Source organism: Rhodopseudomonas sp. RCAM05734 (assembly GCF_052658035.1).
Map to the genome: position 1 here is coordinate 5,485,629 of NZ_CP199742.1, position 111,976 is coordinate 5,597,604.

Below are 111,976 nucleotides of genomic sequence, written 5' to 3' on the forward strand. Positions count from 1 at the left end.
GCGGAGCGTGCCCAGTCGGCCAGATCCTTCTTCATGTAGCGGGCCTTCGCCGGCACCGGCGTCTCGCGCGAGGCATAGACACTGGGATTGATCGAATTGAAAATGCCGCCGACCAGGATCGGCCGCCACGCGATCTCGGCGTCAAACTCCTTCGCCAACGGTTGGATGTTGTGGAAAGCGAGATAGGTCCAGGGGCTGGAGCAGTCGAAGAAGAATTCGATCATGGGGTTTCCTCACTCTCGGTTATCGTCACGGCGTGTCCACTGCATTCTGGTGTCATCACCCGCGAAAGCGGGTGATCCAGTAGACACCGGCCTTGACGCTCTATCACTGGCGCCGGTGTGTACTGGGGCGCCCGGTGCCGGCGCGCAATTGCGCGCCAGGCCGGGCGATGACAGCCGTGTGTGCTGAAAGGTTGCGCATCACTATTGTTGCTGCGCATGCGCCGGCGCATCGACGCCGAACATGATTTTTCGCGCCTGCTCGTCCATCGGCTTCTTCTCCTGCTTGCCCACCGCGAGTCCGGCCTGTACCTGGGGCCGCGCCCGCAGCAGCGCGTACCAGCGCTTCACATTCGGAAAATCGTCCAGCGTCAGGCCCTGCGCCTTGTGGGTCATGATCCACGGAAAACATGCCATGTCGGCGATGGAATAGTCGCCGGCGATATAATCCCGGCCGTCGCCGAGATGGACGTCGAGCACGCCGTACAGCCGCTTCGCCTCGCGCGTGTAGCGATCCATGGCATAGGGAATCTTCTCGGGCGCGTAGAGCAGGAAATGCCCGTTCTGGCCGAGCATCGGGCCGAGGCCGCCCATCTGCCACATCAGCCATTGCAGCACCTCGAACCGCGGCCGCATGGCGGTGGGCAGGAAGCGGCCGGCTTTCTCGGCGAGATAGATCAGGATGGCGCCGCTCTCGAAGATCGCGACTTCCTCGCCGCCGTCGGCCGGCGCGTGGTCCACAATTGCCGGCATCCGGCCGTTGGGGCTGAGCTTGAGAAACTCCGGCTTCAACTGGTCGCCGCGTCCGAGCTGCATGGGGATTACCGTGTAAGGCAATCCGCACTCCTCCAGCATGATCGAGATTTTCCAGCCATTCGGCGTTGGCGCGTAATGCAGGTCGATCATGGCTTCCTCGTCTGTTTTTCCATGATCCTAGTCCCGCATCGGCGCCTCGCCAATAGCTATACGCGTCGCCGCGAACGTGGCAGATAGACGCCCACAATCAGAAGCCATGAGGATGCCCATGCTGTTCCCGACCACCATTGCCGGCTCGCTGCCGAAGCCCGAATGGCTCGCCGAGCCCAACAAGTTGTGGCCGACCTGGCGGTCATCGGGCGAGGAGTTGCGGCGCGCCAAGCGCGACGCCACGCTGCTGGCGGTCAAGGTCCAGGAAGACGCCGGCATCGATATCGTCACCGAAGGCGAACAGGCGCGGCAGCATTTCGTGCACGGCTTCCTGGAGAAGGTCGACGGCATCGATTTTGCCAACAAGGTCGAGATAGGCATTCGCAAGGACCGCTACAAAGCCATGGTGCCGCAGGTGATAGCGCCGCTGCAGCTGAAAGGCCGGGTCCACGCCTTCGAGGCGCAGGCCGCGCGTGGCCACACGAAGAACAAACTGAAGTTCACCCTGCCCGGCCCGATGACCATCATCGACACCCTGTCGGACAGTTTCTACGGCGACCGGGTCAAGATGGCCTTTGCCTTTGCCGAATTGCTGAACGAGGAAGCCCTCGCGCTGCAGGCCGATGGCGTCGACATGATCCAGTTCGACGAGCCCGCCTTCAACGTGTTCATGGACGAGGCCGCCGACTGGGGCGTCAAGGCGCTGGAGCGCGCAGCGCAGGGCCTGACCTGCCAGACGGCAGTGCACATCTGCTACGGCTACGGCATCAAGGCCAACACCGACTGGAAGGACACGCTGGGCAGCGAGTGGCGGCAGTACGAACAGATCTTCCCGGCGATCGATGCCAGCCCGATCCAGCAGGTCGCCATCGAATGCCGCAATTCGCGCGTGCCGCTGGAGCTGCTGTCGCTGTTGAAGGGCAAGATTGTGCAGGCCGGCGTGATCGACGTCGCCAGCGACACGGTCGAGACGCCGGAAGACGTGGTGGCCACCATCGAGGCCGTCATGAAGCACGTGCCGAAGGCCAATATCGTCGCCACGACCAATTGCGGCATGGCCCCGATGCATCGGGATATCGCGGAGGCCAAGCTGCAGGCGCTGGGTGCCGGCGCACGGCTGGCAAGAGAGCGGCTGGCGTAAAGCCCACTCCGTCATCGTCATCCTGAGGTGCTCGCCCTCAGGCGGAGCGCTTGCTCCGCCGCCAAGGGCGAGCCTCGAAGGATGCGGCGGCGAGCGACTGCACCTGCGGCCATCCTTCGAGGCGCGCAAGAGCGCGAACCTCAGGATGACGGCAGTGGGTGTTGCAGCGCTGTTGAATGGAGAACGGGGCGGTAGCCCGCGCGCAGTGCCCGTATTGTCGATGGCGGCGTAAGGAGCAGTGCGTCACGCAGCCCGCGATCGGCTTCGCGATATCCGCCAAAACTCCAAAACAGCGGCCTGCCCCGCGCAATCAGATAGCTTTCGCCATCCGCAGCGACCATCGCGCCATCGGGCAATTCATCGATCGCGCAAGTCAGCGCATGCAGCCGCTTCGCGCGTTTGTTCAACCGCTCGGCATGGAGCACGGCATCCATCTCCGTCGCCCGCGCCCGCGCGAGGCCGTTGCCCTCTTCCCACGCGGCGCGAAACGCATTGGCGTCACCGCGACGGCAGTAGAAGCACGGCCGATGTCCGGCCGCGAGCGCGGTGGCCTCGTCGAGGAAGAACAGCTCGGTCCAGCTTCGCCTCGCCATCACCTCACGGCGTCGGCCGCGGAAATTGCAGACGCAGGTGATCCACGCCGGATTGCTCCAGCGTCTGTTCAGCAGCGTCTTTGTCAAGGGATCGTGGATGATGCCGCGGTTGCCGGTGAAGGTGCCACGCTCCGGCGTGGCGATGATGTCGCCGAACGGGGTGACGCGGTTCTGCAGCGGCATGATTAGCATTCCCCGGCATCGACACTCTGCCTGTCATCGCCCGGACTGGCGCGCAATTGCACGCCTGGACCGGGTGATCCGTATACGCCGGCCTGCGTTTACGGGATCACCCGCTTACGCGGGTGACGACAGTCGGAGTGTAAGGGCACGCGACGACGGTCGAAAGATCAGTGCGTCAAGCCGCCCCATCCCGCATCGGCGGCTGGAACGACAGGCCGAGATCCCAGGGAAAGAAAATCCAGGTGTCCTGCGACACTTCGGTGATGAACGTATCCACCAGCGGCCGGCCCATCGGCTTGGCGTAGACGGTGGCGAAATGCGCGTCGGGCAGCATGTCGCGCACCATGCGCGCGGTCTTGCCGGTGTCGACGAGGTCGTCGATGATCAGGATGCCCTTGCCGGTGCCGCCGCCGAGCTTGGCGGCATCTTCCGAAACGCCCTTCAGCAACTGCAAGTCGCCGCGCTTGTTATGGTCGTAGCTGGCGATGCAAACCGTATCGATCACGCGCACGCCGAGTTCGCGCGCCACGATGGCCGCCGGCACCAGGCCGCCGCGGGTGATGGCGATGATGGCGTGAAACGGGCCGACGCTGTTGAGGCGCCAGGTCAAAGCGCGGCAATCACGATGAAACTGGTCCCACGACACCGGAAACGCCTTGCCGGCGCGTTCCTGCGCGCTCATCTCCGGATGTTCTGCCATCATGATCTCCTGAAGTTCAGACGTGGTCGCCGCACGGCGCCCTCGTGGCATATCGTCTACGTGAGCGTCTATTTGGCTGTTCCGAGCCCGGCCAGCATCTCTTTCACCGCCGCCATCGCCGCCGCCAGCTTCTCGGGGTCGCGCGAACGGACCACCAGATTGGTGTTGGGCTTCTGGTTATCGTCGAGGAACGGATAGCTGCCGATCATCACGTCCGGGTGGGCCTCGGCGACCGCGCGCAGGGGGCCGCCGACGTCGCCTTCGCGGGCATTGGCGCGGACAGTGTCGGACAGCATCCGCTCGCCCGACTTCAGCTTCGGCGCCACGATGTCCATCATCGCCTGCATGATCGACGGCACTCCGGCCATCACGATGACATTGCCGATCTTGAAGCCGGGCGCCAGGATCGTGGCGCTCTGTATCAGGTCGGCGCCGTCCGGGATCCGCGCCATCCGCAGCCGGGCCTCGTTGAGGTCCGCGCCGAACCGTTCCTTGAACCGGGCGACCACTTCCGGGTGATGGTCGATGGCCACCCCGAACGCCTTCGCAACTGCGTCGGCGGTGATGTCGTCGTGGGTCGGCCCGATTCCGCCGGTGGTAAAGACGTAGTTATAACGATGACGCAGGGCGTCGAGCGCCGCGATGATGTCTGGCTCGTCGTCGGCGACGACGCGGACCTCCTTGAGGTCGATGCCGATATTGGTGAGGTAATCGGCGATGAAGCCGATATTCTTGTCCTTGGTGCGTCCGGACAGGATCTCGTCGCCGATGACCAGGATCCCCGCAGTGACGATATCGCTCATCAATCTCTTCCTCGCCGTTCCACCGGTCACTCCGGGGGACCAATACCCTTGCGCATACAATGGCTTGAAGTCACGGTGTTTTGCTGCCGAAACAAGCAGTGTCCCGCCGTTTTTTCAGGCAGCACAGACCCCACCTCATACCAATTGCCGTTGTTGAATGCATATCGTGCTGGCCCGGGCCTTGCTACCATCCCGTTCAGTCGTGCACTGTCCCGCACGACCTCGAAAAGCAGTCAGGATTCATGGCAATTGCGTTCGACGAAATGAATGGGCCCCACGGCGATCTTCGCCCGGCCTATGAAGAGCTCTCCCGCTGGCTCAAGGAGACGCCACCCGACGCATTGGAGTATCGCCGCCAGGAGGCGGAGTTGCTGTTCCGCCGCATCGGCATCACCTTCGCGGTCTACGGCGATTCGGAGTCCACCGAGCGCCTGATCCCGTTCGATGTGATCCCGCGGATCATCTCCGGCAAGGAGTGGACGCTGCTGGAAAAAGGCCTGAAGCAGCGGGTCCGCGCGATCAACATGTTCTTGCGCGACATTTATCATGGCCGCGACATCCTGCGCGCCGGATTGATCCCGGATGACCTGATCTTCCAGAACCCGGTGTTCCGGCCAGAGATGAACGGCCAGGACGTGCCCCACGACGTCTACGTCCATATCGCCGGCATCGACATCGTCCGCACCAATCCCGACGAGTTCATCGTGCTGGAGGACAATGCGCGGACGCCGTCCGGCGTGTCCTACATGCTGGAAAACCGCGAAATCATGATGCGGCTGTTTCCCGACCTGTTCGCGCGGCATCGCGTCGCGCCGGTGGAGAAATATCCCGACGAGCTGCTGTCCTGCCTGCGTTCGGTGGCACCGCTCAGTGCGGTGGCCGAGCCCACCGTCGCGCTGATGACGCCAGGTGTCTACAACTCCGCCTACTACGAGCACTCGTTCCTGGCCGACAAGCTCGGCGTCGAACTGGTGGAAGGCCGCGACCTCATCGTCAAGAACGACGAGGTGTTCATGCGCACCACCGAGGGCCTGAAACGAGTCGACGTCATCTACCGCCGCGTCGACGACGACTACCTCGATCCCCTCACCTTCCGCCCGGACTCCGCGCTCGGCGTGCCCGGCCTGATGTCGGCCTACATGGCCGGCAATGTCACGCTGGCCAACGCGGTGGGAACGGGGATCGCCGACGACAAGGCGGTCTACACCTACATGCCGGAGATCGTGAAATTCTATCTCGGCGAAGAACCGATCCTGAAGAACGTCCCGACCTGGCGCTGCCGCGAGCCGGCGGCGCTGGCCTATGTGCTCGACCATCTCAGCGAGCTAGTGGTCAAGGAAGTGCACGGCTCCGGCGGCTACGGCATGCTGATCGGCCCGGCCTCGAGCAAGGCGACCATCGAAGCGTTCCGCGACAAGCTCAAGCGCGAGCCGGAAGGTTTTATTGCTCAGCCGACACTGGCGCTGTCGACCTGCCCGACCTGCGTCGCCTCCGGCCTCGCCCCGCGCCACGTCGACCTGCGGCCGTTCGTCCTGACCGGCCGCAAGAACGTCACCATCGTGCCGGGCGGTCTGACCCGTGTGGCGCTGAAGGAAGGCTCCTTGGTGGTCAATTCGAGCCAGGGCGGCGGCACCAAGGACACGTGGATTTTGGAATGAGCGACGCGGCGTTGACTACTCTCGTGTCCCGGGCGCAATGCAGCGCAAGCGAAGCGCAGCGATGCGTTGCAGAACCGGGACCGTCACAAGCACCATTCTATCGGGCGGTCCCGGTTCTGCGCAGCGGCATAGAGAATGCCGCAGCGCGCCCGGGACACGATATCATCGGGTAACATTCATGCTTTCGCGCACCGCTGAAAATCTCTACTGGCTGGCCCGCTACGTCGAACGCGCCGAATACCTGGCGCGCACGATCGAGGCGACATTGCGCGTCACCGCGCTGCCCAATGCCTACGTCGGTCAGACCAACGAATGGGACTCGGCGCTGCTGACCGCCGGCGTGTCCGCCGCGTTCTACGAGATCTACGAGGAAGCCGACGAGAAGAACGTCGTCGAGTACCTGTCGTTCTCGACCGCCAATCCATCCTCGATCCGCAACTGCATCGAGAATGCACGCCTCAACTCGCGCTCGGTACGCACCGCGCTGACCGGCGAGATGTGGGACACCATCAACTCGGCCTGGATCGAACTGCAGGAAGTCTGGAGCGGCGGCGCCAAGACCCGCGAGCGAGCTGGCGCGCTTCCTGCGCTTCGTGCAGGAGACCTCGCTGCGCTTCGATGGCTCGGCCTACCGCACCATGCTGCGCAACGACGCCTACTGGTTCTCACGGCTCGGATTGCATCTGGAGCGCGCCGACAACACCGCGCGCATCCTCGACGTCAAATATCACCTGCTCCTGCCCGAGGAGGAGCATGTCGGCGGCCCGCTGGATTACTATCAGTGGACCTCGATCCTGCGCTCGGTCTCGGCGCTCACCGCCTATCACTGGGTCTATCGCGAAACGCTGAAGCCGTGGCTGATTGCCGACCTCCTGATCCTCAACGACACGCTGCCGCGGTCGCTGGCCAGTTGCTACGGCAACCTCGTCCGCAATCTCGACCAGATCGGCGTGTCCTATGGCCGCCAGGGCGCCGCCCAGCGCCATGCGCGCGGCGTCCGCAACCGGCTCGAACACAGCAACATGGATGATATCTTCCAGCACGGGTTGCATGAATTCATCCAGGAGTTCATTGCGGACAACAGCCGGCTCGGCGAAATCATCGCCAAGCAATACCTGATCTAGGCTAGTTTTCGTCGCTCAAGCCCGATTCGGAATTCTGTCATGCGCCTGCGAATTGCCCATACGACGACCTATCGCTATGAGCCGCCGGCCTCCGGCGTGATCCAGATCCTGCGCATGACGCCGGGCAGCCACGACGGCCAGTATGTCGCCGAATGGCAGATCGACGTCTCCACCGATTCGCGGCTCGACCTGCATGAGGACGCCTACGGCAACGTCACCCACGTGCTGACCCACGGGCCGATCTCCGACCTCACCATCAATGTCGAGGGCCTCGTTGAAACCCAGGACACCGGCGGCGTGCTGAAAGGCACCGACGAACGATTCCCGCCGAGCTTCTTCCTGCGCTCGACCGATCTGACCGAGACCAACACGGCGATGGCGGCGTTCGCCCGCGAGCTGCGCACCGAAACCGACAACGACGTGCTGAGTTTCCTGCATGCGCTGATGATGCAGATCAACGAGCACATGACCTTCGACGGCGACCCGACCAATACCGGGACCTCGGCCATCGAGGCCTTCGCCGGCAAGCGCGGCGTGTGCCAGGACTACGCCCACATCTTCATTGCCTGCGCCCGTTCGGGCGGGGTGCCGGCCCGTTTCATCGCCGGCCATTTCTTGCGCGGCGACGGCATGGTGGACCAGCAGGCCGGCCATGCATGGGCCGAGGCCTATGTACCGAATCTCGGCTGGGTCGGCTTCGATCCCGCCAACGCCATCTGCACCACCGACGCCCATGCTCGCGTCGCCATCGGGCTGGATTATCTCGGCGCCGCGCCGGTGCGCGGCACCCGCTATGGCGGCGGCATGGAAACCCTGTCGGTTTCGGTGAAGGTCGACCAGGCCGGACGACAGGGACAGTGGCAGAGCCAGTCCTGATACGATCGTTCCCCTGACGGTTGATCGATGCCTGGGCGCCGCCGCCGGGAGACGCGACCGTCGAATGAAAGGCGCGGCCAAGCGCCGTCAAAAGCGAGGAAACATGCAGAAGACGGCAAGCTGCCTTGCAGCGCTATTGATGTCGTTCACAGCCGTCGGGGCCGATGCGCAATCCGGACCCAGGCGTGACGAGTTCTTCTGGCTGGGCGAGATCAACAAGGCCAGCGCCGTCATCAATACCGACGAGGGCCTGCTGGATCGCGCGGTGGCGCCGCGTATCGCGGCCGGATTGCGCACGGTGCTGCAGGCCGGCGAGCAGCCAGGCGGCAAGCGGCCCACCCTGGTCATCACCTTCGAGCCACTGCTGATCGAGGCTGCCGGCGTCGAGGCCACGCTGCTGCATGCCGGCCGCTCCAGCCAGGACATGCTGGCCACTGTGCGCGCCGCCATCATCCGCGACGAGGTACTGACCCTGGCCGAGCAGCTGCGCAAGACGACCGCCACCATGGTGGCACTCGCCGAAAAACATGCCGGCACCATCGTCCCCAATTACACCAACGGCGTCGCGGCCCAGCCCAACAGCTACGGGCACTATCTGCTCGGCCATGTGCGGGCCTGCAGCGCGATGCCGAGCGGCTGCGCCAGTTCTACGCCCGGCTCGACCGTTCGCCGATGGGCACCACCGTGCTGAACGGCACGAGCTGGCCGCTCAACCGCCCCCGCATGGCCAATTACCTCGGTTTTGCCGCGACCGTGGACAATGCCTATGACGCCGCGCAGATCTCCGCCACCGAAATCCCGGTCGAGCTCGGCGCGGTGACCACCGCGATCGCCCTCCATGCCGGCGCCTACATTCAGGACGTCATGGTGCAATACGCCCAGCCGCGCCCCTGGATCCTGCTTCAGGAAGGCGGCGGCAACACCTATGTCTCCAGCGCCATGCCGCAGAAGCGCAATCCCGGGCTGCTCAACGACGTGCGCGGGCAGGCCTCCAACGTCGTATCGCTGGGGATCGGTCGCGCCATCCAGGCGCATAACATTCCGCCGGGCATGAACGATGCCAAGAACGTCGGCGACAATGCCGCGGTGGTCGGCGGCGCCACGCGCGTGCTGGCCGGTTGGGACCGCATCCTCGGCGCGCTGGTGGTCAATCCGGAACGTGCGCTGGAAGAATTAAACAGCGACTGGACCGCATCCCAGGAAGTGGCCGATGTGCTGATGCGGCAATACAAGCTGCCGTTCCGCGTCGGGCATCATTTCGCCTCGGAGGTCGTCGATTACGGCAAGGCGCACGATATCCGGCCGAGCGATTTCCCCTATCAGGAGGCCCGGCAGATCTTTGCCACGACGCTGACAGAGATGAAGGTGGCCGGCGGCGAACTGCCTATGAGCGAGGCTGAGTTCCGCGCGGCGCTGGACCCGGTGGCGATCATCCGCCATCGCGCGACCGCCGGTGGGCCGCAGCCCGCCGAGATGGCGCGGATGGTGGCCGAAGCGAAGCAGTCGCTGGCCGAGCAGGATCAGTGGATCAAGGCAAGGCGGCAGCGCATCGACGGCGCGCTGGCCGGGCTGGATCGGGATTTCGCGCGGCTCGGGGCGCCGTAAAGCGGACGGAAGCCAGCATTCCGGGGGTTTTACGCGCCGTCTGAATGACCTATCAGTGTTCTGTCGACCCTCTGGTCGGGCAAGGACCTTCGATGACCTATTGTTGCGGAATTCTGGTGCGGGACGGCCTGGTGATGATCGCGGACACGCGCACCAATGCGGGGCTCGACAACGTCTCGACCTTCCGCAAGCTGCACATCTTCAACCAGCCCGGCGATCGCGTCATGGCGGTGGCCTCCGCCGGCAATCTGGCGATCAGCCAGTCGGTGCTGTCGACCCTGAGCGAGGGCATCGACAACCCGACCACCGGCGAGCGCGAGACCCTGGTCAACGCACCGACCATGTTCCAGGCCGCACAGCGCATCGGCCGCGCCATCCGCCACGTTAACGCCACCGAAGGTGAGGCGCTGGAATCCGAGGACATCAACTTCAACGTCTCGTTCCTGCTCGGCGGCCAGATCAAGGGCGGCAAGATGCGGCTGTTCATGATCTATCCGGCCGGCAACTTCATCGAGTGCACCACCGACACGCCGTATCTGCAGATCGGCGAGCACAAATACGGCAAGCCGGTGCTCGATCGCGCCATGCATTACGAGGTCGAGCTCTATGAGGCGCTGAAGACCGGCCTGATCTCGATGGATTCGACCATGCGCTCGAATCTCGGCGTCGGCCTGCCGATCGACGTTCTGGTGGTGCGCACCGATGTCTGCGATGCCGACCTCAACCACCGCATCGAGGCCGGCGAGCCCTATTTCCACGACCTGCGCTCGCGCTGGTCGGCGGCGCTGCGCCAGGCCCACCACAATATCCCACGGCCGCCTTACAAGAACGAGACGTGAGCCGGAGCGAACCGATGCCGCCGGGTCTGCTGCAATGGCGCCCGATGACCGCAACGGACCTGCCCGCGGTGAAGGCGCTCGCCGACCTCGTTCACGTCGCCTACCCCGAAGACGAAACCGTGTTCGCCGATCGGCTGACGCACCATCCCGCCGGTTGCTTCGTGCTGCAAGGCGCAGACGCCCCGGTCGGCTATGTCATCAGCCATCCCTGGCAATTCGCACGGCCGCCCCGGCTCAACACCCGCCTCGACAGGCCGGCGCTGCCGCCGTCGACCTATTACATCCACGATCTGGCGCTGCTGCCGGCGGCGCGCGGGTCGGGCGCCGCCGCGGCCATCGTCGATGTTCTGGCGGCCCACGCGGCCGACCTGCGGCTGCCGAACATCACCCTTGTTGCGGTCGGCAATTCAGTACATTTTTGGCGCCGGCAGGGGTTCGACACCGTGATCGTCGACCCCGACCTCGACCGGCAATTGCGAAGCTACGACGAACACGCCTGCTTCATGAGCCGTAAACGACCATAAGAACAACAGGGAAGAAACTGATGACCACCAGGATTGCACTCGTCACCGGCGCCGGCACAGGCGTGGGCCGCGCCGCCTCAATGGCACTGATGAAGGCCGGCTTCACCGTGGTGCTCGCCGGCCGCCGGCTGGAGATGCTGCAGGAAACCCAGAAGCTCGGCGAAGCCGAAGGCGGCAAGAGCCTGCCCGTCTCCGCCGACATGGCCGACCCCGCCTCGATCGCCGCACTGTTCGCCAAAACCATGGACACCTATGGCCGGCTCGACGTGCTGTTCAACAATGCCGGCATGGGCGCGCCGCCGCTGCCGTTCGAGGATCTCGGCCTTGAGCAGTGGCAGGCGGTGGTGAACACCAACCTGACCGCGCCGTTCCTGTGCACCCAGCACGCCTTCCGCATCATGAAAGACCAGACCCCGCGCGGCGGCCGCATTATCAACAACGGCTCGATCTCGGCGCATGCGCCGCGGCCGTTCTCCGCCGCCTACACCTCGACCAAGCACGCCATCACCGGCCTGACCAAAGCCAGCAACCTCGACGGCCGCGCCTATGACATCGCGGTCGGCCAGGTCGACATCGGCAATGCCGCCACGCCGATGACCGACCGCATGGTCAACGGGCCCGGCGTGCTGCAGCCGGACGGCACCTCCAAGCAGGAGCCGCGCATGGACGCCAAGGCCGTCGGCGACGCCGTCGCCTATATGGCCGGCCTGCCGCTCGACGCCAACGTGCTGTTCATGACGGTGATGGCAACGAAGATGCCGTTCGTCGGGCGGGGGTAAACTTCAGGGAGACCGAAAGTCTTTGTCGACACGGCGCGGTGCGCTGCCATCGTGCAGCGACAGTGGTGCACCGCAGAGCCTGAGCCTATTTTCTTCTGGGAGCAGTCGTCCCCTCCTCTGCTGCGTATGAAAGTGATCACGCCGCAGGGGCGTGCGGGATGCGAGGCATTTTCGCCGGCCATCCTCCGAACGGACGACGCGACCGAGAGAAATTCCGACTTCATTCTCGCCAGTGTTCAACACGAGCGGGAATTTCATGACATGAATAAAACCATCAACTTGGTGCGAAGCTTTGCAGGAGGCGCAGCTATTGTCGCAGTCGTCTCCTTCCACGTCGCCGGCGCGTCTACGGCCAGCGCGGCGACCAACAGACACAGCGTTTTGGGTTCGATAGGCGGCGCCGTAGGGGCTGCGGGACGTGCCGCCGGACAGGCCGCCGGAGGGTTGGGCGGCGTGGTGATCGGCCGCACATTGGGCGGAAGCAAAAAGCCGATTGACGTGAGCAACCGTCGCACCGATCGCCTGCCTCCTGCGGCGGCACCGCCGAGCACGCGAGATCATCGACGGCCGCCGGCCACGAACGTCGTGCGCGACCATCGCACGCAGCCGATTGTGAGAGACCATCGGAGCCGGTGATGGACCGGCCTCGCCCAGAAAGCGACGAGCCCTGGGCGAGGCGGCAAACTCAGCCCCACGCAGTCGCTCTGTTTTTCTCTCCGATATCTGTGGATGACGCCGCTTTGCCGCCCACGGCAGCTCAGCATGTTTGAGCTATCCGCACTGCGACGCCAGGTTTTTTCAACGATCTGGCGAGCCCGCTTCATTTGTCTTCGCCCTCATCGTCGGCACCATCTTTGCAAGACGTGTCCTGCCCCGGTATCATCGCCGCGGCATCGGGGGCTTCATGCTGCAATTGCAATCGGCGTTCGGCGTGCTGGCGCTGCTCGGCATCGCCTGGGCGCTTGGCGAAAACCGCAACAAGGTGTCGCTTAAACAAGCCGCCATCGGCCTCGTCGCCACCTTCGTCACCGCGATCGTACTGCTGAAAATCCCGATTGTCGCCCACGCCTTCGGCGTCATCAATGACGCCGTCAGCATGATCTCGGCGGCGTCGCGGGCCGGCACCTCGTTCGTGTTCGGCTATCTCGGCGGCGGCGCGCTGCCGTTCGACCTCAAGACACCCGGGGCGGATTTCGTGCTCGCGTTCCAGGCGCTGCCGATCGTGCTGGTGATGAGCGTGCTGACCACCCTGCTGTTCTACTGGCGCGTGCTGCCACCGGTGGTGCGCGGCATGGCGTGGCTGCTGGAGCGCACGCTGGGCGTCGGCGGTGCGGTCGGGTTGTCCACCGCCGCCAATGTGTTCCTCGGCATGGTCGAGGCGCCGCTGTTCATCCGGCCCTATCTCAATCACCTCACCCGCAGCGAGCTGTTCCTAGTGATGACCGGCGGCATGGCCGGCATCGCCGGCACCGTGCTGGTGCTCTACGCGACCTTCCTGGCGCCGCTGATTCCCGATGCTGCCGCGCATTTCGTGATAGCCTCGGTGCTCGGTGCACCGGCCGCGATCCTGGTCAGCCTGATCATGGTGCCGGAGACCGACCGGCGTCGCACCGGCGGCGCGCTGACCGATCCCGAGATGGGCGCCTCGGGCACCATGGATGCGATCGTCAGGGGCACCGCGGGCGGCGTCGAGCTGCTGATCAACATCATCGCGCTGCTGCTGGTGCTGGTGGCGCTGGTCTATCTCGCCAACGCCCTGCTCGGCCTGCTGCCACATGTTGGCGGCGCCGCAATCTCGCTGCAGCGGATGCTCGGCATCGCCATGGCGCCGGTGTGCTGGCTGCTCGGCCTGCCATGGAATGAGGCGGTCACGGCCGGAGCTCTGATGGGCACCAAGACCGTGCTCAACGAGTTGATCGCCTATCTCGACTTCAGCAAACTCGCGCCCGATGCGCTGAGCCCGCGCTCGCGCCTGATCATGCTTTATGCGCTGTGCGGCTTCGCCAATTTCGCCAGCCTCGGCATCATGATCGGAGGCCTCGGCACCATGGCGCCGGCACGCCGCGACGAGATCAACGCGCTCGGGCTCAAGTCGATCGTGTCGGGCACGCTGACCACCTGTCTGATGGGCGCCATCGTCGGCGTGCTCAGCTAGTAGCTCCGGTTTCAGCCTCGGGCAGAACCCTGGTCGCGGACAAGATGCGCCGCCACTGTATCAACCGCCGGAGCTTCGACGCGCCGGGCGAGCGTCGATCGCCGGCACAGAAAGGGATTGTTCGATTCCGCGCAGCAGCACGCCTGCCCGCGATGCGCTGTGGTCGAGCAGCCAGCGACCGAAGGCGGCGGGCGACAGCGCCGGGGCATAAAGAAATCCCTGGACCACGTCGCACCCTAACTCTGCGAGCAGCTGGAACTGTCCTTCGGTTTCTACCCCTTCAGCGACCACGGTCATTTGCAGGCTTTGCCCAAAGCGGACGACGGCGGTCACCAGCGCCCGCGCACAGGCGGCAGTCTCCAGATCATGCATGAAGCTGCGGTCGATCTTGAGTTCGCGTATCGGCAGATGCGCCAGCCGGCTGAGGCTCGAATAGCCGGTGCCGAAGTCGTCAAGCGACAGCCCGACGCCAAGCGTGCGGAGCGCCATCATCGTCTCGATGGCCTGCGAACGCTCGTTCTGCACCACCCCTTCGGTCACCTCCAGCATCAGCGCCTCCGGCGGCAGACCGAACTCCGCCAGGATTCCGGCAACGATCGGGGCCAGCTCCGCATTCTGGAAGTTGATGGGCGACAGATTGACCGAGACGCAGGGAATATCCAGCCCGGCAGCGCGCCACGCGACCAGTTGGCGACAGGCCTGGCGGATCGACCAAAGCGCGACCTGCTCAATCAGTCCGCACTCCTCGGCCAGCGGGATGAATTTGGCCGGCGAGACCGTGCCGAGCACCGGATCATGCCAGCGGGCCAGGGCCTCGACGCCATGGATCGCACCATCCGAAGTTCGGATCTGCGGTTGATAGTGGAGTTCAAGCGCATCGTTCGCAATCGCGGCGCGCAACGCCGCGCTGTAGACGATTCTTTCCTGACCGCCCCCGTTCATGTCGGCACTGTAGAAGCGATAGGTGGAACGCCCGGCGCGCTTGGCCTGGTACATCGCCGCATCCGCCTGCTTGATCAGCGTGTCGATGTCCGACGCATTGTCCGGATAGAGGCTGATGCCGATGCTCGCCGACATCGCCACCTGCCGCACTCCGATCTCGAGCGGAACCAGCATGGCCTCGGCGACCGTTGAAGCGACCTCTCCCGCCTCGCGCCCTTCGCAATTCGGCATCACGATCACGAACTCGTCGCCACCGAGGCGACCGAGCATGTCGCCCGGACGAACGTGCGCGCGCAGGCGCCGTGCGAATTCCACCAGGACGTCGTCGCCGGCGGAGTGACCGAGCGTATCGTTGACGTCCTTGAAATTGTCGACGTCGAGGAACGCGAGCGCCACATGCCGTCCGGCGGGACACCCTTCAATCGCTTCGGCAATCAGATCGCGTAGGCGCGTACGATTGGGCAATCCGGTCAACGTATCGTAGTAGGCGAGCCGCGCGATCTGGGAGCGCGCTTCCTTGCGCTCAATCACGAGCGAGCCGAGATACACGCAGGCATCGATGATGCGCTGATGCCAGCGACTGGGCGGCCGGCATTCTCTGAAATAGAAAGCGAAGGTTCCGATCACGCGACCGTTCTTCGCCTTGATCGGGGAAGACCAGCAAGCGCGCAGGCCGACTTGAAGCGGACGGGCCTTGTAGGGCTGCCAGCGCGGATCGGTGTCGATATCGATTGCGAGGACGGGCCGACCGTAGAACGCGGCCGTTCCACAGGAGCCCATGTCCGGACCGATTGCGACACCCTCCAATGACTGGGAATAGTCCTCCGGAAGGCTGGGACCGCCCAGCGGATGAATCAATCCGCCGGCGTCGACGTGGAGCAGCGAGGACACCACATCGGGCGCAATCTTCTCGACAAGCCTGCACAGGCGATCGGCGATTTCGGTGATGGGCATTTCATCGGCGAGCGCGCTCAGGGTGAGCTGCTGCAGCGCGCGCAATTGTTTGGTCTCGGAGATATCTGTCACCAGCGCAAACACATGGGTGATTTGTCCGCTCGCATTGCGGAACGCTTCCACCCTGACCGAGATCCAGATTTCGTCGCCGTTCCTGTTGTAGACGAGGATCTCCTCCTCGCCGCCCTCTTCCTTGATGCAGCGTCCGATGCGGGCCAGTGTCGTGCGGTCGCTATAGCGGCCCAGCAACAGCTTGGGCGCCGGCTGGCCCTGCGCCTCCTCCGGCGGATAACCGAACAGATCCGCGAAGGCGGCATTCGTGTACATGATGTGATAGGTGGGATCGGTGACGACCACCACACGGTTGGTCCTGTCAGCGATCAACGAGAGAAGCGCCCGCCGTTCGCGATTTTCAACCTTCGTGGTGATGTCCCGAACGAAGGCAATTGTGCAGTGCTCGCCGCCTTGCTCGCCCTGCGACATAGCCAGCTCTGCGGGGATCCGACGACCGTCCTTGCGTACGATGCCGATCTCGGCACGGAATTGCGGTATCCCGACGGGTCCGTCGACACTGCAATAGAAAGGAATCGGCATCGGCTGGCGCAGTGCATCGATCCCCAGGCAGCCGACATCGCGACCGAGAACCTCGTTCCGCTTCAGCCCCCACATCGATTCCGCGGCGGCATTGAAGTAACGCACATGATAATCGCCATCGATGATCACCACGGCATCATCCGCTCGCTCAAGCGCCATCAGGCCGAGGTCTGACGCTTCGATCGTAGACGTCGCGTAGGAGTACATCGCAAGACCCAGATACCTGTTGCAACCAACGCCTTCTGTGCAAGGCTGCGTACGGAATCGAACTTAGAGGTCCAACAGTGATTAAAGTGTTGCGCGGACCCGTCGGGGCGACGGGCATCCTAAAATTTCCGTTGCACGGAAGGATAGGATCGCGCCTTCGATCGATGCGCTATGCCCTGCACCAGGTCGAATAGTACCTATCGCCGAAGGATGGTAGCGGTCGCCGATCCACTTGCGATCAGACGACCCAATGCGACGTATGCGATGGCCCTGCGGAAGACGACGGCGTCGAGGATGATCGCTACGACGGCGCGGAGATCCGACGGTCGTCCCAGGGAGAATCGGGGGCGCGACTCGCGCAAGTCGCGGCGAACGAACGGCCGGGCTCACCGACACGGGAGCGCAATGCAAATCCGTGATTAGACAGCGCAGCCGCTTTGGCATGTTGCGCGGCTACGTTGCTCGGGCCGAATCAATTCAAGCCGTGTCAATGCAGCCGGAACACGCCGTCGATGGCACGGAGTTCAGCGGGCTTGATCAGCTTGGAATGCGCCACGGTGACCGAAAACAGCGGCCCCTCCAACTTCTCTTCCCAAAACGCCAGAAAATCCTTCAGCGCCGGAAACTTGGGAAACAGGTCGTAGTTCTGCCAGAGATAGGTTTGCAGCAGTGAGGGGTGGTCCGGCATCCGATACAGGATCTGCGCCGTGGTCAGTCCGTAGCCCAGCACCTGCTTCCTGAAGTCCTCGGAAACTGCACTTCTCGCAACCATGTCAAACCTCCATGGACAGAGCGCATTCGGCACAAGTGGCTTACGGTCGATGTCGGATTCGCTCTTCGCTCCTATGACCGCGCTGCCTGCCGCGAACCGGATTCCACTTCGCCATGACAGTGCGATGCATGAAATGTGACGCAATTAACCACGTCATCTCAAGCCTAAAAGTTTAACAATCCATTGAAATTGCGAGCGTTAGCAGCGACTTACCGCGACTGCTAACAGCACCCGCTACCGCCGATAAGGATGCCGCGGCAAATTGGCAGCCGTCATATTTGAGTGCCAAAATTTTTGCTAGAAGGGCTTGTCCAGCCGGAACCACGGGCCTATGTCCAGACCGGCAACGCTGGCACTCGCTGGCGCTGACTGCTAAATTCAAGATTTGGCAAACATCTTCAGAAACTTAGGAGGACTGCATGAAATTCCGTCCGCTTCACGATCGCGTTGTGGTCAAGCGTATCGACGCCGAAGAGAAGTCTGCTGGCGGCATTATCATCCCGGACAGTGCCAAGGAAAAGCCCTCCCAGGGCGAAATCGTCTCTGTCGGTCCCGGCGGCCGTGACGAAGCTGGCAAGCTGATCCCGATCGACCTCAAGGTCGGTGAGCGCGTGCTGTTCGGCAAGTGGTCGGGCACCGAAGTCAAGATCGACGGCCAGGAGCTGCTGATCATGAAGGAGAGCGACATCATGGGTGTCCTCACCGATATCGCTGCCGCTCCCGCCAAGAAGAAGGTCGCTTAGTAAGCGCCTCTCCCGCAACCCTTCAATCATTCAGGAAGCAAACATGTCAGCCAAAGAAGTGAAATTCGGCGTTGATGCCCGCGACAAGATGCTGCGCGGCGTCGACATTCTCGCCAACGCCGTCAAGGTGACGCTCGGCCCCAAGGGTCGCAACGTCGTGCTCGACAAGTCGTTCGGCGCGCCCCGCATCACCAAGGACGGCGTCACCGTCGCCAAGGAAATCGAGCTCGACGACAAGTTCGAGAACATGGGCGCCCAGATGGTCCGTGAAGTGGCCTCGAAGTCGGCAGATCTCGCCGGCGACGGCACCACCACCGCGACCGTGCTGGCCCAGGCCATCGTCCGTGAAGGCGCCAAATCGGTTGCCGCCGGCATGAACCCGATGGATCTGAAGCGCGGCATCGACCTGGCTGTGGAAGCCGTGGTCGCCGACCTCGTCAAGAACTCCAAGAAGGTCACCTCGAACGAAGAGATCGCCCAGGTCGGCACCATCTCCGCCAACGGCGACAGCGAAATCGGCAAGTTCCTCGCCGATGCCATGAAGAAGGTCGGCAACGAGGGCGTCATCACGGTTGAAGAAGCCAAGTCGCTCGAGACCGAACTCGACGTCGTCGAAGGCATGCAGTTCGACCGCGGCTACATCTCCCCCTACTTCGTCACCAACGCTGACAAGATGCGCGTCGAGTTCGACGATGCGTACATCCTGATCAACGAGAAGAAGCTCTCCAACCTCAACGAGATGCTGCCGCTGCTCGAAGCCGTCGTGCAGACCGGCAAGCCGCTCGTCATCGTCGCGGAAGACGTCGAAGGCGAAGCGCTCGCCACCCTCGTCGTCAACCGTCTGCGTGGCGGCCTCAAGGTTGCCGCTGTGAAGGCTCCGGGCTTCGGCGATCGTCGCAAGGCCATGCTGCAGGACATCGCGATCCTGACCGGCGGCCAGGCGATCTCGGAAGATCTCGGCATCAAGATGGAGAACGTCACGCTCGCCATGCTCGGTCGCGCCAAGAAGGTGATGATCGACAAGGAGAACACCACCATCGTCAACGGCGCTGGCAAGAAGGCGGACATCGAAGCCCGCGTCGGCCAGATCAAGGCGCAGATCGAAGAGACCACTTCGGACTACGACCGTGAGAAGCTGCAGGAGCGTCTCGCCAAGCTGGCTGGCGGCGTTGCCGTCATCCGCGTCGGCGGCGCGACCGAAGTCGAAGTCAAGGAGCGCAAGGACCGCGTTGACGACGCCATGCATGCAACCCGCGCCGCTGTCGAAGAAGGCATCGTCCCGGGCGGCGGCGTCGCCCTGCTGCGCGCTTCCGAGCAGCCGAAGAAGATCAAGACCGCGAACGACGACCAGAAGACCGGCGTTGAAATCGTGCGTCGCGCTCTCTCGGCTCCGGCCCGCCAGATCGCGCTGAACGCAGGCGAGGACGGCTCCGTCATCGTCGGCAAGGTCCTGGAAAACCCGTCGTATGCCTTCGGCTTCGACTCGCAGACCGGCACCTACGGCGATCTCGTCAAGAAGGGCATCATCGACCCGACCAAGGTGGTCCGTGCCGCGATCCAGAACGCAGCTTCGGTTGCTGGCCTGCTGATCACCACGGAAGCCATGGTGGCCGAGCTGCCGAAGAAGGGTGGCGCTGCCGGTGGCATGCCCCCGGGCGGCGGCATGGGCGGCATGGACTTCTAAGGTCCAAGCCAACCAAGCTTATTACAAACTCGGAGGGCGCAGTGAGAACTGCGCCCTTTGTTATTCCAGGGCACCAAGGTCACAAAATTGATGGAGGCAATTTTGCGCCAAACCCCTCGGATCCGGACTTCAGTAGGCACAATATTCATAAATGGCTCGAAAAATTCGGGTCGTTACGAATAAGAGCAATAGTTCGTCAGCGGTAGCTCAGGGGAGAAACAGCTTTCTTGCATTCACACCATCTGCAATTGTGAGCTCTGGTGTGCACGCCTCATCCAAAGATACAGCAGCAACACCGGCAGAACCTTGATCAAATGCGGCTTGTAGAGACTGGCCGCTCGCGATCGCTCCGTAGAATTTTATCGCAAATGCGATTGCCGCGGTGTCGGAGACGGAATCTTCCATGACTATGATGGCTTTTGCGACGCCGAGCAAAGCCCTGCGCGCGCCGGCGCTTTTGCAAGCGTTGAGAACGATAACGTCCGGCGGATGATCCACAGCCTTACGCACCCATCCCGGCGAAGTGTTGCGCGAGGAATACCTCGTCCCGCTGGGGCTGTCGGCACGGGCGCTGGCGAAGGCGCTCGACGTTCCCGCCAATCGCCTGAGCGAGATCGCGCGCGGCGCGCGCGACGTCAGTGCCGACACCGCGATCCGGCTGGGGTGCTATTTCGGGACCGATCCGCGGTTCTGGCTGAGCCTGCAGATCGCACATGACCTCTCCAAGGCGGAGATGACCAACAACTACAAGAAGATCGTTCCGCGCCCCGCGACGTGATCGCGGCCGACAATTGCGCGACGAACGCAGCGTCCGCCGGGAGCCTCGCGCGGATAACGGCTCTGCGTCACGTGGGCTTCGGATCCGATCGCCATCGGTTGACGATCCACAGCGCGGCCCACGCGCCGAACAAGGTGGCGAGCATGCCGCCGGCGAGTGCGGCGGACATGGCAAGACCGCCCGTGCGTGCCAGCGACCCGTTCACGTCCATGATCGCGCCGATCAGCATCACCACGACCAGCCCGCCGAACTGGGCGCCCACAAGCGCACCGATGAAGGTGACAACGACGTTGACGATCCAGCCGAGCACGCCGCGTTGCTTCGTCCATGCCTCGTGAAGGCCAACCGCCAGCGCAGCGACCAGAAAACAGAGGCCGATCGTCAGCGACCCACCGACGCTCGCCAGCGGAATAGCACCCGTCGATTGAAGCAGCAGAATGGCGGTCACGGCAGCCAGCGCGATGTACAACATGACGATCTCCTCGACGTTTTGTCATCGGCTTGTGGAGCGGGGTTCAACGGTTGAAAACGGCGGAATGGACCGCCAGACCCGCCTATTTGCACCGCTCCGGGCCTCAGCCTTAGTTTCGACCTGTTGCATTCAGTATTCATTCAACGCATGTCTTCCAGACTAGAGACACGATTCCAGAACGCGCGGAGCCGCCATGACGTGGATGCTGAAATTCCTTGCTGTCCTGCTGGCTTGCATCGTGGCCTCGGAAAGCCCGTCGCGGGCCGCGCCCGCCGAACGGCGCATCGCGCTGGTGATCGGCAACGCCAACTACCAGGCCGGGGCGCTGCCGACGCCGGCCAACGACGCCGGCCTGATCGCGCAGACCCTGCAGGCCGCCGGCTTCGACGTCACCGGCGCCCGCGATCTCGACCAGGACACGCTGCGCCGCACCTTCCGGGAATTCCTCGACAAGGCCGCCTCGGCCGGCCCCGACGCCGTCGCCTTCGTCTATCTCGGCGGCTACGGCCTGCAGCTCGAAGGCGAGAATTACTTCGCGCCGATCGACGCCAAGATCACCCGTGACGTCAATGTCTCCGTGGAGGCCGTCCGCCTGTCTGACTATACGGCGCCGCTGGCGGCGCTGAAGCTGAAGGCCAGCATGGTTGTGCTCGATCTGGCGCGCGCCAATCCCTTTGCCAGGACCGGCAATCCGCTGTCCGGCGGACTGGCGCTGGTCGATCCCGAGCCGGGCATGCTGGTGGCGTTCAACGCCGCACCCGGCACCGTGGCGCCCGACGAGGCCGGCCCCTATTCGGCCTATGCACAGGCGCTCGCCGAGATGATGCGCGAAGGCGGCCTGAGCAGCGACGACCTGTTCAGCCGCATCCGGCTGCGCGTCAACGAGACGACCAAGGGCGCGCAGGTGCCATGGAACGTGTCGAAGCTGCAGGCGCCGTTCACCTTCTTCGAACGCGCCCCCGACGCGCCGCCGCCGACGGTGTCGCGCGAGCAGGCCGCGGCGGTGCGCTCCCGCCCGGTACGCGATTTCGATGCCAAGGAAGCCTATCTCGCCGCGGTCGATCGCGACACGCTGGAGGACTACGAAGCCTTTCTCGACGCCTATCCCCGCGATCCGATGGCGCGGCGCGTGCGCGCCATCGTCGCCGCGCGCCGCGAGGCGATCACTTGGCGCCGCACCCGCAACGTCAACACGCCGCCGGCCTACTGGTCGTATCTGCGGCGCTACCCGCGCGGCGCGCATTCCGACGACGCGCGGCGCCGGCTGAGCTATCTCTCGGCTGCCTACGATCCGCCGCCCAGCTTCACCGTGATGGCCTACGACATTCCGCCACCGCCGCCGGAAGAAGTGATCTACATCCAGCGGCCGGTGCTGATGTTCGACGATCCGGATTTCGATTTTGCGCCGCCCCCGCCGCCGCCGGTCTTCTTCCTGCCGCGGCGCCCGGTCTATTTCGACGATCTGCCGCCGCCGCCGCCTCCGGTCTATGCCTATGTCCTGCCGGTGCCGAACTATCAGCCGGTGCCGGTGTGGGTCCGGCCGCCGCGCGACGCGGCGCCGCCGCCGAGCAACATCATCTACAACAACATCCACAACACCGTGGTGATCAACAACACCACCAATGCGGTGACGATCACCAATCCCGCGGGACAGGCGCAGGTCCTGCCACCGCCGGCAGCCCCGGTGGCGGCGGCGCCCGCACAGGCGCCCGCACAGGCCGGATCGCCGGCATCGCCGCCGGTGGCGGCCAGCGCGATCGCGGCGGGTGCTGCCGGTGTCGGCGCCGCGGCCTTGCTCGCGCCGTCGCTGCCGCCGTCGGTCGCGACCAAGGCGGCGCTGGCCCCCAGTCCCCCGCCCGCCCAGCTGTTCAAACCGGCGCTGGCGGCAAAGCCGGCACCGTCCCAGGCGCAGACGACCCCGCCGCCCGGCGGTCCCGGCGCACCGACGCCGGACGGCAAGCCCGCGCCCGGCGCTTTGCCGCCCACGGGTGCCAAAATGGGACCGGCCGGCACAACGCCGCTATCCGGTGCCAATCCGGCGACCCCGCCCGGCGCGCCGGTCGTGCCCCCTGCCAATGGCAAGCCGGCAGCGCAGACCTTGCCGGGTGCCAATGGCCAGCCACTTCCGCCGGTCCCGGGCGCGCCCGGTGCAACGCCGGCCGGCGCGAAAGCCAACCCGGCGGGTGGACCGCCGCCGGCGAATCCGGCGACGCCGAATGGCAAAGCCTCCGGCACCGCCCTGCCCGGCGCCAACGGACAGCCACTGCCGCCCGTCCCCGGCGCAGCGCCGGCGGGCGCACGCCCCGGACAGGGTGGACCGTCGCCGGCAACGCCGCCCGGCGCGAACGCATCGGGCTCCGCACCGCCCGCTGCCAACGGACAGCCTCGCCCGGCAGCCGGGACGCCTGCCGCGACGCCCAATGCCGCAAAGCCGGGATCGGCCTTGCCTGGCGCCAACGGCCAACCGCTGCCGCCCTTGCCCGGTTCGCCGCCGACACCGGCTGCACCGGCTGGCGGCGCAAGACCCGAACAGGCCGGAGCGCCGTCACCTGCAACGCCGCCGCCGCATGCGAACGCGCCCGGCTCCACGCCGCCGGCCGCCAACGGCCAGCCCCGCCCGACCCCCGGGACGCCTACCGCAGCGCCCAATGGCGCAAAACCGGGATCGGCCTTGCCTGGCGCCAACGGCCACCCGCTGCCGCCCTTGCCCGGTTCGCCCCCGACACCGGCAGCCCCGTCGGCCGCCCCCAAATCGACCCCGCCTGCGGCGCCGCCACCTCCACCGGCAGCCGCCCGGCCGTCGACGCCGCCACCCGCAGCGGCCCGTCCAGCCGCGCCGCCGCCACCGCCTGCTGCGGCGCGCCCAACACCGCCGCCTCCTCCGGCCGCGGCGCGTCCGGCAGCACCACCATCGCCTCCTCCCTCTGCAGCGCGACCGTCAGCACCGCCACCGCCTCCCGTGGCACGACCAGCGCCGCCTCCGCCGCCACCACCTCCCGTGGCGCGACCGGCACCGCCTCCACCGCCACCGCCTCCCGTGGCACGGCCGGCACCGCCACCTCCGCCGCCACCTCCCGTGGCACGGCCGGCACCGCCACCGCCTCCGCCGCCTCCTGCGGCGCGGCCGGCACCGCCACCTGCGCCTCCGCCGGCAGCGGCCCGTCCGGCTGCCCCCGCGGGGAAGCCTTGCACGCTGCCCGACGGCAAGCCCTGCCCGCCTCCGCGGTGAGCCGCGGCGGGGCCGATCGGAGGCCCCCGCAGGGGCCTCCGAATGCGGCGCGATCGACAAAAGAAAACCCCGGCAGCGATGCCGGGGTTTTGTTTGTTAGGGCCTGATCACCGAAACGCTATCCGCTTCGCTGCTGCCGCTACGCCCGAGCTACGAGCCGCCGACAAGCTCGACCAGATGCGCACGCGAGGGCGACGGCTCGAACCGGTCGGCAAAATATTGCGTTTCGTGGGCCACCAGCCCGTCGCGGAATTCCATGATGCTCACCGCATAGGTCGGAATGCCGTCATAGGTCAGCACGAACTCGGTGACCCACAGATCGCCGCTACCAATCATGCTCCGGACCGCAAAGCGCTTCTTGTTCGGCTGGACGAACCGGCTCTCCTGAATGTTGCGCCGGCCGCAGAATCCGCTCGCGGGACTCCGGATAATCCAGCACGGCATCGTCGCGGTAGATGTCATGTTCGGCTGTGAAATCGCCGGCATCCGACGCATCCCAATGGCGCTGCGGCGAAGCCCTTATGGTTGCACCATCCATGTCAACCTCCGCCTGCGCCCTAGCCGCTCGGCTTCTCGTCGGCATATTTCAGGATCGTCTTCAGCAGCCCGGGAAACCGTGCGTTGATATCCTCCTCGCGCACGATGTTGCGATGCTCGACGCCCTTCTTGGCAGTCTGGACCAGACCGGCGTCGCGCAAGACGCGAAAATGGTTGGACAGTGTCGACTTGGCAATGTCCGGGCACGGCGACGCCTCGATGCAGGACATGCAGTCGCCCTTTCCGATCAGGCCCCGCACGATCTGCAGCCGGATCGGATCGGCGAGTGCCGAGAGAACGCCGGCCAGCGTGATGTCCTGCCGCGCGGGGTGAACGAAGGGAGCCATGATAAAGATATAGGCGCCCCCTTGATCCGGTTCAATACTTCCATACTTCGGTATTTCTGAACTATTAAACAAGGAACAGGACCATGACCAAGACTTTCGCAGGCAAGGTCGCGCTGGTGACCGGCGCCTCCAAGGGCATCGGCGCCGAGATCGCCATTCAGCTCGCCGCCGCCGGTGCGGCCGTGGCTGTCAATTACGCCTCCAGCAAACAAGGTGCCGACGCCATCGTCGCGAAGATCACGGCCCAGGGTGGCAAGGCCGTCGCCGTGCACGGCAATCTCGCCGATCCCAAGGGAGCCACCGCGGTGGTCGCCGAGACCGTCAAGGCGCTCGGACCGATCGACATCCTCGTCAACAATGCCGGCATCTACGCCTTTGCCCCGCTCGACGGCATCACGCCAGAGCACTTCCACACGCACTTCGACCTGAACGTACTCGGCCTGCTGCTGGTGTCGCAGGAAGCGGTGCGGCATTTCAATCCTGCCGGCGGCAGCATCGTCAACATCTCCTCGGGCGTGTCGACGATCACGCCGCCGAATTCGGCAGTCTACACGGCGACAAAGGCGTCCGTCGACGCCATCACCTCCGTACTGGCCAACGAACTCGCGCCCAGGAAGATCCGCGTCAACGCCGTCAATCCCGGCATGATTGCCACCGAGGGCGTCGTCTCGGCGGGTATCGCCGAAGGCGACATGCGCGGCTGGATCGAATCCGTCACGCCGATGGGCCGCATCGGCAAGGTTGAGGAAATCGCCTCGGCTGTCGTTTTCCTGGCGTCGGACGCTGCATCCTACGTCACAGGCGAAACGCTGCATGTGACAGGTGGATTGAAGTAGCTATCCCCGAACGATAGCGCCGCAGCGATCGCCCTTCGACCCGTCAGGCACACATGCCATGCCAACACGAAAAACCCGGCCGCATCGCTGCGGCCGGGTAAAGCTTGCCTGAAAAGGGCTTGCTAAAAATCAGTACTTGGCGACGACCGGGCTGTTGAAGTGATAGTTGACGCCGCCCTTGACGGTGTGGGTCGTCAGGCCGAGGTCGGTGAAGCCGGTGGTGGCATCGCCGTAACGGGCATTGCCGTAGTCGGCGTACATGTATTCGCCCTTCAGCGACCAGTTCGATGCGAACATGTATTCGACACCGCCACCGACGGTCCAGCCCGAATGGGTCTTGCTCTCGGACACCGTCGCGACGTTCGGCACAGTAAGCGACACCTGGTTGTTGGCCCAGGCATAGCCGCCCTTGGCGTAGAACAGCGCGGCGCCGGCGGTGACACCGGCTCGACCGGTGACGCTGCCGAAGGCACGGACCTTGTCCTCGAAGGTCAGATTCGGCAGCAGGGCTTCACGATACTTGATCGCGCTGCCGGCGGCGTCGACTTCGATGCCCCACAGCCACATGCTGCCGGGAGTCTGCCAGTTGTAGCCGATGGTGCCGCCGCCGAAGCCGCCGTTGATCTCGTTGCTGCTCACGGCGAAGCCGTCGAGACGCACGCGCTGCGACCAGCCGTAGCCGCCCATCACGCCGGCGTAGAAGCCGGACCAGTTATAGCCCACAGCCGCCGGAGCCGGTGCCTTGGTGTAGGAACGCGCGGCCAGATCGGCGGCCGATGCCGCATTCACCGCTCCCAGAGCAACGATCGCGGCGGTAGCAAAAGAAAGCTTCTTCATCGGAATCCCCAGTGATTAACTGCGGTGATCACTAGGTGAGTTGCCGCCAAGGAGGCAATGCGCTGCGCGCGCAATGACTTGACCGAGCGTCTCAGCCTCTCGCGCGTGGCCGATCCGCCACATCCGAATGGCCTGACAAGACGCCGGCCGGAACGTCCGGCAGAGCGGATCGCCACGCAACCTGTCCATCAGACCAACGCACCCGCAACCGATGTCGGTTCCCGTTGCCGCGCCATCACCACAGTTCCTTCATTTTGGAATCAGGCGCGGAACACCACGATGGGATGGCAGTTGATTGCCCACTATCAGCACCCAAGGAGAACGTTCTTGAAGAAAATTGCTTTTGGATTTGCCGCCGCTGTCGCACTCGGCCTCGCCTCGTTCAGCGTACCGGCATCGGCCGCAGCGCCGGTTCAGGCCGGGATCGCCTCGACCAGCACCGATATCTCCGCCGCGCGCTATGTGGTTCGCCGCAAGGTGGTTCGCCGCGGCCCGGTGTGCACCGTGCGAACGGTGGTGCGGCGCGGGCCGATGGGCCGCCGCGTCGTCACCAAGACCCGCGTCTGCCGCTAACAGACAAGCACTGACAACGGAAAGCCCGGCAGCGATGCCGGGTTTTTTGCTGCCGTCTCAGTCGAGTTTGACGCCGGCTTCGGTCACCACCTTGCCCCAGCGCGCGACTTCGCTCGACGCCAGTTTGGCGAAGGCTGCGCCGGACACGTCGGGCACGTCGGAGCCGTTGCGCGCCCAGGCTTCCTTGATCGCAGTCGTCTGCAACGCGGTGCGCAATTCCTTCGCCATCCGGTCAACAATGTCTTGCGGCGTGCCCTTCGGCGCAAACAAGCCGTACCAGGTCGCCACTTCGTAGCCCGGCAGGCCGGCTTCGGCGGCGGTGGGAATATCGGGGAATGCCGCCACCCGCTGCGGCGCGGCGATCGCCAGCGCGCGCAATTGGCCGCTCTTGATCTGCGGCGCCGACGAACCGAGCCCGTCGAACACGACCGGGACGTGGCCTGCGATCAGATCCTGCATCGCCGGCCCGGCGCCACGATACGGCACATGCAGCAACCTGGTGCCCGTCATGGATTTGAACAGCTCGCCGGCCAGATGATGGGTGGTGCCGGCGCCGGCGGAGCCGTAATTGACCTTGTCGGGATTGGCCTTGAGATAGGCGATGAACTCGCCGAGCGTCGTGGCGGCCACCTTGTCGGGATTGACCACCACCACCTGCGGCGGCCGCGCGATCAGCGCCACCGGAATGAAGTCCTTCTCGATGTCGTAGTCGAGCTTGGGGTACAGCGCCGGCGCGATGGCGTGATGAGCGGCGCCCATGAAGAACGTATAGCCGTCCGGCGCAGCCTTGGCGGCCAGCGAGGCTCCCACCGTCCCGCCGGCGCCGGCGCGGTTCTCGATCAGCACGCGCTTGCCGAGTTGGGCGTCGAGCTGCTGTGCCAGCGGCCGCGCGAAGGCGTCGGTGCCGCCGCCCGCGGCGAACGGCACGATGAAGGTGATCGGTTTGTCGGGCCATGCCGGAGTCTGCGCCCCTGCGGCCCCGGCCGAAAGGGCGAACGCAGCGAGCGTGGCAGCGCGAATGATGTTGAAAGTCACGGTGTCCCCTCCCCAATCCAGCAAGGCAGATCCGCTCGATGAGCGTCGCCCCTTATGACCGCATCACGCCGGATGGTTGATCCGGCGCATCGCGGTACAATTTATAAGGGATTGAGACAGGATGTAGTGCGTACAGCAAGGCCTGCCGCTCGCGGCGCTTTGCCTCAGTTGAGCCTGGCGACCACCACCAGCCGCCGGACGTCGCCGTTGCGGTAGGCCTGCAGGAACTTGTTGTAGTCCCGGAATGACACGCAACCGTTGGAATCGCCGTTGGGGCCCAGCATGTAAGTGTGCGCCAGCAGGCCGTTGCGGCCATAGATGGCGCCCTCGCCGCCGACCGGTGTCAGCCGCAGCGCCGCGACACCGTGGAACAGCGCCTCGCGCGGCTTGAGGTCGTAGACATGCGGCGGGGTGACGCCGCGCATCCGCTCATGGGCGTAAGCGGGATTGTCGAGCCGGCTGCCGAGACCGGAATGCGCTTCCAGGGTGGTGCCGTTCGGCATGTAGACTTTCTTGGCCGAGATATCATAGACCGCCGTGGTGCGGTCATAGGCCTGCGCCTTGATGAGATCGCGACCGTCGCTGCCGATGCCGCCATCGGAGCCGGCGAAGGCGAGCTGGGTGCCCGCAGCGGGCTGCTCCCTGCCGAACAGCTTCTCGAACATCGACGGCTTGTTGTTGGCGGCGGCAAGCACCGTGGCCTTGGCGCGCTGGACCATCAGCTCATGGGCGGAGATGCTCTGATTGGGCGGCAAGCGCAGCTCGGAGGGCTTGGCGGCCGGCACCGGAATGCTCGCCACCAGCTGACGCACGGTCGGCGGCTTCACGGCGTCCAGCGGCTTCGGAATTTCGGCCTGGGCAATCGCAGCGGCCTCCACTGCGGCCGGAACCGGCGGACGGCGGAAACGCTCCGGCGGCGCGCCCATCGAGAAGGTCGGGTCGAGCCAGGCGACCTGGCGACCCAGCGTCACCGAGGTCGGCGCGATATCCGCCGCTGCCTGTGCCGCCGCCTTGGCCATCGGGGCAAAGCGATCGGCGAATGAGGTCTGACCGAAGCGTTCGGCAAAGGACGACTGCTCGCCGTCGGCGGCCGATGTTGTTGTCGCGGTTGCGGTTTTGACCCTGACGCTGCCGGAGACGGCATCGACCCCGGCCGCGAACAGGTTGGCATACAACGTCCAGGCGCAGCCCAGCGCCACCAGTCCAACGGCGACGCCGCCGAGCAGGTTCTGCGGGGCGGTATTGCGGGATGAACGTCGGCGATGAGCCGTAGAAGCCTTGGATACGCGATTACGGGTCTTCATTCGCCCTGAGTCCACACCAATGTCACTGCACCTGCCCTGCGAAGCCACGGATCCGTGGAGCATCTCGCAGAGCAGCGAAGCGCCATTAGGGCGACTTTTAGTTAAATGCGGATTAAGGTCGGCGGTTGTGAGACTGCGGGAAACCCGGGCATTTGCCGGTCGACCGGTGCGTCAAACCATCGCCGCCTCCCCCCCCTCGGGGAGGCGATCCGTTCGGCGGCGACCTCGCTCAATAGGTCAGCTTGGGATACCAGTCGGTGCCACGTCCCTCCGGCGTGACATCGAGGATGGTCCATAGCGGCATCAGATCCGGCGCCCCGCGCGGGTCCTGGCCGGGGTCGGCGCTGGCGCGGTCCATTTCGCCGCTCCAGAAATGGCGGATGATGCCGGCCCTGCGTGTGAACACGTTGAATGCCGCATCGTCGCCGCCATCCCCGGTCAGCCCATGGTAATCGCGGCTGAATTCCTCGGTCGGATCGGAGTAAAGCGGCAAATGGTGCCAGCCGCGCTGCTTCTTGAACGCCAGCAACCGCTTGATCGGCGACCGCGCCACCACCGCCAGCGCGACGCGCTGCTGGATGTCCGGCACCTCGCCATCCCATGCCGACAGCAACGAGGTGCACATCGGGCACGGCTTGTCGCGCTGCGGCCCGAACATATAGCTGTACACGACCAGCGTATCCTTGCCGCCGAACAGGCCGCGGAAATCCACCGGTCCGTTTTCTCCGACGAACCGATAGGCCCTGGTCACCTCGCCGCCATCGGGCAGTGCGCGACGCTGCTCGGCCACGCGCTCGATATGGCGGCGCAGCTCGATTTCTTCCGCCAGCAGCGCGATACGTGCGCGGCGATATTCCTCACTCTCGTTCGGATAGCGAAACGGGCTGGCCTTCGCCAGTTCCGTGGCCGGCTTCAATGTCCGGTTGCTCATGGCATGATCTCCACATGCTGATGTCGACACGTCCTTGTGCAAGACGTCCCGGCGCCGGCCGGACCGACATGACGCAACGGCGCCGGCGACGATTTCCGAAGGTCGCCCTGCCCAATCCGATCTGCGGTGAGAAGCGCCGGGACGGAACATTCCCCGCCCGCGCCATATTGATACTCCAAGCATGGCGCATCATCCCGGCGCCATCGATATGGGAGACACGTTCATGTCCGCGCTGTCAGGCGATCCCTATGGTCATTCGGCAGAAAAGAGCCGCTATCTCTCGGCACCGCGACGGCCGGATTTTACCCTCGATCAGGACTGGGGCAGCTATTCCGCCGCGGAACACGATCGCTGGGACCGGTTGTTCGCCCGCGCCCGGGAGGTTCTGAAAGGCCGTGCCTGCGATCCGTTCCTGACCGCGCTGAACACGCTGCAACTGTCCGAGACCGGCATTCCCGAGCTGGAAAAGCTCAGCGCCCGGCTGAAGCTAATCACTGGCTGGCAGATCGTCCCCGTCGCGGAACTGGTGCCCGACGACATCTTCTTCGATCACCTGTCCCATCGCCGCTTTCCCGCTGGCGCCTTCATCCGGCCGGAACACGAGATGGACTACCTGCAGGAGCCGGACATCTTCCACGACGTCTTCGGCCACGTGCCGCTGCTCGCCGACCCCGTCTATGCGGATTTCATGCAGGCCTATGGCGAAGGCGGTCGTCGTGCGCTCGACCTCGGCCGGTTGAAAAACCTGGCGCGGCTGTACTGGTACACGGTGGAATTCGGCTTGCTGAAAGGCGCCAATGGCTTGCGGATCTTCGGCGCCGGCATCCTGTCATCGGCCACCGAATCTGTGTTCGCGCTGGAAGATCCCTCCCCCAACCGGATCGGCTTCGACCTCGAGCGGGTGATGCGGACCAACTACGTCATCGACGATTTCCAGCAGACCTACTTCGTCATCGACAGCTTCGAGAAGCTGCTGGAGGACAGCTATCGCGATTTCGGCCCGCTCTATGCACGGCTCGGCGATGCTTCCGACATCGCCGCCCATGACATCACCGAGACCGACCGCGTCATCAATCGGGGCACCCGGGCCTATTTCAACAACAAGCCCAAGGCAGCATCGGCTGTTCAATGAGTTGGTGCGGAACTTGGCCGGAGATGAACCGAAGCGGCGGCGGAAGCTGCGGTGGAAATACGACAACTCGTTGAAGCCGCAGCTCAGGGCGACGTCGCTGATCTTCAGCATGCAGTTGCGGTCGTCGAGCAACATCGTCCGCGCCTTCTCCAGCCGCAGTTGCATGATGCGATCGGTGATGCTCAGTCCTGAGGACTGCAGCAGATCCTGAACGTAACGCACCGACAGGCCGAGCCTTTCCGCCACCACCCGGGTGGAGAACTGCTGATGGGCAAAGCCGTCATGGATTTGCGCCATTACGCTGGCAATTCGTGCCGCGCGCAACCCAACCGCGCCCACGGCAATGTCCGCCGTCACGCGCTCGCTGACCTTGTCCGTCCCGATCAGTTCACTGGCTTCGAAATTTGTGTTTTGCATTGCGTCCGCCAATCATTCCATTTCCCACGGCCATAGGTCGCAACGACCCCGGGATTTGGTTCAAAGCTGGCAGCGATAAAATTGATCGCGGTCGGGGCAATTGCGACGCGATGCGCCATTGTCGCATGGGCAGCGCCGGCGGATACGGCGCTGGCCCATCCGCGGACTATGGTTCAGCCAGTTCCGGCGGCGGCGAACGGTCGAGCACGTCGCCCTTTGGCTCTTCCAGCAGGTCCAGTTCGACCGGCTCGATCACCAGCGGCCCGCGCTTGCGGCTCAACTCGGCGACTTTCTCGATTCGCCCGAAACTCGCTTTCAGTTCCGGCAGCTCGGCCGCGTTGGGGTTGCCGACAAACAGCAACTTGCCGGCAAGCGCCACCGGATCGGGCTCCGGCATGTTGACCCAGCGGATACGCTGGCCGCGTTGCGTGACGCAGGTCCCTTTCGGCAAATAGAAGACAAGCCAGCTCGTCGTGCCGTAATCGTCGGCCAGCACGCAACTGGCCCCGACACGCAGGCGAACGGCCTCGATCTCTGTCGCGAGCTGGGCAAAGCCAACGCCGATGCTGCGCACCGTGGCGTCGCGGCGATAGGCCGACAGAGCCCCGGTATTGGCCTGCAGCACCAGCGCCAGGAACATCATCATGCCGGTCGGCCCCGCCCAGCGCAGGCAGAAATTCACCGTCCGCTGCTCACGCGGCTGCCAGCGCGAAACATGCGCGGCCACCGCCGCGGCGATCGCCAGCGCCGGATAGACCGGCGCGAACCAGTTGGCCTCGACGCGGCTGTGCAGCGCATGCCAGGCGAAATACAGCGTGATGATCCAGAAGATCGCGTTGATCAGGGTCCGCGCTGCCCGTGGGCCATCGTCGCGCCGCAGCAGCGCATACAGCCCCATGACGCCGAGGATGAACACCAGCGGGGTCGCAAAGACGATCTGGGTCGGGATCAGCTCGGCGATGAAGGCCGGGTTGAAATGCTCCATGCGGGCGCGCCCGAGCTGCTTGATGAAGGAGACCCAGTGGTGATCGGCATTCCACAGGATGACCGGGGAAAACACCGCCAGCGCGACGAGACCGCCGAGATAGGGCCACGGCGACCACAGCCAGCGCCGCAGCTCCGGCACCAGCAGCAGCCAGATCAGGATCGCCGGACCGAAAAACAGCGCGGTATACTTCGACAGCAGCGCCGCGCCCACCGCGGCGCCGACCGCCGGCCACCACGCGCCGCGCCCGGTATCCAGCACCTTGGCGAGGGTGAACAGCACGAAGCTGGACGCCACCAGCACGGGTGCATCCGGGGTGACGATCATCGTGCCGGCCGCCGCCATCATGGTGGCGTTGAGCAGCAGCGTGGCGGTGGATGCGACACGATGGCCGCCGAACAGCAGCATCGCCGTGCGATAGACCGCCCAGCTCATCGGCAGACCCAGCAGCACCGACACCAGTCGCACGCCGAGCTGGGTATCGCCGCCGATCATGGTGCCGAGCCGGATCACCACCGCGACCATCGGCGGATGATCGTAGTAGCCGCCGGCCAGATGCTTCGACCACATCCAGTAATAGGCTTCGTCGAAGGTCAGCGGCGTCCATGCCGCCGCGATCAGCCGCAGCAGCACCAGCCCCGCCACGATCCCGGCGGTCATGCGAACCATCCGCAGATCGCCCGGGCTGATCGGAAGTGTCACCGCTTGCGCCAAACGAACAGGCCGGACATCGCGTAGTTCCAGACCACGCCCATCAGGGCGCCGGCGGCGCCGGCCAGCCACCAGATCGGCTCCTGATCGTAGACCGAGAATGCCACGCCGACATTGGCAAGCAGGCCCACGCTGCAAACCAGATAGAACAGCAGCAGGCCGCGCAGGATGCCGAAGCCCCTGAGCCGCTGGTCGCGATAGGTGAGGAAATTGTTGAGCAGGAAGTTGCTGGTCATCGCCATCAACGCGCCGCAGGCCTGCGCCTCGGCGAACGGCAGATTGAAGACCTCGAGCGCCACGAACAGCGCCGAAAAATGCACGAACAGGCCGATCGAGCCGACCAGTGCGAACAGCAGGAAGCGCAAGGAGACCACGTCATTGGTCAGCTTGGCCAACACCAGACCGAGGAAATCGAGCGCCACCATGGAATCGAGCTTGCTCTCGCCGTGCAGCCGCGATCCGAATTTATAGGGCACCTCGACAATGCGCAGATCACCATGCGCCGTGGCGACCACGTCGAGCAGGATCTTGAAGCCCTGGATCGACAGTTGCGGCGCCAGCTTCTCGAAGCGATCGCGGCGGATCATGAAGAAGCCACTCATCGGGTCGGCGATCTTGACGCGCAGCACCCGCTGCGCGACCGCGGTGGCGAACTTGCTGGCGCCAAGCCGCTGGCTGTTGAAACTGTCGGCGCTGCCGCCGTCGATATAACGGCTGCCGATCACCAGTTCGGCAGCGCCGGTCTCGATCAGGCCGAGCATCTTCGGCAGTTGGGTCTCGTCGTGCTGCAGGTCGCCGTCAATCACCGCGGCGCAGGGCGCGCTGGAGGCGAGCATACCCTCGATGCAGGCACCGGACAGGCCACGCCGCCCGACCCGCCTGATGCAGCGAACTCGACGGTCGGTCTGCGCCAGGGCACGGACCGCATCCGCGGTTCCGTCCGGCGAATTGTCATCGACGAAGATGACTTCCCACGCCACGCCGGCCAGCGCGGCATCAAGCCGCGCCACCAGGGTCGCCACATTACCGCGCTCGTTGAAGGTCGGGACGATGACCGACAGCTGCAGCGGAACGCCTGCCTGCGACGCCAGTTCGGGCCCGGATCTGATGACTTGATTCATGGGCCAGCATATATCCGGCGCACGGCGCGAAGCCAAGGCGGCTTTGGCGCCAGCAATAAGACGTTGCAATGACAGGGGAATTTTGTGGTAAGTAGCCCAAATCGGGCCTTAAAATGCCAACGACCTCGAACAACATGGCGCGCGTACATCCGGCGCAACCGAGCTATTCCGAGGTCGTCCCAGCGCCGGATACCTTAAGCATCGACGTCGCCGTTGAAAACAAGATAGGGATGTCCGGGGCAATCTGCAAGGGGCAATCGCAATGGCCAGCAAAACCGGCGAGATCCACATCGGTATCGGCGGCTGGACCTTCGCACCGTGGCGCGGGGTGTTCTACCCGGAGAAGCTGACCCAGGCGAAGGAACTCAGCTATGCCGCCAGCAAGCTGACCTCGATCGAGATCAACGGCACCTTCTACGGCTCGCAAAAGCCGGAGAGTTTTCGCAAATGGGCGCGCGAGGTGCCTGACGGCTTCGTGTTCTCGCTGAAGGGTCCACGCTTCGCCACCAACCGCCGCGTGCTCGCGGAAGCCGGCGACAGCGTCAAGCGCTTCTACGATTCCGGCGTGCTCGAACTCGGCGATCGCCTCGGGCCGGTGCTGTGGCAGTTCGCGCCGACCAAGAAGTTCGACGAAGCCGATTTTGGCGCCTTCCTCGAATTGCTGCCGCGCGAGCGCGATGGCCACAAGCTGCGCCATGTGGTCGAGGTCCGCCACGACAGTTTTTGCGTGCCCGGCTTCATCGCCCTGCTGCGCCAGTTCAACACGCCCGTGGTTTTCTCGGAGCATGCCACCTACCCGGCCATCTCAGACATCACCGGCGACTTCGTCTATGCCCGGCTGCAGAAGGGCAAGGAGACCGTCACGACCGGCTATCCGCCCAAGGCGCTGGATGCCTGGGCGGAGCGGCTGCAGGATTGGGCGAAGGGCGGCGAGCCGACTGACCTGCCGAAGGTCGATGACGCCAAGCCGAAGAAGCAACCGCGCGACGTGTTCGCCTATGTGATCCACGAGGCCAAGGTGCGTGCACCGGCCGCGGCGATGGCCCTGATCGAACGGGTCAAGTAGCCGTCACGAACGACAGGTGTAGTGGATGGCCAGGTCCAGGAAGCTCTGCACGATCGGTTACGAACAGACCCCGGCCACCGCTGTGCTCGACGCCTTGCAGGAAGCCGGCGTCAAACTACTGGTCGATGTCCGCGCGGTCGCGGCCTCGCGGCGCCCCGGCTTTTCCAAGAAGCAGCTCGCCGCCGGGCTCGACGAGCGCGGTATCGGCTACGTCCACCTGCGCGGTCTGGGCACCCCGAAGGACGGGCGCGAGGCCGCACGCAGCGGCAAGTTCGCCGAAATGCAACGGATCTACCGGGTGCATCTGAAGACGCCGCAGGCCAGGGAAGAACTCGACGAACTTGCGTCGCTGGTGATGAAGGCCGGCCCGGTCTGCCTGCTGTGCTACGAGCGCGACCACACCCACTGCCACCGGCAGATGATCGCCGAGATCATCGTGGAGCGCGAGGGCGCGCGGATCGAGAACCTGCTGCCGCCCCAGCTCTGAATTTTTGCAGAACGTTCATCGATCGTTCTCCCGGCTCCGCTGGACGCGCAGGTTTTCCACAGATTAATCTACTTTAAATTGTTTTCCGGTGGAGTATAGCTCCATGCGATGGGGCGTTGCGTGGTACGTCGTGTGCGTTGCCGTCGCCATGCTGGCGCGCGGGGCGGCCGCGCAGGACGCGGAGGAAGACGACGACGATCCCCCAGCGGTGACAGCAAAGCCCTCCTTCTGGGCATCCCTCCTCGAACCCCACGAGCCATCGCGGCCGCCGTTCGATTTCCTGACTGGCGGCATGCCGGACCGCATGCTGTATTTGAGCGGCGTCGAAATGCAGCGCTGGAGCCTCGCCGCCTATGCCGGCGCGCAATGGGCGCCGGCCCGGATCGACCGCGACGGCTTCATCCTGCGCATGGTGTTGTCGGACAGCGTCAATCGTTTCACGACGCCGACCCATCGCTACGACACGCAGATCCTGCGCGGCACCCTCATGCCCGGCTACAAACTCAGTCATGACAAATTCGAGCTGCAGGTGCTTGCGGGTGTCGGCACCGAGATCGATGCCGAACTGACCGACCGCTCAGCGGCAGCGTGGCGCCTCAAGCTCGGCGCGCAGATCACAGCCGATCTGTGGTGGGAGCCGTCGCGCGCATGGATGCTGCAAGCCTCGTTCTCCGCCACCACCATCGATAACGGTTTCAACAGCCGAGCGGCAGCCGGATGACGACTGTCCGATCGCTTCTGGATCGGCCCCGAATTCGCCGCCTCTCACGATTATTTCAGCCGGCAGTACCGGGTCGGCGCGCATCTCACCGGCCTGCGCACCGACGAATACGAATGGTCGGTCGCCGCCGGCCAAATGTGGGACAGCTACCAGCGCGAAGGCATCTACGGCCGGATCAGCGTCGTTGTCCGGCCGGCGCGAACGCTGCACCTCGACTGAGCTAATCCAGCGTGCGACGGAAGCGGGTCACCGCGATGGTCATCGCCAGCAGCATCAGCGCGACAAGCGCCAGCGCATCATAGCGCAGGTTTTCGATGGTCGCGCCCTTCAGCATGACGGAGCGGACGATCCGCACGAAATGCGTCAGCGGCAGGCCTTCGCCAAGATATTGCGCCCACTGGGGCATGCCGGCAAACGGGAACATGAAGCCCGACAACAGGATGCTGGGCAGGAAAAACATCATCGACAGCTGCATCGCCTGCAGCTGGTTCTGCACAATGGTGGAGAAGGTGTAGCCGATCGACAGATTCGTGGTGATGAACAGCGTGCTGAGCAGCGCCAGCAGCAGCAGGCTGCCCTGTATGGGCACACCGAACAGCAGCACACCGATGCCGATGATCAATGTGGCCTGGATGAAGCCGACCAGCACGTAGGGCACGATCTTGCCGAGCATGACCTCGACGGGCGTGATCGGCATCGCCAACAGGTTCTCCATGGTGCCGCGCTCAATCTCGCGGGTCACCGACAGCGCGGTGAAGATCAGCATGGTCATGGTCAGGATGGTGCCGACCAGGCCGGGCACGATATTGAGCCGCGACGACGCCGCCGGATTATAGCGCGCATGGGCGCGGATCTCGAACGGCAGCGTGGCAGGATCGCCGACGAACAGGTCGTGCTGCAGGGCCGTCTGCATCAGTTGCCCGAGCGCACCCAGTGCAGAACCGGCGGCCACCGGATCGGTAGCGTCTGCCGCCACCAACAGCGCCGGACGATCGCCGCGCCGCACCGCGCGCTCGAAGCCGCGCGGGATCTCGACGCCGAACAGCACCTTGCCCGACAACAGAAGGGCATCAAACTCGGCGACCGTGTGGACCTCGTGGGTGAACTGGAAATACGAGGTGTTTTCCATCGCCTTGAGGATCGAGCGGCCGAGATCAGAGTCCTCCTGCAGCAGCACCGCGGTCGGCAGATGCCGCGGCGTGGTGTTGATGGCGTAGCCGAACAACAGCAATTGCATCACCGGGATCATCACGATCATGGCGAACGACACCCGGTCGCGGCGCAGCTGAATGAACTCTTTCACCATCATCGCGTAGCTGCGCCGCCAGAAGCCGAACGGCCGCTCCTTGACCTCGCTATCCGGTGCCTCTGCGGCGCTCACTGGAAATTGTCCTTGGCGCGGGTCATCAGGTCGATGAACACATCCTCCAGCGATGGCGCGCCGCGCTGCCAGTGCTGCTCGGGCCGGTCGCGATGGGCAGCCACGATGGCCTCGAGCGCGGCGTGATCGCGACCGGAGACATGCAGGCTAGTGCCAAACGGCGCCACCATGTCGACGCCGGGCTTGCCGGTGAGATCGGCAGCGAGTTCGTTCAGGTGGGCACCGGTTACGGTCCAGGTCGCAAGTTGCGACGTCGCGATGACTTGCTCCACGGTGCCATGCGCCAGCAGATGGCCGTAAGCGATGTAAGCGATCTCGTGGCAGCGCTCGGCCTCGTCCATGTAGTGGGTCGAGACCAGCACGGTCAGCCCCTGCCCCGCGAGCGCATGAATCTCGTTCCAGAAATCGCGCCTCGCCTTGGGATCGACGCCGGCGGTGGGCTCATCGAGCAGCAGAAGTTGCGGATTGGGCAGCGTGCAGGCGCCGAGCGCGAGCCGCTGCTTCCAGCCGCCGGACAGTTCGCCGGCCAGTTGCTCCTCGCGGCCATTGAGGCCGAGCCGTTCGATCATGTCACGCGCCGCCTTGCGCGGATCGCGCACGCCGTAGAGCCTTGCTACGAATTCCAGGTTCTCGCGCACCGACAGGTCCTGATACAGGCTGAAGCGCTGCGTCATGTAGCCGACCCGGCGTTTGATCTTGTCGGTGTCGCGCCGGATATCGAAGCCGAGGCAGGTACCCTCGCCGCTGTCCGGCGTCAGCAGCCCGCACAACATGCGGATGGTGGTGGTCTTGCCGGAACCGTTGGGGCCGAGAAAGCCGTAGATGGTGCCGCGCTTCACCTGCATGCTCAAGTCATGCACCACCTCGCGGCCGTTGAACGATTTTGTCAGGCCCTTCACCTCGATGGCGATGTCGGACACGGCGACGAATGCCTCGGTCATCGCGTCGCCGCCACGGGAACCGGTGCATGGACAAAAACGCTGACCGGCTGGCCGACGCGCAGGCTGGCCGGCTTGTTCGGCCGCGCCTGCACGAGATAGACGAGCTTGTTGCGCTCATCGAGGCTGTAGATCACCGGCGGCGTGTATTCCGCTGAGGTGGCGAGATAATAGATCTTCGCGGTCAGATCGGCCGCGCAATTGTCGCAGGTGACACGGACCTCATCGCCGACTGCGAGCTTGGGCAGATCGGTTTCCGGTACATAGAACCGCACCTTCATGTTGCCCGGTGGCAGGATCGACAGCACCGGCCGCTGCGCCGGCACCATCTCGCCTTCGCGAAAATAGATCTGCTGGATGGTGCCGCTGACCGGCGCGAAGGCATTGCGTCGGGTCAGCCGCGTCTGCGAGGTGTTGACGCGTGCTTCGGCAACACGCAGCGCCGAGATCGCGGAGTCGAGGTTGGCCTGGGTACCGGAGCCGGTCTTGCTGAGCGACTGCGCACGCTCGAACGTCTGCTTCGCATTGGCCAGCGTGGCGTTGTTTTGGTTGAGATCGGCCTGCTGCAGATCGTCATCGACCGCATAGAGCGCCGCGCCGGCCTGCACCGCGTCGCCTTCGCGGACATGGAGTTTGGTGATACGGCCGGATTCATCGGGGCTGACAAAGATCATGTCGGCCTCGACCCAGCCCTGATAGCCGGGATCCTTGCGCTCGTTGCAGCCGGCCACGGCCATACACAATGCCAGTATTGCTATCAATCGCGATGCGCCATGTGACGACGTCATGTCGTCCTCCGTTCGCCAAAGATCAGATCGATATGGACCCGCAGCATCGCCAGCGGATCGAGCGGCGCGTGCTTGCCGAACAGCCCCTGCCAGATCACCGCCAACATGGCCGGCGCCACCACGAGCTGCGGAAAGTCCCGCAATGCTGGATTGCGAATTTCGCCGCGCGCGATGCCGTAGTCGATCAGTTGCTGCATGCCGGCGATGCCCCGTGAGACCACTTCGCGATAATAGAATTCCGACAATGACGGGAAGCGCGCGCCCTCCGCGATGATCAGGCGCAAAATGTCGCCCCGTTTGGTCTCCGCGATATCGCGCACAAAGGTCTCGGCGAAGCTCTCGACCATGGCGCGGGCGGATACGCCGGCCACCGGCGGCGCTGCCATCCGTGCGATCAGCGGTACCAGTGCGCTGCGCACCAATTCCTGGAACAGCGCCTCCTTATCGGTGAAGTAGAGATAGATCGTGCCCTTGGCGACGCCGGCGCGCCTGGCCACGTCGTCAAGCCGGGTTGCGGCAAAGCCGCGGGCGACGAATTCGTCGAGCCCCGCGGCGATGATCGCGGCCCGGCGTTCGGCAGCCTTCGCAGCCCTGTTCGATGGGGAGCGTGAGGCTTCAGTCCTTGGCGCCGTCGCTCGTGCAGACTTGGCCGTCGCGGCCGTATCGCCGCTGCGGATGTCGACTGAACGGACTGGCCGCCTCTTTTTCGGTCCAACTTTATTCATTCTTATATTATGACTGACTGGTCAGTCATAATCAAGAAGCTATTGCGCGGGTTCGGCGCATTTCCTGCCCTGTCTCGGGCGGGCACGCGACGACGTCATTTTCAGCTATGAAACTTCAGTCCGTCGAGGATCTTGTCGATCACCTTGCGCTCGGCGCGCAAGGCCAGGCCCACCAGATTGAGATCGCCGCGCACGACGGCCTTCACCGCCTCACGGTTGGCGGCATCATGCGTCGTCCTGAACATGTCCTCGGTATAGATCGCCGGCCTGACCTCGCGGGCCAGCGCGCGTTCCAGAGCACGGCTCAGCGCCGGCCGGTCGGCACCGTAGATCAGGATGGGCTGGCCGATCAGCGCCAGATAGGGCGTGCCCGAACCGTCGGCATAGGGTTCACCGACGCAATCAGGAAATGCCGCGGCGATGCCGCTGGACAGAAATGCTGCGACGTTGAGCTTCTGCCAAACCTCAAGGTCATTGCGGATGACAAGGGCGATTTTGGTATCGAACTGCATGATGGCGAAGGTAGAGCTCAGCCCTTGGCATCGCAAGCCCAGGCGCGGATCACGCATTCCTTGCCACCGAAGTCGTAGCACTTCTTTGTCGCTTCATTCAGCGAACTGGAAATTTTCGGCGCCACCGCATAGCCGTGGGCGCCGCATGGATTCTTCATATCGACGGCGAACGCGGCGCAGGCCCGTTTCATCGTGACGGTGGTGCAGTCACCCTCGCACTGCTTTCGTGCCGCCGCGGTGGCGGCTTCCTGCGCGGGATAATCATAGGCCTGGCCATAGGCGCCGCATTTACCGACAGCAAGCGCGCCGGCTGCAAAAGCCGGAGCAGAAACGGATGATGCGGTCAGCGTGACAATCAGTCCAAACACAAAAAAAGCGCGACGGCGCGCGGCAACACAAAACGTCAAATTCCCCTCCCCCGAGGTCAATCAATGGAGAGAGCCTACATCGCAGGGCGTTTCAACTTGGTGAACAAAGTTCCACCAGCCTGCTCCCGGAAGCGGCCACACTCAGCCACGCCGCGCCTCGGCCAGCGCCTGCGGCGTATCGATGTCGAGGAAGGCCGCGTGGCCTTCCACTGGCACTTCCGTCACCGCCTCGGCGTGCTTCATGATCAGGTGGCGGGCGCCGACGTCGCCATCCAGCGTCATCAGTTCGCCGAAGAAGCGGCGCGACCACAGCACCGGATTGCCGCGGCGGCCGTCGCTGACCGGCACCGCGATCAGGCTGCCGCGATCCGGCGCGAAGGCCTCGATCATCCGATCGATCAACAGGGTGTCGATCAGCGGCATGTCACCGAGGCAGACCACCGCGCCGTCGGCATCGGCAGGCACCGCCTTGATGCCGGCTTTCACCGAACTGGCGAGGCCGGCGGCGAAATCCGGATTGCGCACGAAGCTGACGTTCAGTCCGGCCAGCGCCTGCTCCACCAGGTCGGCCTGATGGCCGGTGACAACGATGACGCTTGAGGCCTTTGAGGCCACCGCCTGCTCGGCGACGATCCGCACCAGCGGCTTGCCGCCCAGGTCGGCCAGCAGCTTGTTGGGTCCGCCCATGCGGGTCGAGCGGCCGGCCGCGAGAACGATGGCCGCGACATTGCGATTGCCGTCGGTGCCGACCGGCAGGCGCGGCTGCGGGCGCGTGACGATCTCCATCAGCAACCCGCCAACACCCATACCGGTCAGATCGGCGCGGCTGACCGGTATGCCGGCCAACAGCCGCATCAGCACCCAGTCGAATCCATTCTCCACCGGCGAGCGCGCGCAGCCCGGCGCGCCCAGCACCGGAACGCCGCGGGCCCGGCCGATCAGCAGCAGGTTGCCGGGATCGACCGGCATGCCGAAATGCTCGATGGTCCCGCCAACCTGTTCGATCGCCGCCGGAATCACATCGCGGCGGTCGGCGATGGCCGAGGCACCGAACACGATCACCAGTTCAGCGCCGAGCCCGAGCAATTCCTTGATCGATGCCGCCAGCGTGTCCTCGTCATGCGGCACGCGGCGCTCGGCGATGATCCTGGCACCGGCCGGCGCCAGCCGCTCCGCCGTCACCCGCAGGGTCTTGTCGATCACTTTTGGCGACAGGCCCGGCAGCAGCGTCGAGACGACTCCGACTTTTTTGATCACGTAGGGCGCCACGTGCAGCGCGCTGCCCGCTGCAGCCACCACCGCGGCATCGCGCAATGCGCCGGCGACGCCGAACGGAATCAGCTTCACGGTGGCGATCATCTCGCCCTCGACCACCGGCTTGAAGGCCGACAGCGTCGCTAGCGTAATCGCCTCGTCGACCTCGTTGATGCGATCGACGGTGTCACGATCGACCACCAGCACGCCGGGCGCCGCCGCGAACAGATTGGCGCGGCCGGTGAAGGCCCGTTCCACATTGACGCTGGGACCGGCCACGGCCTGCGCTATGCTGGCGGCAGCGACGTCTTCCGACACGTCGCCATCTTCCAGGCGGACCACGACGATTTCCCCAACACCGGCACGAGTCAGCGCCTCCACCTCGGCGGTGCCGACGGTGGTGCCCTTCTTGAGCACGAGGTCGCCCTGGCGCAGCGTATGGACGGTGACGCCGCCCAATGCATCCCGCGGGCTGGCCGGACCGAACTTCATGCCGCTTCTGCCGCGGCACCGGCCTTGGGCAGACGCAGTTCGGCGGTGATCTGCGCCATGATCGACACCGCGATTTCCGACGGCGAGACCGCGCCGATGTTCAGCCCGATCGGCGCCTTGATCCGCGCAAAATCCGCGTCCGATACGCCCTGCGCCTTCAACCGGTCCGCGCGCTTGGCATGGGTCTTTCGCGAGCCGAGCGCACCGATATAGAAGCAGTTGCGTTCGAACGCATGCAGCAGCGCGGGATCGTCGATCTTCGGATCGTGGGTCACCGCGACGAAGGCCGTGTAGTGATCGACGTTGAGCGGCGGCAGTGCCTCATCAGGCCATTCCGCGATCAGCTTCACGTCGGGAAACCGTTCCGGGCTGGCAAAGGCAGTGCGCGGATCGATCACTGTCACGTCGTAGTCCAGCGAACGCGCCAGCGGCGCCAGCGCCTGGCTGATATGGACCGCACCGATGATGACGAGCCGCGCGGTCGGCGCATAGACGTTGAGAAATAGCTTCTCGCCGTCCTGCTCGATCATGCCGCTCTTACCCATGCGCAACTGTTTTGCGAGTTCGGCGCCGAGCGGATCGCCGGCAAAGTCGGCGGCTTTCACCAGCCGCTGCTCGCCAGTGGCAACATCGGTGACTACGATCACCGGGCGGCGCGAGGCGCGCTCGGTATTGATTTGAGCTAACGTCTCGAGCTTCACGATTGACCGACCTTTTCAACGAACACGCGAATGGTGCCGCCGCAGGACAGGCCGACATTCCAGGCGGTCTCGTCGGCAACGCCGAACTCCAGCAGCTTCGGCTGTCCCGACGCGATCACGTCGAGCGCCTCAGTCACGACCGCACCTTCGACGCAGCCGCCGGACACCGAGCCGAGAAACGTGCCGTCGTCGTTGATCACCAGACTGGAGCCGGCCGGTCGCGGCGCCGATCCCCAGGTCTCCACCACGGTGGCCAGCGCCACGCCGTGGCCGGCCTTATGCCAGTCCTCAGCCGCTTTCAGAATATCTTCATCGCGATTGAGCATGGGAGCCTCTCTAGCAAGCGGGACGTCAGGCGGCTGGGCGGATCAGGCTGCGGTGGTGCACCGGTGGCGGCGCGGACAGCGCCTTGATCAGGCCTTCCATCGAACTCAAGTTATGCACGGGGCGGAATTCGTCAACGTGCGGCAACATCATTTTAATGCCCTGCGCCTTGGCTTCAAAGCCATCGAAGCGCAGCAGCGGATTGAGCCAGATCAGCCGGCGGCAGGAGCGGTGCAACCGGTCCATCTCGAACGAGAGTTTGGCGTCGGCCTCGCGCTCCAGCCCGTCGGAAATCAGCAGCACGATGGCGCCCTGGCCGAGCACGCGACGGCCCCACAACTTGTTGAAGCTGTGCAGGGATTCCGAGATCCGCGTGCCGCCTGCCCAATCCTCCACCGACGCCGAGCAGCTCGCCAGCGCCTCGTCGGGATCGCGCGCACGCAACGCTCGCGTCACATTGGTCAACCGCGTGCCGAACAGGAAAACCGACACACGTTTTCGTGCGTCAGTGATGGCATGGAGGAAGTGCAGGAACAGCCTTGTATATTCGCTCATGGAGCCGGAGATATCGAGCAGCGCCACGATCGGCGCCGGCCGGTCGATCAGGCCGAGGCGGCGGATGTCGACGATGTCGCCGCCGGTGCGCAGGCTGCCGCGCAGGGTGCGGCGCAGGTCGAGCTTGAGGCCGCGCGCGTCGGGCTGGAAGCGACGGGTGCGCAGTTCCGCTTGCGGCAAACTCATGGCAGCGATGGCGCGGGTGACCTGCGCGATTTCCGCCGCGCTCATCTGCGCGAAGTCCTTCTTCTGCAGCACCTCGCGGTCGGACACCGAGAGCTTGATCTCCTGCTCCTTGGGCTGCTCCTGCGCCGGCGACATGGACGGCTGCGACATCGCCTCCTGGACCCGGCGCGAGGCCGGCGGCGGCGGCTTCTTGGCCTGGTCGGGCAGCGGCACCGAATCCAGCAGGTGCTTCCATTCCTCGGCTGCGCGAAAAAACAGGTCGAAGGCCTGGGCGAACACCAGCGCATGCTCGTGACGCTTGACGAAGATCGCTTGAAGCGTCGTGAACAGATCGGCGCGCCGACCGATCTCGATCAACTGGATCGCATTCAGCGCATCGATAACCGCGCCCGGCCCGACCGGCAGACCTGCAGCCCGCAGCGCGCGGGCGAAGCCGATGACGTTGTCGGCCATCTGGCCGGTGGGTGGGTTGAGGTGATCCATGGTCATCCGACTGGCTCGCTCATCGTGATCGACGTACCCGCCCCGCGGAAGCAAGGCCCCCTCTCCCGCTTGCGGGGGAGGGCTGGGGTGGGGGCGCAACGGACGCCGGGCTTGTGGCGGTCCCCTCCCCGACCCTCCCCCGCAAGCGGGAGAGGGAGCGCACCCGCGTTCGTGGCGTCGCCGGAGGCCAGATCAGTCGCTCGTCGCGTCCTTCAAAACCTTCTGCAGGTTATCGCCCTGCATCCGCGCAATGTCGTCCTGGTACTTCAGCAGCGCGCCGAGCGTATCGCCGACCACCTGCGGGGTCAGCGCGCGGGCGTCGAGTTCGGTGAGCGCGGTCGCCCAGTCGATGGTCTCGGCAACGCCCGGCGACTTGTAGAAATCCTGGTCGCGCAGCGCCTGCACGAAGGCCACCACCTGCGCCGACAGTTTTGCAGAAATGTTCGGCACCCGCGACTTGACGATGGCCAGCTCGCGGTCGGCCGACGGGAAATCGACCCAGTGATACAGGCAGCGTCGCTTCAGCGCGTCGTGGATTTCGCGAGTGCGGTTCGACGTCACAATGACGATCGGCGGCGCCGGCGCCTTGACGGTGCCGAATTCGGGAATGGTCACCTGGAAGTCGCTGAGGATTTCCAGCAGATAGGCTTCGAAGGCTTCATCGGCGCGGTCGAGTTCGTCGATCAGCAGCACCGGCGCGCCGTTGACGTCGGGCTCCAGCGCCTGCAGCAGCGGCCGCTTGATCAGATAGCGCTCGGCAAAGATGTCGCTGGAAAGCTGGTCGCGGTCGGTATCGCCGGCGGCTTCCGCCAGCCGGATCGCGATCATCTGCGAGGCGCTATTCCATTCATATACCGCAGAGGCGACGTCGAGGCCTTCATAGCATTGCAGCCGGATCAGCTTGCGGCCCAGCGCCGCCGACAGCACTTTGGCAATCTCGGTCTTGCCGACGCCGGCTTCACCTTCCAGGAACAGCGGCCGGCCCATCTTCAGCGCCAGGAACACCACCGTCGCCAGTGAGCGCTCGGCCAGATAGCCGCGGCTTGTCAGCATCTCCAGCGTCGCATCGACGGAGGCAGGCAGCGCCGATGTCGTGGTCATGAGCAAGCCATTCTGAACAAGATTATGCCCGGCTGTTGGCGGCTTCGACGGCGCGGCGCGCCAGCACGCCGATCAGATGCGCACGATATTCGGCGCTGCCGTGCAGGTCGCTGTTGAGGCCTTCGGCGGGCACCGTGAGACCGTCCAGCGCCTTGGGCGAGAATCGCTTCTTCAGCGCCTCTTCGAAGGCGGTGACGCGGAACACGCCTTCCGACCCGGCACCGGTCACCGTGACCCGGACGTCCGATGGACGCTTGGCGACGAACACGCCGACCAGCGCGTAGCGCGAGGCCTGGTTGCGGAACTTGATGTAGGCAGCCTTCTTGGCCACCGGAAACAGCACCTTGGTGATGATCTCGTCGGCCTCCAGCGCAGTGGTGAACAGCCCCTGGAAGAATTCTTCCGGCTTCAGCTTGCGCTTGTTGGTCACAATCGTGGCACCGAGCGCCAGCACGGCGGCCGGATAGTCGGCGGTCGGATCGTTGTTGGCGAGCGAGCCGCCGATGGTGCCCTTGTGCCGCACCGCGGGATCGCCGATCAGCGCCGCCAGTTCGGCCAGCGCCGGGAGCGCCTCGCCGACAATCGGGGAATTGGCGACATCCGCATGCTTGGCGGTAGCGCCGATCACCAGCGAGCGCCCCTTCATCTCGATGCCGTCGAGGCCTTCGACATGGGAGAGGTCGACGATATGCGGCGGCGCCGCGAGGCGCTGCTTCATCACCGGCACCAGCGTGTGGCCGCCGGCGATCAGCTTGGCATCTTCATTCTTGATCAGCAGGTTGGCAGCCTGCCGGACGGTCGCCGGACGATGATATTTAAATTCGTACATGGGAAATTCCTGGGTCGCGGTGCGCGGTGATCGCTGGCGTCGTGCGGTGAGGCAGCCTTAAGCGAGATCGGAGTTCGCCATCGCCTTGGCGCCGGCCGCGATCGACTGGACGATATTCTGATAGCCGGTGCAGCGGCACAGATTGCCTTCGAGCTCTTCGCGGATCAGGTGGTCGCTGAGATCGTGGCCCTTGCGATGGACCAGGTCGACGGCGGTCATGATCATGCCGGGCGTACAGAAACCGCACTGCAGACCATGGTTCTCGCGAAAGGCTTCCTGCATCGGATGCAGCGGCGCGCCGTCCGCGGCGAGACCCTCGATGGTGGTCACGGTGTGACCGTCGGCCATGACCGCGAGGGTGGTGCATGACTTCACCGCCTTGCCGTCGAGATGCACGACGCAGGCACCGCACTGCGAGGTGTCGCAGCCCACATGGGTGCCGGTCAACCGCAGGTTTTCACGAAGAAACTGCACTAGCAGCGTGCGCGGATCGATATTGCCGCTCACCTGATTGCCGTTCACGATCATGGAGATTTTGGCCATATGCACTCTCTTCATCCGCCTGGCCATTGCGTGGCCGCACGGTCATTAAAACCATTCCAGATCCATAATATGGCGCATCCCGGCAATGAGCAACCTCATGTCGGGGCGGCGAGCCATGTGCTGGGGGCACAAGTTCGGCACGTGTCCCGGATCTGCGAAGCAGCGCTACGTGCTGCATCGCGTCCGGGACAACTGCGAGGCCTCAGCCCTGAACGGCCTTGGCAAAGTTCGCGAAAAACTCGTCGGCGATCTTCTTGGCCGAACCGTTGATCAGGCGCTGCCCGAGCTGGGCCAGCTTGCCGCCGATCTGTGCCTCGACATTGTAGGTCAGCAGCGTGCCGCCGTCCTTGTCGGTCAAGGCGACCACTGCGCCACCCTTGGCGAAGCCGGCGACGCCGCCCTCGCCTTCGCCTGAAATCTTGTAGCCGTTCGGCGGATCGAGATCGCTGAGCGTGACCTTGCCCTTGAAGCGCGCCGACACCGGGCCGACCTTGATCTTGGCGGTGGCGCGAAAGCCGCCCTCCTCGGTGGTCTCGAGCTCTTCGCAGCCGGGGATGCAGGCCTTCAGGACCGCGGGATCGTTGAGCTTCGTCCACACCACTTCGCGCGGCGCGGCAAGCTGGACTTCGCCGCTCATCGTCATGGCCATGGGATTGTCTCCTGGAATCTTCGCCGCCTGGGATGGCGGCCGATATCCCAAGTAAAGCACAGGGGGAGCAAAGGAAAGAGCCCCCGGATCCTGGGGATCCATAATCGCGCCGCAACAATCGGGGTATTGGCACAGGAGGCCGGGAGTGGTTAGGGTCCGCGCAACATGAGCACCACCCTTTCCCCCTGCTGGCACCGCTGCTGTCCAGTGCCGCGATGCGCGCCGTCTGCGACGATGCCGCAACGTTGCAGCACATGCTCGATTTCGAGGCTGCGCTGGCGCGCGCCGAGGCGGCCACCGGCGTGATCCCGGCAAGTGCCGTGGCCGCGATTGCCGCCGCCTGCCGGAGCGACAAATTCGACCTGGCGGAATTAGCCGAAGCCGCGACTCGCTCCGGCAACACAGCCATTCCGCTGGTCAAGACGCTGACGGCCCATGTCGCGAAAGCCGACGCTGACGCCGCGCGCTACGTACACTGGGGCGCCACCAGCCAGGATGTCATCGACACCGCCACCATGCTTGGCCTGCGCGCTGCCATCGACGTGCTGCTCGTCGATCTCGACCGCGCCATCAAAGGCTTCGCCAGCCTCGCCAGGAAACATCGCGACACCGCAGTGGTGGCGCGGACCTGGCTCCAGCATGCCCTGCCGATGCCGTTCGGGCTGAAGCTCGCGGAATACGCTGCTGCACTGCAACGTTCAAAACTGCGGCTGGTGCGCCTTCGCAGCGAAGCGGTGGCGCTGCAGTTCGGCGGTGCCGCCGGCACGCTGGCCGCGCTCGGCGACAACGGCCTCAGAGTCGCCGACGCACTGGCGCGGGAATTGAATCTGCCGCTGCCGGATGCGCCGTGGCACACCCATCGCGACCGCATCGCGGAGGTCGCCTCGGTGCTGGCGATTCTCGCAGGCGGCTGCGGCAAGATTGCCCGCGACGTGTCGCTGCTGATGCAGACCGACGTCGCCGAGGCTTTCGAGCCAGCAGGCGAAGGCCGCGGTGGCTCCTCCACCATGCCGCACAAGCGCAACCCGGTCGCGTCGGCGATCGCACTGTCCGCCGCCACCATGGCGCCGAACCTGGCGGCAACGATCTTCGCCGCCCAGGTCCAGGACCACGAGCGCAGCGCCGGGCCGTGGCATGCGGAATGGCCGACCCTGCCCATGCTGCTGCTGGTCACGTCGGGCGGACTGGCCGCGATCGTCGATATCGCAGAAGGGCTTGAGGTCGACGCCGCCAGAATGCGGCTCAACCTCGACGCCACCCACGGGTTGATCATGGCCGAGGCCGTGACCTTTGCGCTGGCGGACAGACTCGGCAAGAGCGCCGCACATCATCTGGTCGAGGCCGCGACCAAGCAGGCGGTGGCGCAGAAGATACATTTGCGCGACGTGCTTACCGCCGATCCCCAGGTTGCCGCGCAACTCAGCGCCGACAGGATCGCAGAACTGTTCGAGCCGATGGCCTATCAGGGCGTCTCGCAGACGCTGATCGACCGGCTGCTGGCTTCGCTCGATTCCAAATAACAAACGCCTGAGGAGACACGCTATGCCCATGATCGATGCCGACGGTTGCCTGCTCAATGTCTCCGTCGAAGGCCGCGACGGCGGCCCGACCCTGATGCTGTCGAACTCGCTGGGCACCACCATGAAGATGTGGGAGCCGCAAATGGCGGCGCTGACCAAACTGTTTCGCGTGATCCGCTACGACCGCCGCGGTCACGGCAAGTCCGGCGTACCGACCGGCGGCTACTCCATGGAGCGCTATGGCAATGATGTGCTGGCGATCCTCGACGATCTCAACATCGACAAGGTCAACTGGTGCGGGCTGTCGATGGGCGGCATGGTCGGGCAATGGCTCGGCGCCAACGCACCGGAGCGGTTCGACCGCCTCATCCTGTCCAACACCGGCTGCTACTATCCCGACCCCACCAACTGGCACAACCGCATCAAGGCGGTGCGCGAGGGCGGCATAGCCGCCGTCGCCGATGCAGTCATTGCTGGCTGGCTCACCGCCGACTTCCGCGAGCGCGAACCTGTCATCACCGCCAACATGAAGGCGATGCTCGTGGCCAGCCCGGTGGTAGGCTATCTCGGCGCCTGCGAGGCGCTGTCGACGCTGGACCAGCGCGCGCTGCTGCCGAAGATCAAAAGCCCCACTCTGGTGATCGCCGGCCGACACGACATGGCCACGCCGGTCGCTGCCGGTGAATTCATCCGCAGCCAGATCCCCGGCGCCAGCCTGACCATTCTCGACGCCGCGCATATTTCCAATGTCGAACAGCCGCACGCGTTTACGGACGCAGTGGTCGGCTTTCTGACGCAACGATAAGCGGAGCGATCCCATGGATGACCAACAGCGCCGCGACAACGGCACCGCACAGCGACGCAAGGTTCTGGGCAATGCCTGGGTCGACAAGTCGGCGGCCGGCAAGAACGCCTTCAATGGCGACTTCCTCGACCTGATCAGCCGCTACGCCTGGGGTGAGATCTGGACCCGGCCGCACTTCGACGAACGCACCCGCCGCGTGCTTGTGATCGGCACCATGGTGGCGCTTGGCCAGTGGGATGAATTCCGGCTGCATGTCCGCGCCGCGCTGGCGGCAGGCAGTTTCACGCCCGACGACATCAAGGAAATCCTCCTGCAGCAGGCGATCTATTGCGGGGTTCCCGCCGCCAATCATGCGGTCAAGGAGGCCGCAGGAATCGTTCAGGAGATGGGCCTGCTGAAGGAATAGACGCCGGCATTGCCGGCGCGTTCGGGGGCGGCCTTGGCGGCCTCCGGCGCGACGCGCAGCAACGGCGGTTCCATCGCCATCAGGATGGCGGTGCCGAGCAGTAGCAGCAGTTCGGTGACATGCAGTTTCATGGCGGCGGTCTCGCCGACCTTGTACGCCATGATCATGCTGAGAAAGCTGATCACGCTGCCGATCCCCAGCGCGATGGCCAGCGCCTCGTCACAGCCGCCGGTCTTGCGGATCGACGCCCGGGTGGTGAACAGCAGGAACACCGCGAAGAACGCCACTACGGTCAGCTTGCCCAGCGCCAGCAGCCAGGCAAAGCGCACCGTGCTCATGGTTCCGATCTGCATGTAGTCGCTGAAAAACAGCGCCATCGACACGTTGGCGCGCTCATAGAGGCCATGGATCGGCGAAATCATGATCTTGAATGAGGTGATGGTCCAGGCGGGAATAAAATAGCACGCCAGAAGCGCGCCGTTGAAACTGCTGATCCGCCAGTTCTGGTACATTGCCCGTTCCGCCAACACTGTCGCCCGCAACCCGAGTCGAGCCCGACATCGGCGAGGTAACCTTCGCTAGCCCGGGCAGGCAACGGTAACCCTTTATTTACCTTAATTTCAGCGAGGACGGGATAACCGCCACCGGCGGTCGTTCTCGCTTGCCAAATGAAAAAGCCCCGCCTTCCGGCGGGGCCTCCCTGTTTCCACTTTTCGGCCGGCTGCGCTGCTAGCGCTCGCCCTGCCCGCCACCCGGCTGCTGGCCGCCCTGTTGCTGACCGCCCTGGCGGTTCGGATCCTGCTGCTGCTGTCCGGGCTTCTGGCCGCCGCCCTGCTGCTGGCCGGGCTTCTGACCTGGGCTCTGATTCTGCTGGCCCGGATTCTGGTTCTGATTGGACATTCTGCAATCTCCCTTGTTGAACCATTCAACGCATAGACAACTGGCGCCCAGGAAATTGGTTTCTGTTCCCGGGTGATCATTGCGCGGCGATTTAATGACAGCATGGAGTCCGGAACTGCACTGCAGTGCGATAAAAAATACGCCATGTGCAGCTCACTTTAGTCGCAGTGCACACGGTTGCGGCGCCTTGTGCACGCTGTTAGAAAACGATGACCGACGATGTTCCGGCTGCCGGGATGTCGCCCGCGTCTTTCACGGCAGACACGACAGCGCATGGACTATTTCGCCCAGCAGTTGATCAACGGACTCGTGCTCGGCTCGATCTACGGCCTGATCGCCATCGGCTACACGATGGTCTACGGCATCGTCGGCATGATCAACTTCGCTCATGGCGACATCTTCATGATCGGCGGTTTCATCGCGCTGATCACCTTCCTGATCCTGGTCTCCATCGGCCTCACCGTAGTACCGGTGATCCTGCTGATCGTGCTGCTGGTGTCGATGGCGGTTACGGCCCTGTATGGCTGGACCATCGAACGCATCGCCTACCGGCCGTTGCGGCACTCGTTCCGCCTCGCGCCGATGCTGTCGGCGATCGGCATGTCCTTCGTGCTCACCAATTACTCGCAGGTCGCCCAGGGCGCGCGGGTCAAGCCGGTGCCGCCGATCATCACCGGCGGCTACACGCTGCATGAAGGTGCCGGTGGCTTTGCCGTGCGGCTGTCCAATGTGCAGATCATCGTCGTGATCACCACCATCGTACTGCTGGCGATCTTCACCTACCTCGTCGCGCGCACCCGGTTCGGCCGCGACATGCGCGCCTGCGAGCAGGACCAGACCATGGCGTCCCTGCTCGGCGTCGACGTCGATCGCACCATCTCCATGACCTTCGTGATCGGCGCCGCGCTCGCCGCGGTCGCCGGCATGATGTACCTGCTGTATTACGGCCTGGTCGACTTCTTCATGGGCTTCGTCGCCGGCATCAAGGCGTTTACCGCCGCCGTGCTCGGCGGCATCGGCTCTCTGCCCGGCGCGATGCTCGGCGGCCTGCTGATCGGCCTGATCGAGACCCTGTGGGCGGCGTATTTCTCGACCGAGTACAAGGATGTCGCGGCGTTCTCGATCCTGATCGTCGTGCTGATCTTCCTGCCGACCGGCCTGCTCGGCCGGCCGGAAGTCGAAAAAGTTTGATGGCCGTGGCAGCCAACGCCGCTCACGCCAAAGTCGCCCGCGGCCCGGATCTGGCGTTCACCTTCAAGAAGGCGCTGATCTCCGCGCTGGTGGCCCTGGTGCTGTTCTCGCTGATGATCGGCGTGCGCACCGAGGCCGGCCCCAGCGGCCAACTGATTTACTGGACGCGGTTCGGCGATCTCGCGATCATGGTCGCCGTGGTGTTCGGCGGCAGTATCGTGGTCGAGCTGTTGCGCGCCTGGTGGGGACCGGTCGACACCATCAGGATCGTGACGCCCGGGACCACGAAGGCGCTCGCCGTGGCGCGCCGCGCCATCGCGCCGGTGCTGCTGATCTTCACGTTTCTGGTGCCGGTGATCTTCTACGACCAGCGCTACATCCTCGATCTCGGCATCCTTGTGCTGACCTATGTGATGCTCGGTTGGGGGCTTAACGTGGTGGTCGGCCTCGCCGGCCTGCTCGACCTCGGCTACGTCGCCTTCTACGCGGTCGGCGCCTATTCCTACGCGCTGCTGGCGACCAATTTCGGCCTGTCGTTCTGGATCTGCCTGCCGCTCGCCGGCATCCTGGCGGCGTTCTTCGGCGTGCTGCTCGGCTTCCCGGTGCTGCGGCTGCGCGGCGATTATCTCGCCATCGTCACGCTGGCGTTCGGCGAAATCATCCGCCTCGTCATCATCAACTGGCAGGATCTCACCGGCGGCCCCAACGGCGTATCGGGCATCCCGCGCCCGACCTTCTTCGGCATTCCGCTGTCGCCGGGCGACGACGGCCTCGCGGCGCGGCTCGGCATCGAATTCTCGCCCACCCATCGCATCGTGTTCCTGTTCTACCTGATCCTGGCATTGGCGCTGCTGACCAACTGGGTCACCATCCGGCTGCGCGCGCTGCCGATCGGCCGCGCCTGGGAAGCGCTCCGCGAGGACGAGGTCGCCTGCCGCGCGCTCGGCATCAACACCACCACGACGAAACTCACCGCCTTCGCGACCGGCGCCATGTTCGCCGGCTTTGCCGGCCTCGTTCTTCGCCACGCGACAGGGCTTCATCAGCCCGGAATCCTTTACTTTCCAGGAATCGGCGCTGGTGCTGGCCATTGTCGTGCTCGGCGGATTGGGCTCGCAGCTCGGCGTGGCGCTGGCGGCGCTGACCATGATCGGCGGCTTCGAACTGTTCCGCGGCCTCGAGCAGTACCGCATGCTGGTGTTCGGCTTCGCCATGGTGCTGCTGATGATCTGGCGGCCGCGCGGATTGATCGGCCACCGCGCGCCGACCGTGTTCCTGAATCACCAGACCACGATCTCCGCTGATATCGTCGAGGAAGCCCGCCAGTGAGCGACCGGATCCTCAGCGTGGAAAATCTGTCGATGCGCTTCGGCGGCATCGTCGCCGTCAACGAACTGTCGTTCGCCGCCGAGCGCGGCAAGATCACCGCCCTGATCGGCCCCAACGGCGCCGGCAAGACCACGGTGTTCAATTGCATTACCGGCTTCTACAAGCCGAGCGGCGGCAGCATCCGGCTCAGTCACGACGGCGCCGAATTCAGACTCGAACGCCTCAACGACTTCCGGATTTCCAAGGTCGCAAAGGTCGCGCGCACATTCCAGAACATCCGGCTGTTTCCGGGCATGACGGCGCTGGAAAACCTGATGGTGGCGCAGCACAACGCGCTGATGAAGGCGTCGGGCTATACGTTCCTGGGCCTGTTCGGCGTGCCATCCTATCGCGCCGCCGAGAAGCGCGCGATGGATCTGGCGCGCAACTGGCTCGACCGGATCGGCCTGCTCGGCCGCGCCGACGATGCGGCCGGCGAACTGCCCTATGGCGACCAGCGCCGCCTCGAGATCGCGCGTGCCATGTGCACTGAACCGGCCCTGCTCTGCCTCGATGAGCCCGCCGCAGGCCTGAACGAGCGCGAGAGCGCCAGCCTGAGCGAGCTCTTGCTGAAGATCCGCGACGACTGGGGCACCTCGATCCTGCTGATCGAGCACGACATGAGCGTGGTGATGGAAATCTCCGACCACATCGTTGTGCTGGACTACGGCGTCAAGATCGCCGACGGCACCCCGCAGTCGATCCGCGATAATCCCAAGGTGATCGCGGCCTATCTCGGCGCCGAGGAAGACGAAGTCGAAACCATCGAAGCGGAGTTGGGGCTGTGAGGTCATTGCCACACACTCCGTCATGGCCGGGCCTGTCCCGGCCATCCACGCCCGCAGGCGCCGGCGCACATGGTTGCGTGGATAGCCGGCACAAGGCCGGCCATGACGGCGGAGAGGTCATGCGATGAACTCTTCCACCCCCATGCTCGCCATCCAGAATCTTCGCGCGTCCTACGGCAAGATCGAAGCGTTGCGCGGCGTCGACGTCACCATCGCCCGCGGTGAAATCGTGGCATTGATCGGCGCCAATGGCGCCGGCAAGTCGACGCTGATGATGACGATCTTCGGCAGGCCGCGCGCCAGGTCCGGGACCATCGTCTACGACGGCACGGACATCACCGGCGTGCCGACCCACGAGATCGCGCGCATGCGCATCGCCCAGTCGCCGGAAGGCCGCCGCATCTTTCCGCGCATGAGCGTCGCGGAAAACCTGCAGATGGGCGCCGACGCCACCGACACCAGCCCGGCGGACCGCGCGGCCGGCCTCGACAAGGTACTGGCGCTGTTTCCGCGGCTGAAGGAGCGCATGACCCAGCGCGGCGGCACGCTGTCCGGTGGCGAGCAGCAGATGCTGGCGATCGGCCGCGCGCTGATGAGCCGGCCGCGGCTGCTGCTGCTCGACGAGCCCTCGCTGGGCCTCGCGCCATTGATCGCCAAACAGATTTTCGACGCCATCCGCGTCCTCAACCGGCAGGACGGCCTCACCGTGCTGATCGTCGAGCAGAACGCCAATCACGCGCTGCGCCTCGCCCATCGCGGCTACGTCATGGTCAACGGGCTGATCACGCTGACCGGCACTGGCGCGGACCTGCTCAAGGCGCCGGAAATCCGCTCTGCCTATCTCGAAGGTGGAAGGCACGCGTGACCAAGGGCGAACCGGATGTCTCCTGCCATCAACGTCCGTGACAGAAGCAAGACACCGCGACCGCTTCAACCAAGAGAAATTCGCCGATGCCTCACGATAATTATCTGACATTCGCCACGGTTTAAAGATACCTACTTCACCATCGACAACTTCAAGCCGGCCCTGGAGACTTCCATATGAAACTGATCAAACTCATCGGCCTCACGCTGGGCGCGTCTGTCGCGCTATCGTCCGCCGTGCTGGCGCAGGACATTCGCGTCGGTGTCGCCTCGTCGATGACCGGCGGCGAAGCCGCCTTCGGCCGCCAGTTCAAGAATGGTGCCGAACTCGCGGTTGCCGACATCAATGCCGCCGGTGGCTTGCTCAACAAGAAGCTCGCGCTGGAAGTCGGCGACGATGCCTGCGATCCCAAGCAGGCCCGTTCGATCGCCGAGAAGTTCGCCAGCTCCGGGATCCCGTTCGTCGCCGGTCACTATTGTTCGTCGTCGTCGATCCCGGCGTCGGAAGCCTATGCGGACGGCAACGTGCTGCAGATCTCCCCGGGCTCGACCAATCCGTTGTTCACCGAGCGCAAGCTGTGGAACGTGCTGCGCGTCTGCGGTCGCGACGACCAGCAGGGTCTGGTTGCCGCCGAGTACATCGCCAAGAATTACAAGGGCAAGAACGTCGCCATCCTCAACGACAAGACCACCTACGGCAAGGGACTGGCCGACGAGACCAAGAAGGCGCTTAACAAGGTCGGCTTCACCGAGAAGATGTTCGAGAGCTACAACAAGGGCGACAAGGACTTCAACTCCATCGTCTCGCGGCTGAAGCGCGACAACATCGATCTGGTCTATATCGGCGGCTATCATCAGGAAGCCGGCCTGATCCTGCGCCAGATGCGCGACCAGGGACTGAAGACCGTGCTGATGGCGGGCGACGCCATCAACGACAAGGAATTCGCCTCGATCACCGGCCCGGCTGCCGAAGGCACCCTGTTCACCTTCGGCCCCGACCCGCGCAACAAGCCGACCGCCAAGGCCATCGTCGACCGCTTCAAGGCCAAGAACATCGATCCCGAAGGCTACACGCTGTACACCTACGCCGCGTTCCAGGTGTGGTCGCAGGCGGTGAAGAAGGTCAATTCGACCGACCCGAAGAAGGTGATCGAGGCCATCAAGGCCGGCGAGTGGGACACCGTCCTCGGCAAGCTGGCCTTCGATGCCAAGGGCGATATCAAGGCGCTCGATTACGTCGTCTACAAATGGGATGCCAAGGGCGACTACGCCGAACTGAAGCCGATGTAACGGCCGCTCCCGCCAGCGAAACGACCGGCACGTTCTGCGTGTCCGGTTGTTTCGGCCACGAATGAGGCCCGCCCCCGACAGTCTTGCGACGACCTGCCGCAGCGAGACACTACGGCGGGCCGCGCGTGCCTGTAAATTGCCGGTGACTTGACATCGAAATAGGGTGAGACTGATCCTCGCTTCCGACCGCTGGATGGCACGCGGCGGGAAAACCCTTTGCGAGGATCATTTCATGAAACCGTTCCGACTGATCGGCCTGGCCTTCGCAGCAACGCTGCTATCGACGGCGGCCTTCGCCCAGGACATCAACGTGGCTGTGGCCGGTCCGATGACCGGCGGCGAATCCGCCTTTGGCAGGCAGATGAAGAACGGCGCCGAACAGGCGGTGACCGATCTCAATGCCGCCGGCGGCGTGCTCGGCAAGAAGCTGGCACTGGAGGTCGCCGACGATGCCTGCGACCCCAAGCAGGCGCGTTCGGTTGCCGAGAAGCTCGGCAGCTCCAAGGTGCCGTTCGTGGCCGGGCACTTCTGCTCGTCGTCGTCGATCCCCGCCTCGGAAGCCTATGCCGACGCCAACGTGCTGCAGATCACCCCGGCTTCGACCAATCCGCTGTTCACCGAGCGCAAGCTGTGGAACGTGCTGCGCGTCTGCGGCCGCGACGACCAGCAGGGCCTGGTCGCGGCGGACTACATCGCCAAGAACTTTGCCGGCAAGAATGTCGCAATCCTCAACGACAAGACCACCTACGGCAAGGGACTGGCCGACGAGACCAAGAAGGCGCTCAACAAGGCCGGCTTCACCGAAAAAATGTTCGAGAGCTACAACAAGGGCGACAAGGACTTCAATTCTATCGTCTCGCGGCTGAAGCGCGACAACATCGATCTGGTCTATGTCGGCGGCTATCACCAGGAAGCCGGCCTGATCCTGCGCCAGATGCGCGACCAGGGCCTGAAGACCATCCTGATGGCCGGCGACGCCATGAACGACAAGGAGTTCGCCTCGATCACCGGCCCCGCCGCCGAAGGCACCCTGTTCACCTTCGGGCCGGACCCGCGCTACAAGCCGACCGCCAAGGCCATCGTCGAGAAGTTCAAGGCCAAGAACATCGATCCCGAAGGCTACACATTGTACACCTACGCGGCATTCCAGGTGTGGTCGCAGGCCGCGGCCAAGGCCGGCTCGACCGATCCGAAGAAGGTGATGGACGTCATCAAGGCCGGCGAATGGGACACCGTTCTCGGCAAGATGGCCTTCGACGCCAAGGGCGACATCAAGGCGATCGACTATGTCGTCTACAAGTGGGACGCCAAGGGCAACTACACCGAGATCAATCCCAAGGGGACGTGAGCGGAGTCGTCTCGCAGATCTCGTTCCCCGGACGCGATGCAACCTAGCGAAGCGAAGCTTCGCGCGGAAGTGTTGCTTCGCAGATCCGGCCCAGGTTCTTTAAACAATCGGGATCCCGCATCTGCGGAGCGGCATAAGAATGCCGCGCCGCGCGCGGGAAACAATCAGCTTCACCCGAAATTCTGCAGCGCCGGAAACGTCTCCAGCAGCCAGATGCTGACATTGCTCACCGCGCCGGTGAGGAAGCCGATGCCGGTGATGACCATCAGCACGCCCATGACCCGTTCGACCGTGGCGAGGTGGCGCTTCATCCGCGCGAACAGGCTGGAGAACTGCTCGACCATCAGCGCCGCCAGCAGGAAGGGAATGCCGAGCCCGGCGGAATACACCGCCAGCAGGCCCGCGCCCTTGGTCACGGTCGCCTCCGCCGCAGCCACCGACAGGATGGCCGCGAGGATCGGCCCGATGCACGGCGTCCAACCGAAGGCGAAGGCCAGCCCCATCGCATAGGCGCCCCACAGGCCGACGGGCTTGGCCATCGCCAGGCGGCCCTCGCGCATCAGCAGGCCGATCCGGGTCAGGCCGAGAAAGTGCAGGCCCATCAGGATGATGACCACGCCGGCGACGATCGACAGTTCGGCGGAATATGCGCGGATCACGCTGCCGACCAGGCTGGCGCTGGCGCCGAGCGCCACGAAGACCGTGGAAAAACCCAGCACGAACATCAGCGCGGAAATCATCACCGCCCGCTTCGAGGTCGCGTCGGGTTCGTCGGCGGCGACGTGCTCGATGGTGGCGCCGGTCAGATAGATGAGATAGGGCGGCACCAGCGGCAGCACGCAGGGCGACAGGAAGCTGACGAGGCCGGCGAGCAGCGCCGCCGGAATGGTGACATCGTGAATCATGCGGCTAGATGCACCGCCCGCGTGCCCCGATGCAAGGCCCGTGGCGGGCCTCCTGCGGATGTGATCGGGCGTGATCGGTCCTCTTTCCCCTCTCCCCCAGCGAAGCGAAGCTTCGCGCCGCGGGAGAGGGTGGATCGAACGCGCGAAGCGGGTTCGAGACGGGAGAGGGGTTGCACAAACAACAACCGTGTCGAAGATGCCCTCTCCCGCCTTCGCTTCGCGAAGGCACCCTCTCCCGCGGCGCGCAGCTTCGCTGCGCTGGGGGAGAGGGGAAGAAAGAGCGTCCCATGAAGAATCTCCTCACCGATATCGCCGGCGTCCGCGTCGGCCACGCCGACGACGCCACCGTCGCCTCCGGGGTCACCGCGATCCTATTCGATACCCCGGCGGTGGCAGCGATGGACATCCGCGGCGGCGGCCCGGGCACCCGCGAAAGCGCCCTGCTCGATCCCGTCAACACCGTGGAGCGGATCGACGCCATCGCGCTGGCCGGCGGCTCGGCCTTCGGGCTGGAGGCCGGCGGCGGCGTCCAGGCCTGGCTCGCCGAACACGGCCGCGGTTTCAGGATACGCGACGCCGTCATTCCCATCGTGCCCGGCGCGATCTGCTTCGACCTGCTCAACGGCGGCGACAAGAACTGGGGCCGCTACGCCCCCTATCGCGAGCTCGGCTATGTCGCCGCCGCCGCCGCCAGCACCAGCTTCGCGCTGGGCAGCGTCGGCGCCGGGCTCGGCGCCACCACGGCGAATTTCAAGGGCGGCGTCGGCTCGGCCTCGGCGACCACGCCGGACGGCGTCAAGGTCGCGGCACTCGCCGTGGTCAATGCCGTCGGCAGCGTCACCGTCGGCGACGGGCCGTGGTTCTGGGCGGCGCCGTTCGAGGTCGACGGCGAGTTCGGCAGCCGCGGCTGGCCGGAGGCCTTCACGCCGTCCATGCATGCGATGCGCATCAAGGGCGGCCCTGCAGCGACCGCAGTGGAGAATACCACGCTGGCCGTCGTGGTCACCGACGCCATCCTGACCAAGTCGCAGGCCAAACGTCTGGCCATGATGGCGCAGACCGGCTTTGCCCGCGCCATCTATCCGGTGCACGCACCGCTCGATGGCGACATCGTGTTCGCCGCCGCGACCTGCGAAAAGCCGGTCGATCCGCTGGTCGGGCTGACGGAACTGGGCATGCTGGCCGGCAACGCGATGGCGCGGGCGATCGCGCGCGGCGTTTTCGCGGCGAAAGCGCTGCCGTTCCCGGACGCGCTGCCGGCGTGGAAGGACCGTTTCTGACCGGGCAACAAAAGCCGGCCGCCGGCGTTGCATGATCGAGGAGCCGCTGACGCCATGCCATCCACAGCGATCAGCCATCTCGCCTATGACGCGGCCAGCCGCGAACTGCTGGTAATCTTCACCAGCGGCCGGCGCTATCGCTATGAGGATGTCGGGCCGGAGCTGTTCACGGCGTTCAGTCATGCGCCGTCACGCGGCGCGTTCTTCAATCGCGAGGTCCGCGACCGCTATGCGTATCGCGAGGTGACGCCGGGATCAGGCGCTGACCGACATCGACGACGCGCCTGAATTCGAGATTGCCTGGGCCTGCTTCTGGATCATCTGCTCGATGAAATTATACGACTTGGTGGCGCTGGACGATGCGGCGTTGGTCGGCGCCGAGGTCATCGACACCTTGGAGCCGTCGGCATAGGTGGTCGACGTGGTGGTGGTGCCGTCGGCATTCAGCGTGGTGGTGCTGGTGGCCCCCGTCGCATCCGAACCGTTGCTGGAGCCGCCAGCATCGGATCCGCTGGAGCCGCCGCTCTTCGCAGTGTGATGGTGCCCGCCGCCATGGCCCTTCAGGGCGGAGGACATTTCGTCGAGGCTCACCGAGCCGTCGCCGTTCTTGTCGAGCTTGGCGAACACCTTGTCGGCATTGGCGGTGTTGGTGCCGCCGGCGCCGAGCTTGTCCTCGAATTCGGCCTTGCTGACCTTGCCGTCGCCATCGCTGTCGAGCTGTGCGAACAGATCCTTCAGCGCCGCCGAACGGCTCTTGGTCGCCGTGGAACTGGCTGACGCCACCGAAGTACTATCGGCCGAGCCGGTCGACGCGGTCGTTGCCTGGCCCTGTGCCGCGAGCAGCGCGCTCATGGTGCTCGTCGACAGCGTGCCGGTGCTTGCGGAGCTGTGGATCACCGGCTTGGCGGCGGTGGTGTCGCCGGAGGCCTTGCTGTCGGCATCGAAGATCGAGGCAGCGTTCTGCGTGACGCCGGTCTTGGCGGTCGCCGATGACGTCGAGCCCTTCTTCGAGGTCAGCGCCTGCAGGGCGTCGAGTGCCGTCGTCGCGGCCGTAAGAGCTGCCAGCATATTGAGACTCCTGCTCAAGCCGCATGCGGCGTGAATTCCCTGAGCCAATGGTCAGCAAGCGCCGTGCCATCGAAAAAACCTCGTGATAACAATGGCCTTCAGGGAGCAGCGACGATGGCGCTCCCGGCAAATCGTGCCGTTGCGGCAGAAACTGCCGCGCCGCAAACGGCCGGACGCTGCGCTGGCCCGCATTGCCGCTCGGCCGGCTGCATGGTACCCGGAAGCCCTCTCCAACCATCAGGAAATGCCGATGTCACAGTCCTTCGCGCCCCGCCCGCTGGTCATCGCACCGTCGATCCTGGCTGCCGATTTCTCCAGGCTCGGCGAGGAAGTCCGCGCGGTGGACGAAGCCGGCGCCGACTGGCTGCATCTCGACGTCATGGACGGCCATTTCGTGCCGAACATTTCCTACGGGCCCGATGTCATCAAGGCGATGCGCCCGCACACCAAGAAGATCTTCGACGCGCATCTGATGATCGCGCCCTGCGATCCCTACCTCGAAGCCTTCGCCAAGGCCGGCTGCGACCACATCACCGTGCATGCCGAGGCCGGCCCGCATCTGCACCGTTCGCTGCAGGCGATCCGCGCGCTCGGCAAGAAGGCCGGCGTCTCGCTCAACCCCGGCACGCCGCTCTCGGCCATCGAATACGTCATCGACATGGTCGACCTGATCCTGGTGATGTCGGTCAACCCCGGCTTCGGCGGCCAGGCCTTTATTACGTCCGCGCTCGGCAAGATCAGCGATCTGCGCGCCATGACCGCGGGCCGCCCGATCGACATCGAGGTCGACGGCGGCGTCTCCGCCGCGGTGTCCGGCCAACTGGCCGCCGCCGGCGCCAATGCGTTCGTCGCCGGCTCCGCGGTGTTCAAGGGCGGCACGGTGGCGAGCTACAAGGCGAACATCGACGGCATCCGCGGCGCCGCGGCGAATGCGCGCGGGGAGATGGTTTAGGCGCGGAGTCTTCAATGCGAGAATGCGTTGCTGCAGGAGGCTCTGGGTAGGAATTCCGTCGCGCCTATCCTCACGGTCGCCGAAGAAACTGATCATTAAAACGAAGCCGAAATTCGTCGATAGCTTCCTCGAAACGACCAAATCCTTCCTGACGCATGAGGGCGGCAAATCCGACGCTTCGCTCTGTCCCAATAATCGCGGACCAGTAATACTGAATCATCCCAGCTGCATCCCGCTCCTTCATTCGCATAATGGTGAAGCGAATTCCTTGTTTTAGCCTTGCCGAGGCTGTACCTGAATCAAGTATTGGGTTGAAAATTCGCTCCTCTAGGAAGCTCATAATCTCAGTTTCTTTTGGTCCGAGCTCTGACAATAAATCATCCTTACACGTTGCATGAGAACACTAAGCACAACAACTCGCGCAATTGGCAAGTAGCCCGCATGAGCGCAGCGACATGCGGGGCAGCGCTCCATAATTCCCGCATCTCGCTGCGCTCATGCGGGCTACAACTATACTCCGTCCCGCGTCGCCGCGCGGGCCGGACGCACCACGGTGACGCTGCAATTGGCTTCGGCGGCGACTTTCGCCGACACGCTGCCGAGCAGGCTGCGCAGCCTGGAATTCTGTCGCGCGCCGATGATGATGTGGTCGACCTTGTTGGAGTCGGCGAATTGCAGGATCGCCGCGGCCGGATCGATCGCCTCCAGCACATGGGTCGACAGCCGGTTGGGATCGAGCTTCAGCGGCTGCGCCCAGTGCTTCAGCATGACCAGGCGATCGACGTGCTTGTTGCTCTGGTTCTCGTCAAGCGTGTGGTCGACGGCGAGGCGATTGAGCCTGAGCACGTTGAGACAGGCCAGCCGCGCCGCCGGCAATGTCGCGAGAATCCGGCCGGCGGTGACGCGCAGCGCCGCGTTCAGCTCCGGAGCGCCTTCGGTGGTGTCCAGCGCGATGGCCACGATGGGCGAGGCGTCGAGCTGGGCGGCGAGATCGGCCTTGGCCCTGGGCTGCGAGATATTGCCGTTGAAACGGCGGCGCCACACGGTGCTGAGCGGATCGCGCTTGAGCCGCTCCGAACGCGCGGTGAGTTTGACCTGGTCGGGATGGCCGAGATCGAAGGCCAGCTGCGCCGCGGTGGGATGCCGCCACTTGGGCTCGGTCTCCAGGCAGCGCAGCACGATCTCCTGCAGCCAGGGCGGATAGTCGGCGCGCAGTTTGCGCGGTGGCACCGGATCGCGCCACAGCCGCCGCTTCATGCCGCGCAGGGTTTCGCTTTCGCCAAAGGGCCGTTCGCCGGTGGTGAAGAAGTACAAGAGCACGCCGAGCGAAAACAGGTCGCTGCGCGGATCGTCGCGCACGCCGAGCAGCCGCTCCGGCGCCATATAGGGCGCGGTGCCGTAGGGCAGCCGGAATTCCTCCTGCAGCAGGTCCGGCAGCTGGTTGTGATGCGACAGGCCGAAATCGATCAGCACCGCCTCACCGCTGTCGCGAAACATCACGCTGCTCGGTTTGATGTCGTGATGAATGACGTTCTGCCGGTGCAATTCGTCCAGCGCCACCGCCACCTTGCCGACGATCGCCACGGCTTCGTCATAGGGCAGCGGCAATTCCGGCAGTCGCGCATAGAGCGTCGCGCCGGGAATGCGCTCGATCACCACATAAGGCTGCTTCGCAAAATCGCCGGCACCGAAACATTTCGGGACGTGCACGCCGGACAGCCGCGGCACGATCATCTGCTCCATCTCGAAGCCGACGATGGCGGCGGGATCGTCGCCCTCGGAAATGCGCGGGATCTTCATCAGCAGCGGCATGGCGATGTCCGGCCGGGTCACACTCCACAGCGTCGCCATACCGCCGCGATGCACGCATTCGCCGACGACAAAACCGTCGATCACCGCGCCGGGCTCAACCAGATGCCGCCCCATGGCTCACCTCCCCACCAGCAGCCGGTCGGCCAGCCAGACCGGCAGGCCATTGTCGCGAATGCGCTTCGCCGCTGCCTCGACATCGTAGGGCACGCGGCAATAGGTGATCTCGCGGCTGATGGTATCGAGCAGCGCGAAGGCCGCCGCCGGATTGCCGTCGCGCGGCTGGCCGACCGAGCCCATCACCGCCAGCCAGCGCCGCCCCTGCAGCAGCGGCACGGCGACGTCCGCGCTCGGCACGAAGCTGGTCATCTTCGCCGTCACCGACATGGAATACAGCGCCGGCTTGTGGATGTGGCCGCAGAAAGTGACATGCGCCTGGGTCGCGATCAGGCAGCGCGCAGCGTCGGAGACATCGGTCACATAGCGCCACCGGGCCGGCTGGCTGGCCTCGGAATGCACATAGAGACGCTCGCCATCCTCGACGGTCAGCGGCAGGTCGGCGAGAAAGCGCCGCTGTTCGGCGCCGAGCCGGCCGCGGGTCCATTCGATGGCGGCCTGGGCCTCGGCATTCATGGTCTCGGAGGGCGTGCCGACGGCATAATCGTGGTTGCCTTGCACGGCCACGGCGCCGGCCGCGACCAGTTCCATCACGGTATCGACCACCCATTCCGGATCGGCGCCGTAGCCAACGAAATCGCCGAGCAGCACCATGCGCTCCGCGCCGCGCGCACGCGCCGCAGCGAGGCAGGCCTCGAACGCCTCCCGGTTGCCATGGATATCCGCAAAGATCGCCAGCAGCACATTTTCTCCCTTGCCGCATGATAACGGCCAGCCGGCCGGTCGGTTTGACCGACATCAAACGGTGCCGCACCGGCTGGCTCCCTGCTTACGGTAAAACCCGCTGGCGGGCGATCCGCTTGTTCCCTCCCCCTCCCGATCTGCTAAAGCGCGGCGTAACCCCCAACAGCACGAGTCCTCCATGATCCCCCGCTACACCCGTCCGGAAATGGCTGCCATCTGGGAGCCGCAGAGCCGCTTCAAGATCTGGTTCGAGATCGAGGCCCATGCGGCGGATGCGCTGGCGGAACTGGGCGTGATCCCCAAGGATGCGGCGAAAACCATCTGGGCCAAGGCCAAGGACGCCACCTTCGACGTGGCGCGCATCGACGAGATCGAGCGCGAGACCAAGCACGACGTCATCGCCTTCCTGACCCATCTGGCCGAGATCGTCGGCCCCGAGGCGCGCTTCGTGCACCAGGGCATGACCTCCTCGGATGTGCTCGACACCTGCCTCAACGTGCAGCTGACGCGCTGCGCCGACATCCTGATCGCCGACGTTGACCGGCTGCTGGCCGCGCTCAAGACCCGTGCCTTCGAGCACAAGATGACCCCGACCATCGGCCGCTCCCACGGCATCCATGCCGAGCCGGTGACGTTCGGTCTGAAGCTCGCTTACGCCTTTGCCGAGTTCACCCGCGCCCGCGAACGGCTCGTAACCGCGCGCAAGGAAGTGGCGACCTGCGCCATCTCCGGTGCTGTCGGCACCTTCGCGCAGATCGATCCGCGCGTCGAAGCCCATGTGGCCAAGGCCATGGGCCTGACCCCCGAGCCGATCTCCACCCAGGTGATCCCGCGCGATCGCCACGCCATGTACTTCGCCACGCTCGGCGTGATCGCCTCGTCCATGGAGCGCCTCGCCACCGAGATCCGCCACATGCAGCGCACCGAAGTGCTGGAAGTGGAGGAGTTCTTCTCCGAGGGCCAGAAGGGCTCCTCGGCGATGCCGCACAAGCGCAACCCGGTGCTGACCGAGAACATCACCGGCCTCGCCCGCATGGTGCGCGCCTATGTGACCCCGGCCATGGAGAACGTGGTGCTGTGGCACGAGCGCGACATCTCGCACTCCTCGGCCGAGCGCATGTTCGGACCGGACGCCACGGTGACGCTGGACTTCGCGCTCAACCGCCTGGCCGGCGTGATCGAGAAACTGCTGGTCTATCCGGCCAACATGCAGAAGAACCTCGACCGCCTCGGCGGCCTCGTCCATTCGCAGCGCCTCCTGATCGCGCTGACCCAGAAGGGCGCCTCGCGCGAGGACGCCTACAAGCTCGTGCAGCGCAACGCCATGCCGGTGTGGCGCGGCGAAGGCGACTTCCAGACGCTGCTGAAGAAGGACGCCGACGTGAAGAAATATCTCACGGATGCGGAGATCGAGGAACAGTTCGATCTCGGCTATCACTTCAAGCACGTCGATACGATCTTCAACCGCGTGTTCGGAGAGAGCTGATCGCCGGTTCTTAACCTCTCCCCGCCTGCGGGGAGAGGTCGGAGTCCTGAGCGGAGCGAGGGGCTCCGGGTGAGGGGGATTCCGCGTTTCACTCGAGAGTCCCCTCACCCGGCATCCACGCTTCGCGTGAATGCCGACCTCTCCCCGCAAGCGGGGAGAGGTGAAGAAAGGTCCGAACCCCTGATAGAATTTGCGCCCGCTATCCTCGCCGTCTGCCTGCGCCGCGGCCATCATTTCAGCAAGGCGCCGGCGCTCAGCGTCCGCCTGTTGCCGGGCCTCGGCGTCGAGGGCGATGCCCATGCCGGCGCCAAGGTCACGCACCTCTACCTCGCGCGCAAAGATCCCGAGGCGCCGAACCTGCGCCAGGTGCATCTGATGCACCGCGAACTGTTCGACGAGCTGCGCACCAAAGGCTTCGACATCGCGCCCGGCGATCTCGGCGAGAACATCACTACCGGGGGCATCGACCTGCTCGGCCTGTCCACCGGCACGAAACTCCATCTCGGCGATCAGGCGGTGATCGAGATCACCGGCCTGCGTCACCCCTGCGGCCAGATCGACGCCTTCCGGAAGGGACTGCTGAAGGCCGTGCTGGACAAGGACGCCGAGGGCAAGCTGATCCGCAAGTCCGGCGTCATGAGCATTGTGCTGTCAGCCGGCGACGTGCGGCCCGGCGACCCGATCCGTATCGAGCCGCCCGCAGGCGCGCACCGGCCATTGCTGCCGGTGTAGGCAGCTACTCCACCAACTGCAGCGTCAGATCGGCGCGGCCCTTGTTGTTGCTGCGGTAGAACACGTCGAACAGGCCGGGCATCCCGATCACCGTATCGTTGACATAGACGAACAGTTCGCCGGATTTCGGCGCCCGGAAGGTTGCGGTGTAGCGCGTCGTCGCCGGGCACTGGCACGCCGGCGGATCCTCGCGCACGAAGGCCGGCACCACCTCGCCGAAACCGCGGATGCCGACGCGCAGCACCGGCGCAAACCAGTTCGAGCCCAGCAGCCGCCGGCTTGGCAGGCCGAGCTACATCAGTGGCCGCATCCGGTCGCGGCCGAATCCCTCCGGCCCGGTAGCGATGCCGCGGGCTTTGTCCGGATCGGGCTCGTCGAACTTGTAGCCGTCCTGCCAGGGATCGGTGACCACCAGCGTGACCCGATAGGAGCGCTGCGCCTGCACGGCGAGGCCGGTCGCCGTGCACAAGGTCTTCGTCGCGAACGGTCTGGTCGCCGGCGTCGCCGTCACGGCGGTGGTCGTCACGCCGGGGGTGCAGACCGACCCCGCCGCGTCGAAGGCGAGGAAAGACAGGCGATTGACGACGTTGAACACCGCGAAGGTCAGCACCACGAAAATCACTGCGGCGAAGAACGTCGGCAGCAGCCAATGCTTGAGCAAATAGAAGAACGCGCGATAGGCCCCGGCATTGCGCAGCCGGTAGACCGCGCTGGCCGGCTGTGGCGGAGACGTGCTGCTCGGGCTGCGCCAGATGGTCCGCATCAGGTCGCGGATCCGTCCCTGCATCCTGCCGCCCAGATCGAGCAGCAGAAGCACCGCGACGACACCGATCAAAAACCGCCCGGGCGCGTGGCGGAAGGCCTCCAGCCACGGCGCGACGAAGGCCGGCAGCAGCGCGCCGACCATGTCGATCAGCGGCACGACCACCTCGGCGGGACTGGCCGGCCCGCGCGGCGGACGCCAGGCATTGATCAGCGGCAGCGCTGCCAGATAGAGCGAGGCAGCCACCGTGGCAAAGTAGGTGACGCGCCGCGCCCAGACCCAGTCCCACACCCGTTCCTGGCGGACGGCGCGCGCCTGCGCCTGCGCGGCGCCGACGCCGCTCTCGGCGATGATGGCGCCGCTGTCGGTCACCACCGCATAGCTGGCCGGCAGCACGATCGGGCTGTAGCCATCGGTGCCGCGCGCGATGCGGTCGAACACGGTGTGATGGATTTTTGGCGCCGGCCGCGGCCGATACGTCTCCGGCGCGGCGAGTTCGGCCCTGACTTCATGCTCGGAGTCCGTCCGGTCCGCCAGAATGTTGAGCATGTGGCGCAGGTCCTCGGCCAGCTTCAGCTTGTAGGGCGGCTGGCTGTAGATATCGACCAGCTTGCGCGGCCGGTAGCGATAGTAGCCGGCGAGGCCGTGACGGGAGTCGTTGAGCTTGTCGAAGGGATCGACGAAGCTGTCGAGCCAGGTCTGCTGCACCTGCAGATAGCGCAGCCCGTGGACCTCGGCGCGCTGCATCATCCAGCGCAGCGTCGTATAGGACAGGCCGTCGCGCGAATAGCCGCCGCCGATGTCGGAATGCACGCCGACGAACCACACCTGGCTGATGCGCTCGCGGTCGATCTCGGCTAACGGCCGTTCCGCCGGCAGCGGCGCCGGCTCCCAGCCCTGCTCCACCGGATAAAGCTTCTTGCCGTCGCGCACATAGCGGTCGTCCCACAACACCGGGCGGAACGCGTCGCGCTCCTCCTCCAGCGCCAGCGCATGGCAGGCCCGGGCGATCTTGTGGTTCATGAACTGGTCCGGCATGGTCAGCGGCCAGTACCAGTAGTCGATGGCCCGGGTGATCTCCTCGATCGGACCGCCATAGGCATCGACGGTGTCCCACACGCCGATGAAATCGATCTTCTCGATTTCGGTGCGGACCAGGTCGGCAAATGCCGGCTTGTGCAGAACGACACGACCGAGCCAGTCGCACAGCGCCCATAGCGGCTTGATCAACGCCGTGAGCGCCGATTTGTAATTGCGGACCTTGCGATATTCGCGATAGGCAATCTCCGCATCGCGCGCCAGCTGCGCATCGTTGCCGTCGTAGCGCACGAGACCGATGCGGGCGATCAGGCCGGCGACCACGCGGATGGTGAAGGCGCCGCGGCTGAAGCCGAAGCCGTAAATGCGATCGCCCGGTTGATAGTTGCGACAGCAGAAACTGTAGATGTCGATGACGTTGCGCTTCAGCCCGACGCCGAACACGCCGCCGAGGATGGCCAGCGGCTTGAACGACGAGGTGCCGACACCGTCGTCGTAATAGGCGATCTGCGCCGAGGGATCTGACAGATTAAGCGCCTGATACAGCCGCCAGACATTGGTGCGAAACAGTTTGGCCGAGCTGTTGCCCGTGCCGTCCGACAACAGGACGATATTTTTTCCAGCCATCGCCGTGCCCCCCCCGCGCGTCAATGCCGAGGCATGATGAGCAGAAATTGCATCATCGACAAGATACAATCGCGCAACCTGACTGCGCTCCAGTTCATTCCGCGCCGAAGCCAAGGCGCGGTGCCGCATCTCTTGCCTCCTCGCAGAGCCGGACCGTATCAGGCGCTGTCGTCCGCGACGGCCCCGGAACAAGAGTTCATATTGCATCGGATCCGCGGCAGGCGTCATGGTCCGGCAACCCAAAAGTAACCACCTTCGGCAAGGATGTGTCCGTGTCCACCCAACCAACCATCCTGGTGATCGATTCCGGCCTCGGCGGCCTCACGGTGCTGCGCGAGATCGTCCGCGCGCGCCCTGACGCGCGCTATGTCTATGTCGCCGACGACGTGTTCTTCCCCTACGGCCACCACAGCGAGGACGAGATCGTCGCCCGGGTGGTGCCGCTGATGGGCGAGCTGATCGCGGCGCATCGCCCGGACCTGGTGGTGATCGCCTGCAACACCATGTCGGTGTCGGTGATGGCGCCGCTGCGCGCCGCCTATGCCGTGCCCTTCGTCGGCACCGTCCCGGCGATCAAGCCAGCCTGCGCCGCCTCCACCACCAAGCGCGTCTCGGTGCTCGGCACCCGGGCCACCGTGAAGCGCGAATATACCAAGGCGCTGATCCGCGACCATGCCCAGGCCTGCACGGTAACACTGGTCGGCTCGCCCATCCTCGCCTCTCTGGCGGAGGCGGAGCTGAACGGCGAGGCCATCGGCAACGACGCTATTCTGGCCGAGATCGCGCCCTGCTTCGTCGACGACGGCGGCCTCCGCACCGATGCCGTGGTGCTGGCCTGCACGCACTACCCGCTGCTGCTGGACCGCATGATCGCGCTGGCGCCGTGGCCGGTGGCGTGGATCGATCCGGCGCCGGCAATCGCGCGGCGGGTGGTCGACCTGCTCGGGCCGGCCCTGCCAAATGCGCCGACCACCACCACCAGCTTCGTCTACACATCCGGACGCGCGCCGTCGTTGCAACTGGCCAAGGCGCTGGTGCCGCTTTTCGGCAGCCCCGTTCCGGCGTGATCCAGCTTCCGCGCGCAATCGCGGACTGCTAGCCTGCTCTCAATCCGTTCCATGAAGAGAACGGCCAGGGAGAGACCATGATGCTCAGGAACCTTTTGATCGGACTTTCGATTGTCGTCGTGACCGCCGGCGCTGCGGCGGCGCAGACCGCTGCTCCGGCGGGCGGTATCAAGCGGACGCCGCTGCAGGACGTGAAATTCCCCGCTGGCTATCACATCGTGACCGTTGTCGCCGAGATCGGGCCGAACCAGCTTGCCGGCCGGCACACCCATCCCGGCGTGGATACCGGCTATGTACTGGATGGCGAGGCGACCTTGCTGGTCGAAGGCCAGCCCGACAAGATGATGAAGGCCGGCGATTCCTACGCGGTCCCTGCCGGCGTGCCGCACGACGTCAAGACCGGTGACAAGGGATTGAAGCTGATGGCCGTCTACGTCGTCGAGGACGGCAAGCCGGTGGCCACCCCGGCGCCGAAATAACTGGATACAGGATACGGAATGACGCCTCCCGCGCCGCTTCATCGCCTCAAGCAGCAATGGCGCGAGGGGCGTCCGACCTTCGGGGCCATTGCCACCATCCCGAGCATCCAACTGGCGCGGATCATGGCGCAGTCGCTCGACTGGATCATCGTCGATCTCGAGCATGGCCCGATCGATCTCGGCACCGCACACGGCATGATCATGGCGACCGCGGGCACGCCGTGCCTGCCGCTGGTGCGCATCGCCGCCAACGAGCCGTGGCTGGCGAAGGCGCCGATGGACATCGGCGCCATGGGCCTCAACTTTCCGATGATATCAAGCGCGGCGGATGCGGAGAAAGCCGTGCGCAGCCTGCGTTATCCGCCCGCCGGCGAGCGGCTGTGGGGACCGTTTCATGCCCCGTTCCGCTGGAACGTGTCGATGCCCGACTACATGGCCACCGCCGATGACGACATGATCTGCATGGTCACTATCGAGCATGTCGACGCTGTGAACCGCATCGACGAGATCATGGCGGTCCCGGGCATCGATGTTGCAGTGATCGGGATCGGCGACCTCGCCACCTCGATCGGCAAGCGCGGCCAGCTCGACGATCCCGAGGTGCTGGCGCTGGTGGCCCGCGCCGAGACCGGCATCCTCAAAAGCGGCGTGCCGATCGGCGGCGCCGCGCGCTCGGCCGAACAGGCCAATGCGATGATCGCGCGCGGCTATGTGGCGCTGGCGCTCGGTTTCGACTGGTCGCTGGTCCAGCGCGGTATTGCCGCGGCGTTTGCAGGAATCCAGCGATAAGGCCGCGCCCCGGTTCTGGATCGCGATTGCGCAACTAGCGGCTGTATAACCCTCCTGAATATGCTACATGACAGGCTGGCCGGGCAACGACCCGGCCGTCCTGGGCGGGGCTTCACAGCAGATGCGCGGAACGATTCGCAAAGTATCAATGCCGCGCCGTCTGATCATGGATCTGATGCACGCGTCGACGCGCGTGCCGTTTGTCGCGCTGCGGCGGCGGCTGGCACTCGATGCGCTCGCTGCGGCCCGCGCCGGATCGGCGCATCCGCCGGGCTGGACCGCCATCTTCACCAAGGCATTCTGCCTCGTGGCGAAGGACGAGCCGGTGCTGCGCACGATGTTTATCGGCGGGCCGTGGCCGCACTTCTACGAACTACCGCGCAGCGTCGGCATGATCGCCATCGCGCGCAACGAAGGCGGCGAGCCATGTGTACTGCCGCAACGCGTGTGCGGCGGCGAGGCGATGACGCTGGCCGAGATCGATGCGCTGATCCGCCACGCCATGACGGCGCCGATCGAGAAGGTGCCGATGTTCCGCAAGCTGATGCGGGTGACGCGGCTGCCGCTGCCGCTGCGCCGGCTGCTGTGGGCGGGCTGCTTCGCCATCGGCCGGCAGCGCGCCAATTTCTGCGGCAATTTCGGCATCACCTCGGTGGCCGCCTTCGGCCCCGGCAATCTCGATGCGATCAGCCCCGGCCCGTTCCTCCTCAGCTATGGCGCGCTGGAGCCGGACGGGACCATGGAAGTGGTGATCCGCTGGGACCACCGGGTTACCGACGCCGCGATCATCGCGCAGGCCCTGAGTCGGCTGGAACAGGTGCTGAATACCGAAATTGCCGACGAAGTGCTGGCCGATTACCCTCCGGCCACGAAATCGGTCCGGGCGGTGGCCTTTTAGGGCCCAAAAGCGTCAGAATGGCCGGCCGAACATCCCGGACGGCCGTTTTCCGGCTTCCCGCGCCCGTCTTTCAATTGACATATCGGGCCGTTGTTCCTAGAACCCGCTTGCTCGCGGGCCGTTTTCGGCCCGCGTTGCGTTTCGCACCCGTGGTTCTCCCCTCAGCTTGAGGATGAACCTGTCGGTACCGGAATTCTCCGGTACACAGGAGGGCGCGTCTCCTCATTCTCTCTCAACATCGAGGACGCGATGACCAAGCGTAGTGAAGCTAAATACAAAATCGACCGCCGCATGGGCCAGAACATTTGGGGTCGTCCCAAATCTCCGGTCAACAAGCGCGAATACGGCCCCGGCCAGCATGGCCAGCGCCGCAAGGGCAAGCTCTCAGACTTCGGCGTGCAGCTGCGCGCCAAGCAGAAGCTGAAGGGCTATTACGCCAACATCTCCGAGCGCCAGTTCCACTCCATCTACGTGGAAGCCGGCCGCATGAAGGGCGACACCGGTGAAAACCTGATCGGCCTGCTCGAGCGCCGCCTCGACACCGTAGTGTATCGCGCCAAGTTCGTCGCCACCATGTTCGCGGCCCGTCAGTTCATCAACCACGGCCACATCAAGGTGAACGGCAAGCGCGTCAACATCGCTTCCTACAAGGTCAAGGTCGGCGACCTCATCGAGGTCAAGGAATCCTCGAAGCAGCTCGCTTTCGTGCTCGAAGCCTCGACCCTCGGCGAGCGCGACACCCCGGACTACGTCGAAACCGACCACGGCAAGATGACCGCCAAGTTCATCCGCATCCCGGTGCTGTCGGACGTTCCGTTCGCCGTGCAGATGGAACCGCATCTGATCGTCGAATTCTATTCGCGCTAAGTTTCAGCAGCGATCACGAGATCAAGGCCCCGGATTTTCCGGGGCCTTTTTTGTTGGGCCAATGATCTTCCGTCGTCCGCGCCACATCCTCCACTGTCATCGCCCGGCCAGGCGCGCAATTGCGCGCCAGGACCGGGCGATCCAGTAAACGCAGGCGCCAGCGATGGCGCCGCACCACCGCCGTCCACTGGATCCCCCGCTTTCGCGGCTGATGACAACGGAGTATGTGGTGACGCAGGCGGCTCTCACGTCGCTTCGATATGCAAGACCGAGAACCCCCATGACCTACACGCCGACGCCGACGGACCCGAACGCCACGCCGGTCCGCATCAATCTCCTATCGGACACCCAGACCCGCCCGACCGCTGCGATGCGCGACGCGATGGCCCGCGCCGAGGTCGGCGACGAGCAGATCGGCGACGACCCCACGGTCAACGCGCTGTGCGCGCGCGTTGCCGAACTGCTCGGCAAGGAGGCTGTGGTGTTCATGCCGTCGGGCACCATGTGCAATGTTGCCGCAACCCTGGTGCATTGCCGGCGCGGCGACGAGATCCTGGCGCACCCCACCGCGCATCTGATCAGCCGCGAGGGCGGCGCCCATGCCGCGCTCGGCGGCTTCCAGGTCACTGCCGTACCCGGCGCCGACGGCCAGTTCACGCCCGAGGCGCTGCGCGGTGCGCTGCACCCGCGCAGCCGCTACGAGCCGCCGCAGACCCTGGTCAGCGTCGAGCAGACCGCCAACATCGGCGGCGGCACGGTCTGGAAGAAGACCGCGCTCGACGCGGTCACGACGATCGCCCGCGAGCACGGCATGGCCACCCATATGGATGGCGCGCGGCTGTTGAATGCCTGCGTCGCCACTGGCATCAGCGCGCGCGAGATGTCGGACGGCTGGGACTCGGTGTGGCTCGATTTCACCAAAGGCCTCGGCGCGCCCCTGGGCGCCGCAATGGCCGGCTCGCGCGACTTCATCGACGAGGTCTGGCGCTGGAAGCAGCGGCTGGGCGGCGCGATGCGCCAGGCCGGCATCAGTGCTGCGGGCTGCCTGTATTCGCTCGATCACCACGTCGAGCGGCTCGCAGACGACCACGCCAACGCCCGCGCACTGGCCGGCGGCCTGTCGCAAATCCCCGGCATTGTAGTGCAGCAGCCGGAGACCAATCTGGTGTTCTTTGATCCTGCAGGCGCCGGCGTCACGGGCGCGGCCATGGTCGCCGCCTTGCGCGCGCGCGGCGTGCTGCTCGCCACCATGGACGGCCGCATCCGCGCGTGTACGCATCTGGATGTGACACAGGAGATGATCGAGGAGACGCTGGGGCTGGTGCGCGAGATCGTCAGGACGGCGTAACCTCGCCGCCAAACACTCAACTGTCATCGTCCGGCCGGGCGCGCAATTGCGCGCCTGGACCGGGCGACCCAGTAGACACCGCCGTCGGCGATCAATCCGCGTCGACAGCGTCTACTGGATCACCCGCTTTCGCGGGTGATGACAACGGAGTGTTTGGTGACGGAAGCGACGCAGAGGTGGCTGCCCTACTCCACTGCCCCATACACAATCTTCCGCACGTCCGCCTCGATGCGCACACGCTGCGACGGCGCCTGCATCATCACGACAACGAACATGTCGTCGCGCGGATCGATCCAGAAGAAAGTGCCGCCGACGCCGTCCCAGCGATACTCGCCGACCGGGCCGGGCTCGCTCGCCAGTTCCTTGGTTCGTACCGCGAAGCCATAGCCGAAACCGCTGCCGTTGCCGGGGAAGTAGTAGTAGTCGCGCTTGACGCCGCTGCCCGGGCCGACATGGTCCGCGGTCATCAGCGCGACCGTCTCGGCGCGCAGATAGCGCCGGCCCTCATAGACGCCGCCATCGAGCAGCATCTGTGCGAAGCGCGCATAGTCGCCGAGCGTGCCGACCAGGCCGGAACCGCCGGCCTGCCAGCGCCGGACGTCCAGCGGGTCATGCATGCCGATCACCGGTCCGATCATCCGATCGCCCGGAAACGGCTCGGCGATGCGCCCGCGCTTGGCTTCATCGGTGACGTAGAATGACGTATCGACCATCCCCAGCGGGTCGAGCAGCCGCGTCTTCAGGAAAACGTACAGGCTCTGTCCCGACACCCCCTCGATGACGCGGCCGAGCACGTCGGTGGAGTGGCCGTAGTCCCACAGCGTGCCTGGCTGCTCGGCCAGCGGAAGCTGCGCGATGCGGTCGGCCAGTTCGGCATTGTCGAAATCGCGCTGGAACAGACCGATCTGCGCATAGCGCCGCCGCGCCGCATCGTCGCCGTAGAAGCCATAGGTGATGCCGGAAGTGTGGCGCAGCAGGTCCGCGATCGTGATCGGACGGCGCAGCGGCACGACGGCCGACGTAGCATGCTCGTCGCCGCCCTTGCGGTCGATGCCGACCTTTGCGTCGGCAAAGGCCGGAATGAACTTCGACACGGGATCGTCGAGCTTCAGCCCGCCCTCTTCCACCAGCATCATCGCGGCCACCGAGGTGACCGGTTTCGACATGGAATACAGCCGGAAGATGCTGTCCGGCGTCATCGGGTTGGCGCCATCGCGCTTGCCGAACGACTCCGCATAGACCGCCTTGCCGTGCTGCTGCACCAGCACCACGGCGCCGGGAATTTTGCCGCTGCCGATCTCGTTACCGAAATAGTCGTTGAGCGCGGCGAGCCTGGCCGTCGACAACGTGCGCGCCGGCGCTTCGGCCCACGCCGTGCGCAGCGATGCGGCGGCGAGCAGCGTCAGCCCGACGGCCAACGCCGCGGCGAGGCGCGCGGCGCTAATTCTCCAGCGCTTCATAGATCAACCGTTTGACCGTCGCCTGGATGCGCTGGCGCTCCGAGGGCGTCTGCTCCAGCAGCACGAAGAAGAAATCCTGCTTGCGATCGATGACGAAATAGCAGCCGCTGGCGCCATCCCATTTCAGTTCGCCCAGCGAACCCGGCGGCGGCGGCCTGGCATTGCCGGGATCGGTACGCACGCCGAAGCCGTAGCCGAAGCCGAAGCCGTCGCCGGGGAAATACAGCACGTCGCGCTTGACGCCGGACTCCTTGCCGATGTGATCGGAGGTCATTTCCTTGAAGGCTTCGGGACTGAGATAACGCCGGCCGTCCAGCGTACCGCCGTTCAGGATCATTTGCGCGAAGCGGGCGAAGTCGCCCACGGTGGTGTGCATGCCACCGCCGCCGGATTCCCATTTCATGAAGCGATCGGGTCCGCTGTCGAAGCCGACGCGGAAGTCGGTGTCCCACGGCATCGGCTGCGCCATCATGAAGCGCTTGGCGCGATCGGCGATGAAGAACCCGGTGTCGGTCATCCCGAGCGGGCCGAGCAACGCCTCCTGCTCGAATTTGAGCAGCGACTTGCCTGAGACCACCTCGATGACGCGGCCGAGCACGTCGGTGGAGTGGCCGTAGTCCCACAGCGTGCCGGGCTGCTCCTGCAGCGGCAGGTCGGCGATGCGCTCGGCGAATTCGGCGTTGTCGAAATCGCCGTCATAGATGCTGGCATTGCCATAGACGCGGCGGACCATGCCCTGGCCGTAGAAGCCGTAGGTAATGCCGGACGTATGCAGCATCAGGTCGCGCACGGTGATCGGCCGCGTCAGCGGCTCGATCGCCAGCGCCTTCTCGCCTTCCTCGACCGTCTTCTCGACGCCGACCTTGGCGTCGGCAAAGGACGGGATGTATTTCGAGACGGGATCGTCGAGCTTCAGCCGGCCCTGGTCGACCAGCATCATGGCCGCCACCGAGGTGATCGGCTTGGTCATCGAATGCAGACGAAAGATGGTGTCTTGCGTCATCGGCAGGTCGGACGCCAGGTCGCGCATGCCGAACGCCTGCGTGTACACCGGCTTGCCGTGCTGCTGGATCAGGATCACCGCGCCGGGTATGCGGGCGTGGTCGATCTCGTTGCGGAAGAACTCGCCGATCCGTGCCAGCTTCTCCTGCGAGAACCGCGCGCCGGGCGGAATTTCGAAAAGACCTTCGGCCCGGGTCGCGGATGCCGGCGCAACCAGCAACAGCGCTCCGCACAGCAGGGAGCGCGTTGCACGCCGCAAATTCATCACCAGGCTTTCCATCAGATGACGGAATTGTAACGCCCGCGCCCGCTCAGACAAGGGGTGTCACAAACGCCAGCGACCATTGGAGGGGCACGACGACAGCATCAGCGCTAAGCAGCGTAGTGATACCGGCGGCGGCGACGCCGAGTTGCGTCGCGCCGAACCCGCGACCGGTCAGGCTCAGGCTGCCGGCGCGCTGATCACGCCTTTTTCGGCCAGCAGGGCCTGCAACTCGCCGGCCTGGAACATCTCGCGGATGATGTCGCAGCCGCCGACGAACTCGCCCTTGACGTAAAGCTGCGGAATCGTCGGCCAGTTCGAATAGGTCTTGATGCCGTCGCGCAGGTCGGCCGATTCGAGCACGTTGAGGCCCTTGTAGCCGACGCCGACGTGATCGAGGATCTGCACCACCTGGCCGGAAAAGCCGCACTGCGGAAACTGCGGCGTGCCCTTCATGAACAGCACCACGTCGTTGGTCTTCACTTCATTGTCGATGAATTGGTCAATGCTCATGATCGCGTCCTCGTTGCGGCCCAGCCACCGGGCGGCTCGGCCCACCTGTCATGTCATATAGGTAGCCCAAAGATTTGTGCATCCCAAGGAAAATGCCCGGAAACCGGAGCAAAACCAAGGGATAGCCGCGCCGGGGGGGCAAATGATAGAGAGCCGGGCTGCCCGGGCGGGCTCCCGCGCATTCCGCCGACGCGGGCCTTGGCCCCCGGCCGGCCCGATCAATCATATGACCGCGAGCCTTTTATAACGCGCCGGACGTCCTATTTAGGACAGGCCGACCGCGGAACCCTTGCGTGAAAGCAACGTTCTCTACGAAACCGGAGATTTTCGTGACGAATCCAGCTTCAGCCGCGGCCGCGCTGGCCGCCCCGGCCGCGTCATTGTCTTCCGGATCTGGTTCGCTGGCCCGGCGACTGGGCGAAGCCTTTCTCGCCGTCCGCAACGAAACCGAACGCCGCGCCGCGCCGCTGTCCCCTGAGGACCGGCTGGTGCAGTCCATGCCCGACGCCAGCCCGGCGAAATGGCACCGTGCCCATGTCACCTGGTTCTGGGAGCAGTTTCTGCTCGGCGAGCACAGCCCGGGCTACAAGCCGTGCCATCCCGACTACGCCTACCTGTTCAACTCCTATTACGTCTCCGCAGGCCCGCGTCACGCCCGCGCCCAGCGTGGCCACCTCACACGCCCCGGTGCCGATGAAGTGACGGCGTATCGCCGGCACGTCGACGCGGCCGTCATCAGGTTCTTCGACACGACCGACGACGCCAAGCTGGCCTCGCTGGTGCCGCTGCTGGAGGTTGGCCTCAACCACGAGCAGCAGCACCAGGAACTGATGCTGACCGACATCCTGCATGCCTTCGCGCAGAACCCGATCCCGCCGGCCTACGATGCCGCCTGGCAATTCCCGGTTTCAACGACCTCAGGGGATCCCTGGCTGACGCTGACCGAAGGCATCCACACCATCGGGCATCAGAGCGAGACATTTCATTTCGACAACGAAAAGCCGGCGCATCGCGCGCTGGTCGGGCCGGTCAAGCTCGCACGCAACCTCGTCACCAACGGCGAGTGGCTGCAGTTCATGAAGGCCGGCGGTTACGACACCGCAACGCTGTGGCTGATGGACGGCTTTGCTGCCGCCGCGCGCGAGGAATGGCAGGCGCCCGGTCACTGGCGCAAGATCGACGGCGAATGGCGGATCATGACGCTGGCCGGGCTGCAGCCGATCGATCCCCACGCGCCGGTCTGCCACGTCAGCTATTACGAGGCCGATGCCTTTGCCCGCTGGAGCGGCAAGCATCTTCCGACCGAGATGGAATGGGAGGTCGCCGCTCGCGCCGGCGGGCTCAACGATGCCTTCGGGCTGGTCTGGCAATGGACGCGCAGTTCCTATTCGCCCTATCCCGGCTACCGCGCCATCGAGGGCGCGCTCGGCGAATACAACGGCAAGTTCATGGTCAATCAACTAGTCCTGCGCGGTTCATCGCTGGCCACGCCGGACGGCCACAGCCGTCTGTCCTATCGCAATTTCTTCTATCCCCACCACCGCTGGCAATTCACCGGACTTCGCCTCGCCGACTACGTCGGCTGATACTCAACTTAACGGCGCGTTGAACGCGTTCAGGAGACCGTCATGAATGTGCATGCCCCACTGGCAACGCCGCATCAGCACGATGAGAATACGTCGGCTTTCGCATCCGACCTGATCCAGGCGCTGTCGCAAAGTCCGAAGAAGCTGTCGCCGAAATATTTCTACGACGCCGCCGGCTCCGAGCTGTTCGAGCAGATCACCAAACTGCCGGAATATTACCCGACCCGCACCGAGCTGGCGATCCTGCGTGCGCGCGGCGCCGATATTCACGGCATCATTCCCAGGGGCGCGGCGCTGGTGGAATTCGGCGCCGGCGCCACGACCAAGGTGCGGCTGCTGCTCGACCAGTGCGAATTCGCCGCCTATGTGCCGGTGGACATCTCCGGCGACTTCCTCAACGCCCAGGCCGCCGAGCTGCGCGCGGATTTTCCCGATCTCGACGTCTATCCGGTTACCGCGGACTTCACCGCCCCGTTTGCGCTGCCCGACGCCGTCAGCGCGATGCCGAAGGTCGGATTTTTCCCGGGATCGACGCTGGGCAATTTCGAACCGCACGAGGCTTGCGCCTTTCTGCGCAGTGCCCGCGAGATTCTCGGACCCGGCGCGCTGCTGGTGATCGGCATCGATCTGGAGAAGGACGAGCGCCTGCTGCACGCCGCCTATAACGACGCCGCCGGCGTCACCGGTGCGTTCAACAAGAACCTGCTGGTGCGCATCAACCGCGAGCTCGGCGGCAATTTCGACCTGTCGGGCTTTACGCACCGGGCGATCTACAACCGCGAACGCCACCGCATCGAGATGCACCTGATCGCCAAGAATCCGCAGACCGTGCGCGTGCTCGGCCACAGCTTCTCGTTCCGCGCCGGCGAAAGCATCCACACCGAAAGCAGCTACAAATACAGCCTCGACCGCTTCACAGCCCTGGCGCGCGGCTCCGGCTGGACCCCGAAGACATCATGGACCGACGACGCCAAGATGTTCTCGGTGCATGCATTGGTGGCGGAGAACTAAGAAAGCGCGCGCATCGCGCTGGGCTGTCATCGCCCGGCCAGGCGCGCAATTGCGCGCCAGGACCGGGCGACCCAGTAAACACCGGCGCCGGTGATCGTCACGTCAGCCGATGTTTACTGGGTCACCCGCCTTCGCGGGTGACGACAATCGAGCGGATTTACTCCGGCACACCTGTCTGCAGCGCCAGCGCATGCAGCACGCCGCCCATCTGGCCCTTCAGCGACTGGTAGACGATCTGGTGCTGCGCCACCCGCGACTTGCCGCGGAAGGATTCGGAGATCACGGTGGCCGCGTAATGGTCGCCGTCGCCGGCAAGGTCGCGGATCGTCACCTCGGCGTCGGGCAGCGCGGCCTTGATCATGGCCTCGATATCGTGGGCATCCATCGGCATTCAGGTCGTCTCCAGCACGGTCCGATTCGCGGCAGGCGATCGCCGCGCCGGGTGTCGAACTTAACGCGGACGCCCTTCTGCGTCACCCATTCAGATACTATATCGAAGGTTCCGGCGCGCCGAAAACGGTGCCGCCGACCCGATCCGATCGACCGACCGCAGGAGCAGACCCCATGAAATTGCCCGGCCCCGACCATCCCATCGCCATCACCGCCAATCCCAAGCGCGTCCGGGTCACCGCCGGCGGCGTGGTGATCGCCGAAACGAACCATGCGCTGACGCTGAAAGAGGCAAGCTACCCGGCGGTCCAGTACATCCCCCGCGCCGACGCCGACATGGCGCTGCTGGCGCGGACCGACCGCGTCACCCATTGCCCCTACAAGGGCGACGCCAATTATTACAGCGTCAGTGCCGGCGGCAAGACGATGGAGAACGCGATCTGGACCTATGAAACGCCGTTTCCGGCCATGGCCGAAATCGCCGGCCACCTCGCCTTCTATCCCGACAAAGTGACCATCGAGGAAGTGGCGGGCTGAAGTCGTCGTTCGAAGAATGACGGCCTTCAGCCCGCCATCCCGGGCTGCGACAGCCGGCGAAGCCGGATGGCGCAGACCCGGGATCTCGAATTGTTTTGAACATCCAGGGATTCCCCGCACTCCGATTGGAGCTGCTGAGGTTCGCTCGCGCCTCGCGCCCCGGCATGACATGGCATGCCTGATTTGCCATAATCAGGTTCGCGACACATCGGGGCAATCGATCACATGTCAGACCGCAACGCAGCGCTGGACCGCGCCCGCACCTTCATCACGCTGCTGGTGCTGGCGAACCACGCGGTGGTCGCCTACACCGCCTTCGGGCGCTATTATCCCAACCACTATCTGTGGTCGACCGCGCCGATCGTCGACAGCCAGCGCTGGTTCGGCTTCAACGTCCTGACGCTGTTCAACGACGCGTTCTTCATGTGCCTGATGTTCCTGCTGTCGGGCCTGTTCGTCGCGGGCTCGCTGGCGCGCAAGGGCGTCGGCAACTTCTTGCGCGACCGCGCGCTGCGGCTCGGCCTGCCGTTCCTGGCGATGATCTTCGTGCTGATGCCGATCGCCTATTACGCCTCGTTCAAACTCTCCAGCAACAAGGCCGGATTTGTGGAGTTCTGGCTCGGCAACTTCAAGCAGGGCATCTGGTTCGACGGGCCTGGCTGGTTCATCTGGTACCTGCTGTTCCTCGACCTCGTGGCAATTCCGGTGTTCTATTTCGCGCCAGGCGTGATCGACGCCATCAACCGGCTGTCGCTGGCCTCGTTCCAGCGCCCAGTGCGCTTCGCAGGCGTTCTCGCGCTGGTCTCGATCGTGGCTTATGTCCCGATGCTGTTCGAGGTCGGCGCCGTCCGCTGGTTCAACTGGGGGCCGCTGCAGGTGCAGCTCAGCCGCACCGTTCTCTATGGCGTGTTCTTCTTCGCCGGCATGGGGATCGGCGCCGCGCATCTCGACCGCGGCCTGCTGGCCGGCACCGGCGCGCTGGCGCGGCGCTGGTGGGTGTGGCTCATCGCCGCCGCGGTAGCGTTCGGCGCACTGGCCTGGCTGATCGATTTCCGGCGCATGAAGCTCGCCAACCTCGCGGGCGCGCCCCCATTCTGGTGGCAGTCGAGCTACGGCGTGATCTATGCGGTGGCCTGCTCGCTGATCTGCGTCGCCGTGCTGGCGCTGTTCCTGCGCTTCGGCCAGCGCGACAAGAGCATCTTCGATCCCCTCCGCGACGACGCCTACGGCATCTATGTGGTACATTACATCCCGGTGCTGTGGCTGCAATACGCCCTGCTCGACGTGACCGCGCTCGGCGCGATCCCGAAAGCGCTGATCGTCTTTGCCGGCACGCTGGCGATCAGTTGGGGCGTGACGGTGATGCTGCGCAGGATACCCGGCGCCCGGCGCGTGCTGTAATGCGACATCCGGCGCAGAGATTCGCCGGTCGAATGGACAGGTGAAGGTGATCAGGCTTCTTTTCAACGTCGCTCCCGACCTCTACGCGCAGTATCGCGCGCCCATCCTTGACGCGCTGCGACGCCGCGACCTGCCCGCCGAGGCAGGCCTGCCCGGCGACATCGCGCCCGAGGCGGTGGACTACATCATTCATGCCACCGGCGGGCCGGTCACGGACTTCGGCGTGTTCACCCGCGCGCGTGCCGTGCTGAGCCTGTGGGCCGGCGTCGAGAAGATCGTCGGCAACAGGACGCTGACCCAGCCGCTGTGCCGCATGGTCGAGAGCGGCCTGCGCCAGGGCATGGTGGAATGGGTGGTGGCGCACACGCTGCGCGCGCATCTCGGCACGGATCGCTACGTCCGCGAAAAGCCGGTCACATGGACGCAGCACGTGCCGCCGCTTGCCACCGATCGGTCGGTCACGGTGCTGGGCCTGGGCGAACTGGGATCGGCGGCCGCAACGACGCTGGCCGGGCTCGGCTTCCGCGTCACCGGCTGGGCGCGCCACGCCCGCGAGATCGCCGGCGTGCGCTGCCTCGCCGGCGCGGACCGCCTGCCCGAGGCGCTCGCTACAGCGGAGATCCTCGTGGCAATCCTGCCCGAGACTCCCGACACCATCAATCTGCTCGATGCCAAACGGCTGGCGATGCTGCCGCCGGGCAGTTGCATCCTCAATGCCGGCAGGGGTTCGCTGATCGACGACACCGCGCTCATTGCGGCGCTCGATCGCGGACAGGTGGCAAACGCAACGCTCGACGTGTTCCGCACCGAGCCGCTGCCGGCCGATCATCCGTTCTGGTCGCATCCGGGGGTGACGATCTCGCCGCATGTCGCCGCCGCCACGCGCGTCGGCACGGCGGCCGAGGCGATCGCCGACAATATCGCGCGCTCGCAATCCGGCGCGCCGCTGCTGCATGTGGTGGATCGCACGCAAAGCTATTGAGCCCACGTCCCGGACGCGATGCGGCATCGCTCAGAGATCGACGACGATGTCGCCCTGCGGCTGCGCGCAGCAGATCAGCAGGTTGCCCGCCGCCGGCGGATCGATCGGATCGGGCCGGTACGTCACCGTCCCGGCCACAAGCCCGCTTTCGCAGTTGTGACAGACACCGGTGCGGCACGACCAGCGCACCGGCACATCGCAGGCTTCGGCGAGTTCGAGCAGGCTCTGGAACGACGGATCCCAGTGCACGCTGAGGCCGCTGCGCGCGAACGACACCAGCGGTCCCGTGCCCGCGTGCCCCGACGGCTGATGCGGCGGCGTCTGCGGCGCCGCAGCGATGCCGGGCGTGCTCGACGGCCCGGCGCCGAACAGCTCGGTGTGAATCCGGTTCCTGGCGACGCCCCAGGCAGCCAGACCTGCAGTTAGTTCGCTCATGAAGGCCGATGGCCCGCAGATGTAGAAATCGGCATCGCGCGGCACGTCGAGTTCGCGAAGTGCCGCCATGTCCAGACGGCCGCGCGCATCGTAATCGATGCTAGGCCTGTCATCGGGATCCGGCACGCTGTAGCGGACCAGGCGGCGGCCATGCGCCAGCGCTGATATCAGCGACGCCGCCTCGCTGGCAAAGGGATGCTCACGGCCGTTGCGGGCGCCGTGCAGCCACCACACGGCACGCGGCGACGCCTGCGCCGCCAGTGCATGGAGCATCGCCAGCACCGGCGTGGCACCCACCCCCGCGCTCAGCAGGATGACGGGACCGTCGCCCGGTCCAAGCGTGAAGCTGCCGCGCGGCGCGCTGACGTCCAGCACGTCGCCCACCTCCACCCTGTCGTCGAGATAGGCGCCTGCCGCGCCATGCGCTTCCCGCTTCACGCTGATGCGATAGCAGCGCTCGCCGGGCTCACCGGACAACGAATAGCTGCGCAGCAGCGCGGGGGTGCCCGGCACCGGCGTCAGCCGCAGCACGACAAACTGGCCGGGAAGCGCCGCGCTGAGGGGAAGCCCATCCGTGGGCTCGAGCACCAGCGACATCACGCTATCGCTCTCCCGCACCTTGCGCGACACCCGCAGCGGGCGGAATCCGGTCCAGGCCGGGGGCGGTCCGGACGAAGGCGCCAGCCCGGCATTTCCCGTCGCCACCCCGCTTTGCTCCTGCGCCAACAGCGATTGAAACGACGCGCGCCAACCGTCGCTCACCGCCGGGATGCGCAGCGCGCGTTCGAGTCCGCTGCGGGAATGGCCGGGCCTGTAAAGCAGCGCGTCGATCTCTGCGACGCTCATGCGCTCGGCACCGCTGCCGACCTGGACAATCTCGTCGCCGGCCTCGACCTCGCCCTCCTGGATCACCCGCAGATAGAAGCCGGGCCTGCCGCGCGCCACCAGCAGCGCCGCCATCTGCGGCTCGTTCATGCGGATGCCGACGCGGTAGCAGGTCACGCGCGGCTGCGTCACCTCGAACACGGCGCGGCCGATCCTGTAGCGGTCGCCGATGCACACCTCGTGGTCCGGCAGGCCGTCGACGGTGAAATTCTCGCCGAACTGGCCGTGGCTGAAATCGTCGCGGCCGAGTTCGCTCTGCCAGTAGCGGTAGGAGTCCAGCTGATAGACCAGCACGGCGCGGTGCTCGCCGCCGTGGCCGGCGAGATCGCCCTGCCCGTCACCATCGATGTTGAGCCGGCGCACCATGCGCGGGCCTTGCACCGACGTTTTCCAGACGGACGTGTGAACCGTCTTGCCCTGCCACGCGATGTCGCGCGGCAGTCCCACATTGACCGACAGCAAGCGCGCCATGACGTCGTCCTCCGCTGCGATGCCGGCGACAGCCTAGCATCGTCGAGGTATCGAGAACATACGCAGCGCCGTGCCGGAGACGCGGCGAGTGCGAGCCATACTGGACGGCGTTCCCGATGTGTTGCAGAACGCCGTCTGGCTCTGAACCTGACTGGAGTGCTCCCCGATGGCCCACGAACTGCGCGTGACCGAAGGCCCCGCCCTGACAAATGGGGGAGAGATCGATCGCGACGCTCTCCAGGCCGCCCGCACCGACCTCGCCGCCTGTTTTCGCATGGCGGCCCGACTCGGCATGGAAGAAGGCATCTGCAATCACTTCTCCGCCCTCGTTCCTGGCCGCGACGACCTGTTTCTGGTCAATCCCTACGGCTTGGCCTTTGCCGAGATCACCGCGTCCAGCCTGCTGGTCTGTGACCTCGACGGTCGCGTGATCGAAGGCGAGGGCCGCCCGGAAGCGACGGCGTTCTATATCCACGCCCGCGTCCACAAGCGGCTGCTGCGCGTGAAGGTCGCGTTCCATACCCACATGCCCTACGCCACCGCTTTGACCATGACCGAGAGCGATCCTCTCGTCTTCGCCGGCCAGACGGCGCTGAAATTCTACGGCCGCACCACACTCGACCGCGACTACAACGGCCTGGCGCTCGACGAACGCGAGGGCGACCGCATCGCCGGGGCGATCGGCGACGCGGACATCGTGTTCATGCGCAATCACGGGGTCATGGTGCTGGGACCGACGATCGCCGAGGCCTGGGACGATCTGTACTATCTCGAGCGCGCCTGCCAGGTGCAGGTCCTCGCGCTCTCCACCGGCCGGAAGATGCTTCCCGTCGATCCCACGATTGCCGAAGCCGCCTATCGGCAGATGCGCGAAGGCGATCCGGAATCGGCACGCCTGCATCTGGAAAGCGTCAAGCGCGTGCTCGACCGCAGTGAGCCCGACTACCGCGACTGATCGGGGTCGTTGGGGCCGGCGCGCCCGCGCCACACTCCCTGTCATCGCCCGGCCTGGCGCGCACTTGCGCGCTTGGACCGGGCGATCCAGTACACACCGGCCGTCGTATACTGGATCCCCGCATGCGCGGGGATGACAGCCGGAGTTTCAGGCTTACGCCGTCGCGCCCATGTAGTTCGGCAGCCAGCTTTCATGGGCGTGCTCGAGCGCCTTGATATGCAGGGCGCGTTCATTGGCGATGGCGAGTTCGACGCCGCCGGTGACGCCGATCTGCATGCAGGGCACCTCCACCGTCTTCAGCTTGGTGAGCACGCTGAGCAGATGCTCTTCCGGCACGGTGACGATGTAGCGCGCCTGGTCTTCGCCGAACCACCAGGCGTGCGGCACGGTCGCAGCCGGTGCTGCATCGAGCTTGGCACCGACGCCCGAGGCGATGGCCATCTCGGCCAGCGCGATCAGCAACCCGCCGTCGGAGACGTCATGCACCGCCGTGGCAGTGCCGGCGTGAATCATGCCGCGCACCACGTCGCCGTTGCGCTTCTCGGTCGCCAGATCCACCGGAGGCGGCGCGCCCTCTTCGCGGCCGCAGATGTCGCGCAGATAGACAGACTGGCCGAGCCAGCCTTCGGTCGCACCGATCAGGAGGATCGCTTCGCCCTGCGATTTGAACGCCAGCGTCGCCGACTTGGTGAAGTCGTCGAGCACGCCGACGCCGCCGATCGACGGGGTCGGCAGGATGCCGCGGCCGTTGGTCTCGTTGTAGAGCGAGACGTTGCCGGACACGATCGGGAAGTCGAGCGCGATGCAGGCTTCCGCAATGCCCTTCAGGCAGCCGACCAGGCTGGCCCATGATCTCCGGTCGCTCGGGATTGCCGAAGTTGAGGTTGTCGGTGATCGCCATCGGCTTGCCGCCGACCGCGGTGATGTTGCGCCAGGCTTCCGCCACCGCCTGCTTGCCGCCTTCGACCGGATCGGCCTCGCAATAGCGCGGCGTGACGTCGACGGTCATCGCCAGCCCCTTCGGGCCGTCTTCGATGCGCACCACCGCGGCGTCGCCGCCGGGGCGCTGCACGGTGTTGCCGCCGATGACGTGATCGTACTGCTCCCACACCCAGCGCTTGCTGCACAGTTCGGGCGTGCCAATGAGCTTTTCCAAAGCGTCGGCGATCGACAGCGGCGCCGTGACGTCGCGCGCATGAATCACCGGCAGCGCCGGCGTCGGCACGTGCGGGCGATCGTACAAAGGCGCCTCGTCGCCGAGCTCCTTGATCGGCAGGTCGACCATGGTCTCGCCGCCATGCTTGACCACGAAGCGCATGGTCGGCGTGGTGTAGCCGACGATGGCGAAGTCGAGGCCCCACTTGCGGAAAATCGCCTCGGCCTCTTTCTCTTTCTCTGGCTTCAGCACCATGAGCATGCGCTCCTGGCTCTCCGACAGCATCATCTCATAGGCGCTCATGCCGCGCTCGCGCGTCGGCACGGTGTCGAGATTGAGCTCGACGCCGAGGTCGCCCTTGGCGCCCATCTCGACGGCCGAGCAGGTCAGGCCCGCGGCGCCCATGTCCTGGATCGCGATGACGCAATCCGCCGCCATGATCTCCAGGCAGGCTTCCAGCAGCAGCTTTTCGGCGAAGGGATCGCCGACCTGCACCGTCGGGCGCTTCTCGGCCGAGTCCTCATCGAATTCCGCTGAGGCCATCGAGGCGCCGTGGATGCCGTCGCGGCCGGTCTTCGAGCCCAGATAGACGATCGGCATGTTGACGCCGGACGCCGCCGCCAGAAAGATCTTGTCGGCATCGGCGAGGCCGACGGCCATGGCGTTGACGAGATTGTTGCCGTCGTAGCGGGTGTGGAAGCGCATCTGGCCGCCCACGGTGGGGACGCCGAACGAATTGCCGTAGCCGCCGACGCCGGCCACCACGCCCGATACCAGATGCTTCGTCTTCGGATGCTCCGGCGCGCCGAACGACAGCGCGTTCAAGCAGGCGATCGGCCGCGCGCCCATGGTGAACACGTCGCGCAGGATGCCGCCGACCCCGGTGGTCGCGCCCTGGTAGGGCTCGATGTAGCTCGGGTGGTTGTGGCTCTCCATCTTGAACACGATGGCCTGGTTGTCGCCGATGTCGATGACGCCGGCATTCTCGCCCGGCCCCTGCAGCACCCACGGCGCCTTGGTCGGCAGCCCCTTGAGATGGATGCGCGAGGACTTGTACGAGCAGTGCTCGTTCCACATGGCCGAGAAGATGCCGAGTTCGGTGAACGACGGCACCCGTCCGATCAGCTTGAGGATGCGCGCGTACTCGTCGGGCTTGAGGCCGTGGGAGGCGACGAGTTCGGGGGTGATCTCCGGGGAGATTTTGGGCTGATTCATTGGGACTCTTGCGCTTGTGAGGCTTCTTCGGAGGCAGAAGGGAACAGCGGAAAAAGGGCTTTTACCCCTCTCCTCCGCCCAGTCCAAGGCTTTACGGATTCAGCTTGCGAAACCGGCATTTGCGCCCGGCCTAGGAACCGGATTTAACACTTTTCGCTGCCAATCCAAGGAGTTCAGACCGTGAATGTGCCTGTCGACGCCACCATCCCGTTCCACGCCGACGCCTATACCGCCACCGAGGGCGAATTCGCCGGCTGGACCACCTGGAAGCGGGATTCCTTCGAGATCAGTGTCCGGGCCGTTCTGGCACAAGGTCGAGGCCGACGGCCGGGTCAACTGCGCGTTCCGGGTCGAGGCCAAGCACCTCAATGGCATGAGGAACGTGCACGGCGGCTGCTACATGACCTTCGCCGATTACTGCCTGTTCGCGCTGGCCTCGCGCGAATTGCGCGGCCCGGGCATCACCGTGTCGTTCGCCTGCGAATTCCTCGATGCGGCGAAGCTCGGCGAGTTGATCGAATGCGATGGCGAAATGACCCGGATCGGCGGCTCGCTGATCTTTTTGCGCGGCATGCTGCGTTCGGGCGAGCGCAGGCTGTTCTCGTTTTCCGGCACCATCAAGCGGGTGAAGAAGAAGGACAGGCCGGCGGTATAGCGGGGCGGCCCGTACCGGCGCACCGAGGCGGTCATCGGGCGCGGTGGAACCAATTCGCCCTTTATTCGTCCCCTATTCTGAACAGTCCGCGCGCTGGATTGGGCGCAGCGGCAGTCCAGGATATTCATTTCAATGTTCAAGCTTCGCATATTTTCGGATGCCCGGAGCCGGGTGGCATGACGACCAAAGTCGCCATCATCGGCTCGGGTCCGACCGGCATCTATACCCTCCACGGACTCGTGCGCTCCGCCGTGCCGTTGTCCATCACAATCTTCGAGGTCGAGGCGGATGCCGGCAAGGGCACGCCGTACCATCCCGACATCAACGACCAGGCGATGCTGGCCAACATCGCCAGCATCGAGCTGCCGCCGATCTGCGAGACCCTGGTGGAATGGCTGCGTCGCCAACCGGACGCTGAGCTGCAGCGGCTCAACGTAGCGAGTGCCAACATCAGGGAGCGCGAATTCTATCCGCGCGTGGTGCTCGGCGAATTCCTGCAGTCGCAATTCCAGCAACTGATCGAAATCGGCATCGCTCGCGGCCACAGCATCGACGTCAAGTCGCGTCACCGCGTCGTCGACATCCGGCTGCGCGAAGCCGATATCCAGCTCGAAGTGACCATGCCGGACGGCGCCCGCAAGGATTACGCCTTCGACCACGTGGTCATGGCGACCGGCCACAACTGGCCGGAGAGCACCGAGATTAGGCCCGGCTATTTCATGTCACCGTGGCCGGCGCCGGCGCTGAAGACCATCGGGCCGTGTCACGTCGGCATTCTCGGCACCTCGCTCAGCGCCATCGATGCGCTGATCACCGTGGCCACGGCGCACGGGGTGTTCTACCTCGACGCTGGCGGCCGGCTGCAGTACCAGGCTTCCGCCGACGGCGAGGGCTTTCACGCTGCGCTGATGTCGCGCAAGGGCCTGCTGCCCGAGGCCGACTTCTATTGCGAATATCCTTACACGCCGCTGCAGGTTTGTACCCCCGAGGCTGTCAACGCGCTGATCGAGCGCGGCTGCGCCAACCTGCTCGACGATGTGTTCGAGTTGTTCAGGGCTGAACTGGTGGCCTGCGACCCGGACTATGCCGCGAAGATCGGACTGGCGCTGGTCACCGTCGACACCCTTGCCGATGCCTATTTCGCCGAACGCGAGGCCGCCGATCCGTTCACCTGGGCCGCTGCCAACCTCGCCGAGGCCGAGCAGAACAAGCGCGATCATTATACGGTGCCATGGCGGTATGCGATCCTGCGCATGCACGAGATCATCGCGCGCGCGGTGCCGCATCTCGACCAGGACGATCTCAAGCGCTTCCACGGCAAGTTCAAGAGCGTGTTCGTCGACGACTACGCCACGGTGCCGCACCAGTCGATCCAGCGGCTGCTGGCGCTGCGCCGCGCCGGCAGACTGGAGATCCTGAAGCTCGGCCGCGACTACAAGCTCGATGCCGACGGCGTCGCCCGGGGCGCCGCGGTGCATTTCGACGGCAGGCGCGTCGCCTTCGACGCCTTCATCGATGCCACCGGCCAGGCGTCCATGTCGGCGCGGGACATGCCGTTTCCGGGTCTGATCGAACAGGGCGTGATCAAGCAGGCGGCGACGCCCGAGGGCGTGCTGATCCTCGACGAGTCCGACGAAGCCGCGTTCACCCGCACCGGCGGCATCGATCTCGATGCGGCCTTCCGCCCGAAATTCGCGGCCAACCTGTGCAACCGGTTGTACTGTGCGGCGATCTCGTTCCTGCTGCACAAGCTGCCGTTCGTGCAGGGCATCACCAGCGCCCACGAGATCGGTGAAGTGGTGTCAAAGGCGATCCTCGACGATGTCTCAGCCGATCAGCGCGAACCGGCGCTGATGCTCGACGACGCATGATCAGGCGCTCCCCCCGACAAACACCTCGTCGCCTTCATGAAGGAAGCCGGCGCCACCGACGTTACAGTTGATGCCGAGGTGGCGCTTGTTGTTGCGAAGGATGCTGCGAAGGATTTCCGGATCGTCCTCGACGCCCGGCTGCGCGACAAAGGTCATGCCGCAACGCGTCGTTTCTTCGATAGCCTGCACCGCGACTGCGCCGACCCGCATGTTCCGGCCGACCCATTGTTTCTCCACGAAACCGCTGATATCGCCGGTGTCGATCAGCACCGTCGGGCGGAAACGCCGGACATCGACGGCTTCGATCTGGCGCAATTCCGCGAGGCGCTGCAGCGATGCCGTGGTCAGCACGTGCATGGGAAAATGCGCGTGCCGGTATTCGGTCTGCGGAAAATCCGGATGCCCCTCGACCGGCCCGTGCGCCGCGACCGCGACCGCGAATTCGAAGTAATCCGATAACGTTGCATTGAGCGCGCCGTCGTTGACCGCGAAACACGTGCCGTCCGGAAAGGCGATCGTTGGCATTTTTCCGGCATCCCAGCGCGCCCCCAGATGCAGGGCCTTGCGCCATCGGACATGCTTTTCCGGCGCGGCCGGCGCACCGGTCTCAGCATCGATCAGCGTGAAGCGGCGGTCGTTGACGATACCGTCCACGCTGACGATGGTGCTCGTCACCCGCTCTCCGCCGAGCGAACTCACCGGATGCCGCCAGATCTGTGCAATTCGTCCGACTGAATTCAAATGGTTGCCCCCGTATATCCGGAAGGCAACGCGGTGGGGCCGGTTTTGTGCCGGATGCGGGGACAGGCGGAAGCGCCGCTTGCTACTGCACGCTCACCAGCGTCAGGTCGACGAACCACGACTGCGGCGAGACGAAGCCCTTCACCTTGGTGCTCATGGCGCGCGGGTTGAGGTCGTGGACGATGTACAGCCACGGCGGATTGTCGACCAGCCGCTCATGCGCCTTGCGCGTGTTGGCAGCGATCACCGTGGGGTCCGTCGCCTCGGCCATGGTCTTGAGCGCGGCCTCGAATTCGTCGTCCTTCCACTGCTCGAAATTGAAGCCGTTGGGCGAGAAGTTGGCGGCCGCAAAATAGCGCGCCATGATGCCGACGTCGGACGACGGCGACGAGATGTTGAGCGCCATGGCGCCTTTCAGCGCCGGTGCCTCAGGCGTAGCGCGGGCATTGCCAAGCAGCACATTCCATTCGATGACGTCGAACTCGACCGTGACATTGCAGGCGTCCTTGAGGTTCTGCTGCAGGAATTCGTTCATCGGCAGCGGCAGCATCTGGCCGGAGCCGGACGACGAGACCTGCACCTTGAACGAGAGCGGCTTGGCGGCGGTGAATCCGGCCTCCGCGAGCAGAGCCTTGCCCTTGGCCGGATCGAACCTGTAGCGGTTCACGGGGCTGCCGAAGTTGGGATCGCTGGCCTTCAGCCACCCCGCCGACGGTTCAGCGGTGCCTGACAGCAGCGACACCAGGCCTTCGCGGTCAACGCAGTAGTTCAGCGCCTGCCTGACTTTCACATCCTTGAACGGGCTGTTAGCGGCGCCGATGTTGTAGAACCACGGCCAGACATGCGGATAGGAGCCGGTGGTGATGGTGAAGCCGGCCGACTTCAACGAGGCAATGCCGTCCGGCGGCGGCACCTCGATCCAGTCGACCTGGCCGGATCGCAACGCCGCGAGCCGCGCATTGGATTCCGGGATGGGCATCAGCACGACGTTGTCGACCTTGGCCTTCTTCTGTGCGTCCCAGTAGCCGTCGTTGCGGGCGAGCTCGACGCGCTCGCGCGGCACCACTTTGGTGATCTTGAACGGACCGGTGCCCGCCGCCGGCAATGTCGCGACCTTGGCCCAGTCGCCGGCCTTGGCGAAAGACGCAGGCGAGGTGAACAGCAGGTACACCGCCATGTAGGGGAAATACGACGCCGCAGTCGTGGTCGAGATTGCCACAGTGCTATCGTCGATCTTCCTGTAGGCGCCCATCAAGGGCACGCGGGCCCGCGACATGGCCGACGCCGCGACCTCGAATTGCGGGCTGTCGTTCTTGAAATAACGGTCCAGATTCCAGATCACGGCGTCGGCGTTGAAATCGCTGCCGTCATGGAATTTCACGCCTTTGCGCAAATGGAAAATCCAGGTCTTCTTGTCGGCTGGGTCCTGCTCCCATGTTTCCGCCAGCCCCGGCCGCAATCCGGCGAGCTGGTCCGTCCTGCTGAGGTCCCACAGCACCAGCCCCTCGAAGATCGGGTAGCCCATGAAGCGCATGCCCTCGAAACCGTTATTGGGCAGGCCGGTGGCGGTGGGCACGTCGGCGGCGGTCATGGCGATGCGCAGCGTGGTTTTCGCAAGCGCTGGTTGCGCGAGCAGCACGGCGGTGATGGCGATGGCTTTGGCAGCATGACGAATGAGCATGGTCTCTCCGGCGCTGGGGAAATGGCGGGGAGAAACCAGCAAGTTTCAGGCCAGCAGGAGGCAGACTGCGGCGCGCCCGAGACACGGGAGCGCGCTGCGCCCTACTTCTCTTTCAGCATCTCGCGATACTTGGCGACATCGCGCGTCACCAGTTGCTGCAGTACCTCGGGCGTGTGCTCGTTGACGTCAGGCGCCACGGTGGACAGATCGACGAAGCGCTTCTTCACGGCGTCGCTTTCCACCGCGTTGCGCGCCGACGCGTTGAGCTTGGCGACGATCTCCGGCGGCGTGCCCTTCGGCGCGAACAGCCCGTTCCAGCCCTGGGCCTCGAACTCCGGCAGACCGGCTTCCGCCGAAGTCGGCAGATCCGGCAGCGAGCCGAGCCGCACGGTCGAGCCGACCACGATGCCGCGCACCAATTTGTCGTCGATGGCCTGCGAGACCGAAGCGGCGCTGTCGCAGACACCGTCGATCTGGCCGCCGATGGCGTCGGTCAGCGCCGGCGCCGCGCCGCGATAGCCGACCAAGGTCACGTCGATGCCGGCAGCTGCGACAAAACTCTTGCAGATCAGGTAGTTCGACGAGCCGACGCCGGCGTGGCCGAGGTTGACCTTGCCGGGATTGGCCTTGGCGTAAGCGATGAAATCCTTCAGCGTCGCCGCCGGGAAATCCTTGCGCAGCGCGACGATGCCGAACGTCTTGGCCACCATGCCGATCGGCACGAACGAGTCCGGCGTGAACGGCAGCTTGGGATAGATGGTGTAGGTGGCCGCAGAGGTGCCGGCATTGCCGATGGCGATGGTGTAGCCGTCGGGCTCGGCGCGCGCGGCGCGGGCCAGCGCGGTGGAGCCGCCGGCGCCAACCACGTTCTCCAGAATGATCGGCTGGCCGAGATTGCGGGCCATCTGCTCGGCGACGACGCGGGCGATCACGTCGGAGGTGCCGCCGGCCGCGAACGGCACGATCATGGTAATGGCGCGCTTGGGGAAGTCCTGCGCCTGCGCGGTCACCGCGGTGAAGGCGGCGACGGCCGCGGCGGCGACGATCTTCAACACGATTGCGTTCACGCCGCGCGCTCCAGCTGCGCGACGAGGCCAGCGAACAGCCCGCGCCCGTCGGTGCAGCCCATGATGTCTTCAACGTGGTTTTCCGGATGCGGCATCATACCGAGCACATTGCCTTTTTCGTTGACGATGCCGGCGATGGACTGCGCGGCGCCGTTGATATTATGCAGGTCACCGACTTCGCCGGCCGGGCTGCAATAGCGGTACAGCACGCGGCCATCGCCCTCGAGACGCTTCAGGGTCTCAGCGTCGGCGGTGTAGTTGCCCTCGCCATGGGCGATCGGCACGCGGATCACCTGGCCGGCATTGTAGCCGCGGGTGAAGGCGGTGTCGGAGCGCTCGACGCGCAGGTGCACGTCATGGCAAATGAATTTCAGCCTGGCGTTGCGCATCAAGATGCCCGGCAGCAATCCCGACTCGCACAGGATCTGGAAGCCGTTGCAGACGCCGAGCACCAGGCCACCATCGGCCGCAAAGGCGCGCACCGCATCCATGACCGGCGAACGCGCCGCAATGGCGCCGCAGCGCAGATAGTCGCCATAGGAGAAGCCGCCGGGCACCACGACAAGGTCGGTGCCCGCAGGTAGCGCGGTGTCGGCATGCCACACCATGGTGGCGTCCTGGCCGGATGCCAGTTTCAGGGCGCGCGCCATGTCGCGCTCGCGGTTGATGCCGGGGAAGACGAGGACGGCGGATTTCATGATGAAGCGACTCTTTCAGAATAGCTGGACCTGGCTTGGGCTATCTGCTGCAGGCCCAGTTCCATTTCGTAATTGATCGTTCTCAACAGGACGAGATTTTCGTGCAGCTTGGCGTCCATTCGGTCCATGCCATCATGAATCTCGTACAACATTTCGAGAATTTGCTGTTTCGAAATCTCGTCCATGACGGCTGTCACGCCGTCAAGGTCGGAGTATCGTTCAGTTCAAGGCGCCGTTCGATGCGATCGAGCTGATGTTCATGACGAACAAGGGTGGCGTGAATCCCAGCCAGCTCGGTATGGACACCGACTACTTCCTGGCGAATGGCGTTCTGAGACGGCTGTGACGCATGCACCTGCTGCTTGACCTCGCCGATCTCGCTTCTGACTTGCGAGACGTCGCGCTGCAACGACTTCGGTACTTCATAAATCAACTCACTGCTGATCTCAGCCATGACCCGATCTCCGGAAGTCTACCCCTGCACCTCGATAGCATAATTCTCGATCACGGTGTTCGCCAACAGCTTGTCGGCGGCGGCCTTGAGGGCCGCCTCGGCCTTGGCCTTGTCTCCGCCGGGGATTTCGATGTCGAACACCTTGCCCTGGCGCACGGAGGCGATGCCCTCGACGCCGAGCGACTTCAATGCGCCCTCGATGGCCTTGCCCTGCGGATCCAGGATGCCGTTTTTCAGTGTGACGGTAACGCGCGCTTTCATGGTCGACTTAACCTGTTTGTCCCCGCCTGACGCGGGAGAATACACCGCAACATCCTCATCCTTCGAGACGCGGGCTTCGCCCGCTCCTCAGGATGAAGGTCCCTCATAGCGAGGCGCGTCGCACAGCGACGCGTCTCGAACCATGAGGAAAGCTCAGCTCTTCACCAGCACCGGGCCGGTGCCCATCGGGCGCTCGTTCTCGGCGAGAATGCCGAGGCGTTTTGCCACTTCGGTGTACGCTTCCAGCACGCCGCCGAGATCCCGGCGAAAGCGGTCCTTGTCGAGCTTCTCGTTCGACTTGATGTCCCACAACCGGCAGGAATCCGGCGAGATCTCGTCGGCGACGATGATGCGCATCATGTCGTTCTCGAACAGCCGGCCGCACTCCATCTTGAAGTCGACGAGGCGGATACCGATGCCCAGGAACAGCCCGGTGAGGAAGTCGTTGACGCGGATGGCCAGCGCCATGATGTCATCGATTTCCTGCGGCGTGGCCCAGCCGAACGCGGTGATGTGCTCTTCCGAGACCATCGGGTCGTTGAGCTGGTCGTTCTTGTAATAGAACTCGATGATCGAGCGCGGCAGCTGGGTGCCTTCCTCGATGCCGAGGCGCTGCGACAGCGATCCCGCGGCCACGTTCCGCACCACCACTTCCAGCGGCACGATCTCGACTTCGCGAATCAATTGCTCGCGCATGTTGAGGCGGCGGATGAAGTGGGTGGGCACCCCGATGTCGTTCAGATGCTGAAACAGGTATTCCGAGATCCGGTTGTTGAGGACACCCTTGCCCTCGATGATCTGGTGCTTCTTCGCGTTGAACGCGGTCGCATCGTCCTTGAAGTGCTGAATCAGGGTTCCGGGCTCCGGTCCTTCATAAAGAACCTTGGCCTTGCCTTCATAAATGCGACGTCGACGGCTCATGGGGATGTACCGTGTGTTGTTGAAATCCATGGGATAGGTATGCTCCGCGAATGACAGGTGCGACCCACGACGGAGCTGCCGTGTAGCCAGGTACGGGAGGAAACAGAACGAGAACCGGGCCTTTGGGCAACCTAGCCGATTGACATGACAAGCACAATCGATCCGGTCCCGTTGGGTTAAGTTTTACCCCGTCCCTGCGACCTTCGGACCGTTGTTTCATCGGCCCTTGGTGGTTATCTAGGGTTCCTGGCCGGGACCACAACCGCGCCTTCATCACCTTCCAGGCATCGACAGAGCCACCATCCGGAGCCCCGAATCATGACCACTTTTGACAAGCGCGAAGACGGCTTCGAGCGGAAATTTGCCCTCGACGAGGAGCAGAAGTTCAAGGCCGAGGCGCGCCGCAACAAGCTGCTCGGCCTGTGGGTCGCCGAACAGCTCGGCATCACCGGCGACGCCGCCGCTGCCTATGCCAAGGACGTCGTCGCCGCCGATTTCGAGGAAGCCGGCGACGCCGACGTGGTGCGCAAGGTGCTGGCCGACCTCACCGCAAAGGGCGTCGCCCTCACCGAGCCGCAGCTGCGCGTCAAGATGGACGAATTCTTCGCCCAGGCGGTGATGCAGGTGAAGGCCGGGACGTAAGGCGCGGTTTGCTTACCCTCCCCCGAAGCACAGCGAAGCTGTGCGTGGCGGGGAGGGTCGGCGAACGAAGTGAGCCGGGGTGGGGGCGGCACCACGCTCAGGAGAGTTTGTGGCGCCCCCACCCGGCACATCTTTCGCTTCGCTCACGATGTGCCACCCTCCCCGCCCGCGCGGCTGCGCCGCGCCAGGGGGAGGGTAAGCAAGCGCCCCTACCGCCAGCCCAGCCCCGGCGCGACGTGCGTCAAAATCGCCTCGATCGCATGGGCGTTGTAGTCGACGCCGAGCTGATTGGGCACCGTCAGCAGCAGCGTGTCGGCCTCGGCGATGGCTTCGTCCTCCGCCAGCCGCTTGATCAGCACGTCCGGCTCCGCCGCATAGCTGCGGCCGAAGATCGCGCGCTCGGTGCCGCCGAGATAGCCGACCTTGTCGCTGTCCTTGCCGTCGCGGCCGAAATAGGCGCGGTCCATGTCATTCATGAGCGCAAAGATGCTGCGCGACACCGACACCCGCGGCGCCCGCGCATGCCCGGCCTCTGTCCAGGCCGCCTTGAACAGCCGGATCTGCTCGGCCTGCTGGACATGAAACGGCTTGCCGCTCTCGTCGATCTTCAGCGTCGAGCTCTGCAGGTTCATGCCGAGTTTGGCTGCCCACTGCGCGGTGGCATTGGTCGAGGCGCCCCACCAGATGCGCTCGCGCAGCCCTTCGGAGAACGGCTCGAGCCGCAGCAACCCGGGCGGATTGGGAAACATCGGCGAAGGATTGGGCTGGGCAAATCCCTTGCCCCTTATCACATCGAGAAACACCTCGGTGTGGTGCCGCGCCATGTCGGCATCGGTCTGGCCTTCCGGCGGCGCATAGCCGAAATGCCGGTAGCCCTCGATCACCTGCTCCGGCGAGCCCCGGCTGATGCCGAGCTGCAGCCGGCCGCGCGCGATCAGATCGGCACTGCCTGCATCCTCCGCCATGTACAGCGGGTTTTCGTAGCGCATGTCGATCACGCCGGTGCCGATCTCGATCTTTGAGGTGCGCGCACCGACCGCGGCCAGCAGCGGAAACGGCGAGGCCAGCTGCCGGGCAAAATGATGCACGCGAAAATACGCCCCGTCGGCGCCGAGCTGCTCGGCCGCGACCGCCAGATCGATGGATTGCAGCAGCGCGTCGGACGCCGACCGCACGAGCGATTGCGACGACGGCGTCCAGTGGCCGAAGGAGAGAAAGCCGATGTGTTTCATGTGGGGGGACTCGGGGGATGGGATGCGGCGGGTTCGTGCTCCCTATCTAGGCCTGTATTCCCCTGGCAACAGGGGCAGCCGCGGAAACCCAGGGTTTCCAATCGCAGGATCGTTGGCGGCGCCTTGACGAGCGCCACTCAAGGGCGGATCCCTAGCAAATAGGCCGCATCAGCGCATGCTGATATGCGGGAGCGTCATTGGCAACAAGACCCGCGTGTCGCTCCGCTCGCGCGGGCTACGCTCGCTTCAAGAGACACCCCCGTTCTACGCTTCGGCCCGCCCTCCCCATGGCTCCCCAATGCGCTATACTGCACCATGTCCCGTGCCACGCGCCTCCTCAGCCTGATCCAGGCGCTCCGCCGCCGCCGCCGTCCGGTGACGGCGGCAGTGCTGGCCGTGGAACTCGAGGTCTCCGAGCGCACCATCTACCGCGACATCGCCACCCTGATGGCGCAGGGCGCGCCGATCGAGGGCGCCGCCGGCCTCGGCTATGTGCTGCATCCCGGCTTCGTGCTGCCGCCACTGATGTTCGTCGAGGACGAGATCGACGCGCTGGTGCTGGGGCTGCGCATGGTGACGCAGCGCGGCGACCGCGCGTTGCGCGCCGCCGCCACCGATGCGCTGGCGAAGATCTCCGGCGTGCTGCCGGCGGAGCTGCGTGCCCGCGCCGAGGCCAGCGCCCTGCTCGCCGGGCCCAGCGCCACCGCGCCGGCCGTCGCCGTGGACGTCGCCGCGCTGCGCCAGGCCATCGTGCGCGAACGGCGGCTGGCCATCGACTATGTCGATGCCAGCGGCGCCCGCACCGCGCGCACGGTATGGCCGCTGGCGCTCGGCTTCTTCGACCACGCGCAGGTGCTGGTGGCGTGGTGCGAGCGGCAGAACGATTTCCGCCATTTCCGCATCGACCGGCTGGCCTCGGTCACCCCCGGCGAACGCTACGGCCGGCGGCGGCGCACGCTGCTGGCCGAGTGGCGCGCGCGCCACGCCATCCCCGAGCAGATCTGAGCCTGTGCGCTGCTGACAGAAACTGTCAGCGCCGGAGCGCACACGGTGGCCGCCGCACCCCGCGGCGTTACAGGACCGAACAGATGCTCACACCCGCCTTCACCCTGCTCTATGTCGACAGCCCCAAAGCCAGCGCCGGCTTCTACGCCACCCTGCTCGGCCGCGCGCCGGTCGAGACCTCCGACACTTTCGTGATGTTCGTCGGCGACACCGGCCCGATCCTGGCGCTGTGGGCGCGCCATGCCGTGTTGCCCGCCGCCACGCCTGTGGGCGGCATTGAGATCGTGTTCGCGCTGGAGAGCCGCGCCGCAGTCGAGGCCTGCTACGCCGACTGGACCTCGCGCGGCCTGCCCATGGTGCAGGAGCTGACCACGCTGGATTTCGGCCGCACCTTTGTCGCCGCCGATCCCGACGGCCACCGCCTGCGCGTCTGCGCCCCGGACCGCGATTAGGCGCGGCGCCCTCCATGCCGGACCGTTGACCATCGCCATCTCCGGGAAGCGATCGATCAATGGGCCGGTGGGCAGCATCGACTTCACCGGATGGTGATGGCGCCGACGCATTCCCGATCGGCGCGTTGCGCTCCGCCATGACCTGAATAGCGCGACGGCAACATCAAGTCGCATTCACCGAACCGGGAGCGCTGTTCACGGCCTGATCGACGGACTGTGACGGAACGCGACTCCGTTCACGTCATTGTCTGGCGGGGATAACCAACGGAGTTTCAAATGAACACGAAGACGAAGACGATGATCATCGCGACTGCACTTGCCACCATGATATCCGGCGCCGCTCTTGCGCAGGCCAATCCGAATGCGCCGCAGCCGAGTTCGGACGGTCTTGGCGTCAATATTCCCGGCACCACCTCGACCGGCGTCGCCGTCGACCGCCCTGATTCCAACCAGCCGCGGGAAGACGCAAGAATGCAGCGCGGGATCCTCTATCAGAGCCCGTCTGACTATGGCACCGCCGGCATGTCCAACCGCGGCCCCTACGACGGCGGCATGTCCAGGTAACGGCAACACAAATCCGCCGCGCCATCGCGGCGCGGCGGATTTTTCACGACTCGTGGCGGGAGAGATTCGAGCTCGCCGAGCGGCGTGACGTCACGGCGCGCCGTGGCGACGGCGCGCGCCTACTCCTCCTTGAAGCCGTATTCCTGGTTGTTGCCGGTGGCGCCGTAATATTTGTACGGCAGGAACTTGCCTGACATGGTGATCTGCACGCGGTCGCCCTTGGGATTGGCGACGCGGTTCATCACCATGTCGAAGTCGATCGCCGACATGATGCCGTCGCCGAATTCCTCCTCGATCAGCACCTTCCACGCCGGGCCGTTGACCATCACCATCTCGTAGAAGCGATAGATCAGCGGATCGGTCGGCGGCATCTGCACGTTCTCGGCGCGCATCGGCACCTCGTTGAGCATGGCGATCTCGCTCTTGCTGAGACCGAACAGCTCGCCGGCGGCGGCGGCCTGCGGTTTTGTCAATTTCATGTTGCCGAGAATGGCCCCGACGATCAGCACCTCGGAATGGCCGCCGATCTTCTCGCAGATGTACTTCCAGCTCCATGCATTGTCGCGCTTGATGTCGAGCAGTTTTTCGGTGAGGTCGGAACGGATCATGGGTCTCTCCTATGATTGTTAGCGGGCGATGCTGTGAGCGGGCGGCACCAGCGCAGGCTCGGCCAACGCCGGCCGCACCACCGGCACGCGGCGCGGGTCGAAGTCCGGCGTGGTCTGGGTGAAGGTCTTACTGCGGGTCACCAGGAAATCGATGATGTGATTGCGCAGCCCGTAGTAGTGCGGGTGCTTGTGCAGATCGAGCCGCGAGCGGTCCTTCGGCAGCGGATTCTCGACCACTTCGGCCAGCACCGCACCGGGGCCGTTGGTCATCAGAAAAATCTTGTCGGCGAGATACATCGCTTCGTCGACATCGTGGGTGATCATGAAGGTGGTCTGGCCGGTGTCGGTGCACACGCGGCGAACTTCATCCTGCAGCGTGCCGCGGGTCAGCGCGTCCAGCGCCGAGAACGGCTCGTCCATCAGCATGATCTTTGGCGTGATCGACAGCGCACGGGCGATGCCGACGCGCTGCTTCATGCCGCCGGACAGTTCGGAGGGCCGCTTGTGCTCGCTGCCGGTGAGACCGACCAGATCGATGAAGGTCTGCGCGTGGGCCTTGACCTTGGCCTTATCCCAGCCGCGCCACTTCGAGGTTACAGCATAAGCGACATTGCCCATCACCGTGCGCCATGGCAGCAGCGCGTGGCTCTGGAAGATCACCGCGCGATCGAGCGAGGTGCCCGAGATCTCCTGGCCGTCGACGATCACCGTGCCGGCGCTGGGTTCATCCAGCCCGGCGAGGATGTTGAGCACCGTGGTCTTGCCGCAACCGGAATGCCCGATCACACAGCCGAACTCACCCCGCGGCACCGACAGCCACAGATTCTCGAACACCGCCGTACTGCCGCCACCCGCCGCCGGATAGCGTTTCGAAATGCCCTCGATGGAAATGAATTTATCGGTCATGTGCTGCATCACTCCGGAAAGGTGACCATGCGGGTGAAGCGCGCTAATATCTGATCGAGCAGCATGCCGATCACGCCGATCATCAGGATCGCAATGATCACATTCGTGATCGATAAATTATTCCATTCGTTCCAGACGAAGTAACCAATCCCCGTTCCGCCGACCAGCATTTCGGCGGCGACGATCACCAGCCAGGCGATGCCGATCGAGATCCGCATGCCGGTGAGGATGGTCGGCGCGGCGGCCGGCAGGATGATTGTGAAGGCGCGGCGTAGACTGCCCACTTCCAGCGTACGCGCGACGTTGATCCATTCGCGACGCACGGCGGCGACACCGAAGGCGGTGTTGAGCAGCATCGGCCATACCGAGCAGATGAAGATCACGAAGATGGCCGACAGGCTGGAATCCTTGATGGTGTAGAGCGCCAGCGGCATCCACGCCAGCGGCGAGATCGGCTTCAGGATCTGGATGAAAGGATCCAGCGCCTTGCTCATCAGCGGCGACATGCCGATCAGGAAGCCGAGCGGGATCGCCACGATCACCGCGAGGAAATAGCCGAGCCCGACCCGGCCGATGGAGTAAGCGAGCTGGATGCCGAGGCCCTTGTCGTTGGGACCGTTGTCGTAGAACGGATGCTTGAGGTGCTCCCACAATTTGGCACCGACATCGAGCGGCCCGGGCATCGCCGATTTGCCGGCGGTGGCGGTGAGCCCCATCAGTTTTGCGTATTCCGGCGACATCGTCGCAGCAGTGCCGGTGCCACGCGTCGCGAGGTGCCAGACACCGAGGAACGCCGCGAGGATGACAAGCGACACGATCGCCGCGCGAAAGCGGAGGGAGAAGGTCATGGCGTTGCGGTCCGTGTCCCGGGCGCGGTGCAGTACGTCGCGCAGCGACGTGATGCGCCGCAGACCCGGGACCCATGCGTTGCGCGATGCATGAATGGATCCCGGATCTGCGAAGCAGCACACCGCACTTCGTGCGCTGCGCCGCATCGCGTCCGGGACACGAGACTGTTCATCACGTCGCCTTCTTGATCTTGAAGCTCGCCAGATATTCCTTCGGCTTCTCCGGATCGAAGGTCTTGCCCATCACCTGGAACGATTTGTAGGCGCTCGCCGGCGGCGTCAGGCCCATTTCCTTCATCACCTTTCCGGTGTCGGCGGCGAGGAACACCTGTTCGGCCACGCCCTTGTAGTCGACGTCGCCCTTGATCTGGCCCCACCGCTGCATCTGCGTCATCATCCACACAGCGAACGACTGCCACGGGAACGGATCGAAATCGACGCGCTTGGGATCCACCTTGATGCCTCCGAGGCCGTCGGCATAGGTCCCGGTCAGCACCTGCTCCAGCACCACCGGCGGCGCGTTGAGATAGGCCGCGGGCGCGATGGCCTCGGCGATCGACTTGCGGTTCTCGGCCTTCGAGGCATAGGCGGTGGCGTCGACAATGGCGCGGGTCAATGCTGCGAACGAGTTCGGCGACGTCATGATGAATTCGCGGCTGGCGGCGAAGCTGCAGCACGGATGACCGTCCCAGATTTCCTTGGACAGCAGGTGCATGAAGCCGACGCCGTCATAGATCGCGCGCTGGCAGATATTGTCGGGCGCCAGGAAGCCGTCGATATTGTCGGCGCGGAGGTTGGCGACCATCTCCGGCGGCGGCACCGAGCGGATCTGGATGTCGGTGTCGGGGTCGATGCCGTGCTCGGCGAGATAGTAGCGCAGCAGGTAGTTGTGCATCGAGTAGTCGAAGGGGACAGCGAGCTTGAAACCCTTCCAGTCCTTGGGGTCGCGCTTGTCCTTGTGCTTCATGGCCAGCGTGATGCCCTGGCCATTGATGTTCTCGATCGCCGGCACGGTATAGGGGATCGGCTGCGAGCCGAGCCCCAGCGAGATCGCGATCGGCATCGGTGCCAGCATATGCGCGGCGTCATATTCCTTGTTGATGGTCTTGTCGCGGATCACGGCCCAGCCCGCGGTCTTCACCACATCCACCTTGAGGCCCTGCTTGGCGTAGAAGCCGAGCGGGTCGGCCATGATGATCGGCGTGGCGCAGGTGATCGGGATGAAGCCGACCTTGAGATCGGTCTTCTCCAGCTTGCCCACGCCTTGTGCGAACACTTCGGTGGCCATCTTGATCGGGAAGAACTGCGAGAGCACGCCGAGTGCGGCGGAGGCGCCGACCGATTTCAGGAAGGCGCGCCGCGCCACCTCTTTCGGAAACACCGCGCGCATCACCGCGGAGGCGACCACGCCCTCATAACGCTTGGCCTCATCCTCGGGCGCTGCGCAAGCGAGCTGCAGGCTGGCGTCATGCTCGGCGCCGCTGGCATGCTGGCCGCACGGGCAGCCGGAGCGCAGACGGCGAGCGGGATCGAACGGATTGTCGAACGTGGACATGGGACCTCCTGCGTGGCGTTGGCTATCGCTACGCAAGGAGTGTGCCAGCGCCGGCGCCGCGCAGAAGTCGCATTGCCGCAACGTCGGAAGCGCAAATTGCCGATTACGAAAATTCGTGATATCCGATATTTCGTAACCGGATCACGATTTTTCGGAGTTGGCCGCGATGGATTCCCAGCCTTATCAGCTCGCCTCCCGCGACGCCGACCTGCGCACCGTCAGCTTCGACTACGCCGTCGAGCCGACCCTGCTGCTCGATCCCGACGCCGACCAGATCGTCGATGCCAATCCGGCGGCCTGCGCCCTGCTCGGCTATGACCGCGTGCTGCTGCGGCAGACCAGGATCAGCGCGCTGCATCCGGGCCAGGTGCCGGCGCTGATCGTGTTCACCCAGGCGGTGCTCGACAAGGGCGCCTGGTGGACGACGACGCTGACGCCGCGCCACGCCACCGGCGAGACGCTGCGGCTGGAATATGCCGGCTCTGCGGTGCCGCAGGGCGAGCGCGCGCTGCTGCTGCTGACCATGAGCGACCTCGACGCGCGGCGCCGCCGCGGCGTCGATGGCGCCGCCGAGGATCACATGCGCAGCGGACTCGCCGCCTGGCAGCGCGTCGAGCGCGTGTTCCAGGATATTGAGAGGGAAAACCAGTTGATCCTGCGCGCCGCGGGCGAAGGCATTTATGGCGTCAATGCCGAGGGCAAGACCACCTTCGTCAATCCCGCTGCCGAGCGCATGCTCGGCTGGAGCGCGGAAGAGCTGGTGGGCAAGGCCATTCACCCGATCATGCACCACAGCCATGCCGACGGCAGCCATTACCCCGATCACGACTGCCCGATCTATGCCGCGTTCCGCGACGGCGCCGTGCACAATGTCGACAACGAGGTGTTCTGGCGCAAGGACGGCAGCAAGGTCTGGGTCGAATACACCTCCACGCCGATCCGCGACCGCAGCATGGTGATCGGCGCGGTGATCGTATTTCGCGACGTCAGCGCGCGCCGCGCCGCCGACGAGAAGCTGCACGCTGCGCTCGCCGAAGTCGACCGGTTGCGCGAACGGCTGGAGCTGGAGAACGCCTATCTGCAGGAGGAAATCCGCATCGAGACCAATCCGCGCGGCATCATAGGGCAGAGCCAGGCTATCCAGCAGACCTTGCGCCAGGTCAAGCTGGTGGCGCCGACCACAGCCGCGGTGATGATCACCGGCGAGTCCGGCACCGGCAAGGAGTTGATCGCCCGCGCGATTCATGAGGCCAGCGCGCGCCGCGACCGGCCGCTGATCCGGGTCAATTGTGCGGCTATCCCGCGCGAACTGTTCGAGAGCGAATTCTTCGGCCATGTGCGCGGCGCCTTCACCGGCGCGGTGCGCGACCGCATCGGCCGCTTCGAGCTCGCCTCCGGCGGCACGCTGTTTCTCGACGAGGTCGGCGAGATCCCGCTGGAGCTGCAGGGCAAGCTGCTGCGCGTGCTGCAGGAGGGCAATTTCGAACGCGTCGGCGAGGAACGCACCCGCGCCGTCGACGTCCGCGTCATCGCCGCCACCAACCGCAACCTCAAGCAGGAAGTGGCGCGCGGAAAATTTCGCGAGGACCTGTATTTCCGGCTCAACGTGTTTCCGGTGGAGTCGGTGCCGCTGCGCGAGCGCCGCGAGGACATTCCGCTGCTCGCGCAGCACTTCCTGATGAGCGAGAAATTGCGATCCGACTTGCGTCTCTCGGAGGGCGATGCGCGAAAACTCGCGCGCTACGACTGGCCGGGCAATGTCCGCGAACTACAGAACGTCATCGAGCGCGCGGTGATCCTGGCGCAGAACGGCCGGCTGCGCATCGACCTGCCGGACGCGCCGGGCCCGCATGTGGCGGCGGCTTCGCCCGGCCGCGCCAGGGCCGACGCCAGACCGGCGGTGATGACCTCGGCGGAATTGCGCGACCTCGAGCGCAGCAACATCCAGGCGGCGCTCCTCGCCTGCAACGGCAAGGTGTTCGGCCCCGGCGGCGCCGCCGAACTGCTCGACCTCAAGCCGACCACGCTGGCGTCGCGCATGAAGGTGTTGGGCATTGCGGGTGCGCGTTCCGGACAGGCGGCTGGCTGACCGCGATCCGCAGGGCCGGCGCCCGGTTCTGTGGCCGCAGGCGCACCACATCCCGTAGTCTTACGATCTTGCGGTTATTCGCTGCACGCGGGATTCTGGTCGGCATGAAAGCCTGAGAGTCGCAACGCGCGCTTGATGCCAATTTCCGGCGTCTTCGTGCAGAGCAGGCGCCTCGCGGAATCGACATCGGACAGCGACGTCCGCGATCACGACGAAACTTTCATATCATTGATAGCAGGAGGCCCATTGTGAAATCACCCGTGGAAAAACGTTCCGTCGTCGTCGGCGGCCACAAGACCAGCGTCAGCCTTGAGGCTGCGTTCTGGAGCGGCATGAAGGAAATCGCGTCCAGTCGCAAAGCCACTCTGTCAGAGCTGGTCGGCGGCATCGATGCCAATCGCAGCCAGGGCAATCTCTCGTCCGCGATCCGGCTGTTCGTGCTCGATCACTATCGGAACCTCGGCGCCATCGCGGCGGTCGACGCCGCGCAGTCCCGATCGTTCGACGCGGCCCGCATCAGCTCATAGACCCGCGACGGACCGCCGGGCGCGGAGACCGCGTTGTTCGCTAACAGCGCGGTCAGCGCGGCGCGCGCCGGGGCCCACGCCACGCGGCTCCGGGCACGTCGGGATCGCCCCGGCTCCCGCTTGCATTTTTCCGTAATAGGTATATATTCCTTAGTTGATTGGACCGCGCTTTAACGGGAGTCAGCATGCCCTATCCTCTCGTTCCGCTCTTTGCCCCGCAATTTCGCGTCGTCGACTCCTCCGTGGTCCGGCTGACGCCGGGCCCGATCGAGGACGGACCGCCGCCGGTGGCAGGCGGCCGCCCCAAGGGCTGCAAGCGGCTGCACACCAATGCCACGGTCGCCCTGGCGCGCCGGCTGATCGAAGAGACCACGCTGAGCTACAAGCAGATTGCGGCCAGGACCGGCGCCACCCATAGCACCGTCGGGCGCTGGGCCCGCGAGGGCGGCTGGCAGCGTCACCCGTTTGCGCCGCGCGCCTCCGACACGATACCGACCGCCCGCGCCGGCCGCAGGCTGAAGCTGCGCATGCTGGGGCAGAGGCTGCATCAGCTCGCCGAGCGTTGCGTCGGCGAGTTGTGGAGCAGCGAGACGGTCGATCTCGACCGGCTGCTGCAGGCCATGCAGGTGCTGAAAATGGCGCGGCTGGAATATATGGGCAACCGCCGCCCGCGCCGCGGCCCCGATCCGACGCCGCGCACCGGGCAATACTGGATCGACCGCGACACCGCGATCAAGAAGGCGCTGAAGGAGAAGCCACCTAAGTATTGCTCTACTGGAATGTGCCATAGCTATAGAAAACGGCAGCCCAGAACTGCTGCCCGAAACGGTCGAATTAGCGCTAGCTGCAGGCCGCCAATACGACGCTTGGCAACTTCAGGCGCGATGGGCCATCAACCAGCGCGATTGGGCCGAAGCACTTGGATTGCTTTCCAAAATCGAAAGAAAGGATTTCTTTGACTTACAGTTGGAAGGACGCGCTCTTCAAATCAAGAAAGAAGATCCAGATATAGCGCGCGACCCGGCAGCGCTCAAAGAGATTGAAGCCCGACAGCACGAGGTAGTGATGACCACATACAAAGCTCCGGGCATTACAAGGGATATCTAGAGAAACGTAGCCAAGTCGAGGCGAACAGCATGGTTCGCACGACTTTGTTAGGAGTGAGCTGCGACTTTCACGCGATCAACCTTCGGATTGCTTGCCAAACAACCCGTTCAGCTCCGCGCCCTTCGCAGCTCCGGCGAACGCAGTGAACGTGCCCTGCTCCGCGATCTCCTTCGCGGCGCCCATGACCCCCGCCCAGGCCGTCCGCGCCAGCGCGCCGCCGACGCTGACGCGGCGGACGCCGAGGGCGGCGAGGCCCTGCACCGTCATCGACGGCTGGACGATCAGCACGTTGACCGGTTTTGGATGCACCGCCCTGACCAGCGCGGCGATGTCGTCGGGGGCAGCAATGCCCGGCGCATAGAGGCAGTCGGCTCCGGCGTCGGCGAAGGCGACCAGGCGCGCGATGGTCCTGGCGAGATCGCGCTCGCCGGTCAAAAATCCCTCGCAGCGCGCCACCAGCATGATGGCGGGGTCCGTGGCGTCGATGGCGGCGCGGGCGGCCTTGATGCGTGCAAGGGCCAGGGCGTCCTCATACAGCGGCTGCGCCGGCCGGCCGGTGGAATTCTCGATCGACAGGCCGGCAATGCCGGTCGCCACCGCGCGCGCCACGTTGGCGGCGACGCCGTCGGGATCGTCGGCGAAGCCGGCCTCGAAGTCGGCATTCACAGGCAGGTCGGTGGCCGCACTCAGCGTCGTCAGGTGGTCGATGACGTCGTCGCAGCCGACGTGGTTGTCGGCGCGGCCGGTGGACCAGGCATAGCCGGACGAGGTCGAGGCCAGCGCCTGGAAGCCGGCATGCGCGAGATAGCGCGCGGAGCCGACGTCCCAGGGATTGGGGATCACGAAGCAACCGGCTTCGTGCAGCTTGCGGAAATTGGCGCGCTTCTCGGCGGTGGAGATGGTCATCGACGGCCTCCGGTTTGGCTTTTTGCGTCTCGTTGTCGGGCGCGTGTCCCGGGCGCGCTGCAGCGTAGGCGAAGCGAAGCTTCGCTGACAACGCTGCTGCGCAGAACCGGGACCGTCACGAACGC

At 65.1% G+C, this 111,976-nt stretch carries 108 protein-coding genes and 9 pseudogenes (1 of these 117 running past the window's edge); 56 read left to right on the forward strand and 61 right to left on the reverse strand.

Translation table 11 applies throughout. The annotated features are described in order from the left end of the window. Positions 1–224, reverse strand: the start of a protein-coding gene (locus ACUXVA_RS26155; RefSeq protein ID WP_445489036.1) for a 2-hydroxychromene-2-carboxylate isomerase. 409 nt of this gene lie to the left of the window's left edge; 224 of the gene's 633 nt are visible here — the first part of the coding sequence; the start codon lies at positions 222–224; the stop codon falls past the left edge of the window. 201 nt (positions 225–425) lie between these two features. After that, entirely contained in the window at positions 426–1,127 is a 702-nt protein-coding gene (locus tag ACUXVA_RS26160) for a glutathione S-transferase N-terminal domain-containing protein (RefSeq protein WP_265083001.1), read from the reverse strand. A gap of 118 nt (positions 1,128–1,245) precedes the next feature. On the opposite strand from ACUXVA_RS26160, the gene ACUXVA_RS26165 reads away from it, so the two are divergent. After that, the gene (locus ACUXVA_RS26165) at positions 1,246–2,268 is read left to right on the forward strand and encodes a methionine synthase (protein WP_265083644.1); all 1,023 of its coding nucleotides are present in this window, start codon (positions 1,246–1,248) and stop codon (positions 2,266–2,268) included. Positions 2,269–2,408: 140 nt separating this feature from the next. Here the strand turns inward: ACUXVA_RS26165 and ACUXVA_RS26170 are convergent, their stop codons facing one another. The 3 genes from ACUXVA_RS26170 to ACUXVA_RS26180 all read right to left on the reverse strand — a co-directional run bounded on the left by ACUXVA_RS26170 (position 2,409) and on the right by ACUXVA_RS26180 (position 4,547). Next, positions 2,409–3,044, reverse strand: coding sequence for a hypothetical protein (locus ACUXVA_RS26170; RefSeq protein WP_265083000.1), 636 nt, complete (start codon positions 3,042–3,044; stop codon positions 2,409–2,411). Positions 3,045–3,219: 175 nt separating this feature from the next. Next, complete coding sequence (gene gpt, locus ACUXVA_RS26175) at positions 3,220–3,747, reverse strand: xanthine phosphoribosyltransferase (RefSeq protein WP_265082999.1); 528 nt, start codon at positions 3,745–3,747, stop codon at positions 3,220–3,222. 65 nt (positions 3,748–3,812) lie between these two features. After that, a complete protein-coding gene (locus tag ACUXVA_RS26180) occupies positions 3,813–4,547 on the reverse strand; it encodes a competence/damage-inducible protein A (protein WP_265082998.1) in 735 nt (244 codons plus the stop codon). 242 nt (positions 4,548–4,789) lie between these two features. Here ACUXVA_RS26180 and ACUXVA_RS26185 point away from each other — a divergent pair, with 242 nt between their 5' ends. From ACUXVA_RS26185 to ACUXVA_RS26230, 10 genes and pseudogenes are all read left to right on the forward strand, one after another. Further along, the gene (locus tag ACUXVA_RS26185; RefSeq protein ID WP_445489039.1) at positions 4,790–6,205 is read left to right on the forward strand and encodes a circularly permuted type 2 ATP-grasp protein; all 1,416 of its coding nucleotides are present in this window, start codon (positions 4,790–4,792) and stop codon (positions 6,203–6,205) included. A 178-nt stretch (positions 6,206–6,383) separates the two neighbouring features. After that, a pseudogene (locus ACUXVA_RS26190) lies at positions 6,384–7,329 on the forward strand (alpha-E domain-containing protein). A 39-nt stretch (positions 7,330–7,368) separates the two neighbouring features. After that, positions 7,369–8,205 carry a transglutaminase family protein gene (locus tag ACUXVA_RS26195; protein ID WP_445489041.1) on the forward strand — a complete coding sequence of 279 codons (837 nt, stop codon included), beginning with the start codon at positions 7,369–7,371 and terminating at the stop codon, positions 8,203–8,205. Positions 8,206–8,629: 424 nt separating this feature from the next. Continuing rightward, a pseudogene (locus ACUXVA_RS26200) lies at positions 8,630–9,147 on the forward strand (lyase family protein); the annotation flags it as partial. Between the two features lie 276 nt (positions 9,148–9,423). Further along, the gene (locus tag ACUXVA_RS26205; RefSeq protein ID WP_445493357.1) at positions 9,424–9,810 is read left to right on the forward strand and encodes a hypothetical protein; all 387 of its coding nucleotides are present in this window, start codon (positions 9,424–9,426) and stop codon (positions 9,808–9,810) included. 92 nt (positions 9,811–9,902) lie between these two features. Continuing rightward, the gene (locus ACUXVA_RS26210) at positions 9,903–10,649 is read left to right on the forward strand and encodes a proteasome-type protease (RefSeq protein ID WP_265082995.1); all 747 of its coding nucleotides are present in this window, start codon (positions 9,903–9,905) and stop codon (positions 10,647–10,649) included. Then, positions 10,646–11,173, forward strand: coding sequence for a GNAT family N-acetyltransferase (locus tag ACUXVA_RS26215; protein ID WP_445489043.1), 528 nt, complete (start codon positions 10,646–10,648; stop codon positions 11,171–11,173). Before ACUXVA_RS26210 ends, ACUXVA_RS26215 begins: the two co-directional genes overlap by 4 nt. Positions 11,174–11,193: 20 nt before the next feature. Beyond that, the gene (locus ACUXVA_RS26220) at positions 11,194–11,952 is read left to right on the forward strand and encodes an SDR family oxidoreductase (RefSeq protein WP_265082993.1); all 759 of its coding nucleotides are present in this window, start codon (positions 11,194–11,196) and stop codon (positions 11,950–11,952) included. 126 nt (positions 11,953–12,078) lie between these two features. Further along, a complete protein-coding gene (locus tag ACUXVA_RS26225; RefSeq protein WP_445489046.1) occupies positions 12,079–12,588 on the forward strand; it encodes a hypothetical protein in 510 nt (169 codons plus the stop codon). Between the two features lie 268 nt (positions 12,589–12,856). Continuing rightward, positions 12,857–14,107 (forward strand): NupC/NupG family nucleoside CNT transporter, encoded by a 1,251-nt coding sequence (locus ACUXVA_RS26230; protein ID WP_445489048.1) that lies wholly within the window; start codon positions 12,857–12,859, stop codon positions 14,105–14,107. Between the two features lie 60 nt (positions 14,108–14,167). On the opposite strand, the gene ACUXVA_RS26235 is transcribed toward ACUXVA_RS26230, so the two are convergent. Both ACUXVA_RS26235 and ACUXVA_RS26240 read right to left on the reverse strand, forming a co-directional pair. After that, positions 14,168–16,804, reverse strand: a complete 2,637-nt coding sequence (locus ACUXVA_RS26235) for an EAL domain-containing protein (protein ID WP_445489050.1) — start codon at positions 16,802–16,804, stop codon at positions 14,168–14,170. A gap of 487 nt (positions 16,805–17,291) precedes the next feature. Beyond that, positions 17,292–17,576, reverse strand: coding sequence for an usg protein (locus ACUXVA_RS26240; protein WP_265082989.1), 285 nt, complete (start codon positions 17,574–17,576; stop codon positions 17,292–17,294). A 419-nt stretch (positions 17,577–17,995) separates the two neighbouring features. On the opposite strand from ACUXVA_RS26240, the gene ACUXVA_RS26245 reads away from it, so the two are divergent. Together ACUXVA_RS26245 and groL are read left to right on the forward strand one after the other, a co-directional pair. Further along, positions 17,996–18,319, forward strand: a complete 324-nt coding sequence (locus ACUXVA_RS26245; protein WP_265082988.1) for a co-chaperone GroES — start codon at positions 17,996–17,998, stop codon at positions 18,317–18,319. Between the two features lie 43 nt (positions 18,320–18,362). Beyond that, a complete protein-coding gene (gene groL / locus ACUXVA_RS26250; protein WP_445489052.1) occupies positions 18,363–20,003 on the forward strand; it encodes a chaperonin GroEL in 1,641 nt (546 codons plus the stop codon). A gap of 207 nt (positions 20,004–20,210) precedes the next feature. On the opposite strand, the gene ACUXVA_RS26255 is transcribed toward groL, so the two are convergent. Continuing rightward, positions 20,211–20,501: a hypothetical protein gene (locus ACUXVA_RS26255; RefSeq protein ID WP_445489054.1), complete on the reverse strand. Its 291-nt coding sequence runs from the start codon at positions 20,499–20,501 to the stop codon at positions 20,211–20,213. A gap of 4 nt (positions 20,502–20,505) precedes the next feature. On the opposite strand from ACUXVA_RS26255, the pseudogene ACUXVA_RS26260 reads away from it, so the two are divergent. Further along, positions 20,506–20,781, forward strand: a pseudogene (locus ACUXVA_RS26260) (HigA family addiction module antitoxin); the annotation flags it as partial. Positions 20,782–20,848: 67 nt separating this feature from the next. On the opposite strand, the gene ACUXVA_RS26265 reads toward ACUXVA_RS26260, so the two are convergent. Continuing rightward, complete coding sequence (locus tag ACUXVA_RS26265; protein ID WP_265082984.1) at positions 20,849–21,253, reverse strand: hypothetical protein; 405 nt, start codon at positions 21,251–21,253, stop codon at positions 20,849–20,851. 193 nt (positions 21,254–21,446) lie between these two features. Between ACUXVA_RS26265 and ACUXVA_RS26270 the strand changes: the two genes are divergently transcribed. After that, positions 21,447–24,482, forward strand: a complete 3,036-nt coding sequence (locus tag ACUXVA_RS26270) for a caspase family protein (protein ID WP_445489056.1) — start codon at positions 21,447–21,449, stop codon at positions 24,480–24,482. A 150-nt stretch (positions 24,483–24,632) separates the two neighbouring features. Here the strand turns inward: ACUXVA_RS26270 and ACUXVA_RS26275 are convergent. Together ACUXVA_RS26275 and ACUXVA_RS26280 are read right to left on the reverse strand one after the other, a co-directional pair. Further along, positions 24,633–25,020: pseudogene (locus ACUXVA_RS26275) on the reverse strand (nuclear transport factor 2 family protein). Between the two features lie 19 nt (positions 25,021–25,039). Then, a complete protein-coding gene (locus tag ACUXVA_RS26280; protein WP_265082983.1) occupies positions 25,040–25,366 on the reverse strand; it encodes an ArsR/SmtB family transcription factor in 327 nt (108 codons plus the stop codon). Between the two features lie 83 nt (positions 25,367–25,449). Here ACUXVA_RS26280 and ACUXVA_RS26285 point away from each other — a divergent pair, with 83 nt between their 5' ends. After that, positions 25,450–26,202, forward strand: coding sequence for an SDR family NAD(P)-dependent oxidoreductase (locus ACUXVA_RS26285; RefSeq protein ID WP_445489059.1), 753 nt, complete (start codon positions 25,450–25,452; stop codon positions 26,200–26,202). A 129-nt stretch (positions 26,203–26,331) separates the two neighbouring features. On the opposite strand, the gene ACUXVA_RS26290 is transcribed toward ACUXVA_RS26285, so the two are convergent. After that, positions 26,332–27,039 (reverse strand): outer membrane protein, encoded by a 708-nt coding sequence (locus tag ACUXVA_RS26290; protein WP_445489061.1) that lies wholly within the window; start codon positions 27,037–27,039, stop codon positions 26,332–26,334. 327 nt (positions 27,040–27,366) lie between these two features. Between ACUXVA_RS26290 and ACUXVA_RS26295 the strand changes: the two genes are divergently transcribed. After that, positions 27,367–27,612: a hypothetical protein gene (locus ACUXVA_RS26295; protein WP_265082980.1), complete on the forward strand. Its 246-nt coding sequence runs from the start codon at positions 27,367–27,369 to the stop codon at positions 27,610–27,612. 57 nt (positions 27,613–27,669) lie between these two features. Here ACUXVA_RS26295 and ACUXVA_RS26300 read toward each other — a convergent pair whose 3' ends face one another. The 3 genes from ACUXVA_RS26300 to ACUXVA_RS26310 form a co-directional block, all read right to left on the reverse strand. Then, positions 27,670–28,647, reverse strand: coding sequence for a Bug family tripartite tricarboxylate transporter substrate binding protein (locus tag ACUXVA_RS26300; protein WP_265082979.1), 978 nt, complete (start codon positions 28,645–28,647; stop codon positions 27,670–27,672). 164 nt (positions 28,648–28,811) lie between these two features. Next, positions 28,812–29,951, reverse strand: coding sequence for a DUF2778 domain-containing protein (locus ACUXVA_RS26305; protein ID WP_265082978.1), 1,140 nt, complete (start codon positions 29,949–29,951; stop codon positions 28,812–28,814). 229 nt (positions 29,952–30,180) lie between these two features. After that, positions 30,181–30,882 (reverse strand): DUF899 family protein, encoded by a 702-nt coding sequence (locus ACUXVA_RS26310; RefSeq protein WP_265082977.1) that lies wholly within the window; start codon positions 30,880–30,882, stop codon positions 30,181–30,183. A gap of 223 nt (positions 30,883–31,105) precedes the next feature. Here ACUXVA_RS26310 and phhA point away from each other — a divergent pair, with 223 nt between their 5' ends. Further along, positions 31,106–32,014, forward strand: a complete 909-nt coding sequence (phhA, locus tag ACUXVA_RS26315; RefSeq protein WP_445489064.1) for a phenylalanine 4-monooxygenase — start codon at positions 31,106–31,108, stop codon at positions 32,012–32,014. 15 nt (positions 32,015–32,029) lie between these two features. On the opposite strand, the pseudogene ACUXVA_RS26320 reads toward phhA, so the two are convergent. The 3 genes and pseudogenes from ACUXVA_RS26320 to ACUXVA_RS26330 form a co-directional block, all read right to left on the reverse strand. After that, a pseudogene (locus ACUXVA_RS26320) lies at positions 32,030–32,431 on the reverse strand (helix-turn-helix transcriptional regulator); the annotation flags it as partial. A gap of 166 nt (positions 32,432–32,597) precedes the next feature. Next, positions 32,598–34,076: a glycosyltransferase family 39 protein gene (locus tag ACUXVA_RS26325; protein ID WP_445489066.1), complete on the reverse strand. Its 1,479-nt coding sequence runs from the start codon at positions 34,074–34,076 to the stop codon at positions 32,598–32,600. A gap of 38 nt (positions 34,077–34,114) precedes the next feature. After that, positions 34,115–35,248 (reverse strand): glycosyltransferase family 2 protein, encoded by a 1,134-nt coding sequence (locus ACUXVA_RS26330; RefSeq protein ID WP_265082973.1) that lies wholly within the window; start codon positions 35,246–35,248, stop codon positions 34,115–34,117. 262 nt (positions 35,249–35,510) lie between these two features. Here ACUXVA_RS26330 and ACUXVA_RS26335 point away from each other — a divergent pair, with 262 nt between their 5' ends. From ACUXVA_RS26335 to bcsS, 3 genes and pseudogenes are all read left to right on the forward strand, one after another. Next, positions 35,511–36,314, forward strand: coding sequence for a DUF72 domain-containing protein (locus ACUXVA_RS26335; protein ID WP_265082972.1), 804 nt, complete (start codon positions 35,511–35,513; stop codon positions 36,312–36,314). 25 nt (positions 36,315–36,339) lie between these two features. Then, complete coding sequence (locus tag ACUXVA_RS26340) at positions 36,340–36,801, forward strand: DUF488 domain-containing protein (RefSeq protein WP_265082971.1); 462 nt, start codon at positions 36,340–36,342, stop codon at positions 36,799–36,801. A gap of 304 nt (positions 36,802–37,105) precedes the next feature. Then, positions 37,106–37,741, forward strand: a pseudogene (gene bcsS, locus ACUXVA_RS26345) (cellulose biosynthesis protein BcsS). 1 nt (position 37,742) lies between these two features. Here the strand turns inward: bcsS and ACUXVA_RS26350 are convergent. The 14 genes from ACUXVA_RS26350 to ACUXVA_RS26415 form a co-directional block, all read right to left on the reverse strand. Further along, a complete protein-coding gene (locus tag ACUXVA_RS26350) occupies positions 37,743–38,903 on the reverse strand; it encodes an ABC transporter permease (protein ID WP_445489069.1) in 1,161 nt (386 codons plus the stop codon). Next, positions 38,900–39,844 carry an ABC transporter ATP-binding protein gene (locus ACUXVA_RS26355; protein ID WP_445489071.1) on the reverse strand — a complete coding sequence of 315 codons (945 nt, stop codon included), beginning with the start codon at positions 39,842–39,844 and terminating at the stop codon, positions 38,900–38,902. Before ACUXVA_RS26355 ends, ACUXVA_RS26350 begins: the two co-directional genes overlap by 4 nt. Next, positions 39,841–40,629, reverse strand: coding sequence for an HlyD family secretion protein (locus tag ACUXVA_RS26360; protein ID WP_265082968.1), 789 nt, complete (start codon positions 40,627–40,629; stop codon positions 39,841–39,843). Before ACUXVA_RS26360 ends, ACUXVA_RS26355 begins: the two co-directional genes overlap by 4 nt. Then, on the reverse strand, positions 40,626–41,354 hold the full coding sequence (locus ACUXVA_RS26365) for a TetR/AcrR family transcriptional regulator (RefSeq protein WP_445489073.1): 729 nt from the start codon (positions 41,352–41,354) through the stop codon (positions 40,626–40,628). Before ACUXVA_RS26365 ends, ACUXVA_RS26360 begins: the two co-directional genes overlap by 4 nt. A 101-nt stretch (positions 41,355–41,455) precedes the next feature. After that, positions 41,456–41,866 carry a DUF2000 family protein gene (locus ACUXVA_RS26370; RefSeq protein ID WP_265083642.1) on the reverse strand — a complete coding sequence of 137 codons (411 nt, stop codon included), beginning with the start codon at positions 41,864–41,866 and terminating at the stop codon, positions 41,456–41,458. 17 nt (positions 41,867–41,883) lie between these two features. Then, complete coding sequence (locus tag ACUXVA_RS26375) at positions 41,884–42,234, reverse strand: DUF4189 domain-containing protein (protein ID WP_413776465.1); 351 nt, start codon at positions 42,232–42,234, stop codon at positions 41,884–41,886. A gap of 141 nt (positions 42,235–42,375) precedes the next feature. Next, entirely contained in the window at positions 42,376–43,980 is a 1,605-nt protein-coding gene (locus ACUXVA_RS26380) for an NTP transferase domain-containing protein (protein ID WP_445489075.1), read from the reverse strand. Then, entirely contained in the window at positions 43,977–44,681 is a 705-nt protein-coding gene (locus tag ACUXVA_RS26385; protein WP_265082965.1) for an XdhC family protein, read from the reverse strand. Before ACUXVA_RS26385 ends, ACUXVA_RS26380 begins: the two co-directional genes overlap by 4 nt. After that, complete coding sequence (locus tag ACUXVA_RS26390; RefSeq protein ID WP_445489078.1) at positions 44,678–45,007, reverse strand: XdhC family protein; 330 nt, start codon at positions 45,005–45,007, stop codon at positions 44,678–44,680. Before ACUXVA_RS26390 ends, ACUXVA_RS26385 begins: the two co-directional genes overlap by 4 nt. Positions 45,008–45,032: 25 nt before the next feature. Next, a complete protein-coding gene (locus tag ACUXVA_RS26395) occupies positions 45,033–46,235 on the reverse strand; it encodes a vWA domain-containing protein (RefSeq protein ID WP_265082963.1) in 1,203 nt (400 codons plus the stop codon). A gap of 186 nt (positions 46,236–46,421) precedes the next feature. Next, positions 46,422–47,330 (reverse strand): AAA family ATPase, encoded by a 909-nt coding sequence (locus ACUXVA_RS26400; protein ID WP_445489080.1) that lies wholly within the window; start codon positions 47,328–47,330, stop codon positions 46,422–46,424. Between the two features lie 22 nt (positions 47,331–47,352). Next, positions 47,353–48,159 (reverse strand): FAD binding domain-containing protein, encoded by an 807-nt coding sequence (locus ACUXVA_RS26405; protein ID WP_445489082.1) that lies wholly within the window; start codon positions 48,157–48,159, stop codon positions 47,353–47,355. Between the two features lie 57 nt (positions 48,160–48,216). Beyond that, the gene (locus ACUXVA_RS26410) at positions 48,217–48,702 is read right to left on the reverse strand and encodes a (2Fe-2S)-binding protein (RefSeq protein WP_265082960.1); all 486 of its coding nucleotides are present in this window, start codon (positions 48,700–48,702) and stop codon (positions 48,217–48,219) included. Between the two features lie 202 nt (positions 48,703–48,904). Further along, the gene (locus tag ACUXVA_RS26415) at positions 48,905–49,351 is read right to left on the reverse strand and encodes a CoxG family protein (RefSeq protein ID WP_445489084.1); all 447 of its coding nucleotides are present in this window, start codon (positions 49,349–49,351) and stop codon (positions 48,905–48,907) included. 215 nt (positions 49,352–49,566) lie between these two features. Here ACUXVA_RS26415 and ACUXVA_RS26420 point away from each other — a divergent pair, with 215 nt between their 5' ends. The 3 genes from ACUXVA_RS26420 to ACUXVA_RS26430 are packed head-to-tail and all read left to right on the forward strand — an operon-like array spanning position 49,567 to position 52,082. Further along, positions 49,567–50,871: a 3-carboxy-cis,cis-muconate cycloisomerase gene (locus tag ACUXVA_RS26420; RefSeq protein ID WP_445489086.1), complete on the forward strand. Its 1,305-nt coding sequence runs from the start codon at positions 49,567–49,569 to the stop codon at positions 50,869–50,871. Positions 50,872–50,893: 22 nt separating this feature from the next. Next, a complete protein-coding gene (pcaD, locus tag ACUXVA_RS26425) occupies positions 50,894–51,676 on the forward strand; it encodes a 3-oxoadipate enol-lactonase (protein ID WP_445489088.1) in 783 nt (260 codons plus the stop codon). A 13-nt stretch (positions 51,677–51,689) separates the two neighbouring features. Then, positions 51,690–52,082 carry a carboxymuconolactone decarboxylase family protein gene (locus tag ACUXVA_RS26430; RefSeq protein WP_445489090.1) on the forward strand — a complete coding sequence of 131 codons (393 nt, stop codon included), beginning with the start codon at positions 51,690–51,692 and terminating at the stop codon, positions 52,080–52,082. Here ACUXVA_RS26430 and ACUXVA_RS26435 read toward each other — a convergent pair. After that, on the reverse strand, positions 52,055–52,594 hold the full coding sequence (locus ACUXVA_RS26435) for a hypothetical protein (RefSeq protein ID WP_445489092.1): 540 nt from the start codon (positions 52,592–52,594) through the stop codon (positions 52,055–52,057). The genes ACUXVA_RS26430 and ACUXVA_RS26435 overlap by 28 nt on opposite strands. Before the next feature lie 217 nt (positions 52,595–52,811). Further along, positions 52,812–52,982, reverse strand: coding sequence for a hypothetical protein (locus tag ACUXVA_RS26440; protein ID WP_445489094.1), 171 nt, complete (start codon positions 52,980–52,982; stop codon positions 52,812–52,814). A gap of 273 nt (positions 52,983–53,255) precedes the next feature. Here ACUXVA_RS26440 and ACUXVA_RS26445 point away from each other — a divergent pair, with 273 nt between their 5' ends. The 6 genes and pseudogenes from ACUXVA_RS26445 to ACUXVA_RS26470 all read left to right on the forward strand — a co-directional run bounded on the left by ACUXVA_RS26445 (position 53,256) and on the right by ACUXVA_RS26470 (position 59,831). Beyond that, a complete protein-coding gene (locus ACUXVA_RS26445; RefSeq protein WP_265082953.1) occupies positions 53,256–54,173 on the forward strand; it encodes an ABC transporter permease subunit in 918 nt (305 codons plus the stop codon). Next, positions 54,173–55,502, forward strand: a pseudogene (livM, locus tag ACUXVA_RS26450) (high-affinity branched-chain amino acid ABC transporter permease LivM). The gene ACUXVA_RS26445 and the pseudogene livM overlap by 1 nt, the downstream one beginning before the upstream one ends. A 32-nt stretch (positions 55,503–55,534) precedes the next feature. Further along, complete coding sequence (locus ACUXVA_RS26455; RefSeq protein WP_320109747.1) at positions 55,535–56,329, forward strand: ABC transporter ATP-binding protein; 795 nt, start codon at positions 55,535–55,537, stop codon at positions 56,327–56,329. A 124-nt stretch (positions 56,330–56,453) separates the two neighbouring features. Beyond that, positions 56,454–57,194, forward strand: a complete 741-nt coding sequence (locus ACUXVA_RS26460; RefSeq protein ID WP_265082950.1) for an ABC transporter ATP-binding protein — start codon at positions 56,454–56,456, stop codon at positions 57,192–57,194. Between the two features lie 176 nt (positions 57,195–57,370). After that, positions 57,371–58,483, forward strand: a complete 1,113-nt coding sequence (locus tag ACUXVA_RS26465; protein ID WP_265082949.1) for a branched-chain amino acid ABC transporter substrate-binding protein — start codon at positions 57,371–57,373, stop codon at positions 58,481–58,483. Between the two features lie 232 nt (positions 58,484–58,715). Further along, the gene (locus ACUXVA_RS26470; RefSeq protein ID WP_265082948.1) at positions 58,716–59,831 is read left to right on the forward strand and encodes a branched-chain amino acid ABC transporter substrate-binding protein; all 1,116 of its coding nucleotides are present in this window, start codon (positions 58,716–58,718) and stop codon (positions 59,829–59,831) included. A 170-nt stretch (positions 59,832–60,001) separates the two neighbouring features. On the opposite strand, the gene ACUXVA_RS26475 is transcribed toward ACUXVA_RS26470, so the two are convergent. Next, a complete protein-coding gene (locus ACUXVA_RS26475) occupies positions 60,002–60,736 on the reverse strand; it encodes a cytochrome c biogenesis CcdA family protein (protein WP_265082947.1) in 735 nt (244 codons plus the stop codon). Between the two features lie 287 nt (positions 60,737–61,023). On the opposite strand from ACUXVA_RS26475, the gene ACUXVA_RS26480 reads away from it, so the two are divergent. Beyond that, a complete protein-coding gene (locus ACUXVA_RS26480; protein WP_445489098.1) occupies positions 61,024–62,016 on the forward strand; it encodes a P1 family peptidase in 993 nt (330 codons plus the stop codon). A gap of 54 nt (positions 62,017–62,070) precedes the next feature. Continuing rightward, positions 62,071–62,304: a KTSC domain-containing protein gene (locus ACUXVA_RS26485; RefSeq protein WP_445489100.1), complete on the forward strand. Its 234-nt coding sequence runs from the start codon at positions 62,071–62,073 to the stop codon at positions 62,302–62,304. On the opposite strand, the gene ACUXVA_RS26490 is transcribed toward ACUXVA_RS26485, so the two are convergent. Continuing rightward, entirely contained in the window at positions 62,272–63,084 is an 813-nt protein-coding gene (locus ACUXVA_RS26490) for an EF-hand domain-containing protein (protein ID WP_445489102.1), read from the reverse strand. The genes ACUXVA_RS26485 and ACUXVA_RS26490 overlap by 33 nt on opposite strands. A gap of 250 nt (positions 63,085–63,334) precedes the next feature. Between ACUXVA_RS26490 and rpe the strand changes: the two genes are divergently transcribed. Further along, positions 63,335–64,036 (forward strand): ribulose-phosphate 3-epimerase, encoded by a 702-nt coding sequence (rpe, locus tag ACUXVA_RS26495; protein WP_265082943.1) that lies wholly within the window; start codon positions 63,335–63,337, stop codon positions 64,034–64,036. A gap of 70 nt (positions 64,037–64,106) precedes the next feature. On the opposite strand, the gene ACUXVA_RS26500 is transcribed toward rpe, so the two are convergent. From ACUXVA_RS26500 to ACUXVA_RS26510, 3 genes are all read right to left on the reverse strand, one after another. Beyond that, positions 64,107–64,409: a hypothetical protein gene (locus ACUXVA_RS26500; RefSeq protein ID WP_265082942.1), complete on the reverse strand. Its 303-nt coding sequence runs from the start codon at positions 64,407–64,409 to the stop codon at positions 64,107–64,109. Positions 64,410–64,546: 137 nt separating this feature from the next. After that, positions 64,547–65,962: a serine/threonine protein kinase gene (locus tag ACUXVA_RS26505; protein WP_265082941.1), complete on the reverse strand. Its 1,416-nt coding sequence runs from the start codon at positions 65,960–65,962 to the stop codon at positions 64,547–64,549. Positions 65,963–65,965: 3 nt separating this feature from the next. Next, positions 65,966–66,706: a metallophosphoesterase family protein gene (locus ACUXVA_RS26510; RefSeq protein WP_265082940.1), complete on the reverse strand. Its 741-nt coding sequence runs from the start codon at positions 66,704–66,706 to the stop codon at positions 65,966–65,968. Positions 66,707–66,884: 178 nt separating this feature from the next. On the opposite strand from ACUXVA_RS26510, the gene purB reads away from it, so the two are divergent. Continuing rightward, positions 66,885–68,192 (forward strand): adenylosuccinate lyase, encoded by a 1,308-nt coding sequence (purB, locus tag ACUXVA_RS26515; RefSeq protein ID WP_445489105.1) that lies wholly within the window; start codon positions 66,885–66,887, stop codon positions 68,190–68,192. 183 nt (positions 68,193–68,375) lie between these two features. Next, entirely contained in the window at positions 68,376–68,924 is a 549-nt protein-coding gene (locus tag ACUXVA_RS26520) for an MOSC domain-containing protein (RefSeq protein ID WP_413776515.1), read from the forward strand. 4 nt (positions 68,925–68,928) lie between these two features. On the opposite strand, the gene ACUXVA_RS26525 is transcribed toward ACUXVA_RS26520, so the two are convergent. After that, complete coding sequence (locus ACUXVA_RS26525) at positions 68,929–69,168, reverse strand: hypothetical protein (protein WP_445489107.1); 240 nt, start codon at positions 69,166–69,168, stop codon at positions 68,929–68,931. Positions 69,169–69,216: 48 nt separating this feature from the next. Next, entirely contained in the window at positions 69,217–71,352 is a 2,136-nt protein-coding gene (locus tag ACUXVA_RS26530; RefSeq protein ID WP_445489109.1) for a DUF2235 domain-containing protein, read from the reverse strand. 272 nt (positions 71,353–71,624) lie between these two features. Between ACUXVA_RS26530 and murI the strand changes: the two genes are divergently transcribed. The 6 genes from murI to ACUXVA_RS26560 all read left to right on the forward strand — a co-directional run bounded on the left by murI (position 71,625) and on the right by ACUXVA_RS26560 (position 76,800). Continuing rightward, entirely contained in the window at positions 71,625–72,419 is a 795-nt protein-coding gene (gene murI / locus ACUXVA_RS26535; RefSeq protein ID WP_265082937.1) for a glutamate racemase, read from the forward strand. An 80-nt stretch (positions 72,420–72,499) separates the two neighbouring features. Continuing rightward, a complete protein-coding gene (locus tag ACUXVA_RS26540) occupies positions 72,500–72,898 on the forward strand; it encodes a cupin domain-containing protein (protein ID WP_445493358.1) in 399 nt (132 codons plus the stop codon). A gap of 18 nt (positions 72,899–72,916) precedes the next feature. Continuing rightward, on the forward strand, positions 72,917–73,687 hold the full coding sequence (locus ACUXVA_RS26545) for an HpcH/HpaI aldolase family protein (protein WP_265082936.1): 771 nt from the start codon (positions 72,917–72,919) through the stop codon (positions 73,685–73,687). A gap of 121 nt (positions 73,688–73,808) precedes the next feature. After that, positions 73,809–74,585: an acyltransferase gene (locus tag ACUXVA_RS26550; protein ID WP_265083639.1), complete on the forward strand. Its 777-nt coding sequence runs from the start codon at positions 73,809–73,811 to the stop codon at positions 74,583–74,585. 249 nt (positions 74,586–74,834) lie between these two features. Further along, the gene (gene rpsD, locus ACUXVA_RS26555; RefSeq protein WP_265082935.1) at positions 74,835–75,452 is read left to right on the forward strand and encodes a 30S ribosomal protein S4; all 618 of its coding nucleotides are present in this window, start codon (positions 74,835–74,837) and stop codon (positions 75,450–75,452) included. Positions 75,453–75,732: 280 nt separating this feature from the next. After that, positions 75,733–76,800: a threonine aldolase family protein gene (locus ACUXVA_RS26560; RefSeq protein ID WP_445489112.1), complete on the forward strand. Its 1,068-nt coding sequence runs from the start codon at positions 75,733–75,735 to the stop codon at positions 76,798–76,800. 185 nt (positions 76,801–76,985) lie between these two features. Here ACUXVA_RS26560 and ACUXVA_RS26565 read toward each other — a convergent pair whose 3' ends face one another. From ACUXVA_RS26565 to grxD, 3 genes are all read right to left on the reverse strand, one after another. Continuing rightward, positions 76,986–78,260, reverse strand: coding sequence for a serine hydrolase domain-containing protein (locus ACUXVA_RS26565; protein ID WP_445489114.1), 1,275 nt, complete (start codon positions 78,258–78,260; stop codon positions 76,986–76,988). After that, the gene (locus ACUXVA_RS26570) at positions 78,241–79,527 is read right to left on the reverse strand and encodes a serine hydrolase domain-containing protein (protein WP_265082933.1); all 1,287 of its coding nucleotides are present in this window, start codon (positions 79,525–79,527) and stop codon (positions 78,241–78,243) included. The genes ACUXVA_RS26565 and ACUXVA_RS26570 overlap by 20 nt, the downstream gene beginning before the upstream one ends. Before the next feature lie 177 nt (positions 79,528–79,704). Further along, complete coding sequence (grxD, locus tag ACUXVA_RS26575) at positions 79,705–80,037, reverse strand: Grx4 family monothiol glutaredoxin (protein WP_445489117.1); 333 nt, start codon at positions 80,035–80,037, stop codon at positions 79,705–79,707. Positions 80,038–80,366: 329 nt separating this feature from the next. On the opposite strand from grxD, the gene egtB reads away from it, so the two are divergent. Both egtB and egtD read left to right on the forward strand, forming a co-directional pair. Next, a complete protein-coding gene (gene egtB, locus ACUXVA_RS26580; protein WP_445489119.1) occupies positions 80,367–81,623 on the forward strand; it encodes an ergothioneine biosynthesis protein EgtB in 1,257 nt (418 codons plus the stop codon). Positions 81,624–81,665: 42 nt separating this feature from the next. After that, the gene (gene egtD, locus ACUXVA_RS26585) at positions 81,666–82,634 is read left to right on the forward strand and encodes an L-histidine N(alpha)-methyltransferase (protein ID WP_265082930.1); all 969 of its coding nucleotides are present in this window, start codon (positions 81,666–81,668) and stop codon (positions 82,632–82,634) included. 157 nt (positions 82,635–82,791) lie between these two features. Here the strand turns inward: egtD and ACUXVA_RS26590 are convergent, their stop codons facing one another. Then, positions 82,792–83,025, reverse strand: a complete 234-nt coding sequence (locus ACUXVA_RS26590; protein WP_265082929.1) for a BolA family protein — start codon at positions 83,023–83,025, stop codon at positions 82,792–82,794. 173 nt (positions 83,026–83,198) lie between these two features. Between ACUXVA_RS26590 and ACUXVA_RS26595 the strand changes: the two genes are divergently transcribed. The 3 genes from ACUXVA_RS26595 (at position 83,199) to ACUXVA_RS26605 (ending at position 85,944) form a co-directional block, all read left to right on the forward strand. Further along, the gene (locus ACUXVA_RS26595) at positions 83,199–83,561 is read left to right on the forward strand and encodes a DUF427 domain-containing protein (RefSeq protein ID WP_265082928.1); all 363 of its coding nucleotides are present in this window, start codon (positions 83,199–83,201) and stop codon (positions 83,559–83,561) included. Positions 83,562–83,786: 225 nt separating this feature from the next. Continuing rightward, entirely contained in the window at positions 83,787–84,962 is a 1,176-nt protein-coding gene (locus ACUXVA_RS26600; protein ID WP_265082927.1) for an acyltransferase family protein, read from the forward strand. A 46-nt stretch (positions 84,963–85,008) separates the two neighbouring features. Further along, positions 85,009–85,944, forward strand: coding sequence for a 2-hydroxyacid dehydrogenase (locus ACUXVA_RS26605; RefSeq protein WP_445489122.1), 936 nt, complete (start codon positions 85,009–85,011; stop codon positions 85,942–85,944). A 30-nt stretch (positions 85,945–85,974) separates the two neighbouring features. Here ACUXVA_RS26605 and ACUXVA_RS26610 read toward each other — a convergent pair whose 3' ends face one another. Continuing rightward, on the reverse strand, positions 85,975–87,735 hold the full coding sequence (locus tag ACUXVA_RS26610; protein ID WP_445489124.1) for an MOSC domain-containing protein: 1,761 nt from the start codon (positions 87,733–87,735) through the stop codon (positions 85,975–85,977). A 166-nt stretch (positions 87,736–87,901) separates the two neighbouring features. Here ACUXVA_RS26610 and ACUXVA_RS26615 point away from each other — a divergent pair, with 166 nt between their 5' ends. Beyond that, positions 87,902–88,690, forward strand: a complete 789-nt coding sequence (locus ACUXVA_RS26615) for an aldolase (RefSeq protein WP_265082925.1) — start codon at positions 87,902–87,904, stop codon at positions 88,688–88,690. A gap of 153 nt (positions 88,691–88,843) precedes the next feature. On the opposite strand, the pseudogene purL reads toward ACUXVA_RS26615, so the two are convergent. After that, positions 88,844–91,061, reverse strand: a pseudogene (gene purL, locus ACUXVA_RS26620) (phosphoribosylformylglycinamidine synthase subunit PurL). A gap of 180 nt (positions 91,062–91,241) precedes the next feature. On the opposite strand from purL, the pseudogene ACUXVA_RS26625 reads away from it, so the two are divergent. Together ACUXVA_RS26625 and ACUXVA_RS26630 are read left to right on the forward strand one after the other, a co-directional pair. Beyond that, positions 91,242–91,716 (forward strand): annotated as a pseudogene (locus ACUXVA_RS26625) (PaaI family thioesterase). Positions 91,717–91,892: 176 nt separating this feature from the next. Then, entirely contained in the window at positions 91,893–93,587 is a 1,695-nt protein-coding gene (locus ACUXVA_RS26630; protein ID WP_445489126.1) for an FAD/NAD(P)-binding protein, read from the forward strand. On the opposite strand, the gene ACUXVA_RS26635 is transcribed toward ACUXVA_RS26630, so the two are convergent. The 8 genes from ACUXVA_RS26635 to purC form a co-directional block, all read right to left on the reverse strand. After that, entirely contained in the window at positions 93,588–94,328 is a 741-nt protein-coding gene (locus tag ACUXVA_RS26635) for an MOSC domain-containing protein (protein ID WP_445489128.1), read from the reverse strand. A gap of 82 nt (positions 94,329–94,410) precedes the next feature. Further along, on the reverse strand, positions 94,411–96,009 hold the full coding sequence (locus ACUXVA_RS26640; protein ID WP_265082920.1) for an ABC transporter substrate-binding protein: 1,599 nt from the start codon (positions 96,007–96,009) through the stop codon (positions 94,411–94,413). A gap of 101 nt (positions 96,010–96,110) precedes the next feature. After that, positions 96,111–97,076: a tripartite tricarboxylate transporter substrate binding protein BugD gene (locus tag ACUXVA_RS26645; protein ID WP_265082919.1), complete on the reverse strand. Its 966-nt coding sequence runs from the start codon at positions 97,074–97,076 to the stop codon at positions 96,111–96,113. Continuing rightward, entirely contained in the window at positions 97,073–97,774 is a 702-nt protein-coding gene (purQ, locus tag ACUXVA_RS26650) for a phosphoribosylformylglycinamidine synthase subunit PurQ (protein ID WP_265082918.1), read from the reverse strand. The genes ACUXVA_RS26645 and purQ overlap by 4 nt, the downstream gene beginning before the upstream one ends. Then, positions 97,771–97,959 carry a hypothetical protein gene (locus ACUXVA_RS26655; protein ID WP_265082917.1) on the reverse strand — a complete coding sequence of 63 codons (189 nt, stop codon included), beginning with the start codon at positions 97,957–97,959 and terminating at the stop codon, positions 97,771–97,773. The genes purQ and ACUXVA_RS26655 overlap by 4 nt, the downstream gene beginning before the upstream one ends. An 8-nt stretch (positions 97,960–97,967) precedes the next feature. Beyond that, positions 97,968–98,228 (reverse strand): hypothetical protein, encoded by a 261-nt coding sequence (locus ACUXVA_RS26660; protein ID WP_445489132.1) that lies wholly within the window; start codon positions 98,226–98,228, stop codon positions 97,968–97,970. Positions 98,229–98,246: 18 nt separating this feature from the next. After that, positions 98,247–98,489, reverse strand: coding sequence for a phosphoribosylformylglycinamidine synthase subunit PurS (gene purS / locus ACUXVA_RS26665; RefSeq protein WP_265082915.1), 243 nt, complete (start codon positions 98,487–98,489; stop codon positions 98,247–98,249). Between the two features lie 153 nt (positions 98,490–98,642). Beyond that, positions 98,643–99,410, reverse strand: coding sequence for a phosphoribosylaminoimidazolesuccinocarboxamide synthase (gene purC, locus ACUXVA_RS26670; protein WP_265082914.1), 768 nt, complete (start codon positions 99,408–99,410; stop codon positions 98,643–98,645). A gap of 318 nt (positions 99,411–99,728) precedes the next feature. Between purC and ACUXVA_RS26675 the strand changes: the two genes are divergently transcribed. Then, positions 99,729–100,052 carry a DUF1476 domain-containing protein gene (locus ACUXVA_RS26675; protein ID WP_265082913.1) on the forward strand — a complete coding sequence of 108 codons (324 nt, stop codon included), beginning with the start codon at positions 99,729–99,731 and terminating at the stop codon, positions 100,050–100,052. Positions 100,053–100,261: 209 nt separating this feature from the next. On the opposite strand, the gene ACUXVA_RS26680 is transcribed toward ACUXVA_RS26675, so the two are convergent. Next, complete coding sequence (locus ACUXVA_RS26680) at positions 100,262–101,284, reverse strand: LLM class flavin-dependent oxidoreductase (RefSeq protein WP_445489135.1); 1,023 nt, start codon at positions 101,282–101,284, stop codon at positions 100,262–100,264. 315 nt (positions 101,285–101,599) lie between these two features. Here ACUXVA_RS26680 and ACUXVA_RS26685 point away from each other — a divergent pair, with 315 nt between their 5' ends. The 3 genes from ACUXVA_RS26685 to ACUXVA_RS26695 all read left to right on the forward strand — a co-directional run bounded on the left by ACUXVA_RS26685 (position 101,600) and on the right by ACUXVA_RS26695 (position 103,305). After that, positions 101,600–102,289 (forward strand): helix-turn-helix transcriptional regulator, encoded by a 690-nt coding sequence (locus ACUXVA_RS26685; protein WP_445489137.1) that lies wholly within the window; start codon positions 101,600–101,602, stop codon positions 102,287–102,289. Positions 102,290–102,372: 83 nt separating this feature from the next. Further along, entirely contained in the window at positions 102,373–102,741 is a 369-nt protein-coding gene (locus tag ACUXVA_RS26690; protein ID WP_445489139.1) for a VOC family protein, read from the forward strand. Between the two features lie 276 nt (positions 102,742–103,017). Continuing rightward, the gene (locus ACUXVA_RS26695) at positions 103,018–103,305 is read left to right on the forward strand and encodes a hypothetical protein (RefSeq protein ID WP_265082909.1); all 288 of its coding nucleotides are present in this window, start codon (positions 103,018–103,020) and stop codon (positions 103,303–103,305) included. Between the two features lie 119 nt (positions 103,306–103,424). On the opposite strand, the gene cynS is transcribed toward ACUXVA_RS26695, so the two are convergent. The 4 genes from cynS to ACUXVA_RS26715 form a co-directional block, all read right to left on the reverse strand. Continuing rightward, positions 103,425–103,913, reverse strand: coding sequence for a cyanase (gene cynS, locus ACUXVA_RS26700; protein ID WP_265082908.1), 489 nt, complete (start codon positions 103,911–103,913; stop codon positions 103,425–103,427). An 18-nt stretch (positions 103,914–103,931) separates the two neighbouring features. After that, positions 103,932–104,819, reverse strand: a complete 888-nt coding sequence (locus tag ACUXVA_RS26705) for an ABC transporter ATP-binding protein (protein WP_265082907.1) — start codon at positions 104,817–104,819, stop codon at positions 103,932–103,934. An 8-nt stretch (positions 104,820–104,827) separates the two neighbouring features. Beyond that, entirely contained in the window at positions 104,828–105,667 is an 840-nt protein-coding gene (gene ntrB / locus ACUXVA_RS26710; RefSeq protein ID WP_265082906.1) for a nitrate ABC transporter permease, read from the reverse strand. A 172-nt stretch (positions 105,668–105,839) separates the two neighbouring features. Further along, positions 105,840–107,222 carry a CmpA/NrtA family ABC transporter substrate-binding protein gene (locus ACUXVA_RS26715; protein WP_445489142.1) on the reverse strand — a complete coding sequence of 461 codons (1,383 nt, stop codon included), beginning with the start codon at positions 107,220–107,222 and terminating at the stop codon, positions 105,840–105,842. A gap of 166 nt (positions 107,223–107,388) precedes the next feature. Between ACUXVA_RS26715 and ACUXVA_RS26720 the strand changes: the two genes are divergently transcribed. The 3 genes from ACUXVA_RS26720 to ACUXVA_RS26730 all read left to right on the forward strand — a co-directional run bounded on the left by ACUXVA_RS26720 (position 107,389) and on the right by ACUXVA_RS26730 (position 110,797). Beyond that, the gene (locus ACUXVA_RS26720; RefSeq protein WP_445489144.1) at positions 107,389–109,311 is read left to right on the forward strand and encodes a sigma 54-interacting transcriptional regulator; all 1,923 of its coding nucleotides are present in this window, start codon (positions 107,389–107,391) and stop codon (positions 109,309–109,311) included. Positions 109,312–109,559: 248 nt separating this feature from the next. Beyond that, a complete protein-coding gene (locus tag ACUXVA_RS26725; RefSeq protein ID WP_265082903.1) occupies positions 109,560–109,838 on the forward strand; it encodes a ribbon-helix-helix domain-containing protein in 279 nt (92 codons plus the stop codon). Positions 109,839–110,023: 185 nt separating this feature from the next. Continuing rightward, complete coding sequence (locus tag ACUXVA_RS26730; protein ID WP_445489147.1) at positions 110,024–110,797, forward strand: hypothetical protein; 774 nt, start codon at positions 110,024–110,026, stop codon at positions 110,795–110,797. Between the two features lie 223 nt (positions 110,798–111,020). Here the strand turns inward: ACUXVA_RS26730 and ACUXVA_RS26735 are convergent, their stop codons facing one another. Further along, on the reverse strand, positions 111,021–111,851 hold the full coding sequence (locus ACUXVA_RS26735; protein ID WP_445489149.1) for an isocitrate lyase/PEP mutase family protein: 831 nt from the start codon (positions 111,849–111,851) through the stop codon (positions 111,021–111,023). Positions 111,852–111,976 lie beyond the last annotated feature (125 nt).

Excerpts from the sequence above, each read along its gene's own strand:
- ACUXVA_RS26160 (WP_265083001.1), bottom strand. The coding sequence starts at position 1,127 with ATGATCGACCTGCATTACGCGCCAACGCCGAATGGCTGGAAAATCTCG.
- ACUXVA_RS26165 (WP_265083644.1), top strand. The coding sequence starts at position 1,246 with ATGCTGTTCCCGACCACCATTGCCGGCTCGCTGCCGAAGCCCGAATGG.
- ACUXVA_RS26170 (WP_265083000.1), bottom strand. The coding sequence starts at position 3,044 with ATGCCGCTGCAGAACCGCGTCACCCCGTTCGGCGACATCATCGCCACG.
- gpt (WP_265082999.1), bottom strand. The coding sequence starts at position 3,747 with ATGATGGCAGAACATCCGGAGATGAGCGCGCAGGAACGCGCCGGCAAG.
- ACUXVA_RS26180 (WP_265082998.1), bottom strand. The coding sequence starts at position 4,547 with ATGAGCGATATCGTCACTGCGGGGATCCTGGTCATCGGCGACGAGATC.
- ACUXVA_RS26185 (WP_445489039.1), top strand. The coding sequence starts at position 4,790 with ATGGCAATTGCGTTCGACGAAATGAATGGGCCCCACGGCGATCTTCGC.
- ACUXVA_RS26195 (WP_445489041.1), top strand. The coding sequence starts at position 7,369 with ATGCGCCTGCGAATTGCCCATACGACGACCTATCGCTATGAGCCGCCG.
- ACUXVA_RS26205 (WP_445493357.1), top strand. The coding sequence starts at position 9,424 with ATGCGGCAATACAAGCTGCCGTTCCGCGTCGGGCATCATTTCGCCTCG.
- ACUXVA_RS26210 (WP_265082995.1), top strand. The coding sequence starts at position 9,903 with ATGACCTATTGTTGCGGAATTCTGGTGCGGGACGGCCTGGTGATGATC.
- ACUXVA_RS26220 (WP_265082993.1), top strand. The coding sequence starts at position 11,194 with ATGACCACCAGGATTGCACTCGTCACCGGCGCCGGCACAGGCGTGGGC.
- ACUXVA_RS26225 (WP_445489046.1), top strand. The coding sequence starts at position 12,079 with ATGAAAGTGATCACGCCGCAGGGGCGTGCGGGATGCGAGGCATTTTCG.
- ACUXVA_RS26230 (WP_445489048.1), top strand. The coding sequence starts at position 12,857 with ATGCTGCAATTGCAATCGGCGTTCGGCGTGCTGGCGCTGCTCGGCATC.
- ACUXVA_RS26235 (WP_445489050.1), bottom strand. The coding sequence starts at position 16,804 with ATGTACTCCTACGCGACGTCTACGATCGAAGCGTCAGACCTCGGCCTG.
- ACUXVA_RS26240 (WP_265082989.1), bottom strand. The coding sequence starts at position 17,576 with ATGGTTGCGAGAAGTGCAGTTTCCGAGGACTTCAGGAAGCAGGTGCTG.
- ACUXVA_RS26245 (WP_265082988.1), top strand. The coding sequence starts at position 17,996 with ATGAAATTCCGTCCGCTTCACGATCGCGTTGTGGTCAAGCGTATCGAC.
- groL (WP_445489052.1), top strand. The coding sequence starts at position 18,363 with ATGTCAGCCAAAGAAGTGAAATTCGGCGTTGATGCCCGCGACAAGATG.
- ACUXVA_RS26265 (WP_265082984.1), bottom strand. The coding sequence starts at position 21,253 with ATGTTGTACATCGCGCTGGCTGCCGTGACCGCCATTCTGCTGCTTCAA.
- ACUXVA_RS26270 (WP_445489056.1), top strand. The coding sequence starts at position 21,447 with ATGACGTGGATGCTGAAATTCCTTGCTGTCCTGCTGGCTTGCATCGTG.
- ACUXVA_RS26280 (WP_265082983.1), bottom strand. The coding sequence starts at position 25,366 with ATGGCTCCCTTCGTTCACCCCGCGCGGCAGGACATCACGCTGGCCGGC.
- ACUXVA_RS26285 (WP_445489059.1), top strand. The coding sequence starts at position 25,450 with ATGACCAAGACTTTCGCAGGCAAGGTCGCGCTGGTGACCGGCGCCTCC.
- ACUXVA_RS26290 (WP_445489061.1), bottom strand. The coding sequence starts at position 27,039 with ATGAAGAAGCTTTCTTTTGCTACCGCCGCGATCGTTGCTCTGGGAGCG.
- ACUXVA_RS26305 (WP_265082978.1), bottom strand. The coding sequence starts at position 29,951 with ATGAAGACCCGTAATCGCGTATCCAAGGCTTCTACGGCTCATCGCCGA.
- ACUXVA_RS26310 (WP_265082977.1), bottom strand. The coding sequence starts at position 30,882 with ATGAGCAACCGGACATTGAAGCCGGCCACGGAACTGGCGAAGGCCAGC.
- phhA (WP_445489064.1), top strand. The coding sequence starts at position 31,106 with ATGTCCGCGCTGTCAGGCGATCCCTATGGTCATTCGGCAGAAAAGAGC.
- ACUXVA_RS26325 (WP_445489066.1), bottom strand. The coding sequence starts at position 34,076 with ATGACCGCCGGGATCGTGGCGGGGCTGGTGCTGCTGCGGCTGATCGCG.
- ACUXVA_RS26330 (WP_265082973.1), bottom strand. The coding sequence starts at position 35,248 with ATGAATCAAGTCATCAGATCCGGGCCCGAACTGGCGTCGCAGGCAGGC.
- ACUXVA_RS26335 (WP_265082972.1), top strand. The coding sequence starts at position 35,511 with ATGGCCAGCAAAACCGGCGAGATCCACATCGGTATCGGCGGCTGGACC.
- ACUXVA_RS26340 (WP_265082971.1), top strand. The coding sequence starts at position 36,340 with ATGGCCAGGTCCAGGAAGCTCTGCACGATCGGTTACGAACAGACCCCG.
- ACUXVA_RS26355 (WP_445489071.1), bottom strand. The coding sequence starts at position 39,844 with ATGACCGAGGCATTCGTCGCCGTGTCCGACATCGCCATCGAGGTGAAG.
- ACUXVA_RS26360 (WP_265082968.1), bottom strand. The coding sequence starts at position 40,629 with ATGACGTCGTCACATGGCGCATCGCGATTGATAGCAATACTGGCATTG.
- ACUXVA_RS26365 (WP_445489073.1), bottom strand. The coding sequence starts at position 41,354 with ATGAATAAAGTTGGACCGAAAAAGAGGCGGCCAGTCCGTTCAGTCGAC.
- ACUXVA_RS26370 (WP_265083642.1), bottom strand. The coding sequence starts at position 41,866 with ATGCAGTTCGATACCAAAATCGCCCTTGTCATCCGCAATGACCTTGAG.
- ACUXVA_RS26380 (WP_445489075.1), bottom strand. The coding sequence starts at position 43,980 with ATGAAGTTCGGTCCGGCCAGCCCGCGGGATGCATTGGGCGGCGTCACC.
- ACUXVA_RS26390 (WP_445489078.1), bottom strand. The coding sequence starts at position 45,007 with ATGCTCAATCGCGATGAAGATATTCTGAAAGCGGCTGAGGACTGGCAT.
- ACUXVA_RS26395 (WP_265082963.1), bottom strand. The coding sequence starts at position 46,235 with ATGACCATGGATCACCTCAACCCACCCACCGGCCAGATGGCCGACAAC.
- ACUXVA_RS26400 (WP_445489080.1), bottom strand. The coding sequence starts at position 47,330 with ATGACCACGACATCGGCGCTGCCTGCCTCCGTCGATGCGACGCTGGAG.
- ACUXVA_RS26405 (WP_445489082.1), bottom strand. The coding sequence starts at position 48,159 with ATGTACGAATTTAAATATCATCGTCCGGCGACCGTCCGGCAGGCTGCC.
- ACUXVA_RS26410 (WP_265082960.1), bottom strand. The coding sequence starts at position 48,702 with ATGGCCAAAATCTCCATGATCGTGAACGGCAATCAGGTGAGCGGCAAT.
- ACUXVA_RS26415 (WP_445489084.1), bottom strand. The coding sequence starts at position 49,351 with ATGGCCATGACGATGAGCGGCGAAGTCCAGCTTGCCGCGCCGCGCGAA.
- ACUXVA_RS26420 (WP_445489086.1), top strand. The coding sequence starts at position 49,567 with ATGCGCGCCGTCTGCGACGATGCCGCAACGTTGCAGCACATGCTCGAT.
- pcaD (WP_445489088.1), top strand. The coding sequence starts at position 50,894 with ATGCCCATGATCGATGCCGACGGTTGCCTGCTCAATGTCTCCGTCGAA.
- ACUXVA_RS26430 (WP_445489090.1), top strand. The coding sequence starts at position 51,690 with ATGGATGACCAACAGCGCCGCGACAACGGCACCGCACAGCGACGCAAG.
- ACUXVA_RS26435 (WP_445489092.1), bottom strand. The coding sequence starts at position 52,594 with ATGTACCAGAACTGGCGGATCAGCAGTTTCAACGGCGCGCTTCTGGCG.
- ACUXVA_RS26440 (WP_445489094.1), bottom strand. The coding sequence starts at position 52,982 with ATGTCCAATCAGAACCAGAATCCGGGCCAGCAGAATCAGAGCCCAGGT.
- ACUXVA_RS26445 (WP_265082953.1), top strand. The coding sequence starts at position 53,256 with ATGGACTATTTCGCCCAGCAGTTGATCAACGGACTCGTGCTCGGCTCG.
- ACUXVA_RS26455 (WP_320109747.1), top strand. The coding sequence starts at position 55,535 with ATGCGCTTCGGCGGCATCGTCGCCGTCAACGAACTGTCGTTCGCCGCC.
- ACUXVA_RS26460 (WP_265082950.1), top strand. The coding sequence starts at position 56,454 with ATGAACTCTTCCACCCCCATGCTCGCCATCCAGAATCTTCGCGCGTCC.
- ACUXVA_RS26465 (WP_265082949.1), top strand. The coding sequence starts at position 57,371 with ATGAAACTGATCAAACTCATCGGCCTCACGCTGGGCGCGTCTGTCGCG.
- ACUXVA_RS26470 (WP_265082948.1), top strand. The coding sequence starts at position 58,716 with ATGAAACCGTTCCGACTGATCGGCCTGGCCTTCGCAGCAACGCTGCTA.
- ACUXVA_RS26475 (WP_265082947.1), bottom strand. The coding sequence starts at position 60,736 with ATGATTCACGATGTCACCATTCCGGCGGCGCTGCTCGCCGGCCTCGTC.
- ACUXVA_RS26480 (WP_445489098.1), top strand. The coding sequence starts at position 61,024 with ATGAAGAATCTCCTCACCGATATCGCCGGCGTCCGCGTCGGCCACGCC.
- ACUXVA_RS26485 (WP_445489100.1), top strand. The coding sequence starts at position 62,071 with ATGCCATCCACAGCGATCAGCCATCTCGCCTATGACGCGGCCAGCCGC.
- ACUXVA_RS26490 (WP_445489102.1), bottom strand. The coding sequence starts at position 63,084 with ATGCTGGCAGCTCTTACGGCCGCGACGACGGCACTCGACGCCCTGCAG.
- rpe (WP_265082943.1), top strand. The coding sequence starts at position 63,335 with ATGTCACAGTCCTTCGCGCCCCGCCCGCTGGTCATCGCACCGTCGATC.
- ACUXVA_RS26505 (WP_265082941.1), bottom strand. The coding sequence starts at position 65,962 with ATGGGGCGGCATCTGGTTGAGCCCGGCGCGGTGATCGACGGTTTTGTC.
- purB (WP_445489105.1), top strand. The coding sequence starts at position 66,885 with ATGATCCCCCGCTACACCCGTCCGGAAATGGCTGCCATCTGGGAGCCG.
- ACUXVA_RS26530 (WP_445489109.1), bottom strand. The coding sequence starts at position 71,352 with ATGGCTGGAAAAAATATCGTCCTGTTGTCGGACGGCACGGGCAACAGC.
- ACUXVA_RS26540 (WP_445493358.1), top strand. The coding sequence starts at position 72,500 with ATGCTCAGGAACCTTTTGATCGGACTTTCGATTGTCGTCGTGACCGCC.
- ACUXVA_RS26545 (WP_265082936.1), top strand. The coding sequence starts at position 72,917 with ATGACGCCTCCCGCGCCGCTTCATCGCCTCAAGCAGCAATGGCGCGAG.
- ACUXVA_RS26550 (WP_265083639.1), top strand. The coding sequence starts at position 73,809 with ATGCGCGGAACGATTCGCAAAGTATCAATGCCGCGCCGTCTGATCATG.
- rpsD (WP_265082935.1), top strand. The coding sequence starts at position 74,835 with ATGACCAAGCGTAGTGAAGCTAAATACAAAATCGACCGCCGCATGGGC.
- ACUXVA_RS26560 (WP_445489112.1), top strand. The coding sequence starts at position 75,733 with ATGACCTACACGCCGACGCCGACGGACCCGAACGCCACGCCGGTCCGC.
- ACUXVA_RS26565 (WP_445489114.1), bottom strand. The coding sequence starts at position 78,260 with ATGAAGCGCTGGAGAATTAGCGCCGCGCGCCTCGCCGCGGCGTTGGCC.
- ACUXVA_RS26570 (WP_265082933.1), bottom strand. The coding sequence starts at position 79,527 with ATGAATTTGCGGCGTGCAACGCGCTCCCTGCTGTGCGGAGCGCTGTTG.
- grxD (WP_445489117.1), bottom strand. The coding sequence starts at position 80,037 with ATGAGCATTGACCAATTCATCGACAATGAAGTGAAGACCAACGACGTG.
- egtD (WP_265082930.1), top strand. The coding sequence starts at position 81,666 with ATGAATGTGCATGCCCCACTGGCAACGCCGCATCAGCACGATGAGAAT.
- ACUXVA_RS26590 (WP_265082929.1), bottom strand. The coding sequence starts at position 83,025 with ATGCCGATGGATGCCCACGATATCGAGGCCATGATCAAGGCCGCGCTG.
- ACUXVA_RS26595 (WP_265082928.1), top strand. The coding sequence starts at position 83,199 with ATGAAATTGCCCGGCCCCGACCATCCCATCGCCATCACCGCCAATCCC.
- ACUXVA_RS26600 (WP_265082927.1), top strand. The coding sequence starts at position 83,787 with ATGTCAGACCGCAACGCAGCGCTGGACCGCGCCCGCACCTTCATCACG.
- ACUXVA_RS26610 (WP_445489124.1), bottom strand. The coding sequence starts at position 87,735 with ATGGCGCGCTTGCTGTCGGTCAATGTGGGACTGCCGCGCGACATCGCG.
- ACUXVA_RS26615 (WP_265082925.1), top strand. The coding sequence starts at position 87,902 with ATGGCCCACGAACTGCGCGTGACCGAAGGCCCCGCCCTGACAAATGGG.
- ACUXVA_RS26630 (WP_445489126.1), top strand. The coding sequence starts at position 91,893 with ATGACGACCAAAGTCGCCATCATCGGCTCGGGTCCGACCGGCATCTAT.
- ACUXVA_RS26640 (WP_265082920.1), bottom strand. The coding sequence starts at position 96,009 with ATGCTCATTCGTCATGCTGCCAAAGCCATCGCCATCACCGCCGTGCTG.
- purQ (WP_265082918.1), bottom strand. The coding sequence starts at position 97,774 with ATGAAATCCGCCGTCCTCGTCTTCCCCGGCATCAACCGCGAGCGCGAC.
- ACUXVA_RS26655 (WP_265082917.1), bottom strand. The coding sequence starts at position 97,959 with ATGGACGAGATTTCGAAACAGCAAATTCTCGAAATGTTGTACGAGATT.
- ACUXVA_RS26660 (WP_445489132.1), bottom strand. The coding sequence starts at position 98,228 with ATGGCTGAGATCAGCAGTGAGTTGATTTATGAAGTACCGAAGTCGTTG.
- purS (WP_265082915.1), bottom strand. The coding sequence starts at position 98,489 with ATGAAAGCGCGCGTTACCGTCACACTGAAAAACGGCATCCTGGATCCG.
- purC (WP_265082914.1), bottom strand. The coding sequence starts at position 99,410 with ATGAGCCGTCGACGTCGCATTTATGAAGGCAAGGCCAAGGTTCTTTAT.
- ACUXVA_RS26675 (WP_265082913.1), top strand. The coding sequence starts at position 99,729 with ATGACCACTTTTGACAAGCGCGAAGACGGCTTCGAGCGGAAATTTGCC.
- ACUXVA_RS26680 (WP_445489135.1), bottom strand. The coding sequence starts at position 101,284 with ATGAAACACATCGGCTTTCTCTCCTTCGGCCACTGGACGCCGTCGTCG.
- ACUXVA_RS26685 (WP_445489137.1), top strand. The coding sequence starts at position 101,600 with ATGTCCCGTGCCACGCGCCTCCTCAGCCTGATCCAGGCGCTCCGCCGC.
- ACUXVA_RS26690 (WP_445489139.1), top strand. The coding sequence starts at position 102,373 with ATGCTCACACCCGCCTTCACCCTGCTCTATGTCGACAGCCCCAAAGCC.
- ACUXVA_RS26695 (WP_265082909.1), top strand. The coding sequence starts at position 103,018 with ATGAACACGAAGACGAAGACGATGATCATCGCGACTGCACTTGCCACC.
- cynS (WP_265082908.1), bottom strand. The coding sequence starts at position 103,913 with ATGATCCGTTCCGACCTCACCGAAAAACTGCTCGACATCAAGCGCGAC.
- ACUXVA_RS26705 (WP_265082907.1), bottom strand. The coding sequence starts at position 104,819 with ATGACCGATAAATTCATTTCCATCGAGGGCATTTCGAAACGCTATCCG.
- ntrB (WP_265082906.1), bottom strand. The coding sequence starts at position 105,667 with ATGACCTTCTCCCTCCGCTTTCGCGCGGCGATCGTGTCGCTTGTCATC.
- ACUXVA_RS26715 (WP_445489142.1), bottom strand. The coding sequence starts at position 107,222 with ATGTCCACGTTCGACAATCCGTTCGATCCCGCTCGCCGTCTGCGCTCC.
- ACUXVA_RS26720 (WP_445489144.1), top strand. The coding sequence starts at position 107,389 with ATGGATTCCCAGCCTTATCAGCTCGCCTCCCGCGACGCCGACCTGCGC.
- ACUXVA_RS26730 (WP_445489147.1), top strand. The coding sequence starts at position 110,024 with ATGCCCTATCCTCTCGTTCCGCTCTTTGCCCCGCAATTTCGCGTCGTC.
- ACUXVA_RS26735 (WP_445489149.1), bottom strand. The coding sequence starts at position 111,851 with ATGACCATCTCCACCGCCGAGAAGCGCGCCAATTTCCGCAAGCTGCAC.